The sequence below is a fragment of the Streptomyces sp. NPDC059255 genome, from assembly GCF_042752355.1.
Classification (GTDB): domain Bacteria; phylum Actinomycetota; class Actinomycetes; order Streptomycetales; family Streptomycetaceae; genus Streptomyces.
The window spans coordinates 48,237-161,319 of sequence record NZ_JBHYZP010000016.1 but is presented as its reverse complement, the minus strand read 5'-3'; the positions used below and the strand labels follow the sequence as shown (position 1 = coordinate 161,319).

Here is a 113,083-nt window from a genome sequence, read left to right as displayed (position 1 = left end):
CGCCAACCAGGGTGACAAGTCCTCGTACTTCTGGCCGGTGATCCGGCTCCAGAACGGCCAGGACGAGGCCGACGTCAACGAGGACGGCGGTGGCAAGGAAGGCAACGCCGGCATCATCCAGACGCCGTCGCAGGTCACCAACACCTTCGTGGGCAACCCGAAGTCGAAGGTCACGGCGATGCCCCGCCTCATGCGGATCATCACGGGTGACGCCAAGGCGTTCGTGAACGGCCCCGGCAACGCCAACGCGTCCTGGAGCTGCACCGGGTTCGAGGACCGTCAGCTCAAGGACAAGTACCCGATCTGCCCCGAGAACAGCCAGGTCGTCCGTACGTTCAAGTTCCAGAGCTGCTGGGACGGTGTGAACGCGGACAGCGCCAACCACCGCACCCACGTGGCGTTCGCCGACGCCAACGGCAACTGCGGCAACGGCTTCAAGGCCATCCCGCAGCTCCAGCAGCGCATCGTCTACGACGTGCCGCCGGGCCCGGGCTTCGCGGTGGACTCCTTCCCGGAGCAGCTGCACAAGCCCGTCACCGACCACGGTGACTTCATCAACGTCTTCGACGAGAACCTGATGAACACCATGGTCAACTGCATCAACACCGGTAAGAAGTGCAAGTGAGCCACCGGTAACAGTCCGGCAGGCGGCGGGCCGTCCGGTGGTACGAGGAGGGGTCACCCTCCTCGTACCACCAGCCCCCGACTCGGCCCCCGCCCCGGCGCAGATCCCCCCACCACAAAGACCCGCGCTGCGCGGTCAGCTCTTGTTGTGACCCGAGTGGTCCTCGCTCCCCCCACCGCCACCAGTGCCCCCAGACTGGTGCGACGAGCCGGTCTCCACGGTCCCGCCGAGCCGGCCGCGCAGCGCTTCCGTCACCTTCGCGTCGCCCGACACGACCCACTTCCTGCCGACGAGGTACGAACCCCCGTACGGCTTGGCCTCGTTGATCCATTCACGCAGTCCGCGGTCGGTCGCGAAGGTGACCAGCACGTACCTCCCGTCCTCCGTCGTGCAGTTGGCCTGCCGCAACTCTTCGGACGGGTGCTGTATCTCGGGGTCGCACTTCGCCTTCGAGGCGATCTCTTCCAGGCTCCCGGTAACCGTCTTCGGTTCCTCGGGGGCCTTTTCGTCGTTCGTGCCGCAGCCGGCCGTCAGCGCCAGGGAGAGGGCGACGGCAGGGGCGGCGAATAGTACGGGGAATCGGTCCTTACGCATAGGGCCATCGTCCCTCGTGACCGGAGGGTCGTGTGGGGGAACGGTGAACTCCGCGGCGGGCGCGACGGGGTGACCATCGGCTCCATCGATCGTTCTGCTGAGCGTGCCCCGAGACAACGCCGCCCCGGCCGACGCCCCCACCGTTTCCGCGCCCGCCCCGCCTGCCGCCCGGATCATCCCCGTCGGGCTGGAACAGGCCGAGGCGGCGCTCGTGGAGCACTACCCCCGTCTCGTCCGCCTCGCCTACCTCGTGCTGCCGCCCGCCCTCGGCCGCAACCGCCGCGTGCTGACCGCCCACGCGCTGGTGCAGCGCTCGCTGCCCCGCGGGCGCACGGCGGTGGACGGCTCCGGGATCCCGGGCCAGCGCGACGCGCCGGGGACGGGGGCGGGGACCGGGGCCGTGGTCGCCGAAGCACGCCGGGCGAGTTACGCGTACGTACGGGGCCGGGTGCTGCGCCAGGCGCTGGACGCCGGGCGCCCGCTGCGCCGCTTCGCGTGGCCGACCCGCGCCCAACTGCCACCGCTGCTCCCGCGCGTCTGGGGGCTGCGGCTCTTCCCGCGCTCCGGCGGCGCGGACGAACTCGCCCTGGACCAGCGGCTGTCCGCGCTATCGGGGCCGGCCAGGGCGGCATTCGTGCTGCGCGGGCTGGAAGGCCTCGGGGACCCGGCGGTACGGGACCTGCTCACCGCCGCCGGCGCCGACGACGCGGACACGGCACTGCGGGAGGCCACGGACTCGGCATCCCCTTCCCCGACCTCCCCCACCCCAGGAGCCGAACCCCTCCTCCACTCCACCGAGTTCGACCCGTGCTCGCTCCAGGCCAGGCCCACCGACCTGCTGCGCCGCCGCCGGTACCGCAGGGCCACGCTCGCCGCCACCGCCACCGCGCTCGTCTGCGTCGCCCTGTTCGGGGTGGACGGCGGCGGCCGGGCCCCGGACGGCTCGGCCCCCGCGTTCACCGGGAGCCCGGCGGCGCGATCGGCCCTCGACCCGGCCAAGGTGCGGCGGGTCGGGCCCACCGCGTGGCGGACCGCGTCCCGTACGGACTTCTCGGTCTGGCCCGCGCGCGGCCAACTGGTCACCGAAGCAACCCTGTTGCGCAGGGCGCTGGCGGTCTGGGCACAGCCGGGCCGCGCCGTCCACGTCTCGACGACACCGGCCACACCGTCGGGCCCGCCGATGGGCTCACCCCAACTGCTCTACGCCGGGGAGGTCGACGGGGTGCGGGTGGTGCTCTTCCACGACGGCCTGCGGGTGGTGCGGTACGCGGAGACCGGCGACGGCGGTGCGGGCGGCGACCGTGGCAACCGCGGACTCGCGGCGCTGGACTTCGCACGCACGGACGGCGCGGACGAGGCGGCCTCGGGGGCGCTGGTCGTCGGCCGCTCGGACGACAACGTCCGCTATCTCACCGCGCCCTGGGTGACCGGCACGGCCGTACGCGACCTCCTCGCCCCGGCCACCCCGGCGCGCCCGCTGCGCCGGGACGCGGACGGCGTGACGGATCCGCTGCCGAGCCCCACGGCCCCGCGCGCGTCCTGCCGCTCCTGGGACACCCTGGAGGTGAGCACCGCCGACGCCCCCTCCCCCGCCCGGCGGCTCCTCACCGACCTGGGCGAACTGACCCCGGCGCGCCTGACGTCGGGACCACCCGGCTCCCCCGAGGACGTCTCGGCCCCTGCCGACCGCGCGGCCTGGGCCCGCACGGCCTGCCTGCTCCCCTCGGCGCGGGCGGGCGGCGTACGCTCCGTGAACTCCTGGGAGTTCGCCCGCCAGCCCCTCCCCGAGTCCAACGGCACGGCGGCCTGGCTCTGCACCCGAGCCGAGACCTGGCGGGGCCCGGGCAGCCGCGTCCTGGCCCAGTTCCAGGCCCCGACCCGGCACCCCGCCGCCCCGGCCGCCCTCGCGGCGGGAGCGGCGGACTCCCCGGCCTGCGGCACCCGCGACCCCCGCGTCCTGGCGGGCGTCCTGTGGAAGTCCCGGGCGGGCCACTGGTTCCTCCTGGCGGCAGGCACCCCCGGCCTGCGCGCCCTGACCGCCACGGGCGGAGTGTCGGGCACGTCCAGGACCAACACCCTGGCCCTCCCGGCCCCGGAGGGCGCCCGCGCGCGACTTCACGGCCGGACGGAGGACGGCAGGAAGGTGAACTCACTCGGCTGACGTGCACGTTCGCTCTCACGGCCGAGGGCTCCGCGGTCCTGTGGCCGCAGCGCGCGCCGACTCACTCGGGCGCCGCGTCCCTCCGTACGCTGCGGACCCGGGGACGAGCTGTAGCGGGGTGGTCCCCGGTTACGGAAGCAGGAGCCAGTCCGCGGCCAGGGCTGCCAGGAGGCCTCCAGTGAGGAGCCAGGTGGAGAGGCGGGTGCGGCCGTGGCGGCTGAGTTCGATCACTACGCCGCAGAGGATCATCGCCAGGCCGTAGACCCCGACGACGAGGACCGAGGTGCGTTCCGCCAGGCGGATCGCGAGCAGGGTCGCCAGGGTGAGCAGCAGCGCCGAGGCCACGGTGATGCGGAGCAGGCGGGCCTGACGAGGCGTCAGTTCGGTGCGGAGGGAGTCCGGGGTGGTGGGAGCGTCCGGGGTGGGGGCCGGGAGCGGGGTCGGGGCTGCCTCGTCGGGTGTGCTCATATGCCGGGAGCGTAACCGACATCTCATGGAAGCGGCCGGTTAGGCTGTGCGCATGACGACCGGGGTGCGCCGAAGGATGGCCGTCGAGGAGCGGAAGCGGCAGCTCATCGGGGTCGCGCTGGAGCTGTTCAGCCGCCGCTCCCCCGAGGACGTGTCGATCGACGAGATCGCCGCGGCGGCGGGGATATCCCGGCCCCTCGTCTACCACTACTTCCCCGGTAAGCAGAGCCTGTACGAGGCGGCGCTGCGGCGCGCGGCCGACGAGTTGGCGGCGCGGTTCCTGGAGCCGCGCGAAGGGCCGCTCGGGGCGCGGCTGCACCGGGTCATGGAGCGGTTCTTCGACTTCGTCGACGAGCATGGCCCCGGCTTCTCCGCGCTCATGCGGGGCGGTCCCGCCGCCGGGTCGGGGACGGCCGCGGCGGCGCTGATCGACGAGGTGCGGCAGGCCGCGTACGAGCAGATCCTGGCCCATCTCGGGGTCCAGGATCCGCCCGCGCGGCTGGAGTTGGTCGTACGGTCCTGGGTCTCGCTCGCCGAGTCGACGGCGCTGCTCTGGCTCGACGGGCGGCGGATTCCGCGCCGGGAGCTGGAGTGGCAGCTCGTCCACGACTTCGCGGCGCTGGCCGCGGTGAGCGCCGCGTACGACGACGAGATGGCCGGGATCCTGCTGAAGATCGTCGCGGACGAGCCGGCCGACGGGACTTTCGGTGATCTTCTCGGCCGGCTCGGCCGGTTGGGGGCAGGGGTGACGGCGCTGCCGGGGCAGCGGCGTCAGGTGTAGGTGACCTTCACCTCGGTGAAGCCCAGGGAGCGCAGCAGCCCCTGGAGCATGGCGGTGGTGTTCTTCTCCGCGCGGGCGGTGAGTTCGCTGTCCTCGGCCGCCTCGCCGATGTGCCGGGCCGCCAGCCGGTTCACGGCGCGTTCGTCGGCCGGGTTGTCGGAGAAGAGGTCGCCGAGCCGGTCGAGCAGTCCGCGCTGCTTGGACACGGCGTACGAGCGGTCCGCGTCCATCGCGGGGCTGCCGAGCCGCGCGTGCGGCAGGGTGATGGTCGCGGCGGTGCGCTCCTCGTTGACCTGGACGTTGCCGTCGCCGATGGAGCGGAAGTCGACGTACGAGCTGACCGTGCCCGCACCCACGAAGAGGGTCCGGGAGCCACGGATCGCGTCCGGCAGGTATTTGGTGTCCTTCTCCAGGTCCACGACGACCTGGAAGTTGCCGGACGCGGCCTCGTACCGGTCGAGGTCCTGGATCGACTGGAGCAGGGTCGGTCCCGTACGGTCGTGGGTCTCCTCGCCGAAGAGACCACCGAGTCCGGGCAGCAGATCGAGCCGGCTGCCGAGGAAGAGCAGCGCGGCCACGACGACGAGTGCGATGGGCACCTTGGCCCAGCGGGAGAGCCGCGCGGGGCGCGCCCCGTCCCGGCCCTTCCGGTTGTCCCGGCTCTCGCCCGGGCTCTCTTCCGGTTTCGCGTCGGTGGACGTCATACCTACCGGATGTCCCGCCCGGCCGCGTTCACACGGTCACAAGGAATTCTTTGCCATCCGCCGGGCCCCGGACCGGTCGGGCAACTCCGGTCATCCCTCCGGGAGATGGCCCCTCAGTGCGCGGGCCAGGCCGCTCCGGCCGTCGTCGACGAGGCCGCGGTGGAAGGCGTTCTCGTACGCCGGGTTCCCGGCCGCCGCCCGTGCCTGCCGTTCGCACTCCTCGCGGACCTGCTCCAGCTCCGGGGTGCCGCGCTGCGGATGACCGATCATGCGCCAGAACGCCTGGCCGGTGCCGTAGGCGTGCGCGGCCCGTTCACCGTCGCCCTGCGCGGCGACCGCGGCGGCGAGCAGGTCCAGGCCGAGGGCGATGCCGAAGCTGTCGCCCAGTTCCTCCTTGCCGGCGACCATCGAGCGGGCGTACGCCTCCGCCTCGTACGGCCGGCCCTGGAGGAGGAAGACCAGGGCGAGTTGGTAGTCCGCGTACGACCTGGTCCAGCACTCGCCGCGGTCCACGCAGACCTGGCGCAGCTCCGCCGCCTGGTCGCGCGCCTCGTCGAACCGGCCGAGCCCGGTGAGCGCGAAGACCCGGACCAGCCGGCAGCGGAGCTGGGCCGGCGAGTCGAAGAAGTCGGCCGGGTGGGTGCGCAGGGCGCGGTCGGCGACGACGTACGACGCCTGGGCGCGGCCCATCATCAGGCAGGTGAGGCTGAGGACGTAGGCCGCGGAGAGATGGGAGTCGGGCTCCCGGTCGTGATAGGCGGCGACGGCGCACCGTTCGCCGAGCCGGAACGCGCCCTCGTGGTCGCCCTGAAGCATGACGGTGACGCCGAGGGCCCACAGGGCGCGGGTGCGGTCGGGGCCCGGGGTGCGGTCGGCGTCGAGGGCGTACTCCAGGTAGAGCCTGGCCTCGTGGAGGTGGCCGCAGCAGGTCCAGAAGAAGGCGACGCGGCCGGCCATGTCCAGGGCGGCGGCGGGGTCCTCGGCCAGCAGGTGGTTGAGGGCGGCGCACAGGTCGGCGTGGACGTCGGTGATCCTGCGGTACCAGGCGACCTGCCCGCCGCCGGCCCAGCCGCTGTGGGCGCGGCGGGCCAGGTCGGCGAAGTGGGCGGCATGCCGGTCCGCGAGCAGTTTCTCCTCGCCGAGTTCGGCGAGCCACATCGTGCCGTACTCGCGGATGGTGTCGAGCATCCGGTAGCGGTCGTGGCCGTCCGCGCCGAAGGTGTCCCGGCGCAGCACGGACTGGCGGGCCAGCCCGGCGAGGGCCTGGGTGACGCCGTCGGGGGTGAGCGGGCCGCCGGCGCAGACGGCGCGCGCGTCGTTCGCGTCGATGTCGCCGCGGAAGACGGAGAGCCGGGCCCAGAGCAGCCGTTCCAGGGGCGCGCACAGTTCGTGGCTCCAGCCGATGGCGGTGCGCAGGGCGCGGTGGCGCTGGGGCCAGACGTTCTGGTGGGTGAGGGTGTCGAGCCGGGAGTCGAGGAGGAGGGCGATCTGGTCGACGGAGTTCTCGTCGAGCCGGGCGCAGGCGAGTTCGACGGCGAGCGGGATGCCTTCGAGGCGGTGGCAGATCTGCGCGGCGGCCGCGAGGGTGTCCGGGTCGTCGAAGGAGAGCCGGGGCGCGGCGCGGGCGGCGCGGTCGCGGAAGAGCTGGAGGACGTCGTCCAGCCCGTCTTCTCCGTCCTCTCCGTCGACGCCGTCGAGCGGCAGCGGGGGTACGTCGAGGAGGTGCTCGGCGGGGATGCCGAGGGGCTGCCTGCTGGTGGTGAGGACGGTGAGGCCGGGGACGGCGGTGAGGAGTTCGCCGACGAGGTGGCCGCAGGCCTCGGTCATCCGCTCGCAGGAGTCGAGGACGAGGAGGAGCCGGCGGTGGACGAGCCATTCGCAGAGGGCGTCGATGGGCATGCGCAGGGAGTGGTCGGAGAGGCCGACGGCGTCGGAGACGGTGATGAGCAGCATCCGCTCGTCGTGGAGGGGGGCCAGGTCGGCCCACCACACGCCGTCGGGGTAGTCTCCCGCCGCGTGTGCGCGCTCGGCGGCGCGCAGCGCGAGTCTGCTCTTGCCGACGCCGCCGCTGCCGGTCAGCGTGGTCAGCCGGTGCTCGTCGAGCGCGCGTTCCACCAGGATCAGTTCGGTCCTGCGCCCTACGAAGCTGGTCGTCTCTTCGGGCATGTTCCCCACCACGGGGACAGTCTGGACCAGTTCGGGCCCAGGACCGACACCCGTGGTGGGAAACGGTCAGAAACGACTGTCATCTGCTGTATTTCCGTCAGTTACCGTTGACTTTTCGTCAATTGGTCTGCCACGTACGGATCTATTGGCCCGCGCCCGCACCGGCGCTCGTATCCCCACCCGCACCCGCGTCGAAGACCGCGACCGTGCGCGCCGGCACGGTGAAGGTGCCCGTCGCCCGTTCGTACGCGGCGGATCTGACCGTACGGTCCGCGCCCCCGGCCTGGACACGGTGCAGCGCGTACGGCCGCCCCGCCAGCTCCGCCACCCGCTGGCTCCGCGTCCACGGCGTCGCGTTGAAGACCACCACCAGATCGCCGAGGCGCATCGTGACGACCCCGGGGGTCTCGTCGGGCCCGGAGAGCGGGAAGGAGAGCGCGGACTGGACGGCGGACGTGGAGGCGAGGGAGAAGACCGGTTCCGTGGTGCGGATACGGAGCAGGTCCCGGTAGGCGGCGGAGGTGCCGTCGATCTCCGAACAGCCCGGCCGCAGGGCCGGGTCGGCCAACAGGGGCCGGGCGTAAGGCCACTTGTCCGCGTTGTCGGCGGCGGGCGGCAGCCCCCGGCCGAAGCCGTTGCCGCCGCGGCAGTCCCAGTGGATCGCGTTGAACCAGTCGCCGCTGTCGTACGAGTTGCGGTCCAGCGACTTGGAGCGCAGCAGGTCCGTGCCGGCCTGGGAGAGGGCGGGCCCCTGCGAGAGGGCCGCGGTGGCGAGCGCCACCACCTGCATACGGGCGCGGTCGGCGGCCGGGGTGGCGGGCGGCAGCTTGAACGCCAGCGCGTCGTAGAGGGATTCGTTGTCGTGGGCGTCCGCGTAGGCCAGGGCGTCGCCGGGGACGGCCGCGTATCCGGCGGGGGCGCCGTTGTAGTCGACCTCCGCGCCCGTGACCCGGCGCCCGGACGTGTCCGTGAACGCGTACCCCGCGAGGCTGCCCGACAGGCCGACCTTCACCAGGTCCTGGGAGTGCAGCAGCCGGGCCCGCTGTTCCTCCCGGCTCCCGTTGGCGGAGGAGGAGTTGGGGTCGGTGTAGAGGCCCGAGGCGAAGCCCTGGACGCCCGGGTCGGCGTCGAAGGGGCCGCCGCCGCGCACCGCGTCCCGCGCGCGGTCGGAGAAGGTCGCGACACCGGTGCCCGCCATGTTGCGCTGGGTGGCCTGGACGAAGCGGGCGTCGTCGGCGATCTCGCCGAAGTTCCAGCCCTCGCCGTACAGGACGATCGCCTTGCCGTCGACGCCGTCCTTCGCGGGGGTCAGCGCGTCGAGCGCCTTCCGTACGGCGAGGATGTTCGCCTTGGGGTGGTGGCCCATCAGGTCGAAGCGGAAGCCGTCCACCTTGTACTGCCTGGCCCAGGTGACCACCGAGTCGACGACGAGCTTGCCCATCATGGCGTTCTCGGGCGCCGTGTTCGCGCAGCAGGTGGAGGTGGCGACCGTGCCGTCCGCGAGCAGCCGCTGGTAGTAGCCGGGCACGATCCGGTCGAGCACGGACTTCTCGTCCTGGCCGCTCGCCACGGTGTGGTTGTAGACGACGTCCATGACCGTGCGCAGCCCGGAGGCGTTCAGCGACTGCACCATGCGCCGGAACTCGACCGTACGCCGGGTGCCTTCGGGGTCGGAGGCGTACGAGCCCTCGGGCACCGTGTGGTGCAGCGGGTCGTACCCCCAGTTGTAGGCGTCCCGGGCGGCGGTGCGCGCGACACACGCCTGCTGCTCGGCCGAGTCGGGCGCGTACACCGACAGGTCGCAGCCGGGAACGGCCTGTTCGGACTTCTTCTCGGGGATGGTGCCGATGTCGAAGACCGGGAGGAGATGGACGTACGAGGTCCCGGCGGCGGCGAGCGCCCGCAGGTGCCGCATTCCGGCGGACCCGGTGTCGGTGAAGGCCAGGTATCCGCCCGGGTGGCGCGCGGTGGGGTCCGCGACCGAGAAGTCACGGACGTGCAGCTCCTGGATCTGCGCGTCGCGCAGCGGTACGGTCTTCGGCTTGCGCAGGGTGGACCAGCCGGCGGGCGCGAGCCGCGGATCGGCGAGGTCGACGACGAGGCTGCGCGCCGAGTCGGTGGTGAGCGCGGTCGAGTACGGGTCGGTGACCTTGTTGGTGACGGTCCTGCCCGCGGCGGGGGCCCAGACGGTCACGGCGTACCGGTACGGCTCACCCGCCCAGGAGGCGGGGCCGCGCACCGACCAGACACCGGAGGCGTCGTCGCGCCGCATCGGGACCGTACGCGCGTCGGCGCCGGCCCCGAGTTCGAGGGAGACGGTACGGGCGGTCGGCGCCCAGACGGAGAGGGTGGGGCGGCCCCCGGTGAAGACCGGACCGAGCGACGCCTTGGCCGCGCGGGCGCTGTAGAGGTCGTCCAGGACGCCCTGGATCTGGACGCCGGTGGCGGCGAGGAGGGTGCCGTCGGCCGCGCGCTGGGCGGCGGTGACCTGGCCGCGCAGCGCCGTACGGGCGCGGGGGCGGTCCCGGGGGTCCACGGTGAAGGCCGGGTACTCCCCGAGGTGCGGGAACCGGGCCCGCTGTGCGTCGGTGAGGCGGCCGGGCGCGAGCCGTAGCCGCCCGTCGCCGTACTCCAGCTCCTGACGGCTCCCGGAGGCGGCGGCCACCTTCCAGACGACGGTGCCCGCGTCGATCCACAGGGCCTCGGCGGCGGTGGACACCGATGCGGGGACGGACGCGGGCTCGGAGGCGGGCGCGGCGGTGGCAGGTACGGGCGCGAGCGCCGCGCACAGGGCGGCGGCGAGGACGGCGGTCACCGCGGCGCGCAGGGACGGGCGTATCACGCGAGGGCTCCTGGGAGGGGGAGGAGGGGTACGGAGGCAACAAGGGGCGGGGGTACGGAGGCAGGCGGGACGAGCGAGGGGGCGGGGTACGGAGATCGGGCGCCGGGCGGGCCTCGGGTGCGGCCCGCCCGGCGCCCCGCGCGGGCCCTAGCCGCGCCAGGTGTCGTTCAGCGTGACCTTGCCGGACGCGGGCACCGTGGCGGTGCGGTTGGCGCCGCTCTCCCACGTCACCGCACCCGCCGCGTCCTTGCGGAGGTACTTGTACTCGAACGTCGTGCCCGCCGGGAGCGCCACGTCGAGCTTCCACACCGGGTAGGCCGCCGGGTCGAGCTTCAGCGCGCCGCCGGTGCTCCAGTCGGCCAGCGCGGACCGGTTACCGGTGACATAGATGTTCTGTCCGACCGTCGTCGTCGCGTTGACACCGAAGGACGCCCCGGAGGAGCCCGGCTGTGGCTCCGTACCGCCGCCACCGGAGCAGTTCCGCGCGCCGGTGTGGAGTGCGAGCGCCGTGTTCGCGCCGAGCGTCGCGGTGAACTGGCCCGAGCCGTTGACCGTCACCGCCTTCCCGCTCTGCACGTCGCAGTAGGCGCCGCCCGGCAGGGAGGTCTGGAACGTACGGGTCAGCGCCGAGCCCTCGTGGTTGATGGCCACGTACCCCGCCGAGCCCCGGCCGAAGGCGATCTGGTCGCCGCCGTTGTCCCACCAGTCGGTGACGGCCTGGCCCCGGGTGGTGTTGCGGAAGCCGACCATGGACGAGATCTCGCGCCAGGCGTGCTGGCACTTCCAGCCGTCGCTGTAACAGGCGTTGACCGTACCCCCGTTGGGCGGTCCCGCGTCGCGGTCGGTGTACTCGTACCCGGAGTGCACGTCGGGCGAGCCGTACGGCCAGGCCAGCATGAACACATTGGCCAGCGTGTAGTTCGCGCCGTCCTTGTAGCTGAGGGTGTCGCCGCCGCGCTCGGTGTCGTGGTTGTCGACGAAGACGGCGGACTTCCCCGACGCCATGTACCCCCAGCCCTCGCCGAAGTTCTTCAGATAGGCCAGGTTCTCGTTGAGGAAGACCCGCTTGAGGTCCCGGGCGTACCGGAACTCCTGGACGTCCCCGGTGCCGAGGTACTCGCCGGGCGAGACCGCCTCGCCCGCGCCGTAGATCGCCTCCTGCTTCCAGTAGGCGCCCGGATCGCTCAGCCTGCTCTTGATGTTGGCCAGGTCGGCGGCGGGCATGTGCTTGGCCGCGTCGATGCGGAAGCCGTCCACGCCGAGCGAGAGCAGGTCGTTGAGGTACGCGGCGATCCGGCCGCGTACGTAGTCCTCGCCGGTGTCCAGGTCGGCGAGGCCGACGAGTTCGCAGTTCTGGACGTTGGCGCGGTCGCCGTAGTTGCTGATGGTGGCGCGGCAGTCGTCCATGTCGGCGCCCGAGTAGATGCCCGGGTAGTTGTACTTGGTGTACGAGGTGCCGCCGGTGCCGGTGCCGTCACCGGCCGCCATGTGGTTGATGACGCTGTCGGCGACGACCTTGACGCCCGCCGCGTGGCAGGTGTTCACCATGTTCGAGAAGGCGGCGCGGTCCCCGAGCCGGCCCGCGATCTTGTAGCTGACGGGCTGGTACGAGGTCCACCACTGGCCGCCCTGGATGTGCTCCTGGGGCGGCGACACCTGTACGTAGCCGTAGCCGGCGGGGCCGAGGGTGTCCGTGCACGCCTCGCCTATGGAGTCGAACTTCCACTCGAAGAGAACGGCCGTGACGTCCTTGCTGCCGGGCGGCGCCGCCTGCGCGGTCCCCGTGGGGACCGTGAGGGCGGCCGCCGCGCCCGCCACGAGGGCGAGCGCGGCCGCCAGGGGTCTGCGAGCCATGATTCCTCCAACAGCACTGGTGGGGGGAGATGCGGGTGACGGTTTGCCGTGCTGGTGGTGCAGGCGGTGCGGGTGGTGCGTCTCTGGGGTGGGCCGGTCAGCGGTGGCAGACGCTCAGGCCGTGGCGGGCGCTCAGACCGTCCACCACACCGTGGTGTCGGCCGGCAGCTCGAACTCCGCGCCCGGGGCGGCCTCCCCCGCGCCCACCGGTCCGCTCGCCAGCAGCCGCGTGCCCGGGGCGGGGATCCGTACCGCCGTCCCCGTCGTGTTGACGGTGCAGACGAAGCCGGCCCTGGCGAAGATCAGCACGCCCTCGGGCGCGTCCCGCCACGCCACGTCGGTGCCGGCGCCGAGCCCGGGGTGTTCCTTGCGTACGGCGAGCGCGGCCCGGTACAGCTCCAGCGTGGAGGCCGGGTCGCCGGTCTGCGCCTCGACGGACAGCTCCCCCCACTGCTCCGGCTGCGGCAGCCAGCTGCCGCCCTCGCCGAAGCCGTACGAACTCCCCTCGCGGGTCCAGGGGATGGGCACCCGGCAGCCGTCGCGGAAGCCGTCCTGGCCCTCGGCGCGGAAGTACGACGGGTCCTGCCGGGCCTCGTCCGGCAGGTCGGTGACGTCGGGGAGCCCCAGCTCCTCGCCCTGGTAGATGTAGGCGGAGCCGGGCAGGGCGAGCATCAGCAGCGTCGCCGCGCGGGCCCGGCGCAGTCCGAGCGTACGGTCGCCGGGCTCCCGGGTCTGGGTGCCGGCGCCGGGCGGGCCCGCGAAGCGCGTGGCGTGCCGGGTGACGTCGTGGTTGGAGAGCACCCAGGTGGTGGGGGCGCCGACGGGACGCATCGCGGCGAGGGAGAGGTCGATGACCTCGCGCAGCGCCGCGCCCTCCCACGAGGTGGACAGGTACTGGAAGTTGAACGCCTGGTGCAGCTCGTCGGGGCGTACGTAGTGGGCGGTGCGCTCGACGGTCGGCGTCCAGGCCTCGGCCACGGCGATCCGGTCGCCGGGGTACTCGTCGAGGATGGTGCGCCACTGGCGGTAGATCTCGTGGACGCCGTCCTGGTCGAAGAAGGGCGTGCCGCCGTCGGCGGTGCCGAGCAGCCTGAGCCGGCCCGCGCCGCCGAGGTCGGGCAGTCCGGGCGCCTTGACCAGGCCGTGGGCGACGTCGACACGGAAGCCGTCGACGCCCATGTCGAGCCAGAAGCGCAGGATGGAGCGGAACTCGTCGGCGACGGCCGGGTGGTCCCAGTTGAAGTCCGGCTGCTCGGGGGCGAAGAGGTGCAGATACCAGTCGCCGGGGGTGCCGTCAGGGTCGGTGGTACGGGTCCAGGCGGGGCCGCCGAAGACGGACTCCCAGTCGTTGGGCGGGAGTTCGCCGTGCGCGCCCTTCCCGGGCCGGAAGTGGTACCGCTCGCGCAGCGGGGATCCCGGGCCCTCGCGCAGCGCCCGGCGGAACCAGTCGTGCGCGTCGGAGGAGTGGTTGGGCACGAGGTCGACGATGACCCGCAGATCCAGCGCGTGGGCGTCGTGGATCAGCGCGTCCGCGTCGAGGAGGGTGCCGAACATGGGGTCGATGGCGCGGTAGTCGGCGACGTCGTAGCCGGCGTCGGCCTGCGGGGACGCGTAGAAGGGGCTGAGCCAGACGGCGTCGACGCCCAGTTCCCTCAGGTACGGGAGGCGGCGGCGTACTCCGTCGAGATCGCCCATTCCGTCGGCGTTGCCGTCGGCGAAGCTGCGTGGATAGACCTGGTAGATCACCGCGTCCTGCCACCAGCCGTGGCGGTGGCCCGGGGCGTCGTCGGACGTGCCGGAGAGAGGGGCAGCGAGGTGCTGGGTCATGTCGTCCCTGGAGTGTCTGGGGGCGGGTGGCCTGGAGTGTCCGAAGGCCGCGGTAACGGGCGGCGGGCTTGCTGATGTGTCGGCCTACTGGCCTGCCGGCTTGCTGGCGTGTTGCGTACGGGTCACCGGGTTGTCCGGTGGTCGACGGGGGTCCACGGCAGCCACCAGGGTCTCCGGTGGCCGCCGGGTGTTTCCGTCAGCCCTTGACCGCGCCCGCCGACATCCCGGTGACGAGATGGCGCTGGGCGAAGAGGAAGACGAGGGCCGCCGGGACGGCGATCAGCACGGACGCGGCGGTCATCGGGCCCCACTGGGCGCCGTACTGGTTGACGAACTTCTGGAGGCCGCCGGCGAGGGTCAGGTTCTCGTCGCCGACCATGAAGGCGGAGGCGTACGCGACCTCGCCCCACGCGGTGATGAAGGAGTAGAACGCCGTGACCGCGAGTCCCGGCCGCGCGAGCGGCAGGATCAGCCGGAAGAAGGTGCCGAAGGGGGTGAGCCCGTCCACCATCCCGGATTCGTCGATCTCCCGGGGGATGGTGTCGAAGAAGCCCTTCATCATCCAGGCGCAGAACGGCACGGCGATGGTGAGGTACGTGATGACGAGGCCGGTCGGATTGTTGAGGAGCCCGAGGCCCGACATGATGTTGTAGATCGGCACGATGAGGACGGCGACCGGGAACATCTGGGTGATCAGCAGCGTCCACATCAGCCCGCGCTTGCCGGGGAAGCGGAAGCGGCTGACGGCGTAGCCGGTGGTGGCGGCGACGAAGACGCCGAGCACGGTGGTGAGGCCCGCGATGAGCAGCGAGTTGCCGAACCAGGTGAGGAACGGGGTGTCCCGCAGCAGGTTGGTGTAGTTCTCGAACGTGGTGTCCTTGAAGAAGTCCGTGGTGGTCGCGTAGCTCGCGGGCTTGAGCGAGGTCAGCAGGACCCACAGCACGGGGAAGACCGCGATCACCGACGCCACGGTGAGAGTGGCGTGCAGCGCGACCGAGGCCGCGGGGGAACGACGGCCTCGGGCTCCGGTGACGGGGGCAGGGGCCGTGCCGGTGGCCGGGGCTCCGGAGACGGCGGCTTCCTGGGCCGGGGCGGTGGTCACCACGTATCTCCCTGCTTGCGGAGGACTCGCCGGTAGACCGCGGCGAAGAGCATCAGGAGGACGAGGATCAGCACGCCCCAGGTGGACGACTGCGCGAAGTCGCGCGGGCTGATCTCGAAGGAGAACTTGTACGCCTGCGTGACCAGGATCTGGGTGGCGTCGCCGGGTCCTCCCCTGGTCAGCAGGAAGATCACCGGGAACATGTTGAACGTCCAGATGGTGGAGAGCAGGATCACCGTCGTACTGACGGAGCGCAGCCCCGGCATGGTGATGTGGACGAACCGCTGCCAGGGATTGGCACCGTCCATCTCGGCCGCCTCGTACATCTCCCCCGGGATGGACTGGAGTCCGCCGAGGAGCGCGACCATCATGAAGGGCACGCCGAGCCAGATGTTGACGGCGATGACGGAGAACTTCGCCCACGTCGGGTCGTTGAGCCACGGCACGGCGTCGATGCCGCCGCCGGCCAGCAGCTTGTTGAGGAAGCCGCGGTCCTCGTTGTAGAGGAAGCGCCAGGCGAAGACGGAGACGAAGCCGGGCACGGCCCAGGGCAGGATCAGCAGCATCCGGTAGAGGGAGCGGCCCGCGATCCGGCGGTTGAGGATGTTCGCGAGGGCCAGGCCGAGGCCGAAGGTGAGGCCGACGCAGGAGACCGTCCAGACCAGGGTCCAGCCCAGGGTGGAAAGGAACTGGTCGCCCGTCAGGGCCGCGGTGTAGTTGTCCAGCCCGACGAACTCGTAGGTGGCGGGCAGGTGGTTGACGCCGATGCTGCGTTCGACGTTGCGCTCGTTGGCGTCGGTGAGCGACAGGTAGACGCCCCGGACCAGCGGATAGCCGATGATCACGCCGATCACGACAATCACCGGGGTGACCATGGTCCAGGCGTACCAGTGCGTCGCCAGTGCCCGGCGGAATCTGCCGCCCGGGCCCCCGGCCGGGCCCCCGGGCCCGGTGCCGTGGGGCGTGCCAGAGCCGCGGCCCCGGCCACGGGCGAGTTCGTCGCCCGCGGCCCGCGCCACCGACTGGCCGGTGGTGTGCACGGCCATCAGCCGGCCTCCCTTTCTCCTGCTGTTCCCGCTGTTCCTGCTACTTCTGCTGCTTCTACCGCTCCTGCTACTGCTGCTACTGCCCTGCTACTTCCAGCCCTTGAGCAGCTTGCGGTAGGCGTCACCGGTGGTCTCGACGCCCTTCTCCGGGGTGCTCTGGCCGGTGAGGACCTTGGTGTACTCGGTGACCAGCGGCGCGAACAGGCTGCCGGTCTCCGGGATCCAGGGGCGCTCGACGGACTTGTCGACGACCGGCTTGAAGAACCCGACGATCTCGTTGTCGGCGACGCCGGGCATCGCGTAGACGGAGGTACGGGTCGGGAGCAGGCTGAGCTGCTCGGCGACGGTCGCCTGGCTCTGCGCGGCGGTCATGTACTCCACGAACGCGTAGGAGGCGTCCAGGTTCTTGGAGCCCGCGTACACCGCGAGGTTGTGGCCGCCCTGCGGGGCGCCCTGCGCGACGGAGCCCGCCGGTACGGGCGCGATGCCCAGGTTGGCCTTGTCCTTGAACTGCGCGCCGCCGTAGGTGTCGGCCACGGCCCAGGGGCCGTTGATGATCATCGCGACGTCGCCGTCCTTGAACGACGCCTGCATGTTCTCCCAGCCGTCCGTGGCGTCGGTCTTGGCCGCGCCGGAGTCGACCAGGTCCTTGACGACCTTCATGGCCTTGACGCCCGCCGGGTTGTCGACGGTGACCGTCTTGGACCCGGCGTCGACGAGGTTGCCGCCCTCGCCGTACAGGAACGACAGGAACCAGTAGGCGTCGTCGCCGCGCAGGTAGAGCCCGGTCTTCCCGGTCTTCTCCTTGATCGTCTTCGATACGGTCTTCAACTCGGTGACGGTCTTGGGGACTTCGACGCCCGCGTCCTTGAAGATCTTCTTGTTGTAGAAGATGCCCATGGAGTCGATGACCTGGGGCACCGCGTACGTCTTGCCGTCGTACTCCGTGGACGCGGCGGCCTGCGGCAGGAAGTCCTTCTCGTCCTTGAGCGCCGGGGTGCCGTCGAGGGGCGCGAGATAGCCGAGATCGGCGAACTCGGGGGTCCAGGCGACCTCGGAGCGGATCACGTCGGGGGCGCCGGAGCCGGACTGGGCGGCGTTCTTGAACTTGTTCTGGGCGTCGCCGAACGGCACGTTGACGTACTTGACCTCGACCTTGGGGTGCTTCTCCTGGAACCCCTCGGCGAGCTTCTTGAACACCTTGTCCTCGCTGCCGACGGTCGAGGTGTCCCACCACGTGACCGTCCCCGAGAGCTCGCCGCCCGAACTCTTCGAGCCGCCGGAACCCTCGTCGCCGCCACAGGCGGTCGCCGCGAGGGCCAGGATCGCGGCCAGGGCGGTGGCCGTTATGCCACGTCGCATCCGAACTCCTTCAACTGCCGTACCGCTCCGTCGCGGCGCCGGGTCGGACGTGAACGTAACAGCGATGCAAGAAGGCCGAAAGACCTTGCGGAATATTTCTGCAAGGTCCGCCGATCGTTACCGGCATGTGTCCTGTCGATTTCGCCGCTCACCCTTGACGGCTCCGCCGATCCCCGTCAACACCGGCAACCAGGGTCCCCGCCTCCACGGGAGCGCGTCAACCGCGCCGCAGGAAGGTTTCGCAAGAACTTGCAAGAACTTGCCGCGCGCCGGCCGGTCACGCGCTCGCCACGCCCGGTGGGCAATCCGACAGACGACCGGTACAGTCCACTCACATGACCGCACGGCTTGCCGATATCGCAACTCAGGCGGGGGTCAGCGAAGCGACGGTCAGCCGCGTTCTGAACGGCAAGCCCGGTGTTGCCGCGACCACCCGTGAGTCCGTACTCGCCGCGCTCGACGTCCTCGGATACGAACGCCCCGTACGGCTGCGGCGCCGCAGCGCGGGGCTCGTCGGCCTGATCACGCCGGAGCTGGAGAACCCGATCTTCCCGGCGCTCGCCCAGGTCATCGGGCAGGCGCTGACCCGGCAGGGGTACACCCCCGTACTGGCCACGCAGACGCCCGGCGGCTCGACCGAGGACGAGCTGACGGAGATGCTGGTCGAACGCGACGTCTCCGGCATCATCTTCGTCTCGGGGCTGCACGCGGACACCTCCGCCGACATGCGGCGCTACGAGAAGCTGGGCGCCCAGGGCGTGCCGTTCGTCCTGGTGGACGGCTTCTCGCCGAAGGTCAGGGCGCCGTTCATCTCGCCGGACGACCGGGCGGCCGTACGGCTGGCGGTGACGCATCTCGTCTCGCTGGGCCATCAGCGCATCGGGCTGGCCGTCGGGCCCAAGCGGTTCGTCCCGGTGCTCCGCAAGATCGAGGGTTTCCGGGCCACGGTCCAGGAGTTGCTGGGGCTGACCGGGCCGCAGACCGACGAGCTGATCCAGCAGTCGCTGTTCACCCTGGAGGGCGGCCAGGCGGCGGCGTCCGCGCTGATCGAGCGCGGCTGCACGGCGGTGGTGTGCGCGAGCGACATGATGGCGCTCGGTGCGATCAGGGCCGCGCGCCGGCTCGGACTCGACGTGCCGCGCGACCTGTCGGTGGTCGGTTTCGACGACTCGCCGCTCATAGCCTTCACCGACCCGCCGCTGACGACGATCCGCAAGCCGGTGCCGTCGATGGGCCAGGCCGCGGTCCGTACGCTGCTGGAGGAGATCGGCGGTACGCCCGCCCCGCACAGCGAGTTCGTGTTCATGCCCGAGCTGGTGGTACGCGGTTCAACTGCTTCCGGGCCGACCCCCGGACCCCAAGGGATATCCGGGTCGCGGCCTAGTCCCTGAGACGGAGCACATGCGAGCAGAACCCGTCCGAGGGATGATCGGTCGAGGGTGAGGAATCTGGCAGACTCTCGCCCTATGGGTGAATCGACGGTAAAGGCAGAGGAAGGCCGCACGGCCACCCCGTTCCCCACGCCGTCACCCACCGCGGACGAAGCGGCCCCGGGGGCGCAGGCGACGGAGGCGGTCACGGTCACGGACACGCGCGCGAACCCGGAGACGGAGCCGGACACGGCCCCGAACACGGAGCCGACAACGGCCGCGGAAGCGGACCGGACGGCACCGCGGGAGCCCGCACCGGCGCCCCCCGCGGCCCCGAGCGCCTCGGCCGTCTCGGAGGTACGGCCCCGGCGGCTGGGCCGGCTGCGCTCCCCGCGCCGCCCGCGCATCTGGTTCGAGATCCTGCTGATCGCGGTCAGTTACTGGACGTACTCCCTTATCCGCAACGCGGTCCCCGAGCAGCGCACCCAGGCAATGAAGAACGCCGACTGGATCTGGCAGGCGGAGCAGACCCTCGGCATCGCCGTGGAACAGAGCGTCAACCACGCCCTGAATTCGGTGACGTGGCTGATCGTGGCCATGAACTACTACTACGCCACACTGCATTTCGTCGTCACGATCGGTGTGCTCGTCTGGCTCTTCCGCAGTCATCCGGGCCGGTACTCCGCCGCCCGGCTGACCCTCTTCGCCACCACCGCCGTGGCCCTGCTCGGTTACTACCTGTATCCGCTGGCGCCGCCGCGGCTGATGTCCGGCGGGCACTTCATCGACACGGTCGTCCGTCACGAGACCTGGGGCTCGATGGCCTCCGGCAACCTGAAGAACATGTCGAACCCGTACGCGGCGATGCCGTCGATGCACATCGGCTGGTCCCTCTGGTGCGGCCTGACCATCTTCGCCGTCGCGTCGGCGCCCTGGGCGAAGATCCTGGGCCTGCTCTACCCGACGGCCACCCTGGTGGTCATCGTCGCCACGGCCAACCACTTCTGGCTGGACGCGGTGGGCGGCATGCTCTGCCTGGCGTTCGGCTTCACGCTCTCGTACCTCTGGTACGGGGCGCTGCCGCACCACCTGCCGCGCCGGGCCGCGGACGACCGCCGCCCACCGCGAACACTCGTACGGCGCCTGTCGCCCCGCACCGAGGACAGGGACGAGCGTCCCGCGTCGCGCTGAGCACACAGCCGCCGCGCATACGGCGAGCCCCGGCGGGCCGGGAGAACCGTCGTCTCCCGGCCCGCCGGGGCCTCCCGGGTCACCGGACCGGTTCGGTGACCGTCGAATCACCGGACGGCAGGGACTCCGTTCCGTCGGCGGCCACGGCCGTCACCCAGTAGTAGGACGTGGTGCCGCGCCTGGCGCCGGTGTCGAAGTGGAAGAAGGCCTCGCTGCCGAGTTCGGCGATCTTCTGGTACGTCGCGGTCACGGGATTCCAGCGGTAGACGCGGTATCCGCCCGCGGTCTCCGGGTCGGACGGGCCGAGGCCGTTCCACCTCACCTCGTTCCCCTCGTCGCCCTCGGCCGGATACGCCTGGACGGACAGCGGCGAGCCCTCGGGCGTCGGCACGCTCGGCGTCGTGTCGAGTTCGGTCGCGGTCACCACCTCGGCCGTCCCGGTCCAGTTCACGAAGTCGACGCGCAGGGTGTGCTTGCCGGAAGGAATCGTGATGTTGACGGTCTTCCGTTCGGTGGCGGAGACGTTCTTCCAGAGGTCGATCCTGCGGGTGCCGTCGAGGTAGACATGGATCCCGTCCTGGGTGGTCACCGGCAGGGCGAAGGGGCCACCGGAACCGAAGTCGCGGGTGACGGACCAGCGAACGCCGAAGTTGTCCTTCGGCAGGCCGGAGGCGGGGGCGCCGGTGCCCCAGTTCTCGTCGATCACGCTGTCGCAGTCGGTCTTCTTCGGAGTGCTGGAGAAGGTGGTGTTCGCGAAGAACTGCCGTGTGTAGACCGGCGAAGAACCACTGACGGCGGCGGAGGCGGGGGCGGCGGTGAACGCTCGTGTGCACGACTCGTGAGGAGAAGCCTTGGTTGTACTGGTCCTCGCTTCCACTGCGGGGACATCTCCGTTCGCCCCGGGGCGAGTTGACGTCCACGGCCGCCGGCACGACCGCTACCCGTGGCGGCCGCGTCAGTGCGCCCCGTAGAACAGTTCCTCCATCACCGCCCGCGCCCTGCGCGTGGTGCGCCGGTAGTCGTCCAGCATGCCGCCGCTGATGCCGCCGTACCCGTTGGGGTAGGGACCGTTGGCGGCGCCGAGGCCGCCCGCGGCGCCCAGCCCGTTGGCCGCGCCGAGGCCGTTGCCCGCGTGCTGCGGATCGGCGGGCTGCCGCTCCGGTACGCGGGCGTAGCCCAGGTAGCGGCCCATGGCACCCATCTCGCGGCTGTCCGAGGGAAAGGTGTCGCCGGGCCTGCCCCGGACCAGCATCACGCCGTTGCGCACCCGTGTCGCCAGGACCCACGCCTCGTCGAGGACGGCCGCCTCCTGCGCGCCGAGGAGCCCCGCCGCGTGCGCCGCCGCCAGGGCCGCGCGGGTCCGGGTGGTCCGCAGCCCCGGCACCTCCCAGGCGTGCCGCATCTGGAGGAGCTGCACCGTCCACTCGACGTCGGAGAGGCCGCCGCGGCCCAGCTTGGTGTGGAGCGTCGGGTCGGCGCCGCGCGGCAGCCGCTCCGACTCCATCCGCGCCTTGAGCCGGCGGATCTCCCGTACCGCGTCCTCGCCGAGACCGCGCTCCGGATACCGCAGCGGGTCGACGAGCCGGATGAAGCGGCGGCCCAGCTCCCCGTCGCCCGCCATCGGTTCGGCGCGCAGCAGCGCCTGGCTCTCCCACACCAGCGACCAGCGCCGGTAGTACGCGGCGTAGGAGGCGAGCGTACGGACCATCGGTCCGCTCTTGCCCTCCGGCCGCAGGTCCGCGTCGATGAGCAACGGCGGGTCGGAGGTGGGGACCTGGAGCAGCCTGCGCATCTCGGCGACGACGGCGTTCGCGGCCTGGGCGGCCTCGTGCTCGCTCACGCCGTCGCGCGGCTCGTGGACGAACAGGACGTCCGCGTCGGAGCCGTACCCGAGCTCGTGCCCGCCGAAGCGGCCCATCCCGATGACCGCGAACCGGGTGGGCAGGGTGTCGCCCCACTGGTCGCGGACGACGGCGCGCAGGGCCGCCGCGAGCGTGGCCGCGTTGAGGTCGGTGACCGCGTTGCCGACCCGGTCGACGAGGGCGCCCGGATCCTCCTCCGCGGGGGACTCCTCCGTACCGTACGAGCCGATCAGGTCGGAAGCCGCCGTACGGAACAGCTCCCGCCTGCGGACTCCGCGCGCGAAGGTGACGGCGCCCTCGGCGGTCTCCGCGCGGCCGACCGCCGCGAGGACCTCCTGTTCGAGGTGGTCGCGGCCGCGCGGGGTCAGCCCGCCCGGGTCGCCGAGGATGGCCACCGCCTCGGGGGCGCGCAGCAGCAGATCGGGGGCGAGCCGCCCGGCCGACAGGACGCGGGCGAGGTTCTCGGCGGCGGCGCCCTCGTCCCGCAGCAGCCGCAGGTACCAGGGGGTCTTGCCGAGGGCGTCCGAGACCTTGCGGAAGCCGAGCAGCCCGGCGTCGGGGTCGGCGGAGTCCGCGAACCAGCCGAGCAGCACCGGCAGCAGCGTCCTTTGGATGGCGGCCTTGCGGCTCACCCCGGACGACAGCGCCTCCAGATGGCGGAGCGCGGCGACCGGGTCCGCGTAGCCGAGCGCTTCGAGCCGCTGCCCGGCCGCCCTGGGGGAGAGCCGGATCTCGCCGGGCGCGAGCTGGGCGACCGCGTCGAGCAGCGGCCGGTAGAAGAGCTTCTCGTGCAGCCGGCGGACGGCCGAGGCGTGCCGCCGCCAGGCCCGGTCGAGTTCGGCGACGGGATCGCCGCGCAGCCCGAGCGAGCGGCCGAGGCGGCGCAGGTCGGCCTCGTCCTCGGGGACGAGATGGGTGCGGCGCAGCCGGTAGAGCTGGATGCGGTGCTCCATGGCGCGCAGGAAGCGGTACGCCTCGTCGAGCTGGGCGGCGTCCGCGCGGCCCACGTAGCCGCCGGCCGCGAGCGCGTCGAGGGCTTCGAGCGTGGAGCCGCCGCGCAGTGAGGCGTCGCTGCGGCCGTGCACCAACTGGAGGAGCTGTACGGCGAATTCGACGTCCCGCAGCCCGCCGGGGCCGAGCTTGAGTTCGCGTTCGGCCTGGCCGGCGGGGATGTTGTCGATGACGCGGCGGCGCATCTTCTGCACGTCGGGGACGAAGTGGTCGCGTTCGGACGCCTGCCAGACCAGCGGGGAGACGGCGTCGATGTAGTCGGCGCCGAGGACCGGATCCCCGGCGACGGGGCGGGCCTTGAGGAGCGCCTGGAACTCCCAGGTCTTCGCCCAGCGCTGGTAGTAGGCGAGATGGCTGCTGAGGGTCCGTACGAGCGGTCCGTTGCGCCCTTCGGGGCGGAGGTTGGCGTCGACGGGCCAGATCGTTCCCTCGGCGGTGGATTCGGAGCAGATCCGCATGAGGTGGGAGGCGAGGCGGGTGGCGGCCTGCACGGCGCTCTTCGTCCCGTCGGCCTCGTCGGCGCCCAGCGGGGGTTCGCCGACGAAGATGACGTCCACGTCGGAGACGTAGTTCAGCTCGTGGCCGCCGCACTTGCCCATGGCGATGACCGCGAGCCGGCAGGCGGCGGCGTCCTCGGGCGCGGCGGCCTTGGCGATCGCGAGGGCGGCGCGGAGGGTCGCCGTCGCCAGGTCGGCGAGCTCGGCGGCGATCTGGGCGACGTCGGCCGTGCCGCAGACGTCCCGGGCCGCGATGGCCAGCAGGGAGCGGCGGTAGGCGATCCGCAGCGAGACGGCGTCCTTCGCCTCGGCGAGGCCGTGTTCGAACTCCTCGACGCCGGGGTGCAGGTCCGCCAGCTCGTAGGTGACCAGGACCTGCCAGTCCTCGGGGTGCCTGGCGAGATGGTCGCCGAGCGCCTCGGAGGCGCCGAGCACCCCGAGCAGCCGGTCCCGCAGCGGCTTCGCGGCGATCACGGTGTCGAGCAGGACCCGCCGGTCCTCCGGCCCGGCCGCCTCGGCCACCCGGACCAGCCCGCGCAGCGCGAGATCCGGGTCGGCGGTCTGGCCCAGCGCGTCGAGCAGCAGCGGGGCGGAGCGTACGGGCGCCATCTCCGGGACGTCGAGCAGCCGCTCGGCGGCGGAGGGATCGGTGAAACCGTGCCGCAACAGTCGGGTGAACGTACTGCTCCTGCGTCCCGGCATGGTCATGTCGCCGTCTCCTGTCAGCTCGGCATCGCGCGATCGAGCACCAGGCATCGAGCCTAGTGTCCGGCGCCGACAGAACACCGCCGCAGCCACCGGTCGCGCACCACGCCGCTGAACGGCTCAGATGCTGTCCAGCACATTCGCGACCAGGTTCGCCCCCCGGTACTTCACCGCGTGCCAGCGGTTGCAGTACCGATTCGGACGCCACCAGCGGCGCTGTTTCAGCGGGCGGCCGCACCACTTGCACGGTTTGGTGCGCACCTTGATGTCGAGTCCGCTCATGAAATCCCCCTGGCACGGCCCCGGTGGGTACGGGACGGCTTCGGGCCCGCACCACGATGGTGCGGGCCCGACATCACGCGCACGCGGAAAATGCGCGCTGACCCGCGGCTACAGCACCGGCAGGTTCTTCTTCAGCTCGAAGGCGGTGACCTCGGAGCGGTACTCCTCCCACTCCTGCTTCTTGTTGCGGAGGAAGAAGTCGAAGACGTGCTCACCCAGCGTCTCCGCCACCAGTTCGCTGCGCTCCATCAGGGAGATCGCCTCGCCCAGGTTCTGCGGCAGCGGCTCGATGCCCATCGCGCGGCGCTCGGCGTCGGAGAGCGCCCAGACGTCGTCGTCGGCGCCCGCCGGGAGTTCGTACCCCTCCTCGATGCCCTTGAGGCCGGCGGCGAGCAGTACCGCGTACGTCAGGTAGGGGTTGGCCCCCGAGTCGATGGAGCGGACCTCGACGCGGGCGGAGCCCGTCTTGCCGGGCTTGTACATCGGGACCCGGATCAGCGCCGAGCGGTTGTTGTGGCCCCAGCAGATGTACGAGGGGGCCTCGCCGCCCGAGCCCGCGGTGCGGGTGGAGCCGCCCCAGATGCGCTTGTAGGAGTTGACCCACTGGTTGGTGACGGCCGAGATCTCCGCCGCGTGCTTGAGCAGCCCGGCGATGAAGGAGCGGCCGACCTTCGAGAGCTGGTACTCGGCGCCCGACTCGTAGAACGCGTTCCGGTCGCCCTCGAAGAGGGAGAGGTGGGTGTGCATGCCCGAGCCCGGGTACTCCGAGAACGGCTTCGGCATGAACGTCGCCTGCACGCCCTGCTCCAGCGCGACCTGCTTCATGACCAGGCGGAACGTCATGATGTTGTCCGCCGTGGAGAGCGCGTCCGCGTACCGCAGGTCGATCTCCTGCTGGCCGGGGGCGCCCTCGTGGTGGCTGAACTCCACCGAGATGCCCATGGACTCCAGCATCGTGATCGCCTGGCGGCGGAAGTCCATGCCCACGTTCTGCGGGGTGTGGTCGAAGTAGCCGGAGCTGTCGGCCGGGGTGGGCCGGGTGCCGTCGACCGGCTTGTCCTTCAGGAGGAAGAACTCGATCTCGGGGTGGGTGTAGAAGGTGAACCCCAGATCCGAGGTCTTGGCGAGCATGCGCTTGAGGACGTAGCGCGGGTCCGCGAAGGACGGCGAGCCGTCCGGCATGAGGATGTCGCAGAACATCCGGGCCGTGCCCGGGGCCTCGGCGCGCCAGGGGAGGATCTGGAAGGTGCCCGGATCGGGCTTGGCGATCATGTCGGACTCGTAGACGCGGGCGAAGCCCTCGATCGCGGATCCGTCGAAGCCCATGCCCTCGTCGAAGGCCTGCTCCAGCTCCGCGGGCGCGACGGCGACCGACTTCAGGAAACCGAGCACATCGGTGAACCAGAGCCGCACGAAACGGATGTCGCGCTCCTCCAGCGTACGGAGCACGAATTCCTGCTGCTTATCCATAATCCTACCCATCCTTGCTGGTCAGGCCACCTGCTCCCATGTCGCGGGGCACGTTGGGGCACACGAGCATCCCACCACACGATTTCCGGCGCGTTGCGAACCCCCGTCCAACGCTCCGCGTCGTGCGCGTGTACGGGTACCCGCCCATAGTGCCTGCCCAGGTGGTGCCCATGAAACAGGTGACGGCAATCCCCCGTGCGGAAGATCGATCCCGCGTCGTCACCGGGTGGGGGTGTCGGACCAGCCCAGCGGGTACGGCTCCCCCTCGTCACCGGGTACGGAGGGCTCCCCGCCCGCCTCCGTGAACGCGGTCAGCGCCCCGACCAGGGACGAGCGCTGCTCGGGGGTGAGGCGCTCGACGATCGCCGAGATCTCCCGGTGGCGTACGGCCGTGACCCGTTCGACCAGGGAGTGGCCCTCCGGTGTGAGCCGCAGCACCGTCTCCCGGCGGTTGGCGGGGTTGCTCTCCCGGGTCGCCAGGCCCGCCGCGATCAGCCGGTCGAGCATGCGCATGGCGGTGGACGGGTTCACCCCGAGCCGGTCGGCGACCGATACGAGCTTGGCGTCACCGTGCGTGGAGAGCACCACGAGAAGACGGAACTGGGGCAGCGTGACCCGCTCCCCCATGGCGGCGAGGGAACGGGCGGAGATGGCGACGAGCAGCCGGGACGCGGCCAGCACCGCGTGCGTCACCGCGTCGACATCGGCAGGAGCTTGCTCCGCCTTGCCCTTCTGTTCGGCCATGCCTCTTTGTATCGCGCCCGTGACCGAATGGACGGGACCGTTTCATACCGTATCGACGACGGTACAAGGCCAGGACACAGCGGCCGGCCGGGCCGGGCGGCGGCCTCGTGGCTGCCGTACGGCCCCCTCGTGGCATCCGCACTGCTGCTCCGGGCCGTCACGCACTACGATCTGGCCCCATGGGGGGACAGCCGCGCGGCCGCATCGGCCACATACGCACCACGCGTCCCACGGCCTTGCTGAGCGCCGTGGCGACGCTGCTGGCCGCGCTCTTCGTCTGTCTGGGCACCGATCCGGGCGGGCCGCCCGGCCACCACCGGGACGCGGTCGCCACCGCCGTGGCCGGCCCCTCGGCGGTCGGCGCGGCCGAACCGCCGCGCGCCGGGGACTCCCAGTACGTCTGCCCGTACCGCCACGGCGACTGCGGGCTCTTCCCGCACCTGAGCGCGGCCGTGCTCACCGCGCCGCCGCCCGCCGCGGAGCCCGCCGTCGGCGCCCAGCACCCGTACCTCGAACCACCGCGCCCCACCGGCCGGGCGCCCCGTTCCGGAGCGCTCGCCCGCGCGCCGGACCTTCACGTCCTTCAAGTACTGCGGACGTAGCCGGGCCCGGGCCCCGCACCGTGTTCCACGCTCCGCGTTCAGCATTCCGCGTTCAGCGTTCTCGTCGTGCAGCGTTTTCCGCGATCCGCAGTCATCCCCCAGAAGGACGAAAACATCATGGGTTCCAAGTCCCAGTCAGCCGACCGCAAGGCCCGAATAGAGGCGATGCGCCGCGCCGAGCGGGCCCGCGAGCGGCGCAGTCGCATCATCACGATCACGGTGAGCGCCGTCGTGGTGGTCGGTCTCGTCGGCTTCGGCGCGTACGCGCTCAACCAGGAGTCCGACAAGAAGGAGGCGGAGAAGGCCGCCGCCGCGGCGCCCGTCAAGGAAGAGAAGTCCTGGGACGCCAAGAAGCTGGGCCGTAACCATGTCACCGAGGCGGTGAAGTACCCGATGACGCCGGCGGTGGGCGGTGACCACAACCAGGTCTGGATGAACTGCGACGGTGACGTCTACAAGGAGGCGATCCCCGACGTCAACGCGGTGCACTCGCTGGAGCACGGCGCGGTGTGGGTCACGTACAACGACAAGGCGTCGGACGAGGATGTGAAGACGCTCGCCGACAAGGTCGGCAAGACCCCGTACACGCTGATGAGCCCGGTCAAGGACCAGGACGGCACGATCATGCTCAGCGCCTGGGGCAAGCAGGTCTCGGTGGACAGCGCGTCGGACTCGCGCGTCGGCCAGTTCCTCACCAAGTACGTGCAGGGCGAGCAGACCCCCGAGCCGGGCGCCGCCTGCACGGGTGGAATGGGCGCGCAGTGAGCGGCGCGGACGACGCCCCCAGGCGGTCCGTGACCCGTACACAGTGGGCGGCGATCACCGCCGTCGTACTGGCGCTGGTCTTCGCCGGTACGGCCACGGTCGCCTCCGCCGCGCGGGACGACGGCACGTCGCCGGTCTCCCGTACGCCGTCGTCGGAGTCCGCGGACGCGGGCTTCGCCCGGGACATGGCCGTCCACCACCAGCAGGCCGTGGAGATGTCCTTCATCGTGCGGGACAGCACGGACGACGAGGAGGTACGGCGGCTGGCGTACGACATCGCCAACACCCAGGCGAACCAGCGCGGCATGCTGCTGGGGTGGCTGGACATGTGGGGGCTGCCCAAGGTGGAGGCCGGTACGGAGCCCATGGCGTGGATGCGTGGCACGGGGGATGCCGAGGGCATGGAGGGCATGGAGGGCATGGAGGACATGGATCACGGTGACGCGGGCCAGGGGGGCCATGAGGCCCACGACGGTTCGCTGATGCCGGGCATGGCCACGAAGACGGAGCTGGACCAGCTCCGCAAGGCCCGTGGCAAGGCGGCCGAGGTCCTCTACCTCCAGCTCATGACCGACCACCACAAGGGCGGCGTCTCCATGGCGGAGGGCTGCGTCCAGCTCTGCTCCGACGGTACGGAGAAGAGCCTGGCGGAGGGCATGGTCGCGGCGCAGCAGTCGGAGATGTCCCTGATGGCGGACCTGCTCGCGGCACGCGGCGCGAAGGCGCGCTCCTGATGTGCTGATGTATCCGCTGCCGGGCGGTACCGCCCGGCAGCGGACGGCCCCGGCTCCCCCGTTCGGGTGCTTGCGGTCGCGTCCCCCGAACGGACGCACCATGATGGTTCTGGCTCGGGGCGGACGGCGACAGCACGACAGCACCGCACTCAGGAGCAGGAGGCTGAGCACCCATGACCACGGCCAAGGACATCATGCATCCCGGCGCCCGGTGGATCCCGGCGCACGAGACCCTCGACCGCGCGGCGCAGCTCATGCGCGAGCTGGACGTCGGCGCGCTGCCCATCGCCGACTCCCAGGAGCGTCTGACCGGCATCCTCACGGACCGCGACATCGTCGTCGGCTGTGTGGCGCGCGGCCATGACCCGGCGCAGACGACGGCGGGCGAGATGGCGCACGGCACGCCGCGGTGGATCGACTCGGACGCGGACGTGGAGGAGGTCCTGCAGGAGATGCAGAGCCACCGGATCCGCCGGCTCCCGGTGATCGAGGACAAGCGCCTCGTCGGGATGATCAGCGAGGCCGATCTGGCGCGGCACCTCACCGAGATCCAGATCGCCGCGTGGGCGGAACAGGTCTACGCGGGCCGCTGACCACGGGTCCCGGGCTCCGGGCGATGGGCCGGGTCCGCCGCCGGGGAGTGACCCGCCCCCGGCGCGTGGCCCACCCCCGGCGCGTGGCCCGCCCCCGGGGAGTGGTCCGCCCCACACCCGTGGCCCAGGACATCGCGTCAGACAGACGATTACACTGGGCGGCGTGCCTCAACTACGTCTCGCCCTGAATCAGATCGACTCGACCGTCGGTGATCTCACCGCGAACGCCGAGGCGATCGTGCACTGGACCCGGCACGCCGCCGAGCAGGGAGCGCATCTCGTCGCGTTCCCCGAGATGGCGCTGACCGGCTACCCCGTCGAGGACCTCGCCCTGCGGCCGTCCTTCGTCGAGGCATCCCGGGCCGCCGTGCGCGCGCTCGCCGCCCGGCTCGACGAGGAGGGCTTCGGGGAGCTGCCCGTCGTCGTCGGCTATCTCGACCGCTCCGAGTCGGCCCAGCCGCGGTTCGGGCAGCCCGCGGGCGCCCCGCGCAACGCCGCCGCCGTGCTGCACCGCGGCGAGGTGGTGCTCAACTTCGCCAAGCACCACCTGCCGAACTACGGCGTCTTCGACGAGTTCCGGTACTTCGTGCGGGGCAACACGATGCCCGTCCTGCGGGTGCACGGCGTGGATGTCGCGCTCGCCATCTGCGAGGACCTCTGGCAGGAGGGCGGGCGGGTACCCGCCGCCCGGTCCGCCGGGGCCGGGCTGCTGCTGTCGATCAACGCGTCGCCGTACGAGCGCGAGAAGGACGACAGCCGCCTGGAGCTGGTGCGCAAGCGTGCCCAGGAGGCCGGCTGCACGACCGCGTACCTCGCGATGATCGGCGGCCAGGACGAGCTGGTCTTCGACGGCGACTCGATCGTGGTCGACAAGGACGGCGAGGTCGTGGCGCGCGCGCCGCAGTTCGCGGAGGGCTCGGTCGTCCTGGACCTCGATCTGCCCGCCGCGTCGCCGGAGCCGGTGGAGGGCGTCGTCGACGACGGGCTGCGGATCGACCGGGTCGTCCTCTCCGAGGACCCGCTCCCGGCGTACGAGCCGGAGCTGACCGGCGGTTACGCGGACCGTCTCGACGACGACGAGGAGGTGTACTCGGCGCTGGTCGTGGGGCTGCGCGCGTACGCCGCCAAGAACGGTTTCCGCTCCGTCCTGATCGGGCTCTCCGGCGGGATCGACTCGGCGCTGGTGGCCGCCATCGCGTGCGACGCGCTCGGCGCGCAGCACGTGTACGGGGTCTCCATGCCGTCCAAGTACTCCTCGGACCACTCCAAGGGCGACGCGGCCGAGCTGGCGCGCCGTACCGGGCTCAACTTCCGTACGCACCCGATCGAGCCGATGTTCGACGCGTACATGGGGTCGCTGGGGCTCACCGGGCTCGCGGAGGAGAACCTCCAGGCGCGGCTGCGCGGCACGATGCTGATGGCCCTCTCCAACCAGGAGGGGCAGATCGTGCTCGCGCCGGGCAACAAGTCCGAGCTGGCGGTGGGGTACTCGACGCTGTACGGCGACGCCGTCGGCGCGTACGGCCCGATCAAGGACGTCTACAAGACGTCGGTCTTCCGGCTCGCCCGGTGGCGCAACCGCGCCGCCGAGGAGCGCGGCCAGACCCCGCCGATCCCCGAGGCGTCCATCTCGAAGCCGCCCAGCGCCGAGCTCCGGCCCGGCCAGGTCGACACGGACTCGCTGCCCGACTACGACGTGCTGGACCGGATCCTGGAACTGTACGTCGACCGCGACCAGGGCATGGACGCGATCGTCGCGGCGGGCTTCGACCCGGAGATGGTGGCGAAGACGCTGCGGATGGTGGACACGGCGGAGTACAAGCGGCGCCAGTACCCGCCGGGTACCAAGATCTCGGCGAAGGGCTTCGGCAAGGACCGGCGCCTGCCGATCACCAACCACTGGCGCGAGCGGGTCTGATCACGCGAGGGCCGGGCCGCTCGCACCACCCGGCCGCTCGCGCCGCCCGGGGCGACCGGGGGCCGGCCGCCGGCCCCCGGTGATCGCTTCAGACGCGTTCCGTGGCCGTCGCGGCCGGTGCCCCGCCGGAGGCGACGACGCGGGAGACCTCGGGCGCCGCGTCGTGGCCGCCCCGGCGGCCCCGGTCGAGGAACCCGGCCGTGACCGCGACCGCCAGGCCGAGGACCGTGAGGACCGCGCCGACCAGCGTGGGGGACATCCAGCCCCAGCCCGCGGTGATCGCCATGCCGCCGAGCCACGCGCCGCCCGCGTTGGCGAGGTTGAACGCCGAGTGGTTGGAGGCCGAGGCGAGCGTGGGGGCGTGCCTGGCCTTCTGCATGACCAGCATCTGGAGCGGCGTGGTCGTCATGAAGCCGACCGCGCCCAGGACGACGACCGTCACCAGCGCCGCCCACTGCACGTGCACCGTGAAGCGGAACGCGACCAGGACCAGGGCGAGGGCGGCGAGCGACCCGTACAGCGTGGGGCGCAGCGCCCGGTCGGTCAGCGGCCCCGCCGCCAGCGCGCCGAGCGTCATGCCGATGCCGAAGAGGGCGAGGACGAGGGTGACGGAGGACTCCCCGAAGCCCATGACCTCGGTCGTCATCGACGCGAGGTAGGAGTAGACGGCGAAGACGCCGCCGAAGCCGAGGACGGCGGTGGCGAGGCCGAGCAGCACCTGCCGGTTGCCGAGGGCGCGCACCTCGCGGCGCACGTCCTGCTGGGCGTCCACGGGTACGTACGGTACGAGCCGGGCCAGCGCTGCGAGCGCGACCAGGCCGATGACGGTGACCACCAGGAAGGTGGCGCGCCAGCCGAGGTGCTGGCCGAGCAGGGTGGCGGCGGGGACACCGACGATGTTCGCGACGGTCAGGCCGAGGAACATGGTGGCCACGGCGCGCGCCTGCCGGCCCTCCCGGACCAGCCGGGCGGCGACGACCGCGCCGACGCCGAAGAACGCGCCGTGCGGCAGCCCCGCGAGGACCCGGCCCGCCAGCAGCCAGCCGAAGCCGGGGGCGAGCGCGGAGGCGAGGTTGCCGACGATGAAGAGGCCCATCAGCAGCAGGAGCATCCGCTTGCGCGGGATGCGGGAGCCGACGGCGGTGAGCAGCGGGGCGCCGATGACGACGCCGATCGCGTACGCGGAGACGAGGTAGCCGGCGGTGGGCACGGAGGTTCCCAGATCGCCCGCGACATTGGGCAGCAGGCCCATCATGACGAACTCGGTGGTACCGATGCCGAAGGCGCTCACGGCGAGGGCGAGCAGAGCCAGGGGCATGACAGAGACAGCCTTTCCACGGGGGCAGAGCCACAGGGGGCGCACGAGCCACGGGGGCACGGGTCCGCAGGGGCCATATTGGTTAGTACCCCTGCGGAACAAAGTCTCTCAGGTCATGTATTCCGGCAGATGAACGCCGTATTGCGTGCGGTGCATCACTCGGCGCCGGACGCCGACCGCGCCCGGCGCCGGGTGACGCACCCGCCCGGCGCTGAGCGCCGCTCGCCGCGCGGCGCTCAGCGCAGTTCGACCCTGGCGGCGAGCGGCAGATGGTCGCTGCCCGTCCTGGGCAGCGACCACGACGAGGTCGGTTCGACGCCCTTGACCATGATCTGGTCGATCCTGGCCAGCGGGAACGCGGCGGGCCAGGAGAAGCCGTACCCGTCGCCCGCCGCGCCCTGGGTCGAGCGCATCTGGGCGGTGACGGCCTTGAGGGCGCGGTCGTTCATCGTGCCGTTGAGGTCGCCGAGGAGGATGACCCGCTCCAGCGGCTCGTCGCCGATGGCCTCGCCCAGCGCGTCGGCGCTCTTGTCGCGCTGGTTGGCGGTGAACCCGGCGTGCAGCTTGACCCGTACGGACGGCAGGTGCGCCACGTAGACGGCGACCGGGCCGTGCGGGGTGGCGACGGTGGAGCGCATCGCGCGGACCCAGCCGAGCCGGATGCCGACCGGCTTGGTGGCGCTCAGCGGGTACTTGCTCCAGAGCCCGACGGTGCCCTGTACGGAGTGGTACTTGTACGTTCCCGCCAGACCCTTCTCGTACGTCTCGACGGCGCCGGCCTTCAGCTCCTCCAGCGCGATGACGTCCGCGCCCGACTCCGCCAGGTCGGCGGCGGTGCCCTCCGGATCGGGGTTGTCCGCGTTGACGTTGTGGGTGGCGACCATGAGGTCACCGCCGCCGCCCGACTTGTCGGTGATGAGGCCGCCGAAGAGGTTGAGCCAGACGACGGCGGGCAGCAGCAGGGCGATCAGGGCGGTGGCGGAGCGGCGTACGAGACCGAGGACGAGGACCAGCGGCACGACCAGCCCCAGCCAGGGCAGGAAGGTCTCGGTGAGGCTGCCCAGGTTGCCGATGGTGTTGGGGATCTGCGCGTGAAGGATCATCAGGAAGGCGGCCAGCAGGGCGAGAAGCGCGAGGATGATGCCGCGCCGCCAGATGCCGGGATCGCGGCGCAGGCGGTCCAGCAGGTCCCTGGCGCGGGATCGGGATGGGGACCGCTGCTCCTCGCCGTCCGTCGTCACCGACTGCGCCGTGTACTCCTGCGTCATGTCCGCCCTCACTGCATTGCCCGTGCACGCCCGCCCCTGACCCAGGGCCTGTTCCGTGCTTCCCCACGGCGTCCACGGGAAAGCTCGCAACAGACCCTAGGCGATGGACGGGCCCTTTCTCCGCCGTCCCCCGACGGCCGTACGAGGACGGTGACGAACGGGCCGCTCCGGCGGGTTCCGATCACGGACGAATGACCGGGGGTTGTGACAGAACGCTCATGTAGGAGGGCGGCGAAAACGGGCGGCCCCGGGGGCCCGAACGGATGTGACAGGTCTCACGGCCCGGGCGTTTCGCGCCCCGGGGACGGCTGCGGATGGGGGCCGACCCCCTGGAGCGCCACTCCGATGATCTGCTCGGCCAGGTCGTCGGGGAGCGGTGCGGTGGGCCGGTGGATGGTGCGCATCAGCATCGACCCGACGAGCAGGTCGTTGATGAGCTCCGGGTCCAGGTCGGCGCGGAGTTCCCCGGCCTCGATCCCCCGCCGGATCACGGCCAGCGTGGCGGCACGGCGGGGGGCCACGACCGTACGGTGGTACTCCTCCCAGAGTCTGGGGTGGCTCTTCATCTCCACGACGACGTTGTGCAGGATCACCGAGGAGCGCTGGGCGACCCCGCGCCGGCGCACCGACTCCAGCAGGGCCCGGAGGTCGTCCAGGGCGGAGGTGCCGGGCAGTTCCGGGTCCTGCGGCTCGAACTCCCTCAGGAGGTCGAGGAAGAGCGCTTCCTTGCCCGGCCAGCGGCGGTAGATGGTGGCCTTGCCGACGCCCGCCGTACGCGCGATGCGCTCGATGGAGAGGCCGCCCAGCGGAACGCCGTCCTCCAGCAGGGCCACGGCGGCTTCCAGGATCGCCCGCTCGACCGCCTCGCTGCGTGGCCTGCCGCGCCGGAGTTCCTTCTTGTCCCCGTCCCCGTCCCCGTGGTCCCGCTCCCGGTGGTCCCGCTCCCGCACCTGTGCCGCCTCTCCGCCGTGACACCGTTCGCCGTGACGCGGTGTCCGTACGTCGCGGTCGCGTCAGGTCGATTCTCGTACACGGCGCGGGCGCCCGGCCACGCCGCAGTGGTTCAGCGCGTGGCACCGGCGGGTTCGGCGGAGCCGGAGTCCGAGGTGTCACCCGTCACGCCGGTCTCACCCGTCCCGTTCCCCTTCCCCGCCGTACGCTCCACCGGGGGCCTGCCCGGCAGGAAGAGCGCGACGACGACGGCGCCGGCCAGCGCGACGGCCGCCGAGCCGAGGGCCGTGACATGCATGGCGTCCAGGAACGCGTCGTACGCCGAGCCGATCAGCGGCCGGCCCGCCGGGCCGAGCTTCTCCGCGACGGCGAGGGTGGCCTCGATGGACTCGGCCGCCGCGTCCCGGGCGGCGGCCGGTACCGCGCCGAGGTGCCCCTCGATCCCGCCCCGGTACGTCGCCGACAGCACCGAGCCGAGTACGGCGATGCCCAGGGCGCCGCCGACCTGGCGGAAGGTGTTGTTGATCGCCGACCCGGACCCGGCCTTCTCCCGGGGCAGCGCCTGCATGACGGCGACCGTGACCGGCGGCATGACGTGGGCCATTCCGCTGCCCTGGACGAAGAAGACCAGGCAGAGCACCCAGACCGGTGTGCCGGCGTCGAAGAGCGCGAACGCCGCGAGGCCGCCCGCGACCAGCACCAGACCGGCCGCGCAGACCAGCCGGGCGCCGAACCGGTCCACGACCAGCCGGGCCCGCGGCGCGAAGACCATCTGCGCGACGGCGAGCGGCAGGATCAGCAGCCCCGACTGGAGCGCGCTGTAGCCGCGCACGCTCTGGAGGTAGAAGGCCGAGAAGAACGTCACGCCCATGAGCGCGAAGAAGGCCAGCGCGATGGCGGCGACGGCCGCGGCGAACGCGGGCTTCCTGAAGTACGCGATGTCGATGGCCGGATGGCTGCTGCGCTTCTCGTGCAGGACGAAAACGGCGAGCACGGCGAGACCGCCCAGGAGCGAGGCGAGCACCGTGGCGTCGGTGAAGTCGGCGAGTTCGCCGCCGCGGATGATGCCGAACACCAGCAGGACCAGTCCCACGATGGAGAGCAGGACGCCCAGCGGGTCGACGCGCCCCGGCGCCGGGTCCTTGGACTCCGGTACGAGCAGGACCATCGCGATCAGCCCGACGACCGCGACGGGGACGTTGACGAGGAAGATCGAGCCCCACCAGAAGTGTTCGAGGAGCACTCCGCCGGTGATCGGGCCGATGGCGATGCCGAGGCCCACGCTGCCCGCCCAAATGCCTATGGCCTTGGGCTGCTCGTCGCGCTCGAAGACATTCATCAGGACGGCGAGAGTGGCGGGCATCACGAACGCGGCGCCGAAGCCCATCAGTGCGCGGTAGCCGATGAGTTCCGCGGGCGATCCGGAGAGCGCGGCGAGCGCGGAGCCGACGGCGAAGACGACGGTGCCGAAGAGCAGCACCTTCTTGCGGCCGATACGGTCGCCGAGCAGGCCGGAGGTGAACAGGAGTCCGGCGAAGACGAGCGTGTAGGAGTTGATCGCCCACTCCAGCTCGCTCTGGGTGGCGCCGAGGCCGGTGGGCGCGGGGGCGGCGATCGTCCTGACCGCCACGTTCAGGATCGAGTTGTCCAGTACGACGATGAGAAGACTGAACATCAGAACACCGAGGATGGCCCACCGGCGGCGGTGGACCTGCTCGGGAACACGGGGTGCGGGCATGCGAGGTGCGGCGCCTGGGGCGCCGGACGGTGTGGACATGTCGTACAGACTAAGCCCGTTTCGATACGAGACCGTCTCGTATTGGAAAGTCTTTACCGAGGTCCAGCCCGCGCGTGCCCGGCGCCGCGCGCCTCACTCCCGGGACGCCCGCCCCCGGGGCCCCACTTCCCGTGCGGGGCGCGGGATGCCACCATGGAGGCGGTCCGGGGACACCGTCAGGGTGCCTCGAGATGACGAAAGGGCCTTCGGCCATGACTTCTCAACCGGCGCTCTACGGCGGCAAGATCTCCCGCCGTATCACCGTCCACGACATCACCGCCGCCAAGGAGCGCGGTGAGAAGTGGCCCATGCTCACCGCCTACGACGCGATGACCGCCTCGGTCTTCGACGAGGCCGGCATCCCGGTGATGCTCGTCGGCGACTCGATGGGCAACTGCCACCTCGGGTACGAGACCACCGTGCCCGTCACCCTCGACGAGATGACGATGCTCTCGGCCGCCGTCGTACGGGGCACCAAGCGCGCCCTGATCGTCGGCGACCTCCCGTTCGGCTCGTACCAGGAAGGCCCCGTGCAGGCGCTGCGCAGCGCCACCCGGCTGGTGAAGGACGCGGGGGTGGGCGCGGTCAAGCTGGAGGGCGGCGAGCGCTCGCACGGCCAGATCGAGCTGCTGGTGCAGGCCGGCATCCCGGTGATGGGGCACATCGGGCTCACCCCGCAGTCCGTCAACACCCTGGGCTACCGGGTGCAGGGCCGCGGCGAGGAGGCCGCGCAGCAACTGCTGCGCGACGCGAAGGCCGTGCAGGACGCGGGCGCCTTCGCGGTCGTGCTGGAGCTGGTGCCGGCCGAGATCGCCGCCGAGGTCACGCGCGTCCTGCACATCCCGACGGTCGGGATCGGCGCCGGGGCACAGACGGACGCGCAGGTCCTCGTCTACACCGACATGGCCGGTCTGACCGGCGGCAGGATGCCGCGCTTCACGAAGCAGTACGCGAATCTGCGGCAGACGCTCGGCGACGCGGCGAAGGAGTTTGCCGAGGAGGTCATCGGAGGAACGTTCCCTCAGGAGGAACACACCTTCCACTAGAGCGCCGGCCGGACCGGCCGGACCGGCCCCGCCCACAAGCCACTGCCCGCACCACGACAGCCCGCCGATCTTCCCCCGTCGGCGGGCTGTCGACTGCCCGGCCCCGGGATGTCGGCCAGTTATCCACAGGCTGTCGGCGGCTTGTCGGCGGGTTGTCGGTGGCGCCTGTTCTGATGGGGGCCATGACGACATACGACAAGAACCCCGGCGGCGGCCGATCGGGCCACGCCGTCGAGGTGCGGGGGCTGGTCAAGCAGTACGGCGGACCGCAGGGCACCCGGGCCCTCGACGGCGTCGACCTCGATGTGCGCGAGGGCACCGTCCTCGGCGTGCTCGGGCCCAACGGCGCGGGCAAGACGACCCTGGTCCGCATCCTCTCCACCCTGGTCCAGCCGGACGCCGGCACGGCGATGGTCGCGGGGTACGACGTGCTGCGCCAGCCCCGCCAGCTGCGCCGCAGGATCGGCCTCACCGGCCAGTACGCCTCGGTCGACGAGAAGCTCTCCGGCTGGGAGAACCTGTACATGATCGGGCGGCTGCTCGATCTCTCCCGCGCGGACGCCCGGCGCCGCGCCGACGAACTGCTGGAGCGCTTCTCGCTCACGGAGGCGGCGAAGAAGGCCGCGATGCAGTACTCCGGCGGCATGCGGCGCCGGCTCGACCTCGCGGCGTCGATGATCGGCCGCCCCTCGGTGCTCTACCTCGACGAGCCGACGACGGGCCTCGACCCCCGTACCCGTAACGAGGTCTGGGACGAGGTGCGGCGGATGGTCGACGAGGGGGCCACCGTCCTGCTCACCACCCAGTACATGGAGGAGGCCGAACAGCTCGCCGACGAGCTGACGGTCATCGACCGCGGCCGGGTCATCGCCAACGGCGGCGTCGACGAGCTGAAGGCGAAGGTCGGCGGCCGGACGCTGCAGATCAGGCCGGCGGATCCGGCGGAGCTCCCCGCGATGGCGCGGGCGGTCACCGAGAGCGGCCTCGACGGTATCGCCGGCGCGCAGGCCGTGGCCGACGAGGGACTGCTGTACGTACCGATCCTGAGCGACGGTCAGCTGACCGCGGTCATCGGCCTGCTGGCCGAGCGCGGCTTCGGCATCGCGCACATAGGGACCCATCTGCCCAGCCTCGACGAGGTGTTCCTGGCCATCACCGGCCAGAAGACCACCTCCGCGACCCCGTCCGACACCACGCCCGAGGAGGTCGCGGCATGAGCTCGACCAACACCGCCACCACACCGTCCACGCCCGGCGCCGACGCCGGCCCCCAGACCGGCGCGGGCACCGCGGCCGCGGAAAGCTCCACCCCGCCCGCCGCGGGCGCCGGCGGGCCCGGCTCGCGGGCGATTCCGGCCTCCGGCGCCGACGACGGCCGGATCGGGCTTCGCGCCAATCTGCGCCACATCGGCGCGCTGGTGCGCCGCAACGCCCTGCAGATCAAGCAGGACCCGGAGTCGATGTTCGACGTCCTGCTGATGCCGATCATCTTCACCCTGCTGTTCGTGTACGTCTTCGGCGGGTCCGTGGGCGCGAGCCTCGGCGGCAGCCGCGAGGACTACGTGAACTACGTGGTGCCGGGGCTGATGGCGATGATGGGCATGAACATCGCGATGGCCGTCGGCACCGGGGTGAACGACGACTTCCGCAAGGGGGTCATGGACCGGTTCCGCACGATGCCGATCGCCCGCTCCTCGGTGCTGATCGCGAAGATAGTCGTGGAGATCGGCCGGATGCTGGTCGCCATAGCGATCCTGCTCGGCATGGGCTTCCTGCTCGGCATGGAGATCAAGACGTCGGTGCTCGACCTGGGCGCCGCCATCGGTCTCTCCCTGGCGTTCGGCGCCTCGCTGATGTGGATCTTCATCCTGCTCGGACTCGCCATGAAGACGGCGCAGGCCGTCCAGGGGGTGGCCATGCTCGTGCTGATGCCGATGCAGTTCGGTTCGTCGATCTTCGCCCCGCCGTCGACCATGCCCGGCTGGCTCCAGGCGTTCACCGACTACAACCCGCTCTCCAACCTCGCCGACGCGGCGCGCAATCTGATCAACGGCGGTCCGGTCGCGCACTCCGTGTGGATGACGCTGGGGTGGGCGGCGGCGATCACCGTGGTGACGGCCCCGCTGGCGGTGGCCAAGTTCCGCAAGAAGTCGTGACGCCGGGCGCGCCGGGGGGTGAGGCACCGCGAACGGAACGGACCCGCGGCGACGGCGCGGATCAGACGAGGGCGACGGCTTCCTCCAGGGAGAGGCCGGCGCCCTCGGCCCGCGCGGCGTCGAACGCGGGACCGTCGAGGACGGCGCGCGTCGCCGCCTCGGCGGCGGCGGACATCTCCCGCTCCAGGGAGTTCGGGTGATGACGGGCGGGGAGCAGCGCCTCGTACGCGCCGAGCAGCCGGGCGGCGTCCCGGCCCCGGCCTCCTTCGGCGGCGGGGAGCCCGCCCAGCGCCCAGGCGGCCGTCAGCAGATGGACCGCGGGCATCTCCGGCGCGACCATCATCGACAGCGGGGACAGCGCCGACTCCAGGGCGGCCCGGCTGCCCACCAGCGACTCGGCGTACCGGCCGTCCGCGCAGTCCAGCCAGGCGAAGACGCTCTGCACCATGCCCTGGAACATGGCCAGGGTCTCGGAGCGGAACGTGTAGAGCAGTTGGTGCATCTGCTCCCTGGCCTCGTCGCGGCGTCCGGTGCGGCCCAGCCACAGGGCGAGGAAGAGGCGGGCGGCGGGCATCGCCTCGTGCACGGAGTCCGGCTCGTCGGCCATCACCTCGCGGAGGATGCGCTCGCCCTCGTCGCCCTGGCCCGTCTCGAACATCGTCCCGGCGAGGCGGGCGCGGAGCAGGGCGACCTGGCCGCGCGCGCCCAGCCACTCGGCGTGGCCGATGGCCGCCGCGTAGTCCGCCGCGGCCAGGGCGTGTTCGCCGTGTTTCTCCAGGGCCTCGCCCCGGGCGGAGAGCGCCTCGGCGGTACCCCAGCGGTCGCCGAGCCGCTCGTAGATCGCCAGGCTCCGGTCGGCGTCCCCGCGCGCGTCGCCCGCCCAGGCCGCGCGGTTGGCGAGCACGTTGGCCCGCATCTGGAGCGCGCTGGCCAGCTCCCACTCGTAACCGAACTCCTCGCAGGCGCGCACCGTCCCGTCCAGCATCAGGCGCAGGTCGTCGGCGTCCCCGGTGAGCATGATCGCGAAGAACCACAGGGTGGCGGGGAAGCGGCAGGTCTGCGGCAGCCCCGGCCGGTAGACGGTGGCCACCACACGGAGCCGGTCCTGCTGTTCCGGGGCCATCCAGGTACCCACGTTGTGGTCCTGGGTGGCCATCTCGACCAGCCACACCTGACGCCGCGCCTCCTGGAGCAGGTCGGGGCTCATGGGCGGCGGCGCGTCCGTACAGCGCGTCAGGATCGGCGGGGCGGGCTCCCCCGGCGGGACGAACGGGTCGGGGCCGAGTGCCGAGGCGGCCCTGGCCCACTGGCAGACGTCGGGGCGCAGGTCGAGCATCTGCCAGAACCAGCTGAGGGAGAGCACCAGACAGAGCGCCTCCTGCTCGTCACCGGCGGCCACGGCGCGGCGCAGCGCGGTGCGCAGGTTCTCGTACTCCTGCTGGAGGCGGCGTATGGCGGCCTGCTGGCCGGGGCCGCGCAGCGCGACGTCGGTGGTGCGGGCCAGCTCCCGGTAGTGGACGAGATGCCGTCGCTCGGTGGCGGCGCGCTCCCCTCCCTCGCCTGCGCCGGATCCCCCGGCCCCGGCGGACCGGTCGAGGCGTTCGGCGGTGTACTCCGCGACGGTCTCCAGCAGCCGGTAGCGCATGGTGCCGTCGCTCGCGGGGGTGGCGACGACGAGGGACTTGTCGATGAGGGAGCCCAGCAGCGCGGCGACGTCCCGGGCACCCACGACAGACCCGGCAGTGCCGGTGCCGGTGCCCGTGCCGGTGCCCGTTTCGGTGCCGCTGCCGGTTCCGGTTTCGGTGTCGTCGGCGCAGACGAACTCCGCGGCCGTGAGGTCGCAGCCGCCCGTGAAGACGGAGAGCCGCCGCAGCACGGCGCGTTCCGGGCCGTCCAGCAGCTCCCAGGACCAGTCCACGACGGCGCGCAGGGTCTGCTGGCGCGGCAGTACGGTCCGGCTCCCGCTCGTCAGCAGCCGGAAGCGGTCGTCGAGCCGGTCGGCGATCTGGCGCGGCGTCAGCAGCCGCAGCCGCGCCGCCGCCAGCTCGATCGCCAGCGGCAGCCCGTCCAGCCGGCGGCAGATCTCCGCCACCGCCCCCGGGTCGTCCGCCGGGTCGAACCCGGCCCGTACCGCGCGCCCGCGCTCCGCGAACAGCCGGTGCGCCGGGTCCGGCGGCAGCGGCTCCACCGGGCGCACCACCTCGCCCGGCACCCCCAGCGCCTCCCGGCTGGTCGCCAGGACGGTCAGCCCGGGGCAGTGCGCGAGAAGCTCGTCGGCGAGGACGGCCGCGGCGCCGATCACGTGCTCGCAGTTGTCGAGCAGGAGCAGCATGCGGCGGCGGGCGCAGTGCTCGGCGAGCCGCACGAGCGGTTCGCCGGCGTGCCGGTCGACGGCGCGCAGTTCCTCGGCCCCGGCCCCGCGCAGTACGGTCTCGCGCGCGCCGAGGGCGCTGAGTACGGCCTCGGGGACCGTCGCCGGATCGTTGACGGGAGCCAGCTCGGCCAGCCAGACACCGTCGGGCCAGTCCTCCGCCATCAGCTCGGCGGCCTCCTGCGAGAGCCGGGTCTTCCCGGCGCCGCCCGGCCCGAGCAGGGTGACGAGCCGGGCGCGGCCCAGGTCGCCGCGTATCGCCTCGATGTCGGCCTCGCGCCCGACGAAGCTGGTCAGCCGGGCGCGGAGGTTCCCGGGGCGCCCGGCCCCGTTCACCCGGGCACCGTCCGGCCGGTCACCGTTCAGCCGGACGCCGTTCACCGACGCCCCGGACAATCCGTTCACCGATGCCCCGGACGCGCCATTCACCGGCACCGCGGACGATCCGTTCATCGATGGCGCGGGCGCCGGAGTGCCTCCGCCGTGGCTACCCCGGGCGTCCCCGCCGCGCAGCAGCTCCTCGTGGAGGCCGCGCAGCTCCGGGCCCGGGTCCGCGCCCAGCCGCTCCGCGAGAGCGCGGCGCACCTCGCCGTAGGCGGCCAGCGCGGCCGCCGGGCGCCCCGCGTCCCGCAGGGCCCGGATCCGCAGCGCCTGAAGGGGTTCGTCGAGCGGGAACTCACCGCAGAGCGCGGCCAGCTCGGGCAGGGCCTCCGCCGCGCGGCCCAGCGCGAGCGCGGCGGCCGACCGGGCCCGGCGCGCCTCGGTGCGCCGGGTCTCCCAGCGGGCCGCCTCCGTCGCACGGTCGGGGAGGTCGGCCAGCGCGGGTCCCCGCCAGAGCGCGAGCGCGTCGTCGAGCAGCCGGGCCGCCCGGGCGGCGTCGCCCGCCTCCAGCGCCCGCGCGCCTTCGCGGGCGAGCGCGCCGAAGCGGTGGAGGTCCACGTCGTCCTCGTCGGCGCGGAGCCGGTAGCCGCCGTTCTCCGAGGCCACGGCGGAGGCGCCGAGGGCCCGGCGCAACCGCCCGACCAGGGCCTGGAGCGCGCCGACCGCGTCGGCGGGCGGCTCGCCGTCCCAGACCTCCGCGACGAGCGCGCCGACCGGGACGGTACGGCCGGGCCGCAGCGCCAGCACGGTCAGCAGCGCGCGCAGCCGGGCGCCGCCGAGGGCGGCGGGGGTGCCGTCGGCACGCAGGGCGAGGGTGGGACCGAGAACGCGGTAGCGCGGACGCATGGGCCCATTGTCCGGGACGGCGCTCAGCGGAACCGCCCCGCATCCACCGACCGGCTCGGGGGCAGGCGCACCAGCGAAGGGAGCCGCCGCCCCTCGTCGTACCGGATCGTCCTCTGCGCCATGGGTCCAGACTCCCCGGAACCGTGCCGGGAGGCGAGACGTTTTCCGCGTGTCGGACGTTCGGGAAAGGGCAGCGGTACGGTCGGGGAGATCTCCGGCCGCACGCCACACGCTCCCGCCCTGCCGCCCGACCCGCCGATCCCGTCCCCTGGGGAGCCCCGCCCATGTCCACCGTCACCTCCCGCAACAGCGACCGGCGTATCTCCCCCGTCTTCCTGGGCATCGTCGCCGTCACGGCGGTCTCCGGCTGGGCGGTGTGGACCGACTTCGCCGCGGACATCAGGATCGGCGTCTTCCTCTTCGTCACGGGCGCCTGGATCACCTCGCTCTGTCTGCACGAGTACGCGCACGCCCGCACCGCGCTGCACAGCGGCGACATCTCGATCGGCGCCAAGGGCTATCTGACGCTCAACCCGCTCAAGTACACGCACGCGCTGCTGAGCATCGTGCTGCCCGTGATCTTCGTGATCATGGGCGGGATCGGGCTGCCGGGCGGGGCGGTCTTCATCGAGCGGGGCCGTATCCGGGGCCGCTGGAAGCACAGCCTGATCTCGGCGGCCGGCCCGCTGACGAACGTGCTGTTCGCGATCGTCTGCACGGCGCCGTTCTGGCTGGACGCCCTGTCCGGCGTCCCCATGTCCTTCCGTTACGCGCTCGGCTTCCTCGCCCTTCTCCAGGTCACGGCGGCGCTGCTGAACTTCCTGCCGGTGCCGGGTCTGGACGGGTACGGGGTGATCGAGCCGTGGCTCTCCCACAAGATCCGCCGCCAGGTGGAGCCGTTCGCGCCGTTCGGACTGCTCGCCGTCTTCGTCGTGCTCTTCATCCCCGAGGTGAACGGCGCGTTCTTCGACGGCATCCACGCGCTGATGCGCGCCCTGGGCGTCTCGGAGCTGGAGACGTACTGCGGGCGCAACCTCTTCACCTTCTGGACGAGCCGGCAGGAGTACATCTGCGGAGCGTGACGCCCCAGGGGGCTCCAGGAGACTCCAGGAGGCGGAGCGTGCCGTACCGACGCGGCGCGTGCTGCTCTACGGCTGTGCCGCCCGCTCCGCCTTCGCCTTGCGGACGTAGTACCACGCCATGTTGGACGAGAGCCCCGCGAGCAGCACCCACACGACACCGAGCCAGCTGCCCTGGGCGAAGGAGACCACGGCCGCGGCCACGGTCAGGGCGCAGAGGGCGAGGGCGTAGAGAGCGAGGCGGGGCATGCGGGTCGGCTCCTGTCGGGGGTGGGTGTCCCGGGGTGGGTGTCGTACGACGGTCCCAGTCTCCCCCAGACCCGCCGGCCCGCGCACGGACGCCCCCGCGGACACCTGCGGACGCCCCCGGGCACCCGCTCCCCTACCCGCGGGTAGGGGCATGCCGGGACAGGAGTCGGAAGGAGACGGAAGGCAGACTTCCCGGTCGCGGGGGGCAGGAATGTCCGCCCTTGGGCTTCCTGACGGGAACCGGCTCCCCGGCTAACGTCAGCGCGTGAGCCTCTGGACTTCTCTTGAGCCCGCGTCCACCACGGTGGCCCCCGGCGACACGACCACGGTGCGGCTGAATGTGCGGAACACCGGCGATGTGGTCGACGAATTCAGCTTCGTGCCCGTCGGTGATGTTGCCCCGTACGTCACCGTCGAACCCTCCTCGATCCGGCTTTTTCCGGGGACCACGGGAACCCTTCAGCTCACGTTCGCGCCGCCGCGCACCCCGGACGCGACCGCCGGTCCGCATCCGTACGGGGTGCAGATCGTCCCGACGGAGCAGACCGACTCCACGACGGTGACCGAGGGCAACATCACGTTCACGCCCTTCACCGAGGTACGGACGGAACTGGTCCCGCCGACGGTCAGGGGGCGGTTCCGCGGCCGGCCCAAGCTGGCCATCGACAACCTCGGCAACACCAGCCTCACCGCCTCCCTCTCGGGCAGCGACAACGGCGACTCGCTCTCGTACGAGCTCACCCCCGCCAGCGTGCAGATCGAGCCGGGCCGCGCCGCGTTCGTGGACGCGAAGCTCAAGCCGCGGCAGATCATCTGGCTCGGCCAGAAGCAGGAGCGGCCGTACACCCTGGCGTTGCAGCGCTCGGGAACGACTCCGCTCGGCACGGACGGCACGTACGTGCAGCGGGGCTTCCTGCCGCTCTGGGTCGCCACCCTGCTGAGCATCCTCCTCGCGCTGGCGATCACCCTCGCGGTGCTCTGGTTCGCGTACCAGCCCGCGCTGCGCAGCCTCGCGAAGGAGATACCCCAGTCGGCCGCCGCCAGTTCGATACCCACGGCGGAGTCCCCCGCGCCGCCGAGCCTGCCCTCGGCCGAACCGCCCGCCCCGGCGCCCAGCGTGTCCGTGAGCAAGTCGGCGCCCGAGCCCGAGAAGGACGGCGACGGGGGCGCGGGCGGGGGCGGCGGCGAGAAGGAAGAGGCGCCGCCCGAGCCTCAGGAGAACACGGCGGCGGTCGCCGTGACCGCGCTGAACGAGCGGTCCCCGGGCCGGCACATCTGCTACCGGGCCTACGTGCGCAGCACCGGCTGGCAGGATCCGGTCTGCGACGGCCTCCCCTCAGGCACGGAAGGCCAGAGCCGGCCCATCGAGAGCATCAACATCGCGGTGTCCGGCACGAACGGGATGTCCGCCAACGGGTACATCGAGAAGACCGACTGGGAGCCCGCCTGGAAGGGCGCCGACAACCTGAAGGACCTGTACATCGGCGCCCCGGACAAGGGCGTGTTCATGCGCGGGCTGGCGATCAGCATCGGCGAGGGCAGCGTCTGCGTCACCACGCTGGTCGCCACGCAGGGGTGGCACGAGAAGGCGTGCACGGATCCCGGTGGGTACAAGTTCGGCGGCACTCTGAGCCCGGACCTGTCACTTGATGCCCTCAAACTGATCGTCTGACACCGTCTGTCGACCGCGGGCCGCCCGTCCGGCGGCCCGCGGCCGACGGACGCTAGACGTCCGTGACCCGCAGCCCCGCGTGCGCCTTGTACCGGCGGTTCACCGAGATCAGGTTGGCCACCAGCGACTCCACCTGGTGGGCGTTGCGCAACCGCCCCGCGAAGACCCCGCGCATGCCCGGGATACGGCCCGCCAGCGCCTGGACGAGATCGGTGTCCGCGCGCGCCTCGCCCAGCACCATCACGTCCGTCTCGATCCGCTCGACCTCCGGGTCCTGGAGGAGCACCGCGGAGAGGTGGTGGAAGGCGGCGGTCACCCGCGCGTCCGGCAGCAGGGCGGCGGCCTGTTCGGCGGCGCTGCCCTCCTCGGGCTTCAGGGCGTACGCGCCCTTCTTGTCGAAGCCGAGCGGGTTGACGCAGTCGACGACCAGCTTCCCCGCCAGTTCGCCGCGCAGCGACTCCAGCGTCTTGGCGTGCCCGTCCCACGGCACGGCGACGATGACGATGTCGCTGCGGCGGGCGCAGTCGGCGTTGTCCGCGCCCTCGACGCCGTTGCCCAGTTCGGCCGCCGCCGCCTCGGCGCGTTCGGCGGCCCGGGACCCGATGATCACTTTCTGTCCGGCCTTCGCCAGCCGGTAGGCGAGCCCCTTGCCCTGCGGTCCTGTGCCGCCCAGCACACCGACGACCAGCCCGGAGACATCGGGGAGGTCCCACGGGTCCTTGGCGGCGGGCTTGGCGGGCTCTTCCGGCCGGTTCGGGGAGGTTCCGGCACTGTCCGTTGAAGTCATGGTCGAACTCTACGGGGCGGTAACCGGACGCCGGTCGGCCCCGATCGGGTGAGAGCCGCCGGGACCGGCCACGCCCGGCGCCGTACTGCGGCAGGATGCGGGCCCATGGATGCCGTACGCGTCGCACTGCTGCGTGAAGTCCTCACCGGTACGGAGTGGCCGTCCGCGACCCGGCGGTTCGCGGGGACGCTGCGCTCCTCCGTCGTACCGCAGGGCGGCGGGCTGCTGCTGGTCGGGACCGAGGCGTACGAGCCGTGGCACCTCGCCGCGCATCTCGTGGACGAGGCGGCCTGGTCGGGCCAGCCGGAGCTGAACCCCACCCTCGTACGCCACCGGGTGCGCCCCGGCGACCCGGCGCATCTCGCCGTCGGGCTGGGCCGTCTGGAGGCGGCGGGCCGGGGCGAGACGCTGCTCGTCGTGGCGCCGGAACGGCCGGACGGCGGGCTGCTGGAGCGGGTGCACGACGCGCGACGCGCCGGGGCCACGGTGCTGTCGCTGGACGGCGGCGACGCGGACGTACGCGGGCTGGCGCACGACGCGCTGACGGTGGCCGCGGCGGACGCGGCGCACGGCGTGGACCTCGACTCCGTGCAGCATCTCGTGGCCGCGGCCACCGGTGAGAACAGCCTGCCCGCGCCGCGCGGCCGGCGCCGCTTCCGGGACCGGTTGTCACGCCTGGCCGACCAGTTGACCGCCCCGCCGCCCGCCCGCTGGTGACCGCGCCGCCATGAGCCCCCTCCCGTAACGCCGCCATGAGGCCGCTCCCGTAACCGGGTTGCCGTGGCACCTCCCTGCCACGCACCATGGCCTCTCGTGACCTCAGCCCCTCTCCGATCGATCCGCTCGATCCTGCCGGACCTCACGCCGCTGCGCTCCTCACGGGAGTTCCGGCTGCTCTGGGTGCAGGGTCTGGTGACGACCTTCGGCAGCTTCATGGCGATGATCGCCCTGCCGCTCCAGATCAAGGATCTCACCGGATCCCCGCTCGCCGTGGGCGCGATGGGCGCCGTGGAGCTGGTGCCGCTGATCGTCTTCGGGCTGTACGGCGGGGCTCTCGCCGACGCCGTCGACCGGCGCCGCGTCATCCTGTTCACCGAGGCCGGGCTCGGCGTGCTCGCCGCCGTCCTGCTGGTGAACGCCCTGCTGCCGGAGCCGCTGCTGTGGCCGCTCTACGTCGTGGCCGCCGGGGTCTCCGCACTCGCCGGGCTCCAGCGGCCCGCGCTGGACTCGCTGATGGCCCGGATCGTCCCGCACGACCAGCTCACCGCCGCCGCGGCGCTCAACGCGGCGCGCTGGCAGCTCGGCACGATCGCGGGCCCGTCGCTGGCGGGCGTGGTCGTCGCGTACGCCGGACACGCCACGGCGTACGGGATCACGATCCTGGGCTTCACCGCCTCCGTACTCCTGTGCGTGCGCCTGTCGCCCGCGCCCGCCGCGCACGACGCGGAACGCCCGTCGCTGCGCGGCATCGCGGAGGGCGCGCGCTACGCGTGGAGCCGGCCGGTGCTGCTGGGGACGTACGCGATCGACCTGGCCGCGATGTTCTTCGCCTTCCCGAACACGATCTTCCCGTTCCTCGCCGACGAACTGGACGCGCCCTGGTCGCTCGGGCTGATGTACGCGGCGGGCGCGATCGGCTCGGTGATACTCAGCCTGACCAGCGGCTGGACCTCACGGGTCCGACGCCACGGCCTCTTCGTGGTGTGCGGCGCGGCCGGGTGGGGCCTGGCGATGACGGCCGCCGGGTGGTTCTCGAACATCTGGCTGGTGCTGGCCTGCCTGGCCCTCGCGGGCATGGGCGACACGCTGAGCGGCCTGGGCCGCTCGACCATCTGGAACCAGACGATCCCGGACGAGCTGCGCGGCAGGCTCGCGGGCATCGAGGTGCTCTCGTACAGCATCGGCCCGCAGCTGGGCCAGGTGCGCGCGGGCGCGATGGCGGGCTGGACGGGCACCCGGCCGGCGATCTGGGGCGGCGGGGTGGCGTGCGTGGCGGCGGTGGGGCTGCTGACGGCGGTGCTGCCGAAGCTGGTGACGTACGACGCGGACACGGACGAGGACGCGCTGCGCCGCCGCGCCCAGAAGGAGGCGTCGACGGCGCGGGGCACGGGCGGCGCGGCTCCGGGGACGGCTCCCGGGGCGGCTCCGGACGCGGGCGCCGAGACGGCACCGGACGCGGCTGGCGGGACCGCCACGGAGACGGCGGCGCCCTGAGCGCGGCGGCGGGCGGAACTACCCTCCCGCGCGGGGGCCCTCCCCTGCGGCCCCGGCAGCCCCGTCAGCCCCGTCCGGGCCGCTCTTCGACGCGTCGTGCCAGCGCGGGTCCGTCTCCCACTCCAGGTTCCGTTCCCGCGCCGTCGCCATCGCGTGCTCCGCCTCCTGGCGGTTCGGGTACGGCCCGAAGCGGTCCTTGGCAGGGCACTCCGGCCCCTCCTCCACCTTCTGGTGCACCAGGCAGTAGTACCACTCGCCGGGCTTACCGACCGTGCGCCTCTTGAACAGGGCCATCATCGGCTCCTTCCTCTGGCTGGCCATTGGCCTCGGACCTCTGACGTCATGCTGCCCCACCTGGGCCGGTTGAGCCCTGCCATAGACTCGCCGGTATGTCTGGCCAGTCGCTGCTCGTACCAGGGGAGATCTCTCCCGCCCGTTCCGTCCCCGGAAAGATCCGGCGCCCCGAGTACGTCGGGAAGCCCGCTCCGACCCCGTACACCGGGCCGGAGGTGCAGTCCGCCGAGACGATCGAGCTGATGCGGATCGCCGGGCGGATCGCCGCGCAGGCCATGGAGGAGGCGGCGAAGTACATCGCGCCGGGGGTGACCACGGACGAGCTGGACCGGGTCGCGCACGAGTTCATGTGCGACCACGGGGCCTACCCCTCGACGCTCGGTTACCGGGGCTTCCCCAAGTCGCTCTGCACCTCGGTCAACGAGGTCATCTGCCACGGGATCCCGGACTCGACCGTGCTCCAGGACGGCGACATCGTCAACCTGGACGTCACCGCGTACATCAACGGGGTGCACGGCGACAACAACGCCACCTACCTCTGCGGCAACGTGGACGAGGAGTCGAAGCTCCTGGTGGACCGGACGCGCGAGGCGCTGGCCCGCGCGATCAAGGCGGTACGGCCGGGGCGCAGGATCAATGTGATCGGGCGGGTCATCGAGTCGTACGCCAAGCGGTTCGGCTACGGCGTGGTCCGGGACTTCACCGGGCACGGGATCAACTCGTCCTTCCACTCCGGCCTGATCATCCCGCACTACGACAGCCCGCACGCCACCACGCTGATCGAGCAGGGCATGACGTTCACGATCGAGCCGATGCTCACTCTCGGTACGTACGAGCACGACATGTGGGCCGACGGCTGGACCGTGGTGACGAAGGACCGGAAGCGGACCGCGCAGTTCGAGCACACGCTGGTGGTGACGGAGACGGGCGCGGAGATCCTCACGCTGCCCTGACACGCGGACACGTACGGTAACGAAATCCCGAGGTTGCCCTCCGGTGATCCCGGGGTAGCGTTTTTACCGACAGGACGTCGGGAACCCATTGACTTAGGTAAGCCTAAGTAAGAGTATCGGTGAGGGCGGTGCCTGCCGCCACCCCCGTTTCCCCCCTCGTCCCGTACGCCCGTCCCCTCGGTCTCCGGAGGCCCGCCTTGGACGCAACCGCCACCACCGCCGCGACCCCGTTCTCCACGCTGATCCGGGTCGCCTCGCACCAGCAGCACACGGAGGCGGAGACGTCGACCTTCATGAGCGACCTGCTCGGCGGACGGCTCGGGGTGGACGCCTTCACCCGCTACACGGAGCAGCTGTGGTTCGTGTACCGGGCGCTGGAGGGCGCCTCGGAGAGGCTGAGAGAGGACCCGGTCGCCGGGCCCTTCATACGGAACGAGCTGGCGCGCACCCCGGAGCTGGAGCGCGATCTGGCGCATCTGCGGGGCGCCGACTGGCGTACGGGCCTTGAGCCGCTGCCCGCGACGGCCGCGTACGCGGCGCGGGTGGAGGAGTGCGCGCGCGAGTGGCCCGGCGGTTTCGTGGCACACCACTACACGCGCTATCTGGGGGACCTCTCCGGCGGCCAGATCATCCGCGACAAGGCGGAGAAGACCTGGGGCTTCTCCCGCAAGGGCGACGGCGTGCGGTTCTACGTCTTCGAGGGCATCGCCAACCCGGCCGCGTTCAAGCGGGGGTACCGGGAGCTGCTGGACGCGGTCGCGGCGGACGACCTGGAGAAGCAGCGGATCATCGACGAGTGCAAGCGCGCCTTCGACTTCAACGGGGCGGTGTTCCGGGAGCTGGGCGCGGAGTTCCCGCTGAGCGCGTAGCCGTAGTCGTAGCCATGGGCATACGGGAACGGGCTCAGCGGATGTGTTCGGAGAGCAGCCGGACGCGCCCGCCGAGCTCGATGGTCCCGTCGGGGCCGGGGGCGGTGATGAGCTGGGAGCCCCGGCCCTGCGTGATGTTCAGCGCCCGGCCGAGCCGCGCCGTGAGCAGCAGCGCGGCGGCACCGGTCGCCTCGTCCTCGACGATGCCGTCGCCCCGGCGCGGAAAGGCCCGCGCCCTGACCCGCCCGGCGGCCTCGTCCTCCCAGGCCCAGGCGTACAGCCACCCCTCGCCGGGCGGCGGCGCGGGCAGCGCGTCGACCTCGGCGGCGGAGGCGTACTGCTCCAGGGTGCGCGGCGGCGCCCATTCGGGGCGCGCGGTGATCCAGGTGAACTCGCCGTCCTGGCGCACCCACACCTCCCCGGCGGGCGGGTTGACGGCCTCCAGGTCGAGCAGCCAGGCCGCGCCGACGAGCGGGTGCCCGGCGAACGGCAGCCGCAGTCCGGGGCTGTAGATGTCGACCACGCCCCGGTCGGGGTCGTCGACGAACACGGTCTCGCTGTAGCCGAGTTCGGCGGCGAGGGCCTGCCGGCCCGCCCGGTCGGGGTGGTGCCGCCCCTCGCGGACGACGCCGAGCAGGTTGCCGTGCCGGCCGTCGGCCCCGCAGAAGACGCTGAGCACGTCGATCTCAGCCACGGTCACGGTCGCAGCCGCATCAGTCGAAGTAGCAGTCACCCAGGCATTCAAACATCACCCGCCGCGTACGCACGCCATGACGGCGATGACGAGAATCCCGAGGACGGCGCTCAAGGTGACGGCGAGCGCTTCCAGCCACCTCAATGTTCCCCGCCCTCCGTCGTTCCCGTACGCGCGTGCCGCCCGGAGCGGCGCAACGGCCGGAAGGGCCACCACCACCGGCGCCGGGGCGCACCGCAGCGGCGCCGGGCGACGACCGTGGTGGGCTCGGCGGTGAGCGTGTACCGCCCCGAGTGATCGGCGGCGCCCACCACCAGCCGTTCCCCGGCGACGAGCCGCCGCAGCGCGGCCCCCCTCCTGCCGGTGGTCGTCGCACCAGTTCCGCAGGGCCGTGGGCACGTCCGGTACGTACGGGGCCACGGCGACCAGCACGCCCGCCCCCGGCGCGGAATCCGGCCGGGCAGCGGGCAACCAGGCGGCGTACGGATCGGGATCGAGCCCGTCGGCGACCCGATGGGCCTGCTCCCGCAGCCAGCTCAGAGCCCCCTCGGGCGTGTACATCCGCCGGGCGCCGAGCACGAACCGTACGACACCCCCGTCCACCGCCCCGGCCACGGGCCCCGACACCGGCCCCTCGGCGACGACGGTCACCACGTACACACGGGCCCCGCCCACCCCGGCGCCCACCTCATCCCCGCCCACAGCACGGCGCCCCGAACCGCCTGAGGTGCGGATGCGCGGCGATCTGCCGGTCGCACTCCTCGGCGGTCGCCTCCCCGATCCCGCGCCGGGCGTTCTCCCGCCGCTTCGCCCACCAGCCGCACACGTCGCAGCCGGCCACGGGCGGGACCTCCTGGTTAGGGGCCATCGGACACCTGTCTACTTGTCGCCAACGGTCTGTTGAGGAACCGGGCGGTGAATTACCGTGCGTACTCGTACAACTACGAGAATGCACCCGGAAATTGGCTCAATTGCCGCCGGCGGAAGGTAAGTCGTGGCCACGTTCCGGTAATTCGGCACCTTCGACGAGAGGGCAGTGCGATGCCACCCAGGCGGGTCATCACGGGACGGAGCCAGGAGCCGCGCAGGCGGTTCACGGAAGAACTCAGCCGGCTACGCGCCGAGAAGGGCGACAGCCTGCGTCAACTCGGCGACGTACTGGGCTGGGACTCGTCCCTGTTCGGCAAAATGGAAAGCGGCGACACCCTCGGCGGCCCGGAGGTCGCCCAGGCACTGGACCAGCACTACGGGACGCCGGGTCTGTTGCTGACGCTGTGGGAACTGGCGATGGCGGACCCCACTCAGTTCAAGGAGCGGTACCGGCGATACATGTTCCTGGAGTCGGAGGCGGTGAGCCTGTCGCATTACGCGGTGTGCGTCCTCCCTGGCCTGCTCCAGACGGAAGGGTACGCACGGGCGCTCCTCACTGCGGGCGGCATCACCGGCGCCGAGCTGACGAAACAGGTCCAAGCGCGCATAGGGCGTCGGGCGTTGCTGGAGGGCGATGACGCGCCACCGTTCCGCACCATGCTGTCCGAAACCGTGCTGCGCACCCCACTGGATGATGCTGACGAATGGCGGACCCAACTTGAGCATCTGCTGACCATGGGCGAGCGTCAGAGAGTCATGATCCAGGTTCTGCCACACACTGTCGGCCCTCACGCTCTGTCAAATACCGACACCATGTTCCTCCGGGGCACGGACGGCCGTACCGTGGCATGGGTGGAGACCGGATATTCGGGGGAACTCATCGAGGCGACGGGATCCGTCGAGAGGTTGCAGCTCAGGTACGATCTCGCCCGTGATCTGGCTCTCTCGCCGGCCGACTCACGGAAGTTCATCATGAGGATGTTGGAGGAAGTGTCGTGCGATCCAACGACCTGAGCGCTGTCCGGTGGCGCAAGAGCTCATACAGCAACCAGGACGGCGGCCAGTGCGTGGAAGCCGCTGCGGCCTGGCGGACGAGTTCGTACAGCAACGGCGACGGCGGTGCGTGCGTCGAAGCCGCCCTCAACCTCCCCGGCACCGTCCCTGTACGCGACTCCAAGCACCCCGAAGGCCCCGCCCTTCTCTTCCCGGCGGGGGCCTTCACCTCGTTCGTCGAGGCGCTGCGCTCGGACACGCTCCACGCCCACTGAACTTCCTCACGCCACGCCAGTGGGAGAGTGGGACCTATTCGATTCCGCTCTCCCGCGCTTCAGGAGGCACTGTGAAGTTCATGATCCGCCCGGCCTGTGCGGAGGACGCCGACGCAGTCAGTGACATCGTGCTCGCCCGGTCTGGCTGGTTGGAGGAGCGAGGACTGCCGAGTTGGCGTGCCGATGTGAAAAGCGTCAGCGTACAGACACAGAACCCCGATGGCGCCATGTACGTGCTGGAAGCGGATGGTCGACCGGTCGGGTGCACAACCTTGTTGGAGTCGACGCCTCCCATGGCCTGGACCGAAGAGGAACTGGCCGAACCGGCGTTCTACCTTTACACCACAATCACACACCCCGAGACCGCCTCATCGAAGCCGGGAACCCTCATCGCGCTATGGGCGGTCGACCGCGCCGCGAAATCGGGCAAGCTGTGGGTACGTCGCGGATGTCGTTCCACGGGGCTGGTGTCGTACTACCAGCGGCAGAAATTCACGCTGATCCACGAGATGCAGAAGACCCACGGCCCCATGTATCTGATGGGTCGTCGCGCTGAGCGCATCAAGGACCTGGAGGACCGCTTCAAGGGACTGGTCGCACCTTCCGCACCGTGACGGCCGAGGCCCCTAGACCAAACGGCTTACAAGTACGCCACAGTGGCCAGATGCAGATGGATGACCTCGATCAGTTGCGAGTGCCGCATTTCATCGTATTGGTCGTGATTCAACGCCTTCAACCCCGCACGCAGACCGTCCGGGTCAACGAGGCCTGCTTCGAAGAGGGCCGAACCGGAATTCAGCATGTCGCGCAGCAATCCCGCTCCATGCGTGATCAGAGCGTGCTGAACAACTTCGGCAAAGCTCTCGCGTTCCGTCGGCAAGGTCACGTCGCTACTCATCCCGAGAGAAGCCAGACGTCGACGCTGAAGTTGCTTGAGTTCACGCCAGTCCATCGGCAGGGCCTCGCCCAGCGCCACCATGTCGGGGTCGGCGAACGGATGCAGAGGCCAAAGGCCCGCCCGCAGCAGGACCGGCGCAGCGCTCTCCAAGGAGAGCAGCGTCATGCTGTTCACCGAAGCCGGTGGCGCGATTCCGTCGTCACCGAACTCGGCTAGCTCACCGACCCGTCGGCCGATCCAGAGCAGGGAGCCAGCGTCTTCCATCGACCCCGCCGCCCGGTGTGGATACTCCTCCTGGGTCAGCGCCACCATCTCGTCGCCACCCAGCCCGGTGACCACGGTGTGTGCGCCTGTGGCTGCGATCCGGTCCGTCAGGAGGACGAAAGGGTGGTGCAGCGGGTCCTCGTACGGGCTGATCGCCGCGCCGCTCACCCGCAGGCAAGCAGGGTGCAAGGGCAGGTCTGTCATGGCGTCGATCAACTCGTCCGCAGCTCCGAACGGCACTGCGGCTCGCATCTCCGCCCGACGCCGCATCTGTTGTTCCCTGCCGGACCCACCGATCAACAAGGCTGCGGTGCTGAGCCGTCCGGGGAAGCGTTCGGCGGCTCGTGTCGCGACGGTGCCCGAGTCAAAACCGCCCGTGAGATGGAAGAGAGTACGGTCCGGGTCCAGGGGACGCGCGTCCAAAGCATCGTCGAGCACCCGCATGAAGGCGCCCAGCACATCGGCTCCCGGCACAAGCTCCCGGGAACCGGTATGCAGAGCCGGCTCCGGATAGCGCACGAAGAGGTGGCCACCAAAGTAGGCCCTGGCCCGCTCTGTGAGCCGGTGAATCCCGGTGAACAGGGTGTCGGTGCTGTAACGCGGCCGGTACAACATGAGGCGTGCCGCCTCCTTGTGGTTGATGCCGTGCGCGTACGACCGAAGATCCCCCATATCCCAAGAGGCATGCAGGCTGACGGTGTCATGAGCGAGGTAGAGCGGGGTGGTGCGACAGGCCCCAGCCGTGACCTGCACCGGCTCGTCCGGGGCGGTCTCCACCAAGGCGTAGTCCCCCGGCCACTGCTCCGCCAACTCGCGGGCACGGTCGTACTCCCGGGTGGACACCTCGCGGACCAACGGCTCGCACCGAGACCGCCCCGCCACGCGTTCCCGCACCATCAACAGGGATCGCTCTCCATCCGTCACCGCCAGACACTCGACCATCGGATGCTCGTAGGGCGTGAATTCACTCCGATGGTCACCGGTCCGGTACCGATCACCCAGCCACTGCCACGTGATGTCCGCATACGGAGTGAGACGTAGTTTGAGCACGATCTCTCCAGCCATGGATCCGGAGACACCAGCACCCCAGGGAGTGGGGTATGCGGTTCTGGTCAGACTTTGGTCGTGTCGTAGGTGTGCCCACCGTCCGAAGAGCCTTGCTCCTTCTTGTATTCGTGGGTTTCGGCCGCACTCTGGACGCGCCGGACCGCCTTCGTGGCGAACAGGTCCTCGAAGATCCGACGCCGTCGCGGGGGAGGCGTGAAATCACGTGTCATGTGTATCGCCCTTCCGTGAACCAGAGCATTACCGATTGAGACAACGAGACTACCGAACGTAGCGAACCCTGGCCAGGTCGCCTCGTGGGACAGTCGTTTGACGGCTTGGCCATGGGCGCGGACGGGGCCGCCGGCACGCCCGTCTCCGAGGTGGACCGGGCGTATGTGGCGGCCGTCGAAGGCACCGCGCGGGGCCGGATCGTACGCCCGTGACCCGCGCCCGGTAAGGCAGTCAGCGTTCGCGGGAGTCGTAGGCGTCGTGGCTGCGTTCGATGTCGGGGTTGTGCTCGACGGCCCACTGGGCCAGTGTCACCGCGGGTTCGATCAGGGTGCTGCCCATCGGGGTGAGTTCGTACTCGACTCGCGGCGGCACCTCGGCGAAGACCGTGCGCCCGACGAGGCCGTCGCGTTCCAGACGCCGCAGGGTCAGCGTCAGCATCCGTTGCGAGATGCCGGGGATGCGGCGCAGCAGTTCGGTGAAGCGCATGCGTTCGCCGTGGAGGGTCGCGACCACGAGAAGGGTCCACTTGTCGCCGATGCGGTCGAGGATGCCCCGGACGGCACGGCCGCCGTCGCCTCGGATCAGGCAGGTCTTCTCGTACTGCGACATCGTGCTCCCGGTGTCACCAAGGCACAAGGTTGTGCCTTTTGTAAGCCCTTCGAGGGTGACCCATCATGGGCCTACCTACAAGCAGTAACTATTGGGGGTTTCACCGTGGTTGTCGCGTACTGGATCGTTGCCGTACTGCTGGGTCTCATGTATCTCTTCGCCGGCGGGCGGAAGATCACGCAGAGCCAGGAGCAGCTCGCGCCGATGATGGGCTGGGTCGACACCGTCCCGATGCCGGTCGTGCGGCTCATCGGGGCCGTGGAGATACTCGGTGCGGCCGGATTGATCCTGCCGCCGCTGACGGGCATCGCGCCGGTCCTCGCGATCGCGGCCGCGGCCGGCTTCGCGGTCCTGCAGATCCTGGCGGCGGCTCTTCACCTGTCGCGCGGCGAGGTCAAGGAGACCGGCCTGAACGTGCCGCTGATCCTCCTCGCCGTGGCCGCGGCGTGGCTGGCCACGGCGTTCTGAGCGGCCCATTGCGCGCGGGCGTCGGGCGGAGGACTGCCCTGCGCGACGTCTGCGCGAAGGTCTCCGATTCTTAAACGGACGCGGGCTCAAACTGTTTGGCGTGGTCGTTGGGCCACCCTTTACCGGCGAGCCAGTCCTTGAAGCCGGACTGATTGGGCTGATCGAGCCCTTCGATGAACAGGTACTTGCGGGGGATGTCGCCCTCGTGCGCCCACGCGCCGTTTTTCGACTTGCCGCCCAGCCCGGTGGGCTGGTCACCCTTCAAGGTGCCTTTCGAGAACAATCCGGGTTCGCTCAGATCCAGCATGCGGATTTTTACATTGACGACGCTGTCCTGTCCGACGCCCTCGACGATTCCCGTAACACCCTTGAGCCCCTTGACCGTGGCATCCCACATGAAGACATGCTCGTGGTGCCCCATCTTCTCGCTGCCCGCGGAGAGTTTGATTTCGAGGCTCGCGGCTGTCTTGAGGCCGTTCGTGTTGAGCGAGAGGCGTAGCTGGTCGAGGCCCACGTCCTGCTTGTCGATGGCGACATGGGTGTACTCCGGGGAGTGCTTGTCGCTGTCCGGGGCGCGCTGCACGCCGGCGCCGAAGGCGCGCTGCACGGGCGCGGATCGTCCATGGCCCGCACCGTGTGTCTGCCGCTGCAGAGCGAGCGAGAAGGCCGCGTTTCCCGCGCTCTGCTGAAGCGCCGTCACAGCACCCGGCGTGAGAGCGGCTCCTTGAGAAAGCGCCGCCGGACTGGGCGCGCTCGATGGGGTACGGGAAGCGGAGAGCTGCGGTTTCGTCCGGTCCGGAGCCTTGGCTGAATCGTGTGCATGCATGCGACGAAACCTTCTGGTATACGTAGGCGGCCTACGATACATGTGTAGACAGCGAGCGTGCTCGACGACAGGGACCGTAAGGGTACTGTTCGCTGCCCGTTGGGGCGTGACGTCGGAAGCAACGGCGCCGCCTGCCCCAACGTCAGGTTTCGTGCGCCAGTACGTGGTCACCGGCAACACCCCCTCCTCCCGCGGCAATCGCCACAGCCGGCCCCGCTCGCTGTCCTGCCGGCGGCTGCTGGTGATCATTCGGGCAGGGGGCGGTCCTGGACGACGTTCTTCATGACGATGGTGGACGTCAGGCGCTGGATGCCGGGCAGACGGGCGAACTGCTGGTCGTAGAGCCGCTGGTAGGCGGCCAGATCGGCGGTCGCGACGCGCAGAAGGTAGTCGGGTTCGCCGAAGAGGCGCTGGGCCTGGATGACCTGGGGGATGGCCGTCACGGCTTCTTCGAAGGAGGTGACGGTGCCGGGGTCCTCCCAGCGCAGGGTGGCGAAGACGAGGGCTTCGAAGTTCAGGCCGACGGTGGGCGGGTCGACCACGGCGCGGTAGCCGCGGATCGCGCCCTCGCGTTCGAGGTCGCGTACGCGGCGGTGGCAGGGCGAGACGCTGAGCCCTACGCGTCTGGCCAGCTCGGTGACGGTCAGGCGCCCGTCCACTTGCAGCTCGGTGAGAATTTTCCGGTCCAGGGCGTCCATGAGGGAGATTCTCCCTCACTTGAGGCGATCATGGAGTAAATACGCAAACACTTTCGGGCATATCCGGTCTAGCTTTCCCTTGAGATGTACGGAACGTGAGAGGGAATGTCGATGGATATGGCGACGGTGGCGGCTTTCCTGGCGGTGGACCTGCTGCTGGCCTTCACGCCCGGCGCCGACTGGGCCTACGCGATCGCGGCGGGGCTGCGCGGGCGGTCGGTCGTTCCGGCGGTCGCCGGGCTGGTAGCGGGATACGCCGGGTACACGCTGCTCGCCGTCGCGGGGCTGGTGGTGGTCGTGGCCGGTTCACCGGCCGCGCTCACCGCGCTGACCGTCATCGGGGCCGGGTACCTGATATGGCTCGGCCTGGGGGTACTGAGACAGCCCGCCGCCGTGGCCACCGCCACGGAGCCCGTCGCCGGCCCGGCCTGGCGGATCGCGCTCAAGGGTGCCGGGATCAGCGGGCTGAACCCGAAGGCGCTGCTGCTGTACTTCTCGCTGTTCCCGCAGTTCATCGACGCCGGGGCCGGCTGGCCCGTCGCCGCGCAGACCGGGCTGCTGGGGGCGCTCCACATGGCCGCGTGCGCGGTGGTCTATCTTGCCGTCGGCGTGCTGGCCCGTACGGTGCTGAGGACCCGGCCCTCGACAGCCCGGGCCGTGACCCGGGTGTCCGGCGCCCTGATGATCGTCATCGGCGGGTTCCTGCTGGTGGAACGCCTCGCCGGGTGATGGACCCGCCCCAGCTTCCGGAGGAGAGTTCATGGCAGAGCGGATCCGGCCCGAAGAGGCCGACGGCGACATGGAGAAGCGGGTTCTGGCCAGCTTCGGGCGGCAGGGGCTGATGGCCCACCTCGGTGCCCACATCTCCCGCGTCGAGCCCGGGCGCGTACACATCGTGCTCCCCGGCCGCCCCGAAGTCACCCAGCATCACGGGTACTTCCACGCCGGCGCCACCGGCGCCATCGCGGACACGGCGGGCGGTTACGCGGCCTACACGCTGTTCCCCGAGGAGGCCGAGGTGCTCACCGTCGAATACAAGATCAACCTCCTCGCGCCGGCCGTCGGCGACCACATCGAGGCGGTCGGGACGGTCCTGAGGTCCGGCCGCACCCTGACCGTGTGCCAACTGGAGGTGTACGGCGTCCGGGACGGCGGCGAGCGGAAGGACGAGCGGAAGCTCGTCGCCAACGGGCAGCAGACCCTGATCCGGGTGGACAGGCCCGAGGGGTGAGGGTGCGGGCGCCCTGACCAGAGATCCGATGTGTCGGAGGGGGGAGCGGGTGCTTCGCTTGAGGATCGCACCTTATCCATTGACAGGTACAGGCCTGGACCGTAACTTTCCCGCAATACACCCGATGTATTGACGGTCTATCAGGCATGGAGGCACACGCATGACCTCACAGCCGAGAAAGGTCTTACCGACATCGCGCAGAGCCGTACTCGGCTCCGCGCTCACCGGCGCGGCCCTCGCCTCGCTGCCCTCGGTGGCCGGCGCCGAGGAGTCCGCCGGGGGCGCGGCGCCGGCGGCGGAGGCGGTCCGGGCGCAGCCGTGGAAGTTGAGCAACCGCATGTCCGGCAGCGGCGACTGGGCCGACTTCCTGCGCCGGCAGGACCTGGTCTGGAGCCGGCTGCCCGCCCTGTGGCACGAGGGGCCGTTCCTGGGCGACGGGCTGCTGGGCAGCATGGTCTACAAGGAGCCGGACGCCAACAAGATCCGCTTCACCGTCCAGCACGGCCGGGTGCAGGACCACCGGCCCGCGTTCGGCAGCGGCTGGGGCACCTGCCGGCTGCCGGTCGGGCATCTGACGCTCGACCCGGTCGGCACCATCACGGCCGTCGACTGGCGGCTGAGCCTGTGGAACGCGGAGCTCAGCGGTACGGTCACCACCTCGTCCGGCACGCTCACGCTCACCGCGTTCATCCACGACGAGATCCTCGTCGCCCGCGTGCGGGCGAGCGGCGGCGAGCGCGTCCGCTGGACGTTCCACCCCGAGGAGGCCATGAGCCCCCGGCAGATCCAGGAGGACCCGCCCGCCAACTACGTCGCCAACCCCGCCTGGTCCACCCGCACCACCGACGGCGTCAAGCAGGTGCTCCAGCCGCTCGTCGGCGGCGGCCAGACCGCGACGGCCTACCGGCAGACCGGTGACGTCCTCCTGCTCAGCGTCGGGCACAGCTTCCCGTCCAACGGCGAGGCCGCGACCGTCTCGCTCCGGAAGATCCAGCGGGCCGAGGCGTACGGCACCCTCCGCGACCGGAACACCCGCTGGTGGCACGACTTCTACCGCAAGAGCTTCGTCTCCTTCCCCGACGAGCGGCTCCAGAGCTTCTACTGGATCCAGCTCTACAAGGTCGCCTCCGCGACCCGGGCGAACGCCCCGGTGATGGCCACCTGCGGGCCGTGGCTGGAGCGCACCCCCTGGCCGGCCGTGTGGTGGAACCTCAACCTGCAGTTGGAGTACTGGCTCATCCACGGCTCCAACCACCTGGAGCTGGACTCGCTGAGCGCCACGCTCCGCCAGAACCAGGAGCAGCTCACCGCCAATGTGCCCGCCGCCTACCGCTCCGACAGCGCCGGGGTCGGCCGCAGTTCGGACATGTTCGCCAACCGGAGTGTCGGCACCCCGGGCAGCGGCGCCGAGGTCGGGGACCTGACCTGGGCACTGCACAACGTGTGGCTGAGCTACCGGCACACCATGGACGAGACGCTGCTGCGGGAGACGCTCTTCCCGCTGCTGCGCCGCGCCATCAACTACTACCTGCACTTCCTCGCGCCGGGCAGCGACGGCAAGCTCCATCTGCCCAGCACCCTCTCCCCCGAGTATCCGGTCGTCCCGCCGCAGGACACCAACTACGACCTCGCGCTGATCCGCTGGGGCTGCCAGACCCTCCTCGACGCCTCCGCGCACCTCGGCGTCGACGATCCGCTGAAGCCGCGGTGGCAGGAGGTGCTGGCGCGGCTCACGCCGTACCCGACCGACGAGAACGGCTTCATGATCGGGGCGGACACCCCGTACGCCCAGTCGCACCGGCATTACTCGCACCTGCTGATGGTGTACCCGCTCTACCTCGTCAACTGGGACCAGCCGGAGAACCGCGAGCTGATCGAGAAGTCGCTCGTCCACTGGCACGCGCTGACCGGCGCCCACCGCGGCTACAGCTACACCGGCGCCGCCTCGCTGTACGCGATGGCCGGGCGGGGCGACACCGCGCTCAGCTATCTGAAGCTGTTCTTCGACCCCACCACCCGGTACCCCTGCCGCGCCAACACCCATTACACCGAGGCCGGGCCGGTCATCGAGACGCCGCTGTCGGCCTCGCAGTCCGTGCACGACATGCTCTGCCAGAGCTGGGGCGGCACGGTCCGGGTCTTCCCCGCCGTCCCGAAGGACTGGAAGGACGTCACCCTGCACGATTTCCGGACGCAGGGTGCCTTCCTCGTCAGCGCGGTGCGCAAGGGGGGTGTCACCCGGTTCATCCGGGTCAAGAGCCTGGCGGGCGAGCCGCTCAAGCTCAAGCACGGTCTGACCGGCACACTCACGGTGCTGCTCGACGACGGCACACCGGCCAGAACGCAGGACCTGGGGAACGGCACGCTGGCCATCACCGTGCCCAAGGGCCGCGAGGTGCTGGTCCACTCCGGGGCACGGCCCGATCTGGTCATCGCGCCGGTCGGGATCTCGGAGCCGGGCGACGCCTGGGGGCTTCCGTAGTCGTCGTGAGTCGTCGTGAGTCGTCGTACGCGACATGTGCCGGCACATGTCGGGCCCCCGGGACGCGTCTTGTCCCGGGGGCCTGTCGTACAGGGCGTTGGGGGTGTTACGCGGGTCGCTCGGCCTGCGTTTCGCGGCGGCGCCTGGCCACGACGACCGCGCCCGCGCCGGCCGCCGCGATCGCGCCCGCCGCGCCGAGGAGCGTGCCCGCCGGGAACGCCGCGCCGGTGGAGGCGAGGGCGCCGCCCGTGCCGCCGGTGGTGCCGCCGACCGTGCCGCCGCCCGTTGTCGTACCGCTGCCGCCCGTCGTGCCGCCGGTGGTGCCGCCCGTCGTACCGCCCGTGGCGCCCGGGAGTTCGGCGTCGGCGTCGAGGGAGACCGCGAGCGTCAGCGGGTCGAGGGGCGTGCCCTCCGGATACATGCCGCCGAACGCCTTCGTGCCGTCGGCGGTGAGCGTCGCGGGGACGGCCTTGAGGGTGACGACGCCGTCCACAGCGGCGGGCAGGGTGGCCGGGACGTCGAGGGTGGCGAAGGTGAGGCCGGTGTACGAGGAGACCTCGTGCGTCTCGCGGTCCTTGGTGGAGACGTCCGCGACCAGCGTGCCCTTGCCGTCCTTCACCTTCACCTGGAGAGCGCTCAGGCGCAGGTCGAGGACGTACGTACCGTCGGACTCCCGGTGGCCGAGGAAGCGGACCGTACCACCGAGGGAGGCGTCGAGGCTCCCCGCCGCCGCGTCGAGGTCGCCGGTGGCCTTCGGGAAGCGGTAGGCGGTGGCGGCGGACCGGGTGGCGCCGTCGCCGAGTTCGACCTTGCCGGCCGCGATCGGGCCGGTGACGTACGAACGGAAGGAGTCCTTCACGCCCCAGTCGAGGTTGCCGTCGACGATCGCGCCGTCCTCGGCGGACGGGGCCGGCACCGAGGGCGAGGCCGTCGGGCCGGGGGTGGTGGACGCGGTGGGAGTGGGCCCCGGGGCCTGGGTGGTGGGCGTCCCGGAGGTGGGAGGCGGGGTCGGGGTGGGGGTGGGGGTGGGGGTGGGCGTTGGGGTCGGTGTGGGGGTGGGCGTGGGGGGCGGGGTCTCGGAGGGGGCCGTCTCGTAGCCGACGGAGAGGGTCGCCTTGTCCAGTTCGGTGCCCTCGGCGTACATCCCGTTGAAGGCCTTGGCGCCGTCGGCGGTCAGGGTGGCCGGGATGTCCTTGAAGACCATCGTGCCGTTCGCGTTCTCCGGGCGGATGCCCGTCAGGTCGACGGCGGCCAGCTCGATGTCGTTCTGGGTCGCGCCGTTGAGGGTGACGTCGGCCTCGATGGCGCCGCCCGTCCCGGAGGTGACCAGCTTGACGTCGGCGATCTTGATGTCGAAGCCGTGGGCGGCGGAGGAGAACCGGACGCCGCCCTCGAACTCCGTGGCCACGTCGTGCGTCGTGGAGTCGTACGTGCCCGTGCCGTTGACGAAGGTGAACGGGCCGTTGCCGGCGGCCTGGGTGGCGCCGTCCGACGGGGTGATGGTGCCGAGGGCGATGCCCGTCACGTATCTGCGGAAGGACTCCTTCAGGCCCCAGTCCAGGGTGCCGTCCTTCAGTACGAGGTTCGGGGCGGCGGCGGGCGCGACGCCGGGCGCCGCGGCGGGCGCGGCGTTCCGGGTGTCGGTCGCGAGTGCCGGGAGGGTGAGGACGGTCGCGCCGAGTGCGACCGCCGTCGCGATGGCGGCGGCGAGGGCTACGGGGCGGCGATTGGCTGCCATGGGCGGGGTACTCCTCGAAGGTATGAGGCGGGGGTGCACGTGTATGTGGAGGGGGAGGACGACGGCCGGTCGGGGACGGGCCGTCAGGAGGGGTCCGTGGGGGCGGCAGCGCCGTCCGCCGCCGTCCCGGTGTCCGCCGCCGCGCGGCGCCTGCGGACCACGAGGACAACGGCCCCGGCGGCCACGGCCGCCCCGGCGCCGATCGCCGCGTACGTCCCGGCGCCCACGGAGGACACCGATGAAACGGACGACTCGGTGTCGGTCCTGGTCGCGGTGGACTCCGTACCGGCCGGGGAGGGTGTGGGAGCGGGGGCCGTGGCATCGCTGCCCAGGTCCGGCAGCGCGGGGAGCTTCGCCTTCGCGTCGACGGTGACGGCGAGCGAGACGGGGTCCATCTCGGTGCCGGCCGGGTAGAGGGAGCCGAAGCTCTCGGCGCCCTGTGCGGTCAGTTTCGCGGGCGCCTCGGTGAGGGTGGCGAGGCCGTTCTCCGGCGTGAAGTCCCGGGCGGCGAAGGTGATGAACGGTACTGCTTTACGGGGCGGGCTGCCCTCGGCGGCGTCGATGACATCGGCGGAGAGCGTGCCCTTGCCGTCCTTCACCACGACCGCGACCTTGCCGAGCGTCAGGTCGAGCCGGGTGCCGGTGAAGCGGACGCTGCCCGCGAACTCCGCGTCGAGGGTGCCCTTCTCCGCGTCGTACGACCCCTTGCCCCCGGGGAAGCGGAAGAGCGCGCCGCCGTCCTGGGCGCCGTCGCCCAGCGTCCACCTCCCCCGGGCGATGGAGCCGGTGACGTACTCCCGGTACGTGCGGCGGACGCCCCAGTCGACGGCCGCGTCCTGGAAGGCGCCGGGGGACTTCCCGGCGGTCGCGCCGGCCGTCCCGCCGGTCGTCCCGCTGTCGGGACCGGTCTTCCCGTCGCCGTCCGGGGGCGTCGGGGTGTCCGGCGCCGCGGTCTTCTTCGCGGCGGCCACGTCCACGGAGAGACTGACCGGGTCGAGCGCCGTACCGGCCGTGTAGTACCCGGCGAAGGCCGTCGCGCCCCGCGTGGTGAGCGTCGCCGGGACGTTGCTGAGGGCGATCGGCGAGGAGCCGCCGCGCATGTCGATCCCGGAGAGGTCCAGGGAGGCGAACGGGACCTGGGAGGACGTGGTGACCTTGCCCGAGTCCTTCGCCCTGCTGACCATGTCGGCGTAGAGGGTGCCGCTGCCGCCGGAGATCCGCACCGTGGGGCGGGAGAGGGTGAGGTCGAGTTCGTACGAGCCGTCGGGCTTCTGGTGGCCGACGAAGCGGACACCGCCGGAGAACGCGGAGCGGAAGGCGCCGCCGTCCGGATCGTACGACCCGGTCGCCGAGTGGAAGCGGAACCGGCTGCCCACGGTGGCCGCTCCCCCGGTGAGCCCCCAACTGCCCTGGGCGATGGGCCCGGTGACATAGGTGAGGAAGGAGGATTTGATGCCCCAGTCCAGTCTGCCGCCCTGCACCGTACGGTCCGCCGCGTGCGCCCCGGTGGCCGGGAGCAGAGCCACCGGCAGCGCCATGAGGAGCACGACGAGCAACGCGGCGAGCCGTGCGACGGGTCTGAAGGACGGCATGGGATCACTCCCGCATCTGGACTCTGGACGTGAAAACAGCACCGGGCCTGGCAACCTAGGTAAGGCTAACCTAAGCTACTTTCACTCTGTGCCGGAACCCTTCCGCCACAGAAGCCTCGAAGAAGGACGGTGCGCCCGGTGCGCAGATCACGCCTCGCGGGTGCGCTCGTCACCGCACTCGCCCTCGCTCTCGCCGCCACCGGCTGCGGCGGAAACGGCATGAGCGGTACGGGAGATGCGGGAGGTGCAGGGGGCAGTAGCGGTACGGAGCGGCGCGCCGGTGCCCAAGCGGCGGACGCGGCGGACCGGGTGGAGCCTCTGGCGGCGACGCCGGAGCCCCGGCTGCCCGTCACCGTCGACTCGGCGGACGGCAGGAAGGTCACCGTCACCTCCACCGACCGGATCGTGCCGCTGACCGGATCGCTGAGCGAGATCGTCTTCACGCTCGGCCTCGGCAAGCGCGTCGTGGCCCGCGACATCACCGCCACCTTCGAACAGGCCGCGAAACTCCCCGTGGTGACGCGGGCCCACGACGTCTCCGCGGAGGGCGTGCTCTCGCTCCGCCCGACCCTCGTCCTCGCCGACACCACGACCGGGCCCGCCGAGGCCATCGGCCAGATCCGGGCGGCGGGCATTCCGCTCCTCGTCGTCGCGCCGGCCAAGAGCCTCGGCGATGTCGGCCGGCGGATCGACGCGGTGGCCGGGGCGCTGGGGGCCACGGCGGCGGGCACGGAGCTGAAGGAGCGTACGGAGCGGCGGATCGCCGCCGTGCGGAAGGACATTCCGGCGCGCGAGGGCGGGCGCGAGCCGCGCGTCGCCTTCCTCTATCTGCGCGGCTCGGCCTCCGTCTATCTGCTCGGCGGCGCGGACTCCGGGGCGAGTTCCCTGCTGGAGGCGGCCGGCGCGGTCGACGCGGGCAAGGAGTCGGGGCTCACGAAGGACTTCACCCCGATCACCAGCGAGGCCCTGGCGAAGGCCGCGCCCGACGCGATCCTGGTGATGACCAAGGGCCTCGCCTCGGTGGACGGGGTCGACGGCCTGGTGAAGATCCCGGGCGTCGCGGAGACACCCGCCGGGATGGACCGCCGGGTCATCTCCGTCGAGGACGGAGTCCTGCTGAACTACGGGCCGCGGACGGACGAGGTGCTGAAGTCGATCGTCGAGCAGCTCTACGCGGACGAGAAGTGACGGGACGGCACGGGAAGTGACGACCAGTCCCACGGCACGGGCCCCGAAGGCGCCGGGTTCTCCGCCCGATGCTCCGCCGGACGGGCCCGGCAGCGGCGCGCCCGACGCGCGGCGGCGGCCCGGTGCCACCGCCCTTCTCACCGCCGGGCTCGTCGGCGGGCTCGTCGTCCTGTGCCTGCTCTCCGCCGGGATCGGCGCGTACCACATCCCCCTCGGAGACGTCCTCGCCTCCCTCCAGCACCGGGCGGGGCTCGGCGGCGCGCCGCTCGACCGGGTCGGGGAGAGCGTCCTGTGGAACGTACGGCTCCCCCGCGTCGTCCTCGCGCTGCTCGTCGGCGCCTCGCTCGGCTGCGCGGGCGCGCTGATGCAGGGGGTGTTCGGCAATCCGCTCGCCGAGCCGGGCGTCATCGGGATCTCCTCGGGCGCGGCGGTCGGCGCGGTCGCCTCGATCGCGCTGGGGCTGAGCTTTCTCGGCAACTGGACGGTGACGGTCTGCGCGTTCGTCGCCGGTCTCGCGACGGTGCTGCTGGTGTACGCGCTCTCCCGCTCGGGCGGCCGTACGGAGGTGGTCACGCTCATCCTCACCGGCATCGCGGTCAACGCGTTCGCCGGGGCGCTGATCGGGCTGTTCATCTTCTTCGCGGACAGCGCGCAGATCACCCAGATCACCTTCTGGCAGCTCGGTTCGCTGGCCCAGGCGACCTGGCCGAAGGTGCTCGCGGTGCTGCCCTGCGCGCTGGCCGGGCTGGCGATCGCGCCGTTCTCGGCGCGGAAGCTGGATCTGCTGGCGCTCGGCGAACGGCCCGCCCGTCACCTGGGCGTGGACGTCGAGAGGCTGCGGATCCTGCTGGTGCTCGTCGTCGCGCTGCTCACCGCGGCGGCGGTCGCGGTGGCCGGGATCATCACGTTCGTGGGGCTGCTGGTCCCGCATCTGCTGCGGATGGCGGGCGGGCCCGGCCACCGCTTCCTGGTCCCGGGCAGCGCGCTCGGCGGCGCGCTGGTCCTGCTCGCCGGCGATCTGGCGGCCCGTACGGTGGCGGCCCCCGCCGAGCTGCCGCTGGGGGTGCTGACCGCGCTCTTCGGCAGTCCGTTCTTCTTCTGGCTGCTGCGCAGGACCCGTCGCAGGCAAGGTGGTTGGGCATGAGTCTGCGTACAGCCGTCGGGAGCCTGTTCGCCGCGCGGGGGTTCGCCGCGCGGGGGCGTGTGCTGCCCTCCCCCGCCGCCCCCGGCTCCCCCGTCGCCGAGGTCTCCGGGCTCCATCTCCGGCTCGGGCAGCGGGACGTGCTCTCCGGGATCGAACTGGTCGCGCGGGCCGGTGAGGTCGTCGCGCTCGTCGGGCCCAACGGGGCCGGCAAGTCCACGCTGCTCGCCGCGCTCGCCGCCGATCTGCCGACCGGCCGGGGCACCGTACGGATCGACGGGCGCGACGTACGGGAGTGGTCGGCGGCCGAACTGGCCCTGCGCCGCTCCGTGCTGCCGCAGGCGGCCACGCTCTCGTTCCCCTTCCCGGTCGCCGATGTCGTACGGATGGGCCGGGCGCCGTGGGCCGGGACCGCCCGGGAGGACGAGGACGACGAGGTCGTCGCCGCGGCGATGGCGGCCACCGAGGTCGCCGGCTTCGCCGCCCGCCCCTTCTCCGCGCTCTCCGGCGGCGAGCGCGCCCGGGTCGCGCTCGCCCGGGTCCTCGCCCAGCGGGCGCCGCTGCTCCTGCTCGACGAGCCGACCGCCGCGCTCGATCTGCGCCACCAGGAACTCGTCCTGCGGCTCTGCCGGGAGCGGGCCGCGGCGGGCGACGCCGTCGTGGTGGTCCTGCACGACCTGGGGCTGGCGGCGGCCCACGCGGACCGTACGGCCGTACTGCACGACGGCCGGATCGCGGTGGAGGGCCCGCCGGGCGAGGTCTTCCACGACGAACTGCTGAGCCGGGTCTACCGGCAGCCCGTGGAGGTCCTGCCGCACCCGCGGACCGGCGTTCCGCTGATCGTTCCCAGGCGTCCGGCCTGACCCACCGGTGGGCGGGCCGATGAGCGGAAAGCGCCTTCTTGACCCCGGCTTTGCCCCGTCATGACGTACCCCTGGCCCCCCTGTGACCTGGCCGTATCCGGGCGGCCCCCGGATGCGTGAGTGAGAGCTGAATCACTCGACGGAGGGGTGGCAGTCAGGTAAGCCTAAGTTAAGTTGAGCCCGCCGCATCTGGCGTCATGTCCGTATTCCCGCCCAATGTTCCCGCCCGCGTTCCCGCCCGTGTTCCGGCCCTTCCATCGTGGAGCCCCGTATGCGACCTGCCCGTCTCTCCCTCGTCACCGCCACCGCCGCCGTGGTGGCCCTGACCGCCGTCACCGGGTGCGCCGAGAAGAGCGACTCCCAGGGCGGCGCGGACGCCGTCCGGGTCACCGCGAAGGACGACGCCTGCGAGGTCTCGAAGACGGAGTTCCCCGCCGGTCACCTCGAACTGGCCGTCGAGAACCAGGGGTCCAAGGTCACCGAGGTCTATCTCCTCTTCCCCGACGACCGGATCGTCACCGAGCGCGAGAACATCGGCCCCGGCACGAAGGCGAAGATCACCGCCGAGGTGAAGTCCGGTGCGTACGAGATCGCCTGCAAGCCCGGCATGAAGGGCGACGGCATCCGGCAGAAGGTCACCGTGACCGGCGGGGCGCCCGCCGAGCGCAGCCCGGAGATGGACGCCGCGGTCGCCGCGTACCGCACCTACGTCCAGGCGCAGGCCGACGAGACGCTGCCGAAGGTGAAGGTCTTCACCGACGCCGTGCGCGCCGGTGACCTGGCGGCCGCGAAGAAGGCGTACGCGCCCTCGCGCATCGGCTGGGAGCGTACGGAGCCGGTGGCCGAGTCCTTCGGCGACATCGACCCGAAGGTGGACGTGCGCGCCGACGGCCTGGAGCCGGGCCAGAAGTGGACGGGCTGGCACCGGCTGGAGAAGGAGCTGTGGCAGGACAAGAAGCTCGGCCCGGACGCGAAGGCCCTCGCCGACGGCCTCGACAAGGACCTGCTGGACTGGCAGAAGCGCGTGGGCCGGGCCGAGATCACCCCGACGTCGATGGCCAACGGCGCCAAGGAACTCCTCGACGAGGTCGCCGCCGGCAAGGTCACCGGCGAGGAGGAGCGGTACAGCCACACCGACCTGGTGGACTTCAAGGCCAACGTCGAGGGCGCGGAGCGCTCGTACGAGCTGCTGAAGCCGGTGGCGTCGAAGAACGACCCGGCGCTGGTCACCGAGTTGGACAAGCGGTTCGCCGCGCTCGGCACGCTGCTGGACAAGTACCGGGACGGCGCGGACCCGTACACCTTCACGTCGTACGAGAAGGTCGGCACGGCGGAGCGCAAGGAGCTGTCGGACGGCGTCAACGCGCTGGCCGAGCCGCTCTCGAAGCTGGCCGCCGCCGTGGTGAAGAAGTAAGGAAGCGCGCGCGATGTCCGGCACCGGAGAGACGAACACGGCTCATGGCAAAGCCGAGAACGAAGCGAAGAGCGATGCCGCGCCCGTCCCCTCGCGGCGGGCCCTGCTCGGCTGGGGCGGTGCCGGGCTCGCGCTCGGGGCCGCCGCGGCCGGGGGCGCCGTCGCGGCGGTACGGGGCGGGGAGAGCGCCGGGCCCGCCGCGGACGGCGGCGCGGCGGTGCCCTTCCACGGCGCGCACCAGGCGGGCATCGCCACGCCCGTCCAGGACCGGCTGCACTTCGCGGCGTTCGACGTGACGACGGACGACCGCGCGGAGCTGGTCCAGCTGCTGAAGGACTGGACGCGGGCCGCCGAGCGGATGACGGCGGGACACCCGGTCGGCGACGGCGCGTACGGCGGTCTCGCCGAGGCGCCGCCGGACGACACGGGCGAGGCGCTGGGCCTGCGGCCGTCCCGGCTCACCCTGACCGTCGGCTTCGGCCCCGGGCTCTTCCAGCACGGCACGGGGCGCACGGACCGGTTCGGGCTGGCGGCGCGCCGGCCGGCCGCGCTGGTCGACCTGCCGCACTTCCCCGGCGACAACCTCGACCCGGCGCGCGGCGGCGGTGATCTCTGCGTCCAGGCGTGCGCGGACGATCCGCAGGTCGCGGTGCACGCGATCCGCAATCTGGCCAGGATCGGCTTCGGGAAGGTCGCGGTGCGCTGGTCGCAGCTCGGCTTCGGCAAGACGTCGTCGACGACCCCGGGCGCGCAGACACCCCGTAACCTCTTCGGCTTCAAGGACGGCACCAGCAACATCGCGGTCACCGAGACCGCCGCGCTGGACACGTACGTCTGGGCGGGCGGCGGGAAGGGCGATGCCGGCTGGATCACGGGCGGCTCGTATCTCGTCGCCCGCCGGATCTCGATGCGGATCGAGAGCTGGGACCGTACGCCGCTCCAGGAGCAGGAGGACGTCTTCGGCCGGGACAAGGGCGAGGGCGCGGCGGTCGGCAAGGCGCGCGAGCACGACAAGCCCAACCTGGCGGCGATGCTGCCGACCTCGCACGTGCGGCTGGCCCACCCGGACGCGCACCACGGGGTGCGGATGCTGCGCCGCGGCTACTCCTTCACGGACGGTACGGACGGGCTCGGCCGGCTCGACGCGGGGCTGTTCTTCCTGGCGTACCAGCGGGACGTGCGGGACGCGTTCATCCCCGTACAGCGGTCACTGGCGCGCTCCGACGCGCTCAACGAGTACATCCAGCACGTGGGTTCAGCGGTCTTCGCGATCCCGCCGGGCGTCCGGGACACGGGCGACTGGTGGGGCCGGGCGCTGTTCACCTGACCCACCGAACGAAGGAGTTCCGACGTGTTCGGAAACTATCTGATCGGCCTGCGCGAGGGGCTGGAGGCCAGCCTCGTCGTCTGCATCCTGATCGCGTATCTGGTGAAGACGGAGCGGCGCGACGCGCTGCGGCCCATCTGGATCGGCATCGGCGTCGCCGTCGTCCTCGCGCTGAGCTTCGGCTTCGGGCTCGAATTCGGCTCGCAGGAGCTGACGTTCGAGGCGCAGGAGGCGCTCGGCGGCTCGCTGTCGGTCGTCGCGGTGGGGCTGGTGACCTGGATGGTCTTCTGGATGCGGCGCACCGCGCGGCATCTGCGGGCCGAGCTGGGCGCCAAGCTGGACGCGGCGCTGCGGATGGGGACGGGCGCGCTGGTCGCGACGGCGTTCCTGGCGGTGGGCCGGGAGGGGCTGGAGACGGCGCTGTTCGTGTGGGCGTCGGTGCGCGCCTCGTCCGACGGTACGCACGCGCCGCTGATCGGCGTGCTGCTGGGGATCGCCAGCGCGGTCGTCCTCGGGTGGCTGTTCTACCGGGGTGCGCTGCGGATCGATCTGGCCCGGTTCTTCACGTGGACCGGCGGGATGCTGGTGGTCGTGGCGGCGGGGGTGCTCGCGTACGGCGTCCACGACCTCCAGGAGGCACGCTTCCTGGGCGGGCTGTCGGACAAGGCGTTCGACATCAGTGCGACGATCCCGCCGGACAGCTGGTACGGCACGCTCCTGAAGGGTGTTCTCAACTTCCAGCCGGACCCCACGGTGCTTCAGGTAACCGTCTGGTTCCTGTATCTGGTCCCGACGCTCGCACTGTTCCTGGCCCCGGTAGGGTGGCGATCCGTTCGTACGGGTCCGGGTAGCACGGGTAGCAGGGGTCAAGGAGCAGTGGCGGCCGATGAGCAGGCTGGGAAGGCCGATGCGGGGGACGGGTCGGGCAGCGCGTCGGGCGACGGGCCGGGCGGTGACGGCGCTCGCGGGGGTGACGGTGCTGTCGCTGACGGCGAGCGGCTGCGTGACGGTGCACGGGGAGCTGGCGGTCCTGCCGTCGGCGGACCGGAGTGAGGCCGCGCAGGCCCTGAAGGACTTCACCGACGCGTACAACGCGGCGGACAAGGCGTACGATCCGGCGCTCGACGCGGACCGGGTGACCGGTGCGCTCGGCGCGATCAACCAGGCCGGTCTGAAGTCGCGTTCCCTCACGTCCCCGAACGGGAACGCCGCGCACCAGCCGCTGGAGCTGACGGACGCGAAGTTCACGATCCCGAAGAAGGCCGGCTGGCCGCGGTGGTTCGTGGCGGACACCGACAGCAACCGGGACAAGGACAACGACGCCGCGCAGGACACCCGTTGGGTGCTGGTCTTCCTGCGCAACGGGCCCGGCGAGAAGTGGGCGGTCCCGTATCTGACGATCCTCGCGGCGGACGCCGTCCCGGAGTTCAGGACGGACGGCGAGGGCCTGGGCGAGCCGGTGGAGCCGGGCAGCAAGGCACTGGCGGTGGCGCCGAAGGATCTGAGCGCGGAGTACGCCTCGTATCTGGAGGACGGCGAGCCCGGCGGCTTCGCGGACGGGCCGCACACCAGCGAGTGGCGCAAGACCCGCAAGGAGAAGGCGCGGCTGCCGGGTCTGACCACGCAGTACATCGACCAGGCGGCGAGCAGCGGCGACTTCGAACCGCTGGGGCTCGCGACGGAGGACGGCGGCGCGCTGGTCTTCTTCGCCACCCGCTACTTCGAGCGGCTGACGGGCGCGAAGGGTGTGAAGCCGCAGGTGAGCGCGGATGTGAAGGCGCTGACGACGGGCGAGGTGACGAACACGCTCACGAAGGAGTGGATCTCCAGCCAGGCCGTCCTGGTCCCTGCGACGGACGCGGGCGACCCGAAGGTGACGGTGGCGGGGCGGCTCCAGGGCGTCATCGCGGCGAAGGGCTCGTAGCCGCCGCGCGGTGCGTGCCGGGCGGCGCGGTGCATGCCGGGGGCGGCGTGGGGCGGGGCGGGTGACCGTAACGGCAGGCCGCGCGCAGGGCGGGTGACCGCGGGCGGCACGGGTGATCGCGGGCCGCGCGCGGGGCGTGCCGGGGGCGGCGCGGGGCGGGTGACCGCGCACGCCTGGCCCGCGTCCACGACCCGCGACCGCGTCCGTCGAGCGGGGGCCTCTTCAGCGTCCCAGGGGCCAGGCCACCGCGTGCGGGTCCAGCTCGCCGTTCTCGCCCGCGTACCGCGCGCACGCGTCGGTCAGCGTCTCCAGGAGGGTCAGCGGGTCGGGCAGCGGGTACTCGGGGCCGCGCAGCCAGTGGACGGTCAGCTCGCCGGGGAGCCGCGCCGGGGGTACGAGGACGTAGCTGCCCCGGCAGTGCCAGCGCAGCCCGGGGTGCTCGTCCATCGTCTCGGGGTGGCAGTCCAGCTCACAGGGCCACCACTCGTCCTCGTCCTCGGGGGTGCCGCGGGTCGCGGTGAAGAAGAGCATGCGGTCGCCGCCGGAATCGGCGACGGGGCCGACGTCGATGCCCTGAGCCAGCAGGCGTTCCAGGGCGCGGCTGCCCGCTTCGAGGGGGACGTCGAGGACGTCGTGGACCATGCCCGTCGCGGTGATGAAATTGGCCTCGGGCTGGTTGCGCGCCCAGCGCTCGACCTGGGCCCGGTCCGTCGTGGACTGGGTCTGCCAGGCGAAGGAGACGGGGTGTCTGGCCGGGGTGGGACAGCCGATGCGCTCGCAGGAACATCGGTATCCGACGGGGTGGGCGGCGGGCGCGACGGGCATTCCCGCTTCGGCCACGGCGAGCAGCAGCGCCTCACGGCCCGGCGCGCTCTCCTGGAGCGCCGAATCGCCGGTGCTCTTCCTCGGCCGTCGGCGCAGCCACTGGGGAATCCTGCTCTCCGTGCCGCGGTAGCGGCCGAAATCGTCGCCCATCTATCCCCTCACACTCATGCTCGTCCCTGCGGACTCTTCCCATGGTCGCACCATCCTGCGCCTCGGGGCGCCGCGCTTCCCGGCGGGGGGAGGAGGGATCATCCCTCGCCATGCGGAGGATTGCGGCTTATGTGGCGATATTCGGGGCGGATCGGCGGTTCCGGGGGCCTTTCCCGGGCCGGTGGTCTTCACCACACCCGCCCCACATGCCTCCCCGCATGCCTCCACGCGCCCCCGCGCGCCCCCGTGGCCACCCGCGGTTTCTCAGGTCCGGGGGGCCAGCCCGTGGAGCGCGTACTCGACGACCGCGTCCGCGTACGCGTGCGTCAGCGGGAGGGTCCGCAGCAGCCAGCGGTGGGCGACGGGGCCGACCAGCAGCTCCAGCGCGATCCGCGGGTCGAGGTCGCGCCGTACGGCACCGGCGTCCTGGGCCGCCGCCAGGCGCCGTACGTACAGTTCGAGCTGTGGTTCGAGGAGCCGGCGCGTGAACTCGGCGCCCAGCTCCGCGTCCATGATCCCTTCGGCGGCGAGCGCCCGGGACGGCAGGTCGTAGACGGGGTTGTTCATCTCGTCGACCGTGGCGCGCAGCACCAGCTTGAGGTCGGTCTCCAGATCGCCGGTGTCGGGGATCTCGTACTCCGTACCGTCGCCGCCCGCCTCCCGCGCCGCCTGCTCCCCGAGGTCGAGGAAGGCTTCCAGCAGGACGGCGGCCTTGGAGGGCCACCAGCGGTAGATCGTCTGCTTGCCGACCCCGGCGCGGGCCGCGATGCCCTCGACGGTCGTCCGGGCGTAGCCGACCTCGCCCACCAGGGCGAGAGCGGCGTCGTAGATGGCGCGGCGCGACCGCTCGCTGCGGCGGGAGGAGTCGGGTGCCTTGCTCTCAGCGCTCTCAGCCATGACGGTCAACTTAGCAACCGGCAGGGGTGGCGGCAGCCGCGCCCGGCCTCCGTGACAAGCCGGTACGTACCGTCTCGGCAAGCGGTCTGACATGCGCAAAGAACCACCCGAACGGTGCACAGCGCGAAACCGCCGTGCGGCGGACCATGATTCTCAGACGCTCACGCACATGCCGTGCGCACCGCCGCTCGTGAGGAGCCCCCGTTGCCTCGTGACGCCTCGCCCCGCAGCTACCTCATGTGTCCGCCCGTCCACTTCCGGGTGACGTATTCGATCAACCCCTGGATGGACCCGGCCAAGCCCGTGGACCAGTCCCTGGCGCTCGTCCAGTGGGAAGATCTGCGCGACCGCTACCGGGCGCTGGGCCACACCGTCTCCGTACTCGATCCGGAGCCCGACCTGCCCGACATGGTGTTCGCGGCGAACGGCGCCACGGTCGTCGACGGCCGCGTCCTGGGGGCGCGCTTCGCGCACGAGGAGCGGTACGGCGAGGCCGAGGCGCATCTGAACTGGTTCCGGAGCCACGGCTGCCCGGACGTCGCGGAGCCGGTGCACATCAACGAGGGCGAGGGCGACTTCGCCGTCACCGCCTCGTATCTGCTGGCCGGCCGCGGCTTCCGGTCGAGCCCGCTCTCCCACGGGGAGGCGCAGGAGTTCTTCGGCCGCCCGGTGATCGGCCTGGACCTGGTCGACCCGCGCTTCTACCACCTGGACACGGCGCTCTGCGTACTGGACGACGCGGCCGACGAGATCATGTACTACCCGGACGCGTTCTCCCCCGGCAGCCGCGCCGTCCTCGCCCGGCTCTTCCCCGACGCCCTGACCGCGGACGACGCGGACGCGGCCAGGCTCGGCCTGAACGCGGTGAGCGACGGCCGCCATGTCCTCCTGCCGCAGGCCGCGACGGGGCTCTTCACACCGCTGCGGGAGCGGGGGTTCGAGCCGATCGGGATCGACCTCGGGGAACTCCTCAAGGGCGGCGGCAGCGTGAAGTGCTGCACGCAGGAACTGCGGGGGCTGCGCGGGCTGCGGGCCTGAGCCGGCGCCCTGGCACCGAGGGGTGGTGGCCGCCGGCGGAATCGTCGTCAGGTGAGCGACGCCCTCGCCTGCGCGTTCCGGGCCGGGCGCCGAGGCTACGGGGGTTCACTCATCGGGATCCTCCGGGCTCCCGCTCGGGCATGGTCCCGGACGCCGGGCGAGAGCGGTGCGCTGGGCCGGAGTGAGCCTGTCGTGCCGGGCTGTGACCCGGTGTGCGCCGGCGGGTGTGCGCTGAAGTGACAGTGGTCCGCAGAGCTCCGGCCGGTGCTCGGCGGCCTGCAACGCAGTGGCGGCGCGCGCCGGTGGCCAGCCGAGGGCGGTGGCGAGTTCACCGGTGGCGAGGGGCCGGGCCGCGTGGAGGAGGGCGGCAAGTACCGTCAGCGCGTCGTCGACGTGCGCGGCGACGGGCGGGCCGGTCATGTCCCGGTGGACTCCGGCAAAGAATCGCCGCATGGCCTCAAGCCGTGCTCCTGCCGGGGTGCTGGGGCCGAACAGCTCAGCACCCACCTGGGCGGTCTCGGCCCACGCGGCGTTCTTCCGGGCACTGGCCAGCCAGGTGCGGAGCCAGACGTCGTCGTCGATGACGTGGCGTGCCCGGCGACGGCCGGGCTCTCGCTCCCGCCTGAGCACGTCGAGCCCTTCGAGGTACCCCACGGCCTTGGACACCGAGGCCGGGCTGACGCGCAGCAGTTGGGCGAGTTCCGCAGCGGTCCGCGCACCGGACGGGGCAGTCACCAGACAGGCCAGCACCCTGGCGGCGGTGCGGGGCAGTCCGGTCCCGGTCATCATCGTCGCGAATCTGTCCACGTAGGCGCGAACGGCGGCGGGTTCCCGCCCGTGCGTGGCCTCGGCGTCGGCGGCCGGTGGCGTCGCGGGCCGGGGCGGACGGTGGCGTCGCCGCCAGTTGCCCGCCCGGTCGGCGTGTTCCGCGCGGTATGCGCCGGGGCCGCCGTTGCGGGCAACCTCCCTGCTGACGGTCGAAGTCGGCCGCCCCAGTCGTCGGGCGATCGCGGCGTACGGCAGGCCCTCGGCCAGTCCCGCCTCGATGTCCCCGCGCTCCTCCGCGGCGAGTCTCCTGCCGCCCATCTCCGCCCTCCCGCCGTGTGCACCGCGAGCCGGCCGTACGCGACCGATTCCGCGCGCCCCCGTGCGTTGCGTTAGCCGTCATCGGCAACGCTACAAGATCCGGGAAACGCCCCGGTTTCCGCAGATTCCCACGCGTGCGCCGCTTCCGCGGACGCATAGGGGACGTAGCTTTCAGCTGTCGCGAAAAGTTGAGACCAGGGGGTTCACATGGAAGATGCCACGCCCGCGGCGCATGTCGCCCACGGGAATCACGATGCCGCCCAGCAGGTGCTCGACCGAGCGGTGCGGGAAGGGGAGGTACCAGGCATCGTCGCTCAGGTCCGTGACGGCGGCGGGCACTGGTTCGGCACGGCAGGGGTCGCCGACACACGGACACGCCGGGCGCGCGGACACGAGGACCGGTTCCGGATCGGCAGCATCACCAAGACCTTCACCGCCACCGTGCTCCTGCAACTCGTCGCCGAGGGCCAACTGGCCCTGGAGGACACGGTGGAGCGATGGCTGCCGGGCCTGCTCACCGGAAACGGGCACGACGGCAGCACGATCACTGTCCGGCAGATCCTCAACCACACCAGCGGTGTCTTCAGCCACACCCGCGACCAGCCCGCCCTGAGCAGGCAGGAGAGTTACACACCCGAAGAACTCGTGGAGATCGCCACGTCGCATCCGGCCGACTTCCCGGCGGGGAAGGGGTGGGCGTACTCCAACACCAACTACATTCTCGCCGGGATGATCGTTGAGCACGTGACCGGCCGAACGCTCGCCGACGAGATCACCGACCGTCTCGCCCGCCCGCTCGGCCTGACGGGAACCTCCCTGCCGCTCGGCGCCGACCCGGCGCTCTCCGGGCCGCATTCGAGCCACTACACCAGACTGTTCTCCCCCGACCCGGACGCCGCGGTCCACAACGTCACGGAACTGGAGACGAGTCCGTACTGGGCGCGGGCGGCATGATCTCCACCGTCGCCGACCTCAACCGGTTCTTCGCGGCACTGCTCGGAGGAGGCCTCCTCCGGCCGGAACAACAGCGCGAGATGTTCACCATGGTCCCGACGGAAAGCTGGCTTCCGGGCGCCACGTACGGTCTCGGGGTTTCCCGCCTGACCCTGCCTTCCGGCACGGTGGTCCGGGGCATGGGCGGCGCGCTCTTCGGCTCCTGGTCGTACGTCTACGGCACACGCGAAGGCGCACACATGCTCGCCGTGAACATCAACGCCGACTGGGCGAGAGGCCGTTGGGAAGACCCCATCGGCATCTTCACCGATCTCCTGGAGGCCGAGTTCAGCCGCAGCACCGACGCGGACACCGCACGAGGCAAGGGGGCAGCCTGGTCGGGGTCACCGTCCACCGAGCCGGACGATGATGCGGAACGAGACCGCCTGGAGTACTAGGCAGGCCAGGGGCAGACCCACTGATTGGAGGAGATGTCGTTGTAGAAGACGCTGTTCACGCTCAGTTCGGGGATGGCGTCTCCGCGATCGATGTTCATCCCGTACCCGGTGCGGTTCTTGCCCGTGTAGACAGTGACGTCGCAGTCGTTGCCGTTGTTGTAGAGCGACTTCACGTTGTTGAACGCGTAGAAGACCGTCAGGTCGTTGTTGTTTCCGTAGACCTTTCCCATGGTGCCGCCGTAGTTGGGCTGGGTCCAGACGCACAGTGCGCCCGGCGGGCAGTCCGACTTCGCCGCGTGGGCCGGTGACGCCCCGAGGGTGACGCCCACGCCCGCGAGAAGCACGGTGCCGGCGGCAGCGGCCACCTTGGTACGAGTACTGCTGAACAGATTTGTCATGGGCTCAGTCTGTAGAGATCCAGCCCGTACGCGTACCTGGAACATTGCAGGTTGACTCGGGGCAGCGGGCGGACCCCGGATGAGGTAGCCGAACCCGCTCCCGTCGTGCCCAAGGTAACCACCACCACAGGACAGAGGGTGAAGAACAGCCCGTGGAGATCCTGGCCCTCGCCGACCGGGAGCACCCGGCAGAGGGCGACGGCCGGTGAGCCGCTCGGAACCAAAGTTGTCGAGTTCCTCCGGGGCTTCCTTGAGAGCTCCGGATCTTTGTGTCGTAGGCCAGAATCTGGGCGCCCGACGGCGCCGCTTGTCTCTGCGAACAGAAGTAACCTCGCCGGGGCCAGTGCTCCGTTACGGAACGCGGCTGATCTCCGGTAGTGGCCCACCTGCACCGGTCCAACCCGAGGGATGCCGGAATCCGGACCGGGCGCCCGAGTCCCAAAGCAGGGGCGGCGCCCGGCTCTGTCATCGTCAGCGAGTTTCGGATGCGAGTGCCGTACACAGCCGCTCGTAGGTCGGGGCAAGTTCGCGCAGGAGGCGGGCCAGGGACTGGTCCTCGCTCGTCACCAGCGGGTGCTGAAGGCTGCCGACCAGCCGGGATTGCCCGGCGGCGACCGCCGCCGCACCGGAGAGGCCCAGCGACTCCAGGCAGTGTGCGGCGTCGGCGAGGCGGCGCGCGCCCACCCGAACGGCGAAGTGTGCCATGAACCCGCGCGTTCCGGCGTCGAGTCCGCCGTCTGCCTGGGCGGCCAAGGCTTCCACGCCGGCGGCCCCGCCGAGCGTTCCCGCTGGGACGGGCCGGTCGCCATGGCCCGCCAGCCACCGCTGCGCATCGGGCAGAGACCGTCGCAGCGCCTCCTTTGATGTGACCTGTCGCTCCCGGACGAAGCCTGCGCGCATCACGTAGGGGGCGTCGACGTAGCCGATCGCCTTCGCCTCCCACGCAGCGAGGAATGCCGCGACCGGCAGCGTTGCGTAAGGGTGGCCGTGTGGGTCGTGGAAGACCACCGTGCCGCCGTCGATCTCCAGCACGACCACGAAGTGGTCGCCGCCGCCGGTAGTGGGTGTGCCCGGTTGGTGGAGCAGCAGTCCCATGTCTACGGGGCCGACCAGGACGGGCCCCCGGGCGGACATATCGCGCAGTCGTTCCTCAGCCTCCTCGGCTGTGCCGCCGGCAGTCCGCTCGCAGTGGGCGCCGAGCAGGGCGAGGGCCGCGTCCAGGCCCAGGTCCGGGTCCCAGCCGTAAGGGTCGAACAGCGGCAGGGTTCCGCCGATCAGCTCGAAGCCGAACGGCGAACCGGTCAGCACTTCGATCACTGTCGGGGGAGGGACCGTCTCGCCGAGCACCATGGCCAGGGAGTTGGCGTAGCAGTACGGGCCGGAGCCGATGTAGTGCGTCATTGTCGTCCTCTCTTCGGCCTGGTCAGACGGCGATGATGGGCTGCTGAAGCTCTGTCACCCATGCGGTGGTGTCGTCGGGACAGTCCAGGGAGACCTCGCGGGCAAGCCCGATGGAGCGGTAACCGTGAGCGGCGATCCAGTGGGCGAGCGCGTGCGTGGTGGGCAGGACGCCGTCCATCGGCCCGTGGTGGATGATCGTGGCCGCCAGCGGAATGCCGGGCACTTCAACTATCGGGAGGCCACCTGCCTCTCCGGCCACCGGTATCCCGGCCCGCACAGTGATCGGGTCCTCGCCGGGTGCTTCCTCGTAGCGGGCAAGGCCGGGGCCGACCTGGGCGGTGGCCGCGTCATCGAGTCGGCAGCACAGTTCGTCGAAGAGCGGGCCGACGACCGGCCCAATGTCTTGTGGTTCGAAGCTCGCTGCGATGCCGGTCAGCTCGGCTACCCGGACCGGGGGAAGGGAGGTGACGACAACGTCGTCGGGAGGCATGGTGCCCTCGCTCTCGATCGTCCGGAGCCTTGTCTCGACCCGGGCCACTCGTACCGCCGCCTCGGCGGCGGCAGATTCCAGCTCTGCCCGGCGCAGCCGCAGCATGCCGCGGAGCTCCTCGGTGCTGACGTCCTCGTCGAGGATCGCCCGGACCTGGTCCAGGGTGAACCCCAGGTCCTTGAGGGCGATGACGCGGTTGAGCCGGGCGAACTGGGTGGCCTGGTAATAGCGGTAGCCACTGGACGGGTCGACGTGGGCCGGGCGCAGTAGCCCGACGGCGTCGTAATGGCGCAGCATGCGGACCGACACGCGGCCATGCCTGGCGAAGTCTCCGATGGTGAACATGACGCCTTCCAGTGCAGGCCCTGACACGGTGGGAGAGTCAAGCACAGGATCACGCGTCCACCCGTTGTCCTGCGCCGCTCTCGCCTCTAGTACTCCAGCAGGAATTCGCTGTCTGAACTGGTCTTTCGCCGGGTGGCGGGAGTGTAGCGGGACTTCTAAAGCACGGCCTAGGACTCCGACCGCCGTGGTTCACCGGCTGGGCCCGCGGGTCGGCCTTGACCGAGATAGCGGCGGAATCCCTGGGCAAGCGACCGGAAGCCGCAGGCCTCGTAGAACGTGTGCGCTTCCTGCCCGTCGGCCGCCAGGAGTTGCATCTTGTAACAGCCGGTGGACTCGGCAAGTTGTGCGGCAGCGTCCATCAGGTGCCTCCCGACACCACGTCGACGATGGGCATGGGAGACCACGACGTTCTCCACGACCAGGATCGATCGCCCGCCGCGCGTGAGGTTCGGCATAACCACGCAGTCCGCGGTGCCCACCAGCGTGCCGTCCAGATCCGCGACCAGCACGGTCCGGCCCTGCTGATCGCGGACAGCCTGCCAGATGCTTCCCGCGGACTCTGCCGACAAGGGCGCGTCGTCCGGGTTCAGCTCCGCGTAGAGCGCCAGCAGTCCGTGCAGATCGGTCTCGGAGGCCGGTCGGATGATGATCGTCATATTCCTCAACTCGACGTTTCAAGCGGTCCTGCTCCAAGAGCGGCAGCGGGGCCATGCCATCAGAAGCGGTCCGGGCGGCAACCCGACAGAGCCAACTCGACGGTTCCGTCGACCAACTCCCGGGCGACCAGGTGGCCCACGGCCGCGGCGAGCGTGACCGCCGAGTGCATCACCGCCACGTAGAGGCCGGGGACCTCGGCGACCGGGCCGACGATCGGCTCACCGTCGGCCGGCATCGGGCGCGCTCCGAGCCGGGTGCTGAGCAGTTCGACGCTCCCGGCGCCGTGGAAAGTGGACCGGACGGCGGCAAGGGTCCGTTCAGGCGAGTCCGCGGCGGCGATCAGCCGGTCCACGGCGACCTGCCGAAGGTCGAAGTCCTCGGTGTTGACCACGGTGCGGACCAGGCCGGCCGGGGCGCGGAGCCGGAACAGCGGGCACGGCGACGGTTCGACCGGGACGCGCACGCCGAGCGTCGCGCCCAGTTCGGCCGTGGCAACTCCGGCCGCCAGCACCACCGTCGCACCGGAGAGGGGTCCTGCCGCCGTCTCCACCCCGGCGATCCGGCCCGCCGGGTCCCGGCGGACCGCGGTGACCGGCGTGTCCAGATGTACCCGAGCCCCGTGGCTGCGAGCGGCCGCGACCAGCCGCTCGGTCACGCCCACCGAGTCGACCGCGCCGTCACCCGGCGCCCAGACGGCCCACTCCGGAGGCTGCCGAAGGGTGGGCTCAAGCGTCGCCACGGTCGCCGCGTCCACGATCGTCTGCCCGGGCCCGGCGTCCGGCGCACTCTCCTGCCTGTTCCAGCTCAGCGAGCCGGACCAGGTCACCGGGAGCCCCGGCAACTCGGCCCCGAGTCGGTGGTACTCCGCCGTCGCGGTGGCCCGCAGCCCGGCGGCCGGGCCGGTACGCACGCCGGACGATCCGATCCATGCGAACGAGTCCCCCGTCACGCCGGCGCCCGGCCGCCCGGCGTCGACCAACGTCACCGCGGCGCCCGCGCGGGCGGCGTGATAGGCCACCGACGCGCCGACAATTCCGGCGCCGACGACGATCAAGTCCCCACTTACCGATGAGCTCAACACGTTCATGACCCTAGCGCTCGCCGGACTCGCCCGGCGGGCCGCCGCTCACCGGGCAACCGGACAGGGAGGCGCTGCTGCTGGCCCTGAAGAGCCGGGGGGTGGCTCTCAGCGAGCCGGTCCGGCAGGACGATCTCGACGATCTGGAGGGCGTGGGGACCTTCCTCGAACTGGAGCGCATCGTGAGCGAGGAAGCCGACGAGGCGTCCGTCCAGGCGGAGTTGGCCGCCATGGTGGTCGGCCTGGGTATCGCGTGCGAGCGGACCACCGAGACGTATGACGCGCTGGTCCGCCGGGGTTGAGTTCTGTCTCTGCGATCTTGAACATCAAGGGCGGAACCGCTCCGGGCTGCCGCCTAAGCGCTGTCCTGCTAACTACTGACCAGGGTTAAATGATCTTGCTGTGGCTGGTGTGATCACGGCGTCCGGAACCGTCCTGGACAGCCGGCCGTCACGACAGCCTGGGTTGATAACCTGTGGCGATGGACGAGGCATTGGACGAGGGGCCGTTCTATCACGGCACACAGGCCGAGCTGCGGGTCGGAGATCACCTCACCGCCGGTTTCCGTTCCAACTACCGGCCCGAAATCGTGATGAACCACATCTACTTCACCGCGTTGCGCGACGGCGCGGGACTCGCCGCCGAACTCGCCGCAGGCGACGGAACCCCGCGAGTGTACGTCGTCGAACCGACCGGGGAGTTCGAGAACGATCCAAACGTCACCGACAAGAAGTTCCCTGGCAACCCCACCCGCTCCTATCGCAGCAGGGAACCGCTCCGGATCGTTGGTGAGGTCACCGACTGGACGCGACAGACACCCGAAGCTCTCCAGGTGTGGCGAGACCGGCTGGCTGCAATCCGCATGGATGACCGCGCCGAAATCATCAACTGAGGATCGTTCCTCAACTACTGGGTCACGGTGAGATGGTCTTGCTGTGGCTGGTGTGATCACGGCGTCCGAGCCGTCCTGGACAGCCCCGTTCACCGGGCCGAGCCCGCGCTACTTCGGCAAGTTGGTGACCGCACCGCGCGGACGCATCCCACAGGACGCCACGGCCCGTGAGCGCATGGCCCGCAAGCTGCGGACCAAACCCGGCCGCGCCGCCTACAGCCGCCGCAAAGCCATCGTCGAACCCGCATTCGGCCAGGTTATGACCTGCCAGGATGGCCGTGAACTGCTGCTGCGCGGTGAGAACGGAGCCCGTGACGAATGGCGACTCCTGGCGGCCTGCCACAACCTCCGCAAGATCTTCCGGCGCGCCGGAACCGCCGGGCCGGCCGCCGCCCGAGCCTGACGGGCCCGGCCGGAGCCCCCCGAACAACGGCCCATCGAGCCCACCACTGCGGCACCAGGCCCGAACAAACGGCCGCGACCGGCCATCAGCCGATCCACAACCGCTCGTCGGCTGCGCCATTACCAACCCACGCTCCTAGGATCGGCCCATGATCGCTGACCTGCAGTGTGTGGTGCTGGACTGTTCCGATCCACTGGAACTCGCCGAGTTCTATCAGTCGCTGCTCGGTGGGGCCGTCAATCGGCAAGATCGGCGGTGGGCACTCGACGACACCTGGGCGACGCTGCACACGCCGTCCGGACTCGTCTTCGCCTTCCAGCGGGCAGCGGACTACCAGCCGCCGCTGTGGCCCGACCCGTCCCGGCCCCAGCAGTTCCATCTGGACTTCGGTGTCACGGACTTGGACCGGGCCCAAGAGCAGGTGCTGGCCCGCGGGGCGGCGGTGTTGGACGCCGGATCCGGCGAGCGGAGCTGGCGGATCTATGCCGACCCGGCGGGGCATCCGTTCTGCCTGGTCCGACACTGAGGACGGATCACCCGATCACCAGCCCCAGCACACCGTGAGCGGTCATTGCCCGGCACCCGGAGAGTCGGAGGCATCGGGAGCGTCGGGGCACAGTGCGTGGCCGCACTCGCACGGTGGCCATCTGAGCGCGCTCCCCGGGGTCAGGTCCGCGCCCTCGCCGGGGGCGTACCCGGCCGCCGGTACGACGAGCGTGCCGTCCACACCGTATGCGGCGATCAGCAGGGACAGCCGCCTGCGCGCCTCGCTGCGCCCGGCGTCCGTGGCAGGTGTCTTCCGTTCGACCATGTCGCACCCCTCTGTCGTCGTACAACTACTTTCTGTGTCCAAGAGTCGGCATTCGCGCGTACGCTGAACAGGCTTGAGGGCACGACAGCGGGCCTGGGGTGAAGGAGACGCACACATGCCGGACGGGCCGACGACACCTACGGGGCCGGTCAGCGGGGCCGCCTACTTCGGCAACGAGGTACGGGAATGGCGGGTCGGCAGGGGCTTGAGCCAGCGCGAGGTGGGCGCGCCCGCGCGGTACGGGCAGCAGTACGTGGCGAAGGTGGAGGCCGGGGAGCGGATGGCCAGTCCGGAATTCGCCGCCGGGTGCGACGAAGTCTTCGGCACGCCACGGATGTTCGCCCGGCTGCGGGACCGGTGCGCCGAGAAGGGCGGGTATCCGGACTGGTTCGAGCCGTACCTTCTGCTCGAACAGAAGGCTGCCGCAGTGCTCAACTACAGCAATAATCTGGTCACTGGTCTGTTGCAGACCGAGGCATATGCGCATGCGATGTTCCGGAAAGGCTGCCCGACCGACGATGGGGACGAGACCACCGCGAAGGTCGCACGCCGGTTGAAACGGCGTGACGTACTGGAACGCCCGAACCCGCCGCTGGCGTGGGTCGTTCTGGACGAGTCCTGCCTGCGGCGCACCATCGGGAGCCCGGCTGTCATGGCCGGCCAACTGGCGCACCTGATCAAGGAAGCGGAATCTCCTCGCTTCACCATTCAGGTACTCCCTTACAGCTCGGGGGCTCCCGCCTGGCCGCTGGCATTCACGCTGATGAAGTTCGACAACGGTGAGCCGGACGTCCTCTATCAGGAGACTATGGGGGCAGGGCATGTGACCGACTCACGGAAGATCGTGGCGGATGCGAGCGTGCTTTACGATCGGCTTCGCGCCGACGCACTTGCCCCGGCAACGTCACTCGACTTCTTACGCAAAGCAATGGAGGACTGGATCCCATGAGCACTTTCGACCTCTCCAACGCGCTGTGGATGAAGTCCAGTTACAGCAGCGGCCAGGGAGGCGAGTGCGTCGAGTTCGCCCCTAACCTCGCCCCCTCCGGCGTCATCCCCGTCCGTGACAGCAAGGCCCCCACAGGCCCGGTCCTGACCCTCACGCCCGTCGCCTGGTCGGACTTCGTGGCCTTCGCGGCCCGGTAGGGACCAGGGCGTTGGCAAGAGGTCGCCAAGTTCGGAGAGCCTGAACAGAGCGACAACCGAGCAAGCAGGGCGACCCGGTCCGAGGGAGCTGGTCCTTTCCCTTCTGGACAGCGGCTCCATGCCGTCGGACTGGGCTCCGGCTTTCACCGCCCTGCCTCGTTCCCTCGATGCTCGAGAACGAGGACATCTCTCCAACCGATCCCCGGCTGTGGTGTTGCGCAGCGGAACCGACGCGGTCGACGCTCCCGCCCGGGCGAACCCGATCACGCTTTTCGGACATCCCGTCACTCTCCGGAACCACCCGTCAGCGTCCGCCCGTTGTCACAGCGGTGTGTCCGGGGGGACACATCACGGGAGGGAAGTGCGGGGGACATGCTGCATATCGACTTCAGTACGGACGATCTCAACCGATTACGGGTGGCGGGGAACAGTGACTTCATGTGGGACGTGGTGCTCAGCCTGCAACTGCTGCAGAACCGGCACTCGGCCCTGGTCTACGACCCCTGGCGGAAGCAGGTGCGCGAAAGACTGGCACAGGCGGGGCTGACCCGGATGACCCGGGCGCTGATGGAACTGAGCCCGCACGGCCCTTACATTCCGGACTTTCTCACTCCCGGACACGGCACCTCCGATCCGGACACCGGAGTGGACGCGGTGCTGTCCACCCCCAAGCGGCGCCTGGGGCAGGAGCTCATCAGGCTCTACGAGAACCGGCCGATGCCGGAGGGCGCCCGCCGGCTCGCCCAAGGCGGGAGCGAGGCACTGCGTCGGCTGGGGACGGCGGTACGCCGCTATCACGCGGTGGCGGTGGCGCCGTACAAGACGGCCATCGACCACGCCATCGGCTCGAACCGGTCGGTGCGCGCCGACTCGGCACTGGCCACGGGGGCGGAGGGGCTGATGACCAGCTATCAGCCGGAACTGATCTGGCGCGACGGCCGTATCGAGGCCGGCTACCCCTTCGACCGGAACCTGGAGTTGAACGGCCGCCCACTGACGCTCGTCCCGTCGTTCTTCTGCACCCGGTGGCCCATCACCCTGGCCGCCCCCGAGCTCCCTCCGGTCCTGGTCCATCCGCTGCCGCTGGCGCCGGGCTGGCTGGCGGAAGCCGGACGCGGATCCGGGGAGCGGCTGCACCGGCTGCTCGGACGCACCCGGACCCTGGTGCTGGAGTCGCTCGGCCGGCCGATGTCCACCAGCGGGATCGCCGCCACGCTGCTGCTCTCCCCGGCCAGCGCGAGCCGGCACGCCTCGGTGCTGCGCGAGGCGGGGCTGGTCAGCTCCTTCCGGCACGGGCACTCCGTGCTGCATCGGCGGACGGCGCTGGGAGAGGCACTGCTCAACGGAGGGTGAAGGGCAGACGCACGACGAGGCGCCCGCCTCGGATGTGACATGCCGAGGCGGGCGCGCTGCACCATGTAGGCGCGGATCAGCAGGGCTTGATCTTCCAGACCGGGTTCCAGTTGTACGAGGTGTCCCAGTCGGGCGCGATCGAGGTGCGGATGACCGCGCCGCTTGAGTTGTAGAAGCGCGCGACCGTGCCCGGGGTCTGGTTGTTGGCGTAGGCGCCGATGCCGATCCAGTTCGACAGCGAGTAGGTCCGGCAGGTGTAGAAGTCGAACACCTTCCACTTGCCGGCGGCCTCGTCCCATACCTGGGCGCACAGCCGCCCGTACGAGCACGTGTAGCTGCCGCCCGGGGTGACCAAGCGGACTCGTTCAGCAGCCGGCGTCACCTGCGGCGACACCGCCCTCACGCCCACGTCCGCCCTGGCCTCCGCCGGAGCCGCCGGCGCCGTCAGCACCCGGTCGCTCCCCGCCCGCTCGGCGGAACCGGCGAACGGAGCCGACCCGCCCGACTGTGCCTGTACCGGCGCCGCGGCGAGCAACGTGCCGGCCGCCACAGCTGTCCCCGCGACAAGTGCCGCTAACTTTCTACGCGTCCGCATCTGTACCCCTCCGTTAATCGAACATGTGAACCGTGTGCGACCCATCCTGGGGTGCTCCACATCCGGCAGACGGAACATTCGACGGATACGCAATCAAAGGGCCCGGAACCAGGCCGGGCACCGGGGCCGGCCGTGGCGGCGCCGCTTCTCTTCCACTCAGCAGAAGCCGGGCTTCCGGGCGGCTCCGGCCGAATCTACGGTGCGGTCGCGCCGCGTTTTCCGGCGGCGCGCACCCGCGGTTCCTCCTGGAGGTTCATCGATGCGTCCCGTCCGCCGCCGTGCGTCCGGCACGGCCTTGCCGTTACGGGCCCGGTCCCGTGTTCTGTCCGTGGTGACCGCGCTGGTCACCGCTGTGGCCGCCGCTCTGCTGAGCGTCTCCCCCTCGTCCGCCGCGTCCGACGGGGCGGGGTCCGTCCGCGCGATTCCCGATCCGACGACCGCGTCACTGGAGGCCACGAACGGGCCGCTGGCCACCGCCGCCTACACCGTGCCCAATCCGAGCGGATACGGATCCGGCACCATCACCTATCCGACGGCCAGTGGCTCGTACCCGGGCATCGTGCTGATGCCGGGGTATCAGGGCACGCAGCAGAACCTGCAGTGGCTGGCGCCGCGCCTCGCCTCCTGGGGCTTCGTCGTCGTCAACGTCGGTACTCTCACGCTCGGCGACGACCCGACGTCGCGCGGGCGCCAGATCAGCGCCGCCGGGACCCAGTTGCTCTCCTTCAGCGCCACCGCCGGCAACCCGGTGTACCAGAAGGTCAACGGCACGCTCGGCGCGGCCGGTCACTCGATGGGCGGTGGCGGGGTGATGGTGGCCCTGCGGGACGACGCCCGGTTCAAGGCGGGGGTGCCCACGGCGCCGTACTTCCCGAACGGGAACTTCTCCGGGGTCACCGACCCGACCTTCTTCCTGACCTGCGCGAGTGACCCCGTCGCGCACGCGAACACGTACGCGCTGCCCTGGTACAACTCCATGTCCCGGGCCGAGAAGCTCTTCGTGGAGGTGCCCGGCGACCATCTCTGCCCGATGACCGGCTCCGGCAACAAGGCCAAGCAGGGCAAGCTGATCGTGTCGTTCTTCAGCCGCTGGCTGTACGGCGACACCCGGTTCGCCCCGTTCCTGTGCGGCACCCCGCGCGAGGCCGACAAGAACAACCCCGCCCTGGTCACCCGCTGGCAGGACTCCTGTCCGTTCTGATCGACGGATCCGTGGCGCTCCCGCGATGCGGGGGCGCCACGGTGCGTCGGCTCACGCGCCTTCCTGGCGGCGGAACAGGGCGCGGGAGATGGTCCGGCCCGTGGCCACCACCGCGGGGGCGAAGCCGCTCCGCCCGGTCTCGGGCAGCCGCGGGACGACCGACACGGCGGCCACCACCTCGCCCGACGCGTCCCGTACAGGGGCGGCCACGGACCCGCTGTGCCCCGGCCCGGGGCCCGGACCCGGCCACCGGTCACCGGTGGCGAAGCCCGCCCGGTGCACCTCGGAGAGCAGCGGGCGCAGACCGGCGGCCGGGGCGTGGCGGGCCAGGTAGTGCTCCCGTACGGCCGCCCCCGCGTAGGCGAGGAGCACCAGGCCGTCACCGGTGGCGTGGGCGGGGCTCCGGCCGCCGGCGGGTTCGAACGCGGGGCCGGTGTCCCGGTCGTGGATCCGCTCGACGAGCACCACCTCCATGCCGTCCAGCACCGCCAGCCGCACCTGCCGCCGCCCGGTCCTGTGGTGCAGGTCCCGGAGGAACGGCAGCGCCACCTCGCGCAGCTCCAGCCGGCGCGGGGCCAGCCCCGCGACCGCCCACAGGTGCAGGCCGATCTCGTAGCGGCCGTCGCGGTCGCGTTCGAGCGCGCCCCAGGAGTGCAGCTCGCCGACCAGCCGGTGCGTGGTGGCCAGCGGCATCCCCGTCCGCCGGCTGATGTCCGAGAGGGTGAGCCCGCGGCGCTCCCCCGCGAACGCGTCGAGCACACTGAGAACCCGGCGGGTCACCGAACGGCGGACGGGCCCGTTCTCGGCTGATCCACTCCTCATCGCGGGCAACCTCCGCCGGATTGGCATGCACGTAACAAGAGGTTCACGTACGCGTGGAGGCGGGGCCACCCCCCGAAGGCGGATAAAAAGGTGTCGTTTACGGATAGGTCCCCGCGCCCGGATACCCGCGGCGCCCGGACACCCGCAGCATCCGGATGCCCGCAGCCTCTGGATGCCCGCGGCTCACTCGTCGTCGGCGTCCCCCGGGGCCGGCGGCGGCCACGGGTCGCCCCAGGCAGTGTCCCGCGCCGCGCGGTAGAGGGGGCCGTGGCGCTTGGTGACGGTGTCGCGGCGCAGACCCTCGGTCGCGGTGCACAGCTCCAGGAGCACCTGGCCCTTGCGGATCTGCGGCTTACGGGTCACCCGGGCGGGCACCGGGTGAGGAGGGAACCGTACGGCCGCCACATAGCTGAACTTCTCGTCCTCGTACGGCAGTGAGCCGCCCTTGACCTGCCGGTGCAGGGACGACCTGCTCACCCGGGCCGAGAAGTGGCACCAGTCCGTGCCGGGGACGATCGGGCAGGCGCCGTCGTGCGGGCAAGGGGCCGCGACGTGGAAGCCCGCGCCGATCAGCAGGTCGCGGGCCTCGATGATCCGCAGGTAGCCGTCGGGCGTGCCCGGTTCCACGACCACCACGGCCTGAGCCGCCCGCGCGGCCTCCGCGACGAGCGTGGCGCGGTCCCGCGCGGTCAGCTCCTTCAGGACGTACGAGACGGTCACGAGATCGCTCCCGGCCAGCTTCAGCGCGCCCTCGATCCGGCCCCCGCGCCACTCGGCGGCGCGCAGCGCCGGGATACCCGAGCCCTCCGCCAGCTCGCGGCCGAGGGCGAGCGCGGGCTCGGCCCAGTCCAGGACGGTGGTCGCGCGGGCCGTGTCGCCCCAGACCGCGTCCGCCGCCCACACCGCGGCGCCGGTCCCGCCGCCCACGTCGAGGTGGCTGCCCGGTGCCCACCCGGGCGCGGCGTCCGCCAGGGCCTCCAGCGCGGACCGTACGGCCTCGAAGGTCGCGGGCATCCGGTACGCGGCGTACGCGGCGACGTCGGAGCGGTCCCGCAGGACGGGCGCGTCCGTCGGGGTGGTGCCGCGGTAGTTGGCGATCAGCCGGTCGACGGCCTGCGCCGCCTGCTTGGGCGGCAGCCCGTCGAGGAGGCGGGCGAGCTGGGCGCGCAGGGTTTCCGCAGTGGAGAGCGTGGCGTTCACCGGCCGAATTGTAGGCAACCGGGGCAAGCCGCGGCGCCCTCGGCCGTCACCCCGGGCGAACGCCGAGGGCCCGTTGGCCAGTTGCTACGCTGACGGCCTTTGCAGGACGGGGCGGGGGCTCTCACGGGAGGACCACGGGGACCATGGGGACCAGGTGGCAGCGGATCGGGCGCAGACTCTTGGGGCCCACGGGGATCTTGCGACCCATGCGGCGCATGCGGCCTCTCGACGAGGAGAAGCCGACCAGGAGACAGCGGATCGTCCGCGGGACCCTGGTGGCCGGAGTGTCGGTGCTCGCGCTGCTGCTCCTCCTCGTCACCGTCGGCGGACCCACGAAGACCAAGAGCGACCAGGCCGGTCCGAGCGCCGACACCAAGGCCGTGCGGCCGTCGGCGAGCAGCGTGCCGCGGATTCCGCAACTGCCCGTGCCCGATACGTACGACACTGCGCGCGGCTGGGACATCACCGACAGCTCCCCCACCTACGCCGTGGCCGGGTCCACCGGGCTCGTCGCCTATCTGGCCAGGACCGACGACGACCGCTACCTGGTCCGTACGGTGGATCCCGCCACCGGGAAGGCCGGCTGGGACGGGCCGCCCCGGCGCACCCTCTTCGCGCCCGACCGCTACCCCCGGCTGCTCTCCGTGTCGGCGGGTGAGGGCCAGGAGTACTTCGTCACCTGGTCGTACGGGCGGGTCAACCAGAGTTCGGGACAGCCCGGCGACCCCATCGTCTCCCTCGACATCTACAGCGCGTCCGACGGCTCGGCGCAGCGGGTGGAGATCCCCTGGCCCGACCCGCCGAGGGTCACCGCGTCCGGCCCCTCCGTCCTGATCAGCGACGGCAAGGCCACCAGCGCCGTCGTCGACCCGGCGACCGTCGACGTGGTCAGTGTCCCGCCGGGGGCGCTCGGCTATCCCAAGGGCTGCAAGGAGTGCCGCAAGCTGACGCAGGTGCGCGGGACGACCGTCAAGGGCCTGCTGGTGAGCGGTGCCAAGGAGTTCTGGGTGCGCGGCGGCTGGCACAGCAGGAAGGTCGCGCCGAAGGACACCGACGCGGCGTCCGGGGTGCCCGCCTCGATGACGGGCAGCTACGTCCTGGCCTCCTGGCAGCTGAAGAAGGGCGCGAAGGACGTCGGTACGCACGAGGTGTGGGCGCTGCACGAGGCGGCGACCGGCAAGGCGGTGCTCCAGGTCCGCTGCCGCAAGCCGGCGATCAGGTCCGCGGACGACCCGCAGCTCGTCACCTCGCCGCAGGGCGGCTACCTGATCGCCGGGCGGCTCGCCTTCGACCTCTCCGAGAAGCGCGCGTACTGCTTCGAGGAGGAGGACGGTACGCGCCCGCTGGTCCTGACCACGGTCGCGGACGACGGCACGGCGTACGGGGCGCGCAGCGCCCGGAACCCGGCGGACGCGCTGGCGGGCGGGGGCAGCGCGCCGGTGATGGTGGATCTGACGACCGCGGTGCCGGAGACGATGGCCCTCAACACCCGGCTGCCCAGCACGGAGATCGCCGGGATCGGGCTCTTCCGCTGGACGGACGGCAAGGACCGGTCGCACCTCACCGGATATCCGCACCGCGACGACAGGTAGGCAGACCGCGCGGCCTCTCGGCCCGTGCCGCTGCGGCGTTGCGGCTGTCAACTCGCTCTTCCCGTCTGTTGAATGATCACGATCGCGCCAGGCCGTCGGTACGGTGAACTCGGCGGCGCGATACGCCTCTTGAGGCGGATCAGGAGCTAGCGGAAGGACCCTTCGATGTCAGTCGTCCGGGAAGAGTTGATCAGACCCCTGGTGGTGTCGTTGTCCGGGCATCCGGCCGACCGGCCGGCGTTCACGGACAGCCGCCGCACCGTGACGTACGGGGATCTGCTCTCCGTCAGCGGCGCGCTCGCCACGGGGCTCGGGGTGGTGCGGGGTGACCGGGTGCTGATACACATCGGCAGCCGCGTCGACTTCATCGAGTACGGCCTCGCGGTGCTGCGGGCGGGCGCGGTCGGCGTACCGGTGAGCACCCGCTCGACCGAGGCGGAACTCCGCCACTACGCCGACGACTCCGGCGCGACGCTGTTCATCACCGAGGCGCGGCACGCGGCGACGGCGCGGCGGCTGTGCGAGGGGCGGCCGGGGCTGCGCGTGCTGATCGTCGAGGAGGGGCCGGCCACGGAGCCGGGTTCGGCGGCACCGGGGTCATCCGATCCGGAGCCGTCCGATCCGGTTTCGGCTGCTCCGGGGTCCGCTGCTCCGGGGTCGGCGGCCCCGGCCTCGGCGGCTGCCGAAGCGTCCGCCGACGGACTCGGGCTGGACGAACCGGCCTGGCTGCTCTACACCTCGGGCACGACGGGGCCGCAGAAGGGGGTGCTGACCACGCAGCGCGCGATGCTGTGGTCGGCGGCCGCGTGCTACGGCCCGATGCTCGGGCTGTCCGAACAGGACACGATCCTCTGGCCGTTACCGCTGCACCACTGCTACGGGATGTCGCTGGCGTTCGTCGGTACGGTGACGCTCGGCGCGCACACCCGGATCGCCGAGGGCGACCTTGCGCCGCTGCTCGCCGAGCACCCGGGGTGTGTCCTCGCCGGTGTGCCGGCCACGTATCTCCGACTCGGCCAGGAGACGCGGGGCGTGGCCGTGCCGCCCCGGCTGAGCCTCACGGCGGGCGCGCCCTGCACCGAGGCGGCGCGGGCCGTGGTCAGGGACCTGTTCGGCACCCCGCTGCTGGACTGCTACGGAGCCACCGAGACCAGCGGCAAGATCGCCGTCCAACTGCCGGGTGAGAGCGGGCTGACGCCGGTGCACGGCGTCGAGATCGGGGTCGCGGACGGGGAGGTCCTCGTCCGCACCCCGGGGATCATGTCGGGCTACCACGGGCGGCCCGGCGCTCCGGCCGGCGACGGCTGGTACCGGACCGGCGACGCGGGCCGGATCGACGACGGCCGGCTCACCATCGACGGCCGGATCGACGATGTGATCATCTGCGGCGGCCAGAACGTGCACCCGCTGGAGGTGGAGGCCGTGATCGCGGGCGCGCCGGGGGTGCGCGACGTGCTGGTCGTCGGCCGGCCCGACGAGCAGGTCGGCGAGGTCCCGGTGGCGTTCGTCGTGCCGGAAGCGAACGGCTTCGATCCGGAGGAGCTGCGCCGGCGGTGCCTGCGCCGGCTCTCGGTCCACAAGGTGCCGGTGGAGTTCCGGCGGGTCGACGCCATCCCCCGTACGTCCTCCGGGAAACCGCTGCGCAAGGCCATGGCCGAGCGGATCGCGGACCCGCCCGCGCCGAGCCCGACGGCGCTGGAGGAGCTGGTACGTACCGAGACCGCCGCCCTGTGCGGCGGCGGGGAGAGCGGGGAGGAGAACAGCGGGGAGGACAGCGGCCGGTGGCGTGAGCGTGCCTTCACGGAGCTGGGCCTGTCGTCGCTGGGCGGTGTGCAGTTACGGCACCGGCTCGCCGCGCTGACCGGCCTCGCCCTGCCGCACTCGCTCCTCTACGACTTCCCCACCCCCGGCGCCCTGATCGGCGAGCTGACGCGGCTCCGGGCCGGCGGAACGGTCTCCGGGACCGCGCCCGCGCCGGTCACGGCGACCGGCCTCTCGGCCGGGCTCCGGCCCGGACCCGGACCCGAGCCCGGGCCGGAGCCTGAGCCGATCGCCGTCGTGGCGATGGCGTGCCGGTATCCGGGCGGGGTGCGGTCGCCGGAGGATCTCTGGCGGCTGGTCTCCGACGGCGTCGACGCGACCGGCGACTTCCCGGCCGACCGGGGCTGGGACCTGGCCGGGATGTACGACCCCGATCCGGACCGGATCGGCGGCTCCACCACCCGGCGCGGCGGTTTCCTGTACGACGCGGCCGACTTCGACGCCGGGATGTTCCGGATCTCGCCGCGTGAGGCGCTCGCCACCGACCCGCAGCAGCGGCTGCTGCTGGAGACGTCGTGGGAGCTGTTCGAGCGCGCAGGGATCGACGCCACGACCCTGCGCTCCAGCGCCACCGGCGTGTTCGTGGGCGTGATGAACGAGGACTACGCGAGCCGGTTCGACACGCACGAGCTGGAGGGGCGCCTCGGCATCGGGTCGTCGCACGCCCTCGCGTCCGGGCGGATCTCCTACACGTTCGGGCTCCGGGGTCCCGCCGTCACGGTCGACACGGCGTGCTCGTCGTCGCTGGTCGCCCTGCACTGGGCGGCGAAGGCGCTCCGTACGGGCGAGTGCGACCTCGCGCTGGCCGGCGGGGCGACGGTGATGTCGACGCCGCAGACGTTCCTGGCGTTCAGCAGACAGCGGGGGCTGTCCCCGGACGGCCGCTGCCGGTCGTACGCGGCGGACGCCGACGGGACGGCCTGGTCGGAGGGGGTCGCGACGGTGCTGCTGGAACGGCTCGGCGACGCCCGCAGGAACGGGCACCCGGTCCTGGCGGTGCTACGGGGCTCGGCCGTGAACTCCGACGGCGCCTCCAACGGGCTCACCGCGCCCAGCGGAACCGCGCAGCGGGAGCTGATCGCCTCGGCCCTCGCGGACGCCGGTCTGACCACCGGGGACGTCGACGCGGTCGACGGGCACGGGACGGCGACCCCGCTGGGCGATCCGATCGAGGCGGCGGCCCTGCTCGCGACGTACGGCCGGGGCCGCGACCGGGACCGGCCGCTGTGGCTCGGCTCGGTGAAGTCCAACCTGGGGCACACGCAGGCGGCGGCCGGTCTGGCCGGTGTGATCAAGATGGTCGAGGCGATACGGCACGGGCGGCTGCCGCGCTCGCTGTACGCGGACGCCCCGACCTCCCGGGTCGACTGGTCGGCCGGTGAGGTGTCGCTCCTCGCGGAGGACCGGCCCTGGCCCGCGACCGGCCGGCCGCGGCGGGCGGGCGTGTCGTCGTTCGGGATCGGCGGCACCAACGCACACGTGATCATCGAGGAGGCCCCGGCCGCGGACCGGGCCCCGAGCACGGACCCGGCCCCGGCCCCGGCCGCGCGGGACGGTGCGGACCCGGCCGCGGGTGCGTGGGACGGTGCGGGCCTGGGTGCGGGTGCGTGGGACGGTGCGGGCCTGGGTGCGTGGGACACCGCTGCCCCGGCGGCGCTGGACAGCGCGGGACCGGTCGGGCACGGGGGCGCTGACCCGGCCGCGCGGGACGGTGCGGACCCGGCGGCGCTGGACGGCGCGGGCCTGGTCGGGCACGGAAGCGCGGACCCGGGCGCGCAGGGCGACGCGGGTCCAGGCGGGCACAACAACGCAGGTCCGGCCGCGCAGGGCGACGCGGACCCGGCCGCGCACGGCGACGCAGGTCCGGCCGCGCAGGGCGACGCGGACCCGGTTCCGTGGGGTGGGGCGTTCGTCGCGCCCTGGCTGCTCAGTGCCGCCGACGGCGCCGCGCTGCGGGCCGTCGCGGCCGGGCTGCTCGACGCGCCGGATGACATCGATGTCGGCTACACCCTGGCGGTGGGCCGCGCCGCGCTCGACCACCGGGCCGTGGTCGACGCCGGCGACCGGGTGGCCCTGCGCGCGCTGGCCACCGGCGAACGCGAGGGGGCGACCGCGCCCGCCGACGCCCGCCTCGGGTATCTGTTCAGCGGCCAGGGCGCGCAACGGGCGGGCATGGGCCGGGAGTTGGCCCGGGGCTTCCCCGTCTTCGCCGAGGCGTTCGGCCGGGCGTGCGACGCGCTCGACCACCGGGATCTCGAAGGCCAGGGCCCTGACGGCCGTCCCGACAGCCGTCATCCCGACGGCCCGGGTCTCGGGGAGCGGGTACGCGCGGCCGTGCTCTCCGGCGCGTCCCTGGACCGTACGGACCACGCGCAGGCGGCCCTCTTCGCGTTCGAGGTCGCCCTCTGCCGGCTGCTGGAGTCCTGGGGCGTACGGCCGGACGTGGTCGTCGGGCACTCGGCGGGCGAGATCGCCGCAGCGCACCTCGCCGGTGTGCTCTCCCTGGAGGATGCCGCGACGCTCGTCGGCGCCCGTGGCCGGCTGATGGCGGAGCTGCCCGCCGGTGGCGTCATGATCGCGGTGACGGCCACCGAGGCCGAAATGGCCCCGCTGGTGGCCGAGGTGGCCGACCGGGTGTCGATCGCGGCCGTCAACGGCACGCACTCCGTCGTGGTGTCCGGGGAGGACGCCGCGACGACCGCCATCGGCCGCCGGTTCCCGGGCGCCACCCGGCTGCGCGTCAGCCACGCGTTCCACTCGCCCCTGATGGAACCGGTGCTCGACCGGTTCCGCGCGGTCGCCGAGCGCCTGACCTACCACCGCCCCCTGATACCGGTGATCTCCGGACTGACCGGCGCCCGTTCCGAGGAGATGGCGTCGGCCGCGTACTGGGTGCGGCACGCGCGGCACACCGTACGGTTCGCCGACGCGCTCTCCGCCCTCGCCGGGGCCGGAGTGACGACCTGTCTCGAAGTCGGTCCCGACGCCGTGCTCAGCCGTGCGGCGGCGGCCGTGCTCCCCGCGGTCCCGGCGGCACGTGCCGGTCACGACGAGGCGGGGACACTGCTCGGCGCGGTCGGCGCGGTGCACACGGCCGGGATCTCCGTCGACTGGCGTTCCGTGTACGCGGGCAGCGGCGCCCGGCTGTTCCCGCTGCCCACCTACCCCTTCCAGCGCAGGCGCTACTGGCTCGACCCACCGCGCCCGGCCGTCGGCGGCTCCGGCGGCGCGCTGCTCGGCCCGGCCCTCGTCGCACCCGATTCGCCGCGGATCGTGCACGGTGGCTCGCTCGGCGTCCGGGCCCACGGGTGGCTGGCCGACCATGCCGTCGGCGACTCGGTCGTCGTGCCGGCGACCATGTTCGTCGAGATCGCGCTGCGGGCCGGGGCGGCGGCGGGCGGCGGCACAGGCGCCGTCGGCGAGTTGACGATCGAGGCACCGCTGCGGCTGACGGACGACGACGTCCCGCTCCAGGTGGTCGTCGACGGAGAGCGGATCGACATCTACGCCAGGCGGCGACCGGACGACCCGTGGACGCGCCACGCCTCGGGCCGGCTGCGGGCGCCGCGCGGTCCGGCCCCCGAGCGGTACGGGGCCGAGTGGCCGCCCGCCGGTGCCGAGCGGATCGAGGTGGCGGACCGTTACGGCTCCTTCGGGTACGGGCCGGCGTTCCGCGCGGTGACCGCCCTGTGGCGCCGGGGCGAGGAGGTGTTCGCCGAGATCGGTCTCCCCGAGGGTGTGGGCGGCGGGTTCGGGCTGCATCCCGTGCTGCTGGACGCGGCCGTGCACGCGGCGGCGCTGGCGGACGGCCCGGGCGCCGCGGCGCGGGTGCCGTTCGTGTGGAGCGGGGTCGAGCTGCACGCCCCCGGCCGGCGAACGGCGCGGATCCGGTGTGTGCGTACCGCCTCCGACACCATCGGCGTCGAGGTCTTCGACGAGGCGGGAGAGCCGGTCGCCACGGTGGCGTCGATGTTCACCCGGCCGATGGCGCCGCGGGACACCATGCTGTTCCGGCCACGGTGGATTCCGGTGCCGGCCGTACCGGAACTGCCGGCCGTACCGGCCACCGACGGGACGACGTTCGTCGAGATCGGCCGTGGCGGCACGGGCGACGCGGGCGACACGGGCGCTCGCGTCCGGGCGCTGACGAGCCGGGCGCTGGACGTCCTGCACGACTGGCAGGACCGCTCCGGCCGCCTCGTCGTCGTCACCCGGAACGCCACCACACCCGATCCGGACCTCGCGGCGGCGGCCGCCTACGGTCTGGTCAACACGGCCGCCGCCGAACACCCGGGACGGATCACCGTGGTCGACGTGGACACCGATCTGCCGATGGCCCGGGTACGGGAACTCGTGGGCGGCGGTCTTGAGCCGCAGGTCGCCGTCCGCGACGGCCTGGTGCACGCGCTGCGGATCACATCGGCGGCGCCGAGCGACACCCGGCCGGTCGACCCGGCCGGGACCGTGCTGATCACCGGCGGAACCGGCGCGCTCGGCGCGCTGACGGCCCGGCATCTGGTCCGGGAGCACGGCATCCGGCATCTCCTGCTGGTGAGCCGGCGCGGCCCGCGGGCGCCGGACGCGGATCGTCTGCGGCGGGAGCTGTCCGGTCTGGGCGCCGCCGTACGGATCGTCGCCGGTGATGTGGCGGACCGTACGGTGGTGGACGGGCTGATCGCGGCGTGCGACCCGCCGTTGACGGCGGTCGTGCATACGGCGGCCGTCCTCGACGACGCGGTGCTCGGCGCCCAGACGCCGGCCCGCGTGGACACCGTGCTGCGGCCGAAGGCCGACGCGGCCTGGGTGCTGCACGAGGCCACCGCGCACCTTCGGCTGTCGGCGTTCGTGCTCTACTCCTCCGTCGCCGGTCTCTTCGGCAAGGCCGGGCAGGCCAACTACAGCGCGGCCAACCGGTTCCTGGACGCCCTGGCGTGTCATCGCCGTGCGCGGGGGCTGCCGGCGGTGTCGCTGGCGTGGGGGCTGTGGGAGCTGGGCAACGGTCTCGGCGACCAGATCTCCGGCCTCGCCCGGCGCCGTATCCACGCGTCCGGGATCGCCGCGCTCGACGCGGAGCAGGGGCTCGCGCTGTTCGACGCGGCGATCGGCTCGGCCGAACCGGTCCTGGTGCCGGTCCGATTCGACCCCGACGCGGCGGGCCCGCCGCCGATCGTCGGCGGCGTCACGCGCGAGCGACCGCCGTCGGCGGGGCGGCGGTGGCCGGCGCGGATGTCCGAGCCGGAGCTGCGTGAGCTGCTGCGCGGGGAGCTCTCGGCCGTGCTGGGCCGGCCGGACCCGGCCGATTTCCCCGGTGACCGGCCGTTCGTCGAGCTGGGCTTCGACTCACTGGCGGTGATCGAGGTCCGTACCCGGCTGGGCCGGCTCACGGGGCTCGACCTCCCGGCGGGTCTGCTGTTCGAGAAGCCGACGGCGGACGCGCTCGCCGCTCACCTGCACGGCGAGTTGTCCGGCCGCCCCGCCTGAGGGGCCGGGGCCGGTCGGGGCCGGTCGGCCGAGCCGCCGACCGGCCCCACCCGGCCACCGGACCCGGTCCAGGGAACCGGGCCCGGTGCGGGTGTCGCCTCAGGCGACCGGCAGGTCCGCCGGACGCTGGTGGCGCCACGGCCGTACGAGCCCCACGAACGCGGCCAGCGCGCCCACCGCGCACACCAGTTGGACGACGGCCATCGGGACGGCCGTCTCCTCTCCCGCGATCCCCACCAGCGGCGAGGCGACGGCCCCGATCAGGAAGGACGCCGTACCGATGAGGGCGGACGCGGAGCCCGCCGCGTGCGGGGTGCGCATCAGCGCGGAGGCGTTGGTGTTGGGCATCGCCAGGCCCATCGCGGACATCAGGACGAACAGCCCCGCCGCGACCGGGAAGAGACCCACGTCCCCGAAGACCCCGGCGGTCATCAGCAGCAGCGCCAGCGCGGCGCCCGCGATGACGAGCAGGCCGAAGCCGAGCACCCGGTCCAGGGAGACCCGGCCGACCAGCACCCTGCCGTTGAGCTGGCCGACGGCGATCAGGCCGATGGAGTTGACGCCGAAGAGCAGGCTGAAGGTCTGCGGCGAAGCGCCGTAGATCTCCTGCACGACGAACGGCGAGGCGGCGACGTACGCGAAGAGCGCGGCGAAGGCGAGCCCGCCCGCGAGCATGTAACCGGTGAAGATCCGGTCGGCGAGCAGGCCCCGCATGGTGCGCAGCGCGTGGCCGACGCCGCCGCTGTGCCGCTGCTCCGGCGGGAGCGTCTCGTGCAGCCACTTCCAGACGACGAGGGTGAGGAGGACGCCGACCACGGTGAGGACGACGAAGATGCCGCGCCAGTCGGTGAGGCGCATCACCTGGCCGCCGATCACGGGGGCGATGACCGGGGCGACGCCGGAGATCAGCATGAGCGTGGAGAAGAAGCGGGCCATCTCCATGCCGTCGTACAGGTCGCGGACGACGGCGCGGGCGATCACGATGCCCGCCGCGCCCGCCAGGCCCTGGAGCAGCCGGAAGCCGACGAGGAGTTCCACGGTGGGCGCGAAGGCGCAGATCGCGGTGGCGACCACGTAGACGACCATGCCGGTCAGCAGCGGTCCGCGCCGCCCCCACTTGTCGCTCATCGGGCCGACGACGATCTGGCCGAGCGCCATGCCGGCGAGGCAGGCGGTCAGGGTGAGCTGGGCGGTCGCGGCGGTCGTGCCCAGGGAGCGGGTGACCTCCGGCAGGGCCGGGAGGTACATGTCCATGGAGAGCGGCGGCAGCGCGGTGAGTCCGCCGAGGACGAGGGTGACCAGCAGCCCGGCCCGGCGCGCGGCGACCACCGCCCCCGGCGCGAGTGCTTCGGTGCGGGTCTCGGTGTGGATCTCGGTGTGGATCTCGGTGTGGGTCTCGGTGTGGGTCTCGGTGGGTGCCGAGCGGCGCTGCTCGGGTCGTATGTGCTCGGTACGTCCTTCAGTGGTGCGGCCGCCGTCCGGCATCCATATCTCCATGTCGTTGAATTCCCTGTCTATGCTCTCAGCTCAGCCGGTGTGGTCGGGACCCGTGAAGCGGACAGCGAGTGAGGCGGCTATGACAGCAGGGAAGATTCCGGACGACCGTGCCGTGCGCTGGGGTGTACTGGCCACGGGCGGTATCGCGGCACGGTTCACCTCCGACGTACAGGAGCTGGCGGACGCCGAGATCGTCGCGGTGGCCTCGCGGCGCGAGGCGTCGGCCAAGGAGTTCGCGGGCCGGTTCGGTATCCCGCGCGCGTACGGCGACTGGGCGGCGCTCGTCGCCGACGAGGACGTGGACGTCGTGTACGTCGCGACACCGCACTCGGCGCACCGGGCCGCGGCCGGGCTTGCGCTGGCGGCGGGCAAGCCGGTGCTGTGCGAGAAGGCGTTCACCCTCAACGCCCGGGAGGCCGGGGAGCTGGTGTCCCTCGCCCGCGAGCGCGGCGTCTTCCTGATGGAGGCGATGTGGACGTACTGCAACCCGGTCTTCCTGCGGCTGGCGGAGCTGGTGCGGGACGGGGCGATCGGTGAGATCCGTACCGTCCAGGCGGACTTCGGCATCCAGGGCCCCTTCCCGGCCGGCCACCGGCTGCGGGACCCGGCGCTCGGCGGGGGCGCCGTGCTCGACCTCGGCGTCTATCCGGTCTCCTTCGCGCACCTCCTGCTGGGTGAGCCCGACCGCGTACAGGCCGATGCGCTGCTCTCGCCCGAGGGCGTCGACCTGAACACCGGGATGCTGCTGGGCTGGGAGTCGGGGGCGACGGCGCTGCTGTCGTGCTCGATCGAGGGGCGGACCCCGGCGACCGCCACCGTCACGGGCACCGCGGGCCGGATCGACGTGCCGTCCGGCTTCTTCCACGCGGACCGGTTCGTCCTCCACCGGGACGGCGCGGAGCCCGAGGAGATCACGGCGGGGCCGGCGGCGACGCTGCACGGTCTCCAGTACGAGGCGGCCGAGGTGATGCGCTGCCTGCGCGCGGGCGAGACGGAGTCGCCGCTCGTCCCGCTGGACGGCACGCTCGCGGTGATGCGGACGCTCGACGCGGTACGGGAGCGCGTCGGCGTCCGCTACCCCGTGGACCAGGAGCGGTGACACCTCCGCGGGAAGGCGCCACGCGCTCGGCCGCTTGACGACAGGGCCTGGACGACAAGGCCTGGACGACGGGACCTACACCGGGTCGAGGCCCGGCCTGCCCGCCTCGGTCACGAAGGACGCCGACGTCGTGACCGGGGCGCCGGGCACGGTGACCGCGGCGACGGACCGGAAGTCCGCGCGCGCCTGCCGGGCGCCGAGCGCGACGGTGACGTACCCGCGCCGCCCGTTGTAGAACCTCATGTGCGGGTTGGCCGTCGTCAGCCGCTCCCAGTCGGCGGGCCGGTCCGCGCCGTCCTTGCCGCTGGAGATGGACGTCGCCACGATCTCGGTGCCCAGGGTGCGTGACGCGGGGTCGTCCCAGTCCTTCTTCAGGTCGTAGGCGTAGGCGGTGTGCACATCGCCGGTCAGCACCATGAAGTTGGCGAGCCCGGCCGCCTCGACGCCGTCCAGCAGCCGCTGCCGGGAGGCCGGGTAGCCGTCCCAGGCGTCCATGGAGAGCTTGAAGTCGGCGGTCGTACGGTCGCGGCGCCGCGCGAAGGTCACCTGCTGCGGCACGACGTTCCAGGTGGCGTCCGAGGCGCGCCAGCCGTCCAGCAGCCACCGCTCCTGGGCGGCGCCGGTCATGGTGCGCGAGGGGTCCTCGGACTCCGGTCCCGGTACCCGCCAGCCGTCGCCGTAGGCCTGGTCGGAGCGGTACTGGCGGGTGTCGAGGATGTCGAACTGCGCGAGCCGGCCGAAGTGCAGCCGCCGGTGGAGCCGCATGTCGGGGCCGGTGGGGCGCTGCGGGGCGCGCAGCGGCTGGTTCTCCCAGTAGGCGCGGTACGCGGAGGCGCGGCGCAGCAGGAACTCCTCGGGCGGCACGTCGTTCTCGGGGATGTCGTCCGCGTAGTTGTTCTCGGTCTCGTGGTCGTCCCAGGTGACGACGAAGGGGTGCGCGGCGTGCGCGGCCCGCAGGTCGGGGTCCGACTTGTAGAGGCCGTAGCGCAGCCGGTAGTCCTCCAGCGTGACCGTCTCGTGGTTGTAGTGCGCGGGCAGCACGCGGTCGGTGTAGTTGCGGGCGCCGCCCGCGGAGTTGACCGCGTACTCGTAGAGGTAGTCGCCGAGGTGGAAGACGACGTCGAGGTCCTCGTCGGCGAGGTGGCGGTAGGCGGTGAAGTAGCCGTCGTGGTACGCCTGGCAGGAGACCGCCGCGAGCTTCAGTTCGCCGGTACGGGCGTGGCGGGCGGGCGCGGTGCGGGTGCGGCCGACGGGGCTGAGCCACGTACCGGCGCGGAAGCGGTAGTAGTACACCCGGTCGGGGGCGAGTCCGGGGACGTCGACGCGCACGCTGTGGTCGAACTCGGGGTGGGCGGTGGCCTCTCCGCGCCGGACGGTCCTGCGGAAGGCGGCGTCGTGGGCCAGCTCCCACCGTACGGTCACGCGGGTACGGGGCAGTCCGCTGCCGGGCTCGTACGGGCGGGGCGCGAGCCGGGTCCAGAGCAGCGCGCTGTCCGGGCGGGGATCGCCGGAGGCGACGCCGAGGGTGAACGGGTCCTCGGTGAGCCGCCGCGCGTCCAGCTCGGCGGCGCCCGCGACGCCCTCGGCGGGAAGCTGGACGGCGAAGGCGAGCGCGGCGGCGGCAGCGGTGCCGGTGAGGAGGCGGCGCCGGCCGATGTGCGCGGCGGCGGCCCTCAGTTCGGGGGTGTGTGCGGCGGATGCCATATGGCCCTCCCCTGACGGTGGGTGTCCCTGACAGTGCAGTGGGTGGCGGAGACGACCCGTTGTCGGGTGCACAACAGACGTATGTCGGGCGGGTGAGATCCGCGTGCCGCTGAACGTTGTACCTCACGTACGCTGCGTGGCCATGGACGCCATGCGGAGGACCGACAGCGGCAGCGCCGGCGGGAACGGCCATACCGGGAACGGCGGGAGCGGGGGCCGACGGGGCGTCGCCGTCGTGACCGGGGCGGGCTCGGGCATCGGCCGCGCCGTCGCGGTGGCGCTGAGCGGCGCGGGCTGGTCGGTGGTGCTCGCGGGCCGGCGGACGGCGGCGCTGGAGGAGACCGCCGCGGCGCTGGACGCGGGTCCGGGCGGCGGGGCGGGTCTCCGGGGCGAGGTGCTGGCCGTACGGACCGACGTGTCCCGACCGGCGGACGTGGACGCGCTGTTCGCGGCGGTACGCGAGCGGTACGGCCGGCTCGACCTGCTCTTCAACAACGCGGGCACGTTCGGCCCCGGCGGGGTCAAGGTGGAGGACCTGCCGCTGTCGGCCTGGCAGAAGGTCGTCGACACCAATCTGACCGGTACGTTCCTCTGCGCGCAGGCGGCGTTCCGGCTGATGAAGGCGCAGGACCCGCGGGGCGGCCGGATCATCAACAACGGCTCGGTCTCGGCACACGCGCCGCGCCCCGACTCGGTCGCGTACACCGCCACGAAGCACGGCATGACCGGCCTCACCAAGTCGCTGTCGCTGGACGGCCGCCCGTACCGGATCGCCTGCGGGCAGATCGACATCGGCAACGCGGCGACCGACATGACGGAGCGGATGCGGCGGGGCGTGCCGCAGGCCAACGGTGAACTGGCGGTGGAGCCGGTCATGGACGTGACGGATGTGGCGCGGACGGTGCTGCACATGGCGGAGCTGCCGCTGGAGGCGAACGTCCAGTTCGCGACGGTGCTGGCGACGTCGATGCCGTTCGTGGGCCGGGGCTGACGGTTTCCGGGGAGCCGGATCAGGCGTCGGTCGGGTCAGGAGACGGTCGGGTCAGGAGGCGCGTCGGGTGCCCGGGCCGTGGGTGACGCGGATCTTGGACTGGCCGTGCGGGAGTTCCTCCCAGTCGGCCATGAAGCGGGCCGACAGGCCGTACTTCTCGGCCAGGGCGATGAGCGTCTCCGTGCGGTAGTAGAAGTCCTCCCGCAGCACTTGGTGCTCCTTGCCCTCCGTACGGTCGAAGGTGAAGTCGAACCAGCCGCCGGGGGCGAGCACCCGGCCGACGTTGGCCAGGCACTCCTCGATGACCGGGAGCGGGGAGTGCGAGAAGACGCTGTGCGCGTGCACGACGTCGAACCGGGCGTCGGGCAGGAACGCCAGCTTCAGGTCGCGGACCGGGGTCAGAGTGGGGAGCCGGTCCTGAAGTCCCCTGTCCACCAGGGTGTTCTGGGCCGCGGCGAGGATGTCGGGCGAGATGTCGATGCCGTAGTAGTGCGCGGGCTCCAGGTGGCTGATGAAGCGCCAGCCCGCCCGCAGATTGCCGCAGCCGATCTCCAGCATCCGGTGCTCGGGACGGAGCCCGTGGCCGACGAGGTAGTCGAACTGCATCGTCCCCAGGGCCAGCCACCGCTCATGGCTGGCGCTGCCGACCGCCAGGTCCGGGTCGGCGCGGGTGTCGGAGCGCATCACGGCGCGGTAATACGCGATGTGGTCGGGCCAGCGGTGGCGCAGCCAGGTGTCCCTGGCCGCGCGGGCCAGGAAGCGCGGCGCCCGTCCGGGGTGGCGCAGGGCGTAGCCGACCCGGTGCCCGAGGGAGGCGCGGTTGACGGTGAGATTCTTGGCAGGCATGTGGATTCCTCTGTCTGTGCCGGGCCGGCGCTGCGGCCGGTGGTGTCCTGGCGGGTGCTGGTACCAGCTTCCCCACGGGAACGGGGGGCGGAGGTCGGCGGACCGGCCCCCGTTCGCGGGCGGCGCGGGGGACGTCCGTATCGGCCGATCGGTTGATGCGGCGCGGCGGGGAAGACGTTAGGACTGCTGAGGTGGGACCGCTGAAAGGGACCGCTGAGGGAGGAGTCGGGCGAGACGATGCGGAGGTCTGCGGTGGTACGGCACGGCGAGCCGGAGGGCCGCGCGGGGACCGGTCCCGGTGTACGCGCCGAACGGGACGCGCGAACCGATGCCGGTGTACGCGCCGACGCCGACGGGCGGGTCGAATCCGGTCTGCTTGCCGATCGCGACGGGTGGGCCGGTCCCGGGGTGCCCGGTGACGCCGACGGGCGGACCGGTCCCGGGTTGCGCGGCGACACCGACGGGCGGTGGCTGACCGTCGTCATGCATGCCGCGTTCTTCCTGCTGCTGGGCTCCTCGCTCGTCCGCCATCTGCTCCTGCACGGCGGCGAGCCGGGGGCCGGCTGGATCGTCGCCCTCTTCGTCGTCTTCGGGGTGCTGTACGCGCTCGGCCGGGTCCTCGCGCCGGCGCCGCGCCCCGGTGCCCGCCCCGCCGTCCGGTACGCGCTCTGGCTGGGGGCGGTGCTGGCGGTCTGGGTCGTCCTCCTCGTCGTCGCTCCGAGCGCCGCGTGGTGCGCCATGCCGCTCTTCTTCACCGGGTTGCACACCCTGCCCACGCGGACGGCGGTGGCACTGGCGTCCGTACTGACCCTGCTGGTGGTGGCCTCCAAACTGCGGTTCGCGGAGGGGATGTTCGACCCCAACGCGGTGATCGTCCCGCCCGCCGTCGCCGCCGTCGGCACCGCCGTCCTGATCACCCTCCAGCGCCAGGCGGCCCGGCAGCGCGGCCTGATCGCGGACCTGGTCCGCACCCGCCGCGACCTGGCCGCCACCGAGCGGCGCGCGGGGATCCTCGCCGAGCGGCAGCGGCTGTCCACGGAGATCCACGACACCCTCGCCCAGGGCCTGTCCAGTCAGCAGATGATGCTCCAGGCGGCCGACCGGCTCTGGCGGGCCGACCCCGGCGCGGCCCGGGGACATCTGCGGGAGGCGGCCGAGATCGGGGCCCGGGGACTCACCGAGGCCCGCCGGTTCGTCCAGGACCTGGCCCCCGCCGACCTCGCGGAACGCACCCTCGTCCAGGCGCTGGGCGCGCTCGCCGACCGGGAGAGCGGCCCCGGGCTGCGGGTGGAGCTGCGTGTCGACGGCACCCCGGGGCCGCTGCCGGAGCGGACCGAGGCGGCGCTGCTCCGCATCGCGCAGGGGGCGCTGGCCAATGTGCGCGAGCACGCCGGGGCGACCCGGGCCGCGCTGACCCTGACCTGGCTGGGCGACCAGATCTCCCTCGACGTCGCCGACGACGGGCGCGGCTTCGACCCGGACGCCGGGCCCGCCCCCGGCGCGGGCTCGGGGCGCGGGCACGGACTGCCGGCCATGCGGGTCCGGGCCCTCGGCTCGGGCGGCACACTCACCGTCGAGTCCGAGCCGGGCGGCGGCACCGTCGTGAGCGCCGCCCTGCCTCTCACCACCCCCGACCTCCTCGAAAAGGCCGCCCGATGAGCCCGACCGATGCCGTACCGACCGATGCCGCGCACGCCGATGCCGTACCGCCCGTGCGGCTGCTCCTGTGCGACGACCACGCCGTCGTACGGGCCGGGCTGCGCGCGCTGCTGTCCAGCACCGACGGCATCGAGGTGGTCGGCGAGGCGGGCAGCGGCGAGGAGGCCCTGGCCGTGGCCGCGCGGGTCCGGCCCGATGTCGTCCTGATGGATCTCCAGCTCGGCGAGGGTATGGACGGGGTCACGGCCACCCGCCGGCTGGTCTCCGGCGCCGCGCCCGGTGCGGCCGCGCCGCGCGTGCTGGTGCTGACCATGTTCGACACCGACGCCGACATCACCCGCGCCATCGAGGCGGGCGCCACCGGCTATCTGCTCAAGGCGGAGCAGCCGGAGGAACTGTTCGCCGCGATCCGGGACGCGGCGTCCGGGCGTACGGCGCTGTCGGCGCCGGTCGCCGACCGGGTGCTGGCCCAGATGCGCAGCCCGCGCCCCGCGCTCTCCGGGCGGGAGCGCGACATCCTCCAGCAGTTGGCGCGCGGCCTGGGCAACCGGGACATCGCCCGCACCCTGTTCATCAGCGAGGCCACGGTGAAGACCCATCTCGGCCGGATCTACGGGAAGTTGGGGGTGGACACCCGGTCGGGCGCGGTGGCGGTGGCCAACGAGCGGCGTCTGCTGCCGTGAGACGACGACCTGGTGCCGACCTCACGGCCAGGAGCCGGAGAGCCGGAGAGCCGGAATAGAGGTGCCGGGCCATGCGGTTGGGCAGTGGCATGACCACCGACGACGCGCCCGCCCCCGAGTCCCCCGCCGTGCTCCGGTACACCGCCTTCTCGACCGATCCCCTGGGCGGAAACCCGGCCGGTGTCGTCCTGGACGCGCGGGGGCTCGACGACGGCGGCATGCTCGCCGTCGCGGCGGAACTGGGGTACAGCGAGACCGCGTTCCTCACCGGTCTTCCGGAGGCGGGCGCGGCGGGCGGCGACGGCCGGGTGTTCACCATCCGCTACTTCAGCCCCAAGGCCGAGGTCCCCTTCTGCGGACACGCCACCGTCGCGACCGCCGTCGCCCTGGCCGAGCGGACCGGCCCCGGGGACCTGGTCTTCGAGACCCGCGCCGGTACGGTGCCCGTCACCGTCACGGAGGAGAACGGGACGCTGCGGGCCACGCTCACCAGCGTCGAGCCGGACGTCACCGGCGTGGCGGAGGACGACGTACGGGAGGCCCTGGGCGCCCTCGACTGGCCGGCCGCCGATCTGGACCCCGCCCTGCCGCCCCGTATCGCCTTCGCGGGCGCCCGCCATCTCGTGCTGGCCGCCGCGAGCCGGGCCAGGCTCGCGGATCTCGCGTACGACTTCGACCGGCTCGAAGCGCTGATGCGCCGGCTGGACCTGACCACGGTCCAGCTCGTGTGGCGGGAGTCCGCCGATGTCTTCCACGTCCGCGATCCGTTCCCGGTGGGCGGTGTGGTCGAGGACCCCGCGACCGGCGCCGCCGCGCTGGCGTTCGGGGCGTATCTGCGCGTGCTGGGCGCCGTGGCCGGGAGTGCCGTCCTCACCCTGCACCAGGGCGAGGACATGGGCCGCCCCGGCGTGCTGACCGTGGAGCTGCGGGAGGGTGACCCGCGCGTCCGGGTGAGCGGCGCGGGCGCGCGCATCCCGGACGGCGGCTGACCGGCACGCGCGGCGCACCGGCACCGGAGGTCACCGGCAGGCGCGGCGCATCCGCACGCACGCCCCGGCCGACCGGCACCGGCGGGTGGTCCGCGACGCCACCGGGCCTACCCGGCGAGGAGCGTGGCGATCTCCTTCATCTCGCCCTCGCCGAGCGGCCCGTACCGCAGCGCCCCGGCGTTCTCCTCGGCCTGGGCGACCGAGCGGATGCCCGGGATCGGCACCGTGTGCGGGCTGCGGGCCCAGAGCCAGGCGAGCGCCCCCTGGGCCAGGGTGCGGCCGCCGGACGTGAGGATGTCCCGTACGGCGGCGACCCGCGCCGCCTGCTCCGGTACGGGCAGCCCGCCCTCGCCGAACCAGTGCAGCCACGCGGGCGGTACGGTCCGGATGTCACCGGAGCCGAGCGCCCACCCCGTGTCCCCGGCCCCCCCGGCGCCGGGGTCCCGCGCGAGCAGGCCCATCGCGAGCGGGCTGCGGACCACGCTCGCGATGCCGTGCTCCGCGCACAGCTCCAGCATCTCCGGCGCGTCCTGGAGCACATTGCACCCGTGCTGCACGGCCGCGCAGTGCTCCCCCGGCGCGAACACCGCCGCGCGCTCCGGGTCGTCGGTGCTCCAGGCGTACGCGCGGATCAGCCCTTCCCGTACCAACTCCTCGCAGGTTTCGCGGAGTTCGGCGGCGGCGTCGAGGGGCGCGTCGGAGATGTGGAGCTGGTAGAGGTCCACGTACTCCGTGCCGAGGCGGCGCAGTGACGCGGTCAGCGCCCGCCGGGCGTGGCCCGGGGTGGCGTCGTGGCCGTCGGCGGTGCGGGTCGCCTCGTCGAAGAGGTTGCCCCACTTCGTGGCGATGACGACCTCGTCGCGGTGGCCCCGCAGCGCCCGGCCGAGGATCCTCTCGCTGTGGCCGGTCCCGTACACGTCGGCCGTGTCGAAGAACGTGATCCCGAGGTCGAGCGCCCGGCGGAGCGCGGCGACCGACTCGTCGTCGTCGACGGCGCCCCAGCCGAGCGGGTCCCCGTCGGGCCGCTGCCATTCGCCGCCGATCGCCCAGCACCCGAAGCCGAGTGCGCCGACGCTGATTCCGCTCTGTCCCAGGGTCCTGCCCTGCATGGCATCCATGGGCGGCAGATTAGGAGTTGGAGCGCACACGAAGGCAAGAACGACAGCGTGACCGAATCGTCAACGTTGGGTTGACGTCTCTCGATCGTCAACCTAAGGTTGACGGCATGGAGAACCCCGAGAACCCCACCCAGAAGCCCGTGCAGATCAACAACCCCATCCGTCTCGACGACCTGATCGAAGGCATCAAGAAGGTCCACTCCGACACCCTCGACCAGCTCACCAGTGCGGTCGTCGCCGCCGACCACCTCGGCGAGGTGGCCGACCACCTCATCGGCCACTTCGTGGACCAGGCCCGGCGCTCCGGCGCCTCCTGGACCGACATCGGCCGCAGCATGGGCGTCACCAAGCAGGCCGCCCAGAAGCGCTTCGTACCGAAGTCCCCCGCCGAGCCGTCGGCCCTCGACCCGAACGAGGGGTTCGGCCGGTTCACCCCGGGTGCGCGGGGCGCCGTGGTCGCGGCGCAGAACGAGGCGCAGGCCGCCGGGAACGACGAGATCCGCACCGCACACCTCGTGCTCGGGCTGATCAGCCAGCCCGGGACCCTCGGCGCGCGGGCGATCGTCGCCCAGGGCGTGCTGCTCGACACCGTGCGGCAGCACGCGACGGCGGCGCTGCCGGCGAAGGCCGCGACGGTGCCCGATCTGGTGCCGTTCGACGCGGCGGGCAAGAAGGTGCTGGAACTGACGTTCCGGGAGGCCCTGCGGCTGGGCCACAACTTCGTCGGCACCGAGCACATCCTGCTGGCGCTGCTGGAGTTCGAGGACGGTACGGGCGTGCTCCACGACGCGGGCGTCGACAAGGCCGCATCGGAGGCCGACATCCTCGCGGCGCTGGAAGAGATCACCGCGTCCACCACCCAGCAGCCCGGAGGAGCCCAACAGCCCGAGAAGTAGCGGGAGAAGCAACGGGGGAAGCAACGGGGGAAGCAACGGAAGAACGGCGGCGGGAGCAGCGGGAACACCGCGGGGACAGCAGAAGCGGGGGGGGCCCCCGGGGGGGGCGGGGGCCCCCCCCCGGGGCCCCCCCCCCAATTGACCCCCCCCCCCCGCCACCCGAACCCCCCCCGGGGGGGGCCGCGCGGGGCACCACGACCAGCAGCCGTCCGCCCGGGCGCAGTGCGTGCGCGGCCGAGCGCAGCACGG

99 protein-coding genes and 1 pseudogene (1 of these 100 running past the window's edge) are annotated in these 113,083 nt (G+C 72.0%); 52 read left to right on the top strand and 48 right to left on the bottom strand.

Going from position 1 to position 113,083, the window contains the following annotated elements; genetic code table 11:
* Positions 1–625, top strand: the end of a protein-coding gene (locus ACFXKG_RS20375) for a DUF1996 domain-containing protein (protein WP_384840633.1). 971 nt of this gene lie to the left of the window's left edge; 625 of the gene's 1,596 nt are visible here — the last part of the coding sequence; its start codon lies beyond the left edge, outside the window; its stop codon occupies positions 623–625.
* 135 nt (positions 626–760) lie between these two features.
* On the opposite strand, the gene ACFXKG_RS20370 is transcribed toward ACFXKG_RS20375, so the two are convergent.
* Positions 761–1,219 carry a hypothetical protein gene (locus ACFXKG_RS20370; RefSeq protein ID WP_384840630.1) on the bottom strand — a complete coding sequence of 153 codons (459 nt, stop codon included), beginning with the start codon at positions 1,217–1,219 and terminating at the stop codon, positions 761–763.
* A gap of 103 nt (positions 1,220–1,322) precedes the next feature.
* Between ACFXKG_RS20370 and ACFXKG_RS20365 the strand changes: the two genes are divergently transcribed.
* The gene (locus tag ACFXKG_RS20365) at positions 1,323–3,380 is read left to right on the top strand and encodes a hypothetical protein (RefSeq protein WP_384840626.1); all 2,058 of its coding nucleotides are present in this window, start codon (positions 1,323–1,325) and stop codon (positions 3,378–3,380) included.
* Positions 3,381–3,509: 129 nt separating this feature from the next.
* Here ACFXKG_RS20365 and ACFXKG_RS20360 read toward each other — a convergent pair whose 3' ends face one another.
* Positions 3,510–3,848, bottom strand: coding sequence for a hypothetical protein (locus tag ACFXKG_RS20360; RefSeq protein WP_384840623.1), 339 nt, complete (start codon positions 3,846–3,848; stop codon positions 3,510–3,512).
* Between the two features lie 52 nt (positions 3,849–3,900).
* On the opposite strand from ACFXKG_RS20360, the gene ACFXKG_RS20355 reads away from it, so the two are divergent.
* Positions 3,901–4,629 carry a TetR/AcrR family transcriptional regulator gene (locus ACFXKG_RS20355; RefSeq protein WP_384840620.1) on the top strand — a complete coding sequence of 243 codons (729 nt, stop codon included), beginning with the start codon at positions 3,901–3,903 and terminating at the stop codon, positions 4,627–4,629.
* Here ACFXKG_RS20355 and ACFXKG_RS20350 read toward each other — a convergent pair.
* The 8 genes from ACFXKG_RS20350 to ACFXKG_RS20315 form a co-directional block, all read right to left on the bottom strand.
* Entirely contained in the window at positions 4,620–5,333 is a 714-nt protein-coding gene (locus ACFXKG_RS20350; RefSeq protein WP_384840617.1) for a DUF4230 domain-containing protein, read from the bottom strand. The genes ACFXKG_RS20355 and ACFXKG_RS20350 overlap by 10 nt on opposite strands.
* A gap of 90 nt (positions 5,334–5,423) precedes the next feature.
* Positions 5,424–7,499, bottom strand: coding sequence for an ATP-binding protein (locus ACFXKG_RS20345; protein ID WP_384840614.1), 2,076 nt, complete (start codon positions 7,497–7,499; stop codon positions 5,424–5,426).
* Between the two features lie 142 nt (positions 7,500–7,641).
* Positions 7,642–10,341: a pullulanase-type alpha-1,6-glucosidase gene (gene pulA, locus ACFXKG_RS20340; protein WP_384840611.1), complete on the bottom strand. Its 2,700-nt coding sequence runs from the start codon at positions 10,339–10,341 to the stop codon at positions 7,642–7,644.
* A 147-nt stretch (positions 10,342–10,488) separates the two neighbouring features.
* The gene (locus ACFXKG_RS20335; protein ID WP_384840608.1) at positions 10,489–12,195 is read right to left on the bottom strand and encodes a carbohydrate-binding module family 20 domain-containing protein; all 1,707 of its coding nucleotides are present in this window, start codon (positions 12,193–12,195) and stop codon (positions 10,489–10,491) included.
* Positions 12,196–12,327: 132 nt separating this feature from the next.
* On the bottom strand, positions 12,328–14,022 hold the full coding sequence (locus ACFXKG_RS20330) for an alpha-amylase family glycosyl hydrolase (protein WP_384840605.1): 1,695 nt from the start codon (positions 14,020–14,022) through the stop codon (positions 12,328–12,330).
* A 196-nt stretch (positions 14,023–14,218) separates the two neighbouring features.
* The gene (locus ACFXKG_RS20325; RefSeq protein ID WP_384840602.1) at positions 14,219–15,124 is read right to left on the bottom strand and encodes a sugar ABC transporter permease; all 906 of its coding nucleotides are present in this window, start codon (positions 15,122–15,124) and stop codon (positions 14,219–14,221) included.
* Positions 15,121–16,170, bottom strand: coding sequence for a carbohydrate ABC transporter permease (locus tag ACFXKG_RS20320; protein WP_384840600.1), 1,050 nt, complete (start codon positions 16,168–16,170; stop codon positions 15,121–15,123). The genes ACFXKG_RS20325 and ACFXKG_RS20320 overlap by 4 nt, the downstream gene beginning before the upstream one ends.
* Before the next feature lie 87 nt (positions 16,171–16,257).
* Positions 16,258–17,532 (bottom strand): extracellular solute-binding protein, encoded by a 1,275-nt coding sequence (locus tag ACFXKG_RS20315; RefSeq protein ID WP_384840597.1) that lies wholly within the window; start codon positions 17,530–17,532, stop codon positions 16,258–16,260.
* A gap of 335 nt (positions 17,533–17,867) precedes the next feature.
* Between ACFXKG_RS20315 and ACFXKG_RS20310 the strand changes: the two genes are divergently transcribed.
* Together ACFXKG_RS20310 and ACFXKG_RS20305 are read left to right on the top strand one after the other, a co-directional pair.
* Entirely contained in the window at positions 17,868–18,923 is a 1,056-nt protein-coding gene (locus ACFXKG_RS20310; RefSeq protein WP_384840594.1) for a LacI family DNA-binding transcriptional regulator, read from the top strand.
* 75 nt (positions 18,924–18,998) lie between these two features.
* A complete protein-coding gene (locus ACFXKG_RS20305; RefSeq protein ID WP_384840591.1) occupies positions 18,999–20,093 on the top strand; it encodes a phosphatase PAP2 family protein in 1,095 nt (364 codons plus the stop codon).
* A gap of 79 nt (positions 20,094–20,172) precedes the next feature.
* Here ACFXKG_RS20305 and ACFXKG_RS20300 read toward each other — a convergent pair whose 3' ends face one another.
* The 5 genes from ACFXKG_RS20300 to ACFXKG_RS20280 all read right to left on the bottom strand — a co-directional run bounded on the left by ACFXKG_RS20300 (position 20,173) and on the right by ACFXKG_RS20280 (position 26,664).
* Positions 20,173–20,970: a PA14 domain-containing protein gene (locus tag ACFXKG_RS20300; RefSeq protein WP_384840588.1), complete on the bottom strand. Its 798-nt coding sequence runs from the start codon at positions 20,968–20,970 to the stop codon at positions 20,173–20,175.
* A 78-nt stretch (positions 20,971–21,048) separates the two neighbouring features.
* Positions 21,049–24,171 carry a bifunctional [glutamine synthetase] adenylyltransferase/[glutamine synthetase]-adenylyl-L-tyrosine phosphorylase gene (locus ACFXKG_RS20295; protein ID WP_384840586.1) on the bottom strand — a complete coding sequence of 1,041 codons (3,123 nt, stop codon included), beginning with the start codon at positions 24,169–24,171 and terminating at the stop codon, positions 21,049–21,051.
* Between the two features lie 117 nt (positions 24,172–24,288).
* A complete protein-coding gene (locus ACFXKG_RS20290) occupies positions 24,289–24,450 on the bottom strand; it encodes a hypothetical protein (protein ID WP_384840583.1) in 162 nt (53 codons plus the stop codon).
* A gap of 108 nt (positions 24,451–24,558) precedes the next feature.
* Positions 24,559–25,920, bottom strand: coding sequence for a glutamine synthetase family protein (locus ACFXKG_RS20285; protein ID WP_382888499.1), 1,362 nt, complete (start codon positions 25,918–25,920; stop codon positions 24,559–24,561).
* Between the two features lie 219 nt (positions 25,921–26,139).
* Positions 26,140–26,664, bottom strand: coding sequence for a MarR family winged helix-turn-helix transcriptional regulator (locus ACFXKG_RS20280; protein ID WP_384840579.1), 525 nt, complete (start codon positions 26,662–26,664; stop codon positions 26,140–26,142).
* A gap of 179 nt (positions 26,665–26,843) precedes the next feature.
* On the opposite strand from ACFXKG_RS20280, the gene ACFXKG_RS20275 reads away from it, so the two are divergent.
* The 5 genes from ACFXKG_RS20275 to ACFXKG_RS20255 all read left to right on the top strand — a co-directional run bounded on the left by ACFXKG_RS20275 (position 26,844) and on the right by ACFXKG_RS20255 (position 31,276).
* On the top strand, positions 26,844–27,266 hold the full coding sequence (locus ACFXKG_RS20275; protein ID WP_384840576.1) for a hypothetical protein: 423 nt from the start codon (positions 26,844–26,846) through the stop codon (positions 27,264–27,266).
* Between the two features lie 117 nt (positions 27,267–27,383).
* Positions 27,384–28,031 carry a DUF3105 domain-containing protein gene (locus ACFXKG_RS20270; RefSeq protein ID WP_384840573.1) on the top strand — a complete coding sequence of 216 codons (648 nt, stop codon included), beginning with the start codon at positions 27,384–27,386 and terminating at the stop codon, positions 28,029–28,031.
* A gap of 29 nt (positions 28,032–28,060) precedes the next feature.
* Positions 28,061–28,765: a DUF305 domain-containing protein gene (locus ACFXKG_RS20265; RefSeq protein WP_384840570.1), complete on the top strand. Its 705-nt coding sequence runs from the start codon at positions 28,061–28,063 to the stop codon at positions 28,763–28,765.
* A gap of 173 nt (positions 28,766–28,938) precedes the next feature.
* A complete protein-coding gene (locus tag ACFXKG_RS20260; RefSeq protein WP_384840567.1) occupies positions 28,939–29,358 on the top strand; it encodes a CBS domain-containing protein in 420 nt (139 codons plus the stop codon).
* Between the two features lie 163 nt (positions 29,359–29,521).
* Positions 29,522–31,276: an NAD+ synthase gene (locus ACFXKG_RS20255; RefSeq protein ID WP_384840564.1), complete on the top strand. Its 1,755-nt coding sequence runs from the start codon at positions 29,522–29,524 to the stop codon at positions 31,274–31,276.
* Between the two features lie 88 nt (positions 31,277–31,364).
* Here the strand turns inward: ACFXKG_RS20255 and ACFXKG_RS20250 are convergent, their stop codons facing one another.
* From ACFXKG_RS20250 to ACFXKG_RS20235, 4 genes are all read right to left on the bottom strand, one after another.
* The gene (locus tag ACFXKG_RS20250) at positions 31,365–32,594 is read right to left on the bottom strand and encodes an MFS transporter (protein WP_384840561.1); all 1,230 of its coding nucleotides are present in this window, start codon (positions 32,592–32,594) and stop codon (positions 31,365–31,367) included.
* A gap of 236 nt (positions 32,595–32,830) precedes the next feature.
* Complete coding sequence (locus ACFXKG_RS20245; protein ID WP_384840712.1) at positions 32,831–33,781, bottom strand: endonuclease/exonuclease/phosphatase family protein; 951 nt, start codon at positions 33,779–33,781, stop codon at positions 32,831–32,833.
* Between the two features lie 356 nt (positions 33,782–34,137).
* Positions 34,138–34,812 (bottom strand): TetR/AcrR family transcriptional regulator, encoded by a 675-nt coding sequence (locus ACFXKG_RS20240; RefSeq protein WP_384840558.1) that lies wholly within the window; start codon positions 34,810–34,812, stop codon positions 34,138–34,140.
* A gap of 113 nt (positions 34,813–34,925) precedes the next feature.
* Positions 34,926–36,590, bottom strand: coding sequence for an MFS transporter (locus ACFXKG_RS20235; RefSeq protein WP_384840555.1), 1,665 nt, complete (start codon positions 36,588–36,590; stop codon positions 34,926–34,928).
* A 191-nt stretch (positions 36,591–36,781) separates the two neighbouring features.
* Between ACFXKG_RS20235 and panB the strand changes: the two genes are divergently transcribed.
* The 3 genes from panB (at position 36,782) to ACFXKG_RS20220 (ending at position 39,791) form a co-directional block, all read left to right on the top strand.
* Positions 36,782–37,636: a 3-methyl-2-oxobutanoate hydroxymethyltransferase gene (gene panB, locus ACFXKG_RS20230; RefSeq protein ID WP_384840552.1), complete on the top strand. Its 855-nt coding sequence runs from the start codon at positions 36,782–36,784 to the stop codon at positions 37,634–37,636.
* A gap of 182 nt (positions 37,637–37,818) precedes the next feature.
* Positions 37,819–38,853 (top strand): ATP-binding cassette domain-containing protein, encoded by a 1,035-nt coding sequence (locus ACFXKG_RS20225; RefSeq protein ID WP_384840549.1) that lies wholly within the window; start codon positions 37,819–37,821, stop codon positions 38,851–38,853.
* Positions 38,850–39,791: an ABC transporter permease gene (locus ACFXKG_RS20220; RefSeq protein ID WP_384840546.1), complete on the top strand. Its 942-nt coding sequence runs from the start codon at positions 38,850–38,852 to the stop codon at positions 39,789–39,791. Before ACFXKG_RS20225 ends, ACFXKG_RS20220 begins: the two co-directional genes overlap by 4 nt.
* 61 nt (positions 39,792–39,852) lie before the next feature.
* Here the strand turns inward: ACFXKG_RS20220 and ACFXKG_RS20215 are convergent, their stop codons facing one another.
* Entirely contained in the window at positions 39,853–43,389 is a 3,537-nt protein-coding gene (locus ACFXKG_RS20215; protein ID WP_384840543.1) for a BTAD domain-containing putative transcriptional regulator, read from the bottom strand.
* 284 nt (positions 43,390–43,673) lie between these two features.
* On the opposite strand from ACFXKG_RS20215, the gene ACFXKG_RS20210 reads away from it, so the two are divergent.
* Positions 43,674–44,471, top strand: coding sequence for a site-2 protease family protein (locus ACFXKG_RS20210; RefSeq protein WP_384840540.1), 798 nt, complete (start codon positions 43,674–43,676; stop codon positions 44,469–44,471).
* Between the two features lie 66 nt (positions 44,472–44,537).
* On the opposite strand, the gene ACFXKG_RS20205 is transcribed toward ACFXKG_RS20210, so the two are convergent.
* Positions 44,538–44,786 (bottom strand): hypothetical protein, encoded by a 249-nt coding sequence (locus ACFXKG_RS20205; protein ID WP_384840709.1) that lies wholly within the window; start codon positions 44,784–44,786, stop codon positions 44,538–44,540.
* A gap of 196 nt (positions 44,787–44,982) precedes the next feature.
* Here ACFXKG_RS20205 and ACFXKG_RS20200 point away from each other — a divergent pair, with 196 nt between their 5' ends.
* Positions 44,983–46,389, top strand: coding sequence for a hydrolase (locus tag ACFXKG_RS20200; RefSeq protein WP_384840537.1), 1,407 nt, complete (start codon positions 44,983–44,985; stop codon positions 46,387–46,389).
* Between the two features lie 52 nt (positions 46,390–46,441).
* On the opposite strand, the gene npdG is transcribed toward ACFXKG_RS20200, so the two are convergent.
* The gene (gene npdG, locus ACFXKG_RS20195; protein ID WP_384840534.1) at positions 46,442–47,176 is read right to left on the bottom strand and encodes an NADPH-dependent F420 reductase; all 735 of its coding nucleotides are present in this window, start codon (positions 47,174–47,176) and stop codon (positions 46,442–46,444) included.
* A 105-nt stretch (positions 47,177–47,281) separates the two neighbouring features.
* On the opposite strand from npdG, the gene ACFXKG_RS20190 reads away from it, so the two are divergent.
* Positions 47,282–47,893 (top strand): hypothetical protein, encoded by a 612-nt coding sequence (locus ACFXKG_RS20190; protein ID WP_384840532.1) that lies wholly within the window; start codon positions 47,282–47,284, stop codon positions 47,891–47,893.
* A 96-nt stretch (positions 47,894–47,989) separates the two neighbouring features.
* A complete protein-coding gene (locus tag ACFXKG_RS20185) occupies positions 47,990–49,390 on the top strand; it encodes an MFS transporter (RefSeq protein WP_384840529.1) in 1,401 nt (466 codons plus the stop codon).
* Between the two features lie 18 nt (positions 49,391–49,408).
* Here ACFXKG_RS20185 and ACFXKG_RS20180 read toward each other — a convergent pair whose 3' ends face one another.
* Complete coding sequence (locus ACFXKG_RS20180; protein ID WP_384840707.1) at positions 49,409–49,684, bottom strand: hypothetical protein; 276 nt, start codon at positions 49,682–49,684, stop codon at positions 49,409–49,411.
* 95 nt (positions 49,685–49,779) lie between these two features.
* On the opposite strand from ACFXKG_RS20180, the gene map reads away from it, so the two are divergent.
* Together map and ACFXKG_RS20170 are read left to right on the top strand one after the other, a co-directional pair.
* Positions 49,780–50,637 (top strand): type I methionyl aminopeptidase, encoded by an 858-nt coding sequence (gene map / locus ACFXKG_RS20175; protein WP_384840526.1) that lies wholly within the window; start codon positions 49,780–49,782, stop codon positions 50,635–50,637.
* Positions 50,638–50,834: 197 nt separating this feature from the next.
* Entirely contained in the window at positions 50,835–51,506 is a 672-nt protein-coding gene (locus tag ACFXKG_RS20170; RefSeq protein ID WP_384840523.1) for a heme oxygenase (biliverdin-producing), read from the top strand.
* Between the two features lie 34 nt (positions 51,507–51,540).
* On the opposite strand, the gene ACFXKG_RS20165 is transcribed toward ACFXKG_RS20170, so the two are convergent.
* Genes ACFXKG_RS20165 through ACFXKG_RS20155 form a run of 3 tightly spaced genes read right to left on the bottom strand, consistent with a single transcriptional unit; the run spans position 51,541 to position 53,068 of the window.
* Entirely contained in the window at positions 51,541–52,200 is a 660-nt protein-coding gene (locus ACFXKG_RS20165) for a PhzF family phenazine biosynthesis protein (RefSeq protein ID WP_384840520.1), read from the bottom strand.
* A 54-nt stretch (positions 52,201–52,254) separates the two neighbouring features.
* Entirely contained in the window at positions 52,255–52,875 is a 621-nt protein-coding gene (locus ACFXKG_RS20160) for a hypothetical protein (protein ID WP_384840516.1), read from the bottom strand.
* Positions 52,876–52,888: 13 nt separating this feature from the next.
* The gene (locus ACFXKG_RS20155) at positions 52,889–53,068 is read right to left on the bottom strand and encodes a hypothetical protein (RefSeq protein ID WP_384840513.1); all 180 of its coding nucleotides are present in this window, start codon (positions 53,066–53,068) and stop codon (positions 52,889–52,891) included.
* A 173-nt stretch (positions 53,069–53,241) separates the two neighbouring features.
* Between ACFXKG_RS20155 and ACFXKG_RS20150 the strand changes: the two genes are divergently transcribed.
* The 3 genes from ACFXKG_RS20150 to ACFXKG_RS20140 all read left to right on the top strand — a co-directional run bounded on the left by ACFXKG_RS20150 (position 53,242) and on the right by ACFXKG_RS20140 (position 54,952).
* Positions 53,242–54,084 carry a helix-turn-helix transcriptional regulator gene (locus tag ACFXKG_RS20150; RefSeq protein ID WP_384840509.1) on the top strand — a complete coding sequence of 281 codons (843 nt, stop codon included), beginning with the start codon at positions 53,242–53,244 and terminating at the stop codon, positions 54,082–54,084.
* Positions 54,066–54,338, top strand: coding sequence for a DUF397 domain-containing protein (locus ACFXKG_RS20145; protein ID WP_384840505.1), 273 nt, complete (start codon positions 54,066–54,068; stop codon positions 54,336–54,338). The genes ACFXKG_RS20150 and ACFXKG_RS20145 overlap by 19 nt, the downstream gene beginning before the upstream one ends.
* 80 nt (positions 54,339–54,418) lie before the next feature.
* Positions 54,419–54,952 carry a GNAT family N-acetyltransferase gene (locus ACFXKG_RS20140; protein ID WP_384840704.1) on the top strand — a complete coding sequence of 178 codons (534 nt, stop codon included), beginning with the start codon at positions 54,419–54,421 and terminating at the stop codon, positions 54,950–54,952.
* A gap of 26 nt (positions 54,953–54,978) precedes the next feature.
* Here the strand turns inward: ACFXKG_RS20140 and ACFXKG_RS20135 are convergent, their stop codons facing one another.
* Positions 54,979–56,565 carry an asparagine synthase-related protein gene (locus ACFXKG_RS20135; RefSeq protein ID WP_384840502.1) on the bottom strand — a complete coding sequence of 529 codons (1,587 nt, stop codon included), beginning with the start codon at positions 56,563–56,565 and terminating at the stop codon, positions 54,979–54,981.
* Positions 56,566–56,861: 296 nt separating this feature from the next.
* On the opposite strand from ACFXKG_RS20135, the gene ACFXKG_RS20130 reads away from it, so the two are divergent.
* Positions 56,862–56,990: a hypothetical protein gene (locus ACFXKG_RS20130; protein ID WP_384840499.1), complete on the top strand. Its 129-nt coding sequence runs from the start codon at positions 56,862–56,864 to the stop codon at positions 56,988–56,990.
* 19 nt (positions 56,991–57,009) lie between these two features.
* Here the strand turns inward: ACFXKG_RS20130 and ACFXKG_RS20125 are convergent, their stop codons facing one another.
* On the bottom strand, positions 57,010–57,387 hold the full coding sequence (locus ACFXKG_RS20125; RefSeq protein ID WP_384840496.1) for a winged helix-turn-helix transcriptional regulator: 378 nt from the start codon (positions 57,385–57,387) through the stop codon (positions 57,010–57,012).
* 105 nt (positions 57,388–57,492) lie between these two features.
* On the opposite strand from ACFXKG_RS20125, the gene ACFXKG_RS20120 reads away from it, so the two are divergent.
* Positions 57,493–57,855 carry a DoxX family protein gene (locus ACFXKG_RS20120; RefSeq protein WP_384840493.1) on the top strand — a complete coding sequence of 121 codons (363 nt, stop codon included), beginning with the start codon at positions 57,493–57,495 and terminating at the stop codon, positions 57,853–57,855.
* A gap of 70 nt (positions 57,856–57,925) precedes the next feature.
* Here the strand turns inward: ACFXKG_RS20120 and ACFXKG_RS20115 are convergent, their stop codons facing one another.
* The gene (locus ACFXKG_RS20115; RefSeq protein WP_384840490.1) at positions 57,926–58,681 is read right to left on the bottom strand and encodes a hypothetical protein; all 756 of its coding nucleotides are present in this window, start codon (positions 58,679–58,681) and stop codon (positions 57,926–57,928) included.
* Between the two features lie 245 nt (positions 58,682–58,926).
* Positions 58,927–59,379: an Lrp/AsnC family transcriptional regulator gene (locus ACFXKG_RS20110; RefSeq protein ID WP_384840487.1), complete on the bottom strand. Its 453-nt coding sequence runs from the start codon at positions 59,377–59,379 to the stop codon at positions 58,927–58,929.
* A gap of 111 nt (positions 59,380–59,490) precedes the next feature.
* Here ACFXKG_RS20110 and ACFXKG_RS20105 point away from each other — a divergent pair, with 111 nt between their 5' ends.
* The 3 genes from ACFXKG_RS20105 (at position 59,491) to ACFXKG_RS20095 (ending at position 63,092) form a co-directional block, all read left to right on the top strand.
* Positions 59,491–60,108: a LysE family translocator gene (locus ACFXKG_RS20105; protein ID WP_384840484.1), complete on the top strand. Its 618-nt coding sequence runs from the start codon at positions 59,491–59,493 to the stop codon at positions 60,106–60,108.
* Positions 60,109–60,139: 31 nt separating this feature from the next.
* Positions 60,140–60,610 carry a PaaI family thioesterase gene (locus tag ACFXKG_RS20100; protein ID WP_384840481.1) on the top strand — a complete coding sequence of 157 codons (471 nt, stop codon included), beginning with the start codon at positions 60,140–60,142 and terminating at the stop codon, positions 60,608–60,610.
* A gap of 160 nt (positions 60,611–60,770) precedes the next feature.
* Positions 60,771–63,092, top strand: coding sequence for a Tat pathway signal sequence domain protein (locus ACFXKG_RS20095; protein WP_384840478.1), 2,322 nt, complete (start codon positions 60,771–60,773; stop codon positions 63,090–63,092).
* Between the two features lie 106 nt (positions 63,093–63,198).
* Here the strand turns inward: ACFXKG_RS20095 and ACFXKG_RS20090 are convergent, their stop codons facing one another.
* Positions 63,199–64,830 (bottom strand): HtaA domain-containing protein, encoded by a 1,632-nt coding sequence (locus ACFXKG_RS20090; RefSeq protein WP_384840475.1) that lies wholly within the window; start codon positions 64,828–64,830, stop codon positions 63,199–63,201.
* An 83-nt stretch (positions 64,831–64,913) separates the two neighbouring features.
* Positions 64,914–66,422, bottom strand: a complete 1,509-nt coding sequence (locus tag ACFXKG_RS20085; protein WP_384840472.1) for an HtaA domain-containing protein — start codon at positions 66,420–66,422, stop codon at positions 64,914–64,916.
* Positions 66,423–66,560: 138 nt separating this feature from the next.
* Here ACFXKG_RS20085 and ACFXKG_RS20080 point away from each other — a divergent pair, with 138 nt between their 5' ends.
* From ACFXKG_RS20080 to ACFXKG_RS20050, 7 genes are all read left to right on the top strand, one after another.
* Positions 66,561–67,610: a hemin ABC transporter substrate-binding protein gene (locus ACFXKG_RS20080; RefSeq protein ID WP_384840469.1), complete on the top strand. Its 1,050-nt coding sequence runs from the start codon at positions 66,561–66,563 to the stop codon at positions 67,608–67,610.
* 16 nt (positions 67,611–67,626) lie between these two features.
* Positions 67,627–68,754: a FecCD family ABC transporter permease gene (locus ACFXKG_RS20075; RefSeq protein ID WP_384840466.1), complete on the top strand. Its 1,128-nt coding sequence runs from the start codon at positions 67,627–67,629 to the stop codon at positions 68,752–68,754.
* On the top strand, positions 68,751–69,614 hold the full coding sequence (locus ACFXKG_RS20070) for a heme ABC transporter ATP-binding protein (protein WP_384840463.1): 864 nt from the start codon (positions 68,751–68,753) through the stop codon (positions 69,612–69,614). Before ACFXKG_RS20075 ends, ACFXKG_RS20070 begins: the two co-directional genes overlap by 4 nt.
* Positions 69,615–69,885: 271 nt before the next feature.
* Positions 69,886–71,028 (top strand): iron uptake system protein EfeO, encoded by a 1,143-nt coding sequence (efeO, locus tag ACFXKG_RS20065; RefSeq protein WP_384840461.1) that lies wholly within the window; start codon positions 69,886–69,888, stop codon positions 71,026–71,028.
* Positions 71,029–71,041: 13 nt separating this feature from the next.
* The gene (efeB, locus tag ACFXKG_RS20060; protein ID WP_384840458.1) at positions 71,042–72,355 is read left to right on the top strand and encodes an iron uptake transporter deferrochelatase/peroxidase subunit; all 1,314 of its coding nucleotides are present in this window, start codon (positions 71,042–71,044) and stop codon (positions 72,353–72,355) included.
* Between the two features lie 24 nt (positions 72,356–72,379).
* A complete protein-coding gene (gene efeU / locus ACFXKG_RS20055) occupies positions 72,380–73,408 on the top strand; it encodes an iron uptake transporter permease EfeU (protein ID WP_384840455.1) in 1,029 nt (342 codons plus the stop codon).
* Positions 73,359–74,279: a hypothetical protein gene (locus ACFXKG_RS20050; protein ID WP_384840452.1), complete on the top strand. Its 921-nt coding sequence runs from the start codon at positions 73,359–73,361 to the stop codon at positions 74,277–74,279. Before efeU ends, ACFXKG_RS20050 begins: the two co-directional genes overlap by 50 nt.
* A 222-nt stretch (positions 74,280–74,501) precedes the next feature.
* On the opposite strand, the gene ACFXKG_RS20045 is transcribed toward ACFXKG_RS20050, so the two are convergent.
* Complete coding sequence (locus tag ACFXKG_RS20045; RefSeq protein ID WP_384840450.1) at positions 74,502–75,254, bottom strand: bifunctional DNA primase/polymerase; 753 nt, start codon at positions 75,252–75,254, stop codon at positions 74,502–74,504.
* Positions 75,255–75,518: 264 nt separating this feature from the next.
* Complete coding sequence (locus ACFXKG_RS20040) at positions 75,519–76,151, bottom strand: TetR/AcrR family transcriptional regulator (protein WP_384840447.1); 633 nt, start codon at positions 76,149–76,151, stop codon at positions 75,519–75,521.
* Positions 76,152–76,325: 174 nt separating this feature from the next.
* Here ACFXKG_RS20040 and ddaH point away from each other — a divergent pair, with 174 nt between their 5' ends.
* Positions 76,326–77,189 carry a dimethylargininase gene (ddaH, locus tag ACFXKG_RS20035; protein ID WP_384840444.1) on the top strand — a complete coding sequence of 288 codons (864 nt, stop codon included), beginning with the start codon at positions 76,326–76,328 and terminating at the stop codon, positions 77,187–77,189.
* Between the two features lie 105 nt (positions 77,190–77,294).
* On the opposite strand, the gene ACFXKG_RS20030 is transcribed toward ddaH, so the two are convergent.
* On the bottom strand, positions 77,295–78,275 hold the full coding sequence (locus ACFXKG_RS20030) for a helix-turn-helix domain-containing protein (RefSeq protein WP_384840441.1): 981 nt from the start codon (positions 78,273–78,275) through the stop codon (positions 77,295–77,297).
* A 207-nt stretch (positions 78,276–78,482) separates the two neighbouring features.
* On the opposite strand from ACFXKG_RS20030, the pseudogene ACFXKG_RS20025 reads away from it, so the two are divergent.
* Positions 78,483–79,666: pseudogene (locus tag ACFXKG_RS20025) on the top strand (serine hydrolase domain-containing protein).
* On the opposite strand, the gene ACFXKG_RS20020 reads toward ACFXKG_RS20025, so the two are convergent.
* The 5 genes from ACFXKG_RS20020 to ACFXKG_RS20000 form a co-directional block, all read right to left on the bottom strand.
* Positions 79,663–80,064, bottom strand: a complete 402-nt coding sequence (locus ACFXKG_RS20020) for a peptidase inhibitor family I36 protein (RefSeq protein WP_384840438.1) — start codon at positions 80,062–80,064, stop codon at positions 79,663–79,665. The pseudogene ACFXKG_RS20025 and the gene ACFXKG_RS20020 sit on opposite strands and share 4 nt — an antisense overlap.
* A gap of 471 nt (positions 80,065–80,535) precedes the next feature.
* Complete coding sequence (locus ACFXKG_RS20015) at positions 80,536–81,465, bottom strand: hypothetical protein (protein ID WP_384840435.1); 930 nt, start codon at positions 81,463–81,465, stop codon at positions 80,536–80,538.
* A gap of 22 nt (positions 81,466–81,487) precedes the next feature.
* Positions 81,488–82,300: a MerR family transcriptional regulator gene (locus ACFXKG_RS20010; RefSeq protein ID WP_384840432.1), complete on the bottom strand. Its 813-nt coding sequence runs from the start codon at positions 82,298–82,300 to the stop codon at positions 81,488–81,490.
* A gap of 167 nt (positions 82,301–82,467) precedes the next feature.
* A complete protein-coding gene (locus tag ACFXKG_RS20005) occupies positions 82,468–82,956 on the bottom strand; it encodes a GNAT family N-acetyltransferase (protein WP_384840429.1) in 489 nt (162 codons plus the stop codon).
* 59 nt (positions 82,957–83,015) lie between these two features.
* A complete protein-coding gene (locus ACFXKG_RS20000; RefSeq protein WP_384840426.1) occupies positions 83,016–84,038 on the bottom strand; it encodes an NAD(P)/FAD-dependent oxidoreductase in 1,023 nt (340 codons plus the stop codon).
* A gap of 98 nt (positions 84,039–84,136) precedes the next feature.
* On the opposite strand from ACFXKG_RS20000, the gene ACFXKG_RS19995 reads away from it, so the two are divergent.
* The 4 genes from ACFXKG_RS19995 (at position 84,137) to ACFXKG_RS19980 (ending at position 85,856) form a co-directional block, all read left to right on the top strand.
* Positions 84,137–84,337 carry a hypothetical protein gene (locus ACFXKG_RS19995; protein ID WP_384840423.1) on the top strand — a complete coding sequence of 67 codons (201 nt, stop codon included), beginning with the start codon at positions 84,137–84,139 and terminating at the stop codon, positions 84,335–84,337.
* A gap of 179 nt (positions 84,338–84,516) precedes the next feature.
* Entirely contained in the window at positions 84,517–84,927 is a 411-nt protein-coding gene (arr, locus tag ACFXKG_RS19990; protein WP_384840420.1) for an NAD(+)--rifampin ADP-ribosyltransferase, read from the top strand.
* Between the two features lie 43 nt (positions 84,928–84,970).
* Positions 84,971–85,330 (top strand): transposase, encoded by a 360-nt coding sequence (locus tag ACFXKG_RS19985; protein ID WP_384840417.1) that lies wholly within the window; start codon positions 84,971–84,973, stop codon positions 85,328–85,330.
* Between the two features lie 148 nt (positions 85,331–85,478).
* Complete coding sequence (locus ACFXKG_RS19980; RefSeq protein WP_384840414.1) at positions 85,479–85,856, top strand: VOC family protein; 378 nt, start codon at positions 85,479–85,481, stop codon at positions 85,854–85,856.
* Between the two features lie 42 nt (positions 85,857–85,898).
* Here the strand turns inward: ACFXKG_RS19980 and ACFXKG_RS19975 are convergent, their stop codons facing one another.
* Entirely contained in the window at positions 85,899–86,141 is a 243-nt protein-coding gene (locus ACFXKG_RS19975; RefSeq protein ID WP_384840411.1) for a hypothetical protein, read from the bottom strand.
* A 115-nt stretch (positions 86,142–86,256) separates the two neighbouring features.
* On the opposite strand from ACFXKG_RS19975, the gene ACFXKG_RS19970 reads away from it, so the two are divergent.
* The 3 genes from ACFXKG_RS19970 (at position 86,257) to ACFXKG_RS19960 (ending at position 88,640) form a co-directional block, all read left to right on the top strand.
* The gene (locus ACFXKG_RS19970; RefSeq protein WP_384840408.1) at positions 86,257–87,090 is read left to right on the top strand and encodes a helix-turn-helix transcriptional regulator; all 834 of its coding nucleotides are present in this window, start codon (positions 86,257–86,259) and stop codon (positions 87,088–87,090) included.
* Positions 87,087–87,287, top strand: a complete 201-nt coding sequence (locus tag ACFXKG_RS19965; RefSeq protein ID WP_384840405.1) for a DUF397 domain-containing protein — start codon at positions 87,087–87,089, stop codon at positions 87,285–87,287. Before ACFXKG_RS19970 ends, ACFXKG_RS19965 begins: the two co-directional genes overlap by 4 nt.
* A 372-nt stretch (positions 87,288–87,659) precedes the next feature.
* The gene (locus ACFXKG_RS19960) at positions 87,660–88,640 is read left to right on the top strand and encodes an ArsR/SmtB family transcription factor (RefSeq protein ID WP_384840402.1); all 981 of its coding nucleotides are present in this window, start codon (positions 87,660–87,662) and stop codon (positions 88,638–88,640) included.
* 76 nt (positions 88,641–88,716) lie between these two features.
* Here the strand turns inward: ACFXKG_RS19960 and ACFXKG_RS19955 are convergent, their stop codons facing one another.
* On the bottom strand, positions 88,717–89,190 hold the full coding sequence (locus ACFXKG_RS19955) for a hypothetical protein (RefSeq protein ID WP_384840399.1): 474 nt from the start codon (positions 89,188–89,190) through the stop codon (positions 88,717–88,719).
* A 376-nt stretch (positions 89,191–89,566) separates the two neighbouring features.
* Between ACFXKG_RS19955 and ACFXKG_RS19950 the strand changes: the two genes are divergently transcribed.
* A complete protein-coding gene (locus ACFXKG_RS19950) occupies positions 89,567–90,436 on the top strand; it encodes a triacylglycerol lipase (RefSeq protein WP_384840397.1) in 870 nt (289 codons plus the stop codon).
* A 51-nt stretch (positions 90,437–90,487) separates the two neighbouring features.
* On the opposite strand, the gene ACFXKG_RS19945 is transcribed toward ACFXKG_RS19950, so the two are convergent.
* The gene (locus ACFXKG_RS19945; protein ID WP_384840394.1) at positions 90,488–91,258 is read right to left on the bottom strand and encodes an IclR family transcriptional regulator; all 771 of its coding nucleotides are present in this window, start codon (positions 91,256–91,258) and stop codon (positions 90,488–90,490) included.
* 183 nt (positions 91,259–91,441) lie between these two features.
* A complete protein-coding gene (locus ACFXKG_RS19940; RefSeq protein ID WP_384840391.1) occupies positions 91,442–92,458 on the bottom strand; it encodes a small ribosomal subunit Rsm22 family protein in 1,017 nt (338 codons plus the stop codon).
* A 206-nt stretch (positions 92,459–92,664) separates the two neighbouring features.
* Here ACFXKG_RS19940 and ACFXKG_RS19935 point away from each other — a divergent pair, with 206 nt between their 5' ends.
* Positions 92,665–94,050 carry a hypothetical protein gene (locus ACFXKG_RS19935; RefSeq protein ID WP_384840388.1) on the top strand — a complete coding sequence of 462 codons (1,386 nt, stop codon included), beginning with the start codon at positions 92,665–92,667 and terminating at the stop codon, positions 94,048–94,050.
* A 165-nt stretch (positions 94,051–94,215) separates the two neighbouring features.
* The gene (locus ACFXKG_RS19930; protein ID WP_384840385.1) at positions 94,216–101,352 is read left to right on the top strand and encodes an SDR family NAD(P)-dependent oxidoreductase; all 7,137 of its coding nucleotides are present in this window, start codon (positions 94,216–94,218) and stop codon (positions 101,350–101,352) included.
* Positions 101,353–101,451: 99 nt separating this feature from the next.
* Here the strand turns inward: ACFXKG_RS19930 and ACFXKG_RS19925 are convergent, their stop codons facing one another.
* The gene (locus tag ACFXKG_RS19925) at positions 101,452–102,849 is read right to left on the bottom strand and encodes a multidrug effflux MFS transporter (RefSeq protein WP_384840382.1); all 1,398 of its coding nucleotides are present in this window, start codon (positions 102,847–102,849) and stop codon (positions 101,452–101,454) included.
* 79 nt (positions 102,850–102,928) lie between these two features.
* Between ACFXKG_RS19925 and ACFXKG_RS19920 the strand changes: the two genes are divergently transcribed.
* Entirely contained in the window at positions 102,929–103,948 is a 1,020-nt protein-coding gene (locus tag ACFXKG_RS19920) for a Gfo/Idh/MocA family protein (protein WP_384840380.1), read from the top strand.
* Positions 103,949–104,023: 75 nt separating this feature from the next.
* Here ACFXKG_RS19920 and ACFXKG_RS19915 read toward each other — a convergent pair whose 3' ends face one another.
* On the bottom strand, positions 104,024–105,652 hold the full coding sequence (locus ACFXKG_RS19915; RefSeq protein WP_384840377.1) for an alkaline phosphatase D family protein: 1,629 nt from the start codon (positions 105,650–105,652) through the stop codon (positions 104,024–104,026).
* A 142-nt stretch (positions 105,653–105,794) separates the two neighbouring features.
* Between ACFXKG_RS19915 and ACFXKG_RS19910 the strand changes: the two genes are divergently transcribed.
* On the top strand, positions 105,795–106,643 hold the full coding sequence (locus ACFXKG_RS19910; RefSeq protein WP_384840374.1) for an SDR family oxidoreductase: 849 nt from the start codon (positions 105,795–105,797) through the stop codon (positions 106,641–106,643).
* 51 nt (positions 106,644–106,694) lie between these two features.
* Here the strand turns inward: ACFXKG_RS19910 and ACFXKG_RS19905 are convergent, their stop codons facing one another.
* Positions 106,695–107,489, bottom strand: a complete 795-nt coding sequence (locus tag ACFXKG_RS19905) for a class I SAM-dependent methyltransferase (protein WP_384840371.1) — start codon at positions 107,487–107,489, stop codon at positions 106,695–106,697.
* Positions 107,490–107,972: 483 nt separating this feature from the next.
* Here ACFXKG_RS19905 and ACFXKG_RS19900 point away from each other — a divergent pair, with 483 nt between their 5' ends.
* From ACFXKG_RS19900 to ACFXKG_RS19890, 3 genes are all read left to right on the top strand, one after another.
* The gene (locus ACFXKG_RS19900; RefSeq protein ID WP_384840701.1) at positions 107,973–109,148 is read left to right on the top strand and encodes a sensor histidine kinase; all 1,176 of its coding nucleotides are present in this window, start codon (positions 107,973–107,975) and stop codon (positions 109,146–109,148) included.
* Positions 109,145–109,831, top strand: coding sequence for a response regulator (locus ACFXKG_RS19895; RefSeq protein ID WP_384840368.1), 687 nt, complete (start codon positions 109,145–109,147; stop codon positions 109,829–109,831). Before ACFXKG_RS19900 ends, ACFXKG_RS19895 begins: the two co-directional genes overlap by 4 nt.
* Before the next feature lie 71 nt (positions 109,832–109,902).
* Positions 109,903–110,820: a PhzF family phenazine biosynthesis protein gene (locus ACFXKG_RS19890; protein WP_384840365.1), complete on the top strand. Its 918-nt coding sequence runs from the start codon at positions 109,903–109,905 to the stop codon at positions 110,818–110,820.
* 107 nt (positions 110,821–110,927) lie between these two features.
* On the opposite strand, the gene ACFXKG_RS19885 is transcribed toward ACFXKG_RS19890, so the two are convergent.
* On the bottom strand, positions 110,928–111,938 hold the full coding sequence (locus ACFXKG_RS19885) for an aldo/keto reductase (RefSeq protein WP_384840362.1): 1,011 nt from the start codon (positions 111,936–111,938) through the stop codon (positions 110,928–110,930).
* A gap of 107 nt (positions 111,939–112,045) precedes the next feature.
* Between ACFXKG_RS19885 and ACFXKG_RS19880 the strand changes: the two genes are divergently transcribed.
* Positions 112,046–112,834, top strand: coding sequence for a Clp protease N-terminal domain-containing protein (locus ACFXKG_RS19880; RefSeq protein ID WP_384840359.1), 789 nt, complete (start codon positions 112,046–112,048; stop codon positions 112,832–112,834).
* Positions 112,835–113,083 lie beyond the last annotated feature (249 nt).

Excerpts from the sequence above, each read along its gene's own strand:
- arr (WP_384840420.1), top strand. The coding sequence starts at position 84,517 with ATGGACGAGGCATTGGACGAGGGGCCGTTCTATCACGGCACACAGGCC.
- ACFXKG_RS20220 (WP_384840546.1), top strand. The coding sequence starts at position 38,850 with ATGAGCTCGACCAACACCGCCACCACACCGTCCACGCCCGGCGCCGAC.
- ACFXKG_RS20105 (WP_384840484.1), top strand. The coding sequence starts at position 59,491 with ATGGATATGGCGACGGTGGCGGCTTTCCTGGCGGTGGACCTGCTGCTG.
- ACFXKG_RS19885 (WP_384840362.1), bottom strand. The coding sequence starts at position 111,938 with ATGGATGCCATGCAGGGCAGGACCCTGGGACAGAGCGGAATCAGCGTC.
- panB (WP_384840552.1), top strand. The coding sequence starts at position 36,782 with ATGACGAAAGGGCCTTCGGCCATGACTTCTCAACCGGCGCTCTACGGC.
- ACFXKG_RS20215 (WP_384840543.1), bottom strand. The coding sequence starts at position 43,389 with ATGCGTCCGCGCTACCGCGTTCTCGGTCCCACCCTCGCCCTGCGTGCC.
- ACFXKG_RS20275 (WP_384840576.1), top strand. The coding sequence starts at position 26,844 with ATGGGGGGACAGCCGCGCGGCCGCATCGGCCACATACGCACCACGCGT.
- ACFXKG_RS19910 (WP_384840374.1), top strand. The coding sequence starts at position 105,795 with ATGGACGCCATGCGGAGGACCGACAGCGGCAGCGCCGGCGGGAACGGC.
- ACFXKG_RS19900 (WP_384840701.1), top strand. The coding sequence starts at position 107,973 with ATGCATGCCGCGTTCTTCCTGCTGCTGGGCTCCTCGCTCGTCCGCCAT.
- ACFXKG_RS20095 (WP_384840478.1), top strand. The coding sequence starts at position 60,771 with ATGACCTCACAGCCGAGAAAGGTCTTACCGACATCGCGCAGAGCCGTA.
- efeB (WP_384840458.1), top strand. The coding sequence starts at position 71,042 with ATGTCCGGCACCGGAGAGACGAACACGGCTCATGGCAAAGCCGAGAAC.
- ACFXKG_RS20110 (WP_384840487.1), bottom strand. The coding sequence starts at position 59,379 with ATGGACGCCCTGGACCGGAAAATTCTCACCGAGCTGCAAGTGGACGGG.
- ACFXKG_RS20015 (WP_384840435.1), bottom strand. The coding sequence starts at position 81,465 with ATGACGCACTACATCGGCTCCGGCCCGTACTGCTACGCCAACTCCCTG.
- ACFXKG_RS20150 (WP_384840509.1), top strand. The coding sequence starts at position 53,242 with ATGCCACCCAGGCGGGTCATCACGGGACGGAGCCAGGAGCCGCGCAGG.
- ACFXKG_RS20140 (WP_384840704.1), top strand. The coding sequence starts at position 54,419 with ATGATCCGCCCGGCCTGTGCGGAGGACGCCGACGCAGTCAGTGACATC.
- ACFXKG_RS20250 (WP_384840561.1), bottom strand. The coding sequence starts at position 32,594 with ATGCCCCTGGCTCTGCTCGCCCTCGCCGTGAGCGCCTTCGGCATCGGT.
- ACFXKG_RS20235 (WP_384840555.1), bottom strand. The coding sequence starts at position 36,590 with ATGTCCACACCGTCCGGCGCCCCAGGCGCCGCACCTCGCATGCCCGCA.
- ACFXKG_RS19975 (WP_384840411.1), bottom strand. The coding sequence starts at position 86,141 with ATGGTCGAACGGAAGACACCTGCCACGGACGCCGGGCGCAGCGAGGCG.
- ACFXKG_RS20305 (WP_384840591.1), top strand. The coding sequence starts at position 18,999 with ATGGGTGAATCGACGGTAAAGGCAGAGGAAGGCCGCACGGCCACCCCG.
- ACFXKG_RS20090 (WP_384840475.1), bottom strand. The coding sequence starts at position 64,830 with ATGGCAGCCAATCGCCGCCCCGTAGCCCTCGCCGCCGCCATCGCGACG.
- ACFXKG_RS20180 (WP_384840707.1), bottom strand. The coding sequence starts at position 49,684 with ATGGCCCTGTTCAAGAGGCGCACGGTCGGTAAGCCCGGCGAGTGGTAC.
- ACFXKG_RS19890 (WP_384840365.1), top strand. The coding sequence starts at position 109,903 with ATGCGGTTGGGCAGTGGCATGACCACCGACGACGCGCCCGCCCCCGAG.
- ACFXKG_RS20270 (WP_384840573.1), top strand. The coding sequence starts at position 27,384 with ATGGGTTCCAAGTCCCAGTCAGCCGACCGCAAGGCCCGAATAGAGGCG.
- ACFXKG_RS20100 (WP_384840481.1), top strand. The coding sequence starts at position 60,140 with ATGGCAGAGCGGATCCGGCCCGAAGAGGCCGACGGCGACATGGAGAAG.
- ACFXKG_RS19960 (WP_384840402.1), top strand. The coding sequence starts at position 87,660 with ATGCTGCATATCGACTTCAGTACGGACGATCTCAACCGATTACGGGTG.
- ACFXKG_RS19970 (WP_384840408.1), top strand. The coding sequence starts at position 86,257 with ATGCCGGACGGGCCGACGACACCTACGGGGCCGGTCAGCGGGGCCGCC.
- efeO (WP_384840461.1), top strand. The coding sequence starts at position 69,886 with ATGCGACCTGCCCGTCTCTCCCTCGTCACCGCCACCGCCGCCGTGGTG.
- ACFXKG_RS20320 (WP_384840600.1), bottom strand. The coding sequence starts at position 16,170 with ATGGCCGTGCACACCACCGGCCAGTCGGTGGCGCGGGCCGCGGGCGAC.
- ACFXKG_RS20155 (WP_384840513.1), bottom strand. The coding sequence starts at position 53,068 with ATGGCCCCTAACCAGGAGGTCCCGCCCGTGGCCGGCTGCGACGTGTGC.
- ACFXKG_RS19915 (WP_384840377.1), bottom strand. The coding sequence starts at position 105,652 with ATGGCATCCGCCGCACACACCCCCGAACTGAGGGCCGCCGCCGCGCAC.
- ACFXKG_RS20355 (WP_384840620.1), top strand. The coding sequence starts at position 3,901 with ATGACGACCGGGGTGCGCCGAAGGATGGCCGTCGAGGAGCGGAAGCGG.
- ACFXKG_RS20040 (WP_384840447.1), bottom strand. The coding sequence starts at position 76,151 with ATGGCTGAGAGCGCTGAGAGCAAGGCACCCGACTCCTCCCGCCGCAGC.
- ACFXKG_RS19980 (WP_384840414.1), top strand. The coding sequence starts at position 85,479 with ATGATCGCTGACCTGCAGTGTGTGGTGCTGGACTGTTCCGATCCACTG.
- ACFXKG_RS20010 (WP_384840432.1), bottom strand. The coding sequence starts at position 82,300 with ATGTTCACCATCGGAGACTTCGCCAGGCATGGCCGCGTGTCGGTCCGC.
- ACFXKG_RS20370 (WP_384840630.1), bottom strand. The coding sequence starts at position 1,219 with ATGCGTAAGGACCGATTCCCCGTACTATTCGCCGCCCCTGCCGTCGCC.
- ACFXKG_RS20280 (WP_384840579.1), bottom strand. The coding sequence starts at position 26,664 with ATGGCCGAACAGAAGGGCAAGGCGGAGCAAGCTCCTGCCGATGTCGAC.
- ACFXKG_RS20315 (WP_384840597.1), bottom strand. The coding sequence starts at position 17,532 with ATGCGACGTGGCATAACGGCCACCGCCCTGGCCGCGATCCTGGCCCTC.
- ACFXKG_RS19920 (WP_384840380.1), top strand. The coding sequence starts at position 102,929 with ATGACAGCAGGGAAGATTCCGGACGACCGTGCCGTGCGCTGGGGTGTA.
- ACFXKG_RS20335 (WP_384840608.1), bottom strand. The coding sequence starts at position 12,195 with ATGGCTCGCAGACCCCTGGCGGCCGCGCTCGCCCTCGTGGCGGGCGCG.
- npdG (WP_384840534.1), bottom strand. The coding sequence starts at position 47,176 with ATGACTTCAACGGACAGTGCCGGAACCTCCCCGAACCGGCCGGAAGAG.
- ACFXKG_RS19935 (WP_384840388.1), top strand. The coding sequence starts at position 92,665 with ATGCGGCGCATGCGGCCTCTCGACGAGGAGAAGCCGACCAGGAGACAG.
- ACFXKG_RS20045 (WP_384840450.1), bottom strand. The coding sequence starts at position 75,254 with ATGGGCGACGATTTCGGCCGCTACCGCGGCACGGAGAGCAGGATTCCC.
- ACFXKG_RS20290 (WP_384840583.1), bottom strand. The coding sequence starts at position 24,450 with ATGAGCGGACTCGACATCAAGGTGCGCACCAAACCGTGCAAGTGGTGC.
- ACFXKG_RS19965 (WP_384840405.1), top strand. The coding sequence starts at position 87,087 with ATGAGCACTTTCGACCTCTCCAACGCGCTGTGGATGAAGTCCAGTTAC.
- ACFXKG_RS20135 (WP_384840502.1), bottom strand. The coding sequence starts at position 56,565 with ATGGCTGGAGAGATCGTGCTCAAACTACGTCTCACTCCGTATGCGGAC.
- ACFXKG_RS20190 (WP_384840532.1), top strand. The coding sequence starts at position 47,282 with ATGGATGCCGTACGCGTCGCACTGCTGCGTGAAGTCCTCACCGGTACG.
- ACFXKG_RS20115 (WP_384840490.1), bottom strand. The coding sequence starts at position 58,681 with ATGCATGCACACGATTCAGCCAAGGCTCCGGACCGGACGAAACCGCAG.
- ACFXKG_RS19905 (WP_384840371.1), bottom strand. The coding sequence starts at position 107,489 with ATGCCTGCCAAGAATCTCACCGTCAACCGCGCCTCCCTCGGGCACCGG.
- ACFXKG_RS19930 (WP_384840385.1), top strand. The coding sequence starts at position 94,216 with ATGTCAGTCGTCCGGGAAGAGTTGATCAGACCCCTGGTGGTGTCGTTG.
- ACFXKG_RS19945 (WP_384840394.1), bottom strand. The coding sequence starts at position 91,258 with ATGAGGAGTGGATCAGCCGAGAACGGGCCCGTCCGCCGTTCGGTGACC.
- ACFXKG_RS20285 (WP_382888499.1), bottom strand. The coding sequence starts at position 25,920 with ATGGATAAGCAGCAGGAATTCGTGCTCCGTACGCTGGAGGAGCGCGAC.
- ACFXKG_RS20330 (WP_384840605.1), bottom strand. The coding sequence starts at position 14,022 with ATGACCCAGCACCTCGCTGCCCCTCTCTCCGGCACGTCCGACGACGCC.
- ACFXKG_RS19895 (WP_384840368.1), top strand. The coding sequence starts at position 109,145 with ATGAGCCCGACCGATGCCGTACCGACCGATGCCGCGCACGCCGATGCC.
- ACFXKG_RS20030 (WP_384840441.1), bottom strand. The coding sequence starts at position 78,275 with ATGGGCGGCAGGAGACTCGCCGCGGAGGAGCGCGGGGACATCGAGGCG.
- map (WP_384840526.1), top strand. The coding sequence starts at position 49,780 with ATGTCTGGCCAGTCGCTGCTCGTACCAGGGGAGATCTCTCCCGCCCGT.
- ACFXKG_RS20310 (WP_384840594.1), top strand. The coding sequence starts at position 17,868 with ATGACCGCACGGCTTGCCGATATCGCAACTCAGGCGGGGGTCAGCGAA.
- ACFXKG_RS20295 (WP_384840586.1), bottom strand. The coding sequence starts at position 24,171 with ATGACCATGCCGGGACGCAGGAGCAGTACGTTCACCCGACTGTTGCGG.
- ACFXKG_RS20350 (WP_384840617.1), bottom strand. The coding sequence starts at position 5,333 with ATGACGTCCACCGACGCGAAACCGGAAGAGAGCCCGGGCGAGAGCCGG.
- ACFXKG_RS20125 (WP_384840496.1), bottom strand. The coding sequence starts at position 57,387 with ATGTCGCAGTACGAGAAGACCTGCCTGATCCGAGGCGACGGCGGCCGT.
- ACFXKG_RS20225 (WP_384840549.1), top strand. The coding sequence starts at position 37,819 with ATGACGACATACGACAAGAACCCCGGCGGCGGCCGATCGGGCCACGCC.
- ACFXKG_RS20360 (WP_384840623.1), bottom strand. The coding sequence starts at position 3,848 with ATGAGCACACCCGACGAGGCAGCCCCGACCCCGCTCCCGGCCCCCACC.
- ACFXKG_RS20345 (WP_384840614.1), bottom strand. The coding sequence starts at position 7,499 with ATGCCCGAAGAGACGACCAGCTTCGTAGGGCGCAGGACCGAACTGATC.
- ACFXKG_RS20070 (WP_384840463.1), top strand. The coding sequence starts at position 68,751 with ATGAGTCTGCGTACAGCCGTCGGGAGCCTGTTCGCCGCGCGGGGGTTC.
- ACFXKG_RS20210 (WP_384840540.1), top strand. The coding sequence starts at position 43,674 with ATGTCCACCGTCACCTCCCGCAACAGCGACCGGCGTATCTCCCCCGTC.
- ACFXKG_RS20020 (WP_384840438.1), bottom strand. The coding sequence starts at position 80,064 with ATGACAAATCTGTTCAGCAGTACTCGTACCAAGGTGGCCGCTGCCGCC.
- ACFXKG_RS20005 (WP_384840429.1), bottom strand. The coding sequence starts at position 82,956 with ATGACGATCATCATCCGACCGGCCTCCGAGACCGATCTGCACGGACTG.
- ACFXKG_RS19925 (WP_384840382.1), bottom strand. The coding sequence starts at position 102,849 with ATGGAGATATGGATGCCGGACGGCGGCCGCACCACTGAAGGACGTACC.
- ACFXKG_RS19880 (WP_384840359.1), top strand. The coding sequence starts at position 112,046 with ATGGAGAACCCCGAGAACCCCACCCAGAAGCCCGTGCAGATCAACAAC.
- ACFXKG_RS20085 (WP_384840472.1), bottom strand. The coding sequence starts at position 66,422 with ATGCCGTCCTTCAGACCCGTCGCACGGCTCGCCGCGTTGCTCGTCGTG.
- ACFXKG_RS20260 (WP_384840567.1), top strand. The coding sequence starts at position 28,939 with ATGACCACGGCCAAGGACATCATGCATCCCGGCGCCCGGTGGATCCCG.